The following is a 113,661-nucleotide window of genomic DNA, read 5'->3' as shown; positions in this document are numbered from 1 at the left end:
CGTTGCGCGCCGTGCCGGGCGAGTTCGACCTGGCCTGGGTGGGCCACCTGATGCACGCCGTGCTCGGCGAGCCGGCGCTGCGGCCGGTGCTGGAGCCGGCCGAGATCCGTGCCCGCCGCGCCGCGCTCGGTGAGGTGCTGCAGGCGGCCGAGGACAACATCGCGCTGCTCGCCGTGGGCGAGCGCTCACCCGCGCTGCGCGCGGCGCTGGATCTGGCATCGTTCCTGGTCGCGCGGCTGCGCATCGGCTGGAACGAAAGTGGCCTGTGGCATGTGCAGGCCGCCACCGGCGCCGACGCCGCCGAGGTCGAGGCGATGGAAGACGAGCTGTACTTCCGCCTGCGCGGCGTCCAGCGCGCCGTGACGCTGCGCGCCGGCGAGCTGCCGGCCGGCGAGGCCGGCGTGCTCGCGGCGCTGTGCGAGTCGCTGCCGATGGGCAGGATGGGCTGAACCCACCCCGCCGTCATCAGCTCAACGCACCTTGCCCGCCTTCCAGGCGTTCAGCAGCGTGTCGTAGCCGATGGTCTCGCCCTTGGGCTTCTCGTTGGCCAGCTTCTTCCACGGCGCGCCCTTGTCGGACAGCCACTTGTCGGGGCTCTCCTTCTTGTTGAGCTTGGGCGCGCAACGTGCCATGCCGGCGCGTTCGAGGCGGGCCATCACCTGGTCCATCTCCTCGGCGAGGTTGTCCATCGCCTGCTGCGGCGTCTTCTCGCCGGTCACGGCCACGGCCACGTTCTTCCACCAGAGCTGCGCGAGCTTGGGGTAGTCGGGCACGTTGGTGCCGGTGGGCGACCAGGCCACGCGCGCCGGGCTGCGGTAGAACTCGACCAGGCCGCCGAGCTTGGGCGCCATGTCGGTCATCGCCTTGCTCTGGATGTCGCTCTCGCGGATCGGCGTCAGGCCGACCAGGGTCTTCTTCAGCGACGTGGTCTTGGCCGTCACGAACTGCGCGTACAGCCAGGCCGCGGCGGTGCGGTTCTCGTCGTGCTTGTCGAAGAAGGTCCACGAGCCCACGTCCTGGTAGCCGTTCTGCATGCCCTGCTTCCAGTACGGGCCGTTGGGGCCGGGTGCCATGCGCCACTTGGGCGTGCCGTCGGCGTTGACCACCGGCAGCCCCGGCTTGGTCATGTCGGCGGTGAAGGCGGTGTACCAGAAGATCTGCTGCGCGATCTGGCCCTGCGCCGGCACCGGGCCGGCCTCGCCGAAGGTCATGCCCATGGCTTCCTTGGGCGCGTACTTCTTCATCCAGTCCACGTACTTGGTCAGCGCGTAGACGGCGGCCGGCGAGTTGGTGGCGCCGCCGCGCGAGACCGAGGCGCCCACCGGCGTGCACTTGTCGGCGGCCACGCGGATGCCCCATTCGTCGATGGGCAGGCCGTTGGGGTTGCCGATGTCGGCGGCGCCGGCCATCGACAGCCAGGCGTCGGTGAAGCGCCAGCCCAGGCTGGGGTCCTTCTTGCCGTAGTCCATGTGGCCGTAGATGGGCTTGCCGTCGATGGTCTTCACGTCGTTGGTGAAGAACTCGGCGATGTCCTCGTAGGCGCTCCAGTTCAGCGGCACGCCCAGGTCGTAGCCGTACTTGGCCTTGAACTTGTCGCGCAGGTCCTGCCGCGCGAACAGGTCGGCGCGGAACCAGTACAGGTTGGCGAACTGCTGGTCGGGCAACTGGTAGAGCTTGCCGTCGGGCGCGGTGGTGAAGCTGGTGCCGATGAAGTCCTTGACGTCCAGCCCGGGGTTGGTCCACTCCTTGCCCTTGCCCGACATGTAGTCGGTCAGGTTCATGATCTTGCCGTAGCGGTAGTGCGTGCCGATCAGGTCGGAGTCGGAGATCCAGCCGTCGTAGATCGACTTGCCCGACTGCATCGAGGTCTGCAGCTTCTCGACCACGTCGCCTTCCTGGATCAGGTCGTGCTTGACCTGGATGCCGGTGATCTCGCCGAAGGCCTTGGCGAGCGTCTTCGATTCGTACTCGTGCGTGGTGATGGTCTCGGAGACCACCGAGATCTCCTTCACGCCCTTGGCCTGCAGCTTCCTGGCGGCCTCGATGAACCACTTCATCTCGGCCATCTGCTGGTCCTTGTTCAGCGTGGACGGCTGGAACTCGCTGTCGATCCATTTCTTCGCTTCGGCCTCGCCGGCCCATGCGCCCTGGCCGAGGCTCAGGGCGATGGCCGCGAAGGCCACGGCGTTCAAGCGCAACTTCATTCGGGTCTCCTCAGAATCGCTTCCCTTGTGTGATGGGCGCGCCGGCCGGGCAGCGAAGCCGGCGGCCCTGAAAACGCGGTGCGTCAGCCCTTGCGCATCACCAGCGCGAGCAGCGCCATCGACAGCGCGAAGCCGATCCAGATCGACGGCTCCTCGTCGAGGCTCATCCATTCCATCAGCTTCTCGCTGACGGCGACGAAGCCGAGGTTGAGCCAGGCCGCCGACAGCAGCCCGATGAAAAGCCGGTCGCCGCGCGTGGTGGCGATCGGCAGGAAGCCGCGCCGCTCGACGGTGGGCGAGCGGACCTCCCAGATCGTCATGCCGGCCAGCATCAGCACGATGCAGGCGAAGAAGATCGCCACCGGCGTGGTCCAGGCCATCCAGTCGAACATCGTCAATTTCCTCCTGTCGTGCGGCGAGGGGAGCTTTGGGAGCGAGGGGCGCGGCCGCGGGGTGGCCCACTCCGCTCATGTCCCCCGGCTCGGGCTGCGCCCGAGCCTCCTCCTTTACTTCGCTGCGTGGGCCACCCCACGACCGCGCCCCCACCACCAACGAAGGCGTGCGGCGATCCACAGCGCTCGCTGGCGCCGGCTTGGCCCGGTGGGGCGCCCTGCGCAGCGAAGTCAAGGAGGAGGTCACGGCCGCAGGCCGTGGCCGGGGGACATGAGCGGAGCAGGGCGCCTCGCCGGGCCGAGCTCGCTCCACCGGTTGCAGGCAAAGCCACGCTCATGCTCATCACACCCGCCCCATCGCGAAGCCCTTCGCGATGTAGTTGCGCACGAACCAGATCACGATCGCACCGGGCACGATGGTCAGCACGCCGGCGGCGGCGAGCACGCCCCAGTCCATGCCGGAGGCGCTGACGGTGCGGGTCATCGTCGCGACGATCGGCTTGGCGTTGACGCTGGTCAGCGTGCGCGCCATCAGCAGCTCGACCCACGAGAACATGAAGCAGAAGAACGCCGCCACGCCGACGCCGGCCTTGATCAGCGGGATGAAGATGGTCAGGAAGAAGCGCGGGAACGAGTAGCCGTCGATGTAGGCGGTTTCGTCGATCTCGCGCGGCACGCCGCTCATGAAACCTTCCAGGATCCACACCGCCAGCGGCACGTTGAACACCAGGTGCGCCAGCGCCACCGCGATGTGCGTGTCCATCAGCCCGAGCGTGGTGTAGAGCTGGAAGAAGGGCAGCAGGAACACCGCCGGCGGCGTCATGCGGTTGGTCAGCAGCCAGAAGAAGACGTGCTTGTCGCCGAGGAAGGAATAGCGGCTGAACGCATAGGCCGCCGGCAGCGCGACGAGCAGCGAGACGACCGTGTTGATCGCCACGTAGATCATCGAGTTGATGTAGCCCGAGTACCAGGACGCGTCGGTGAAGATCACCTTGTAGTTGTCCCAGGTGAAGGCCTGCGGCCACAGCGAGAAGGTGCCGAGGATCTCCTCGTTGGTCTTGAAGCTCATGTTGACCATCCAGTACACCGGCAGGATGGCGAACACGAGGTAGGCGATCAGGAAGACCACCCGCTTGTGGAAACGCTGCTCATGCATGGGCCGCCTCCTTGTCCGCGGTGCCCACGCGCTGCATCCAGTTGTAGAGGATGAAGCACAGCAGCAGGATGATCAGGAAGTAGATCAGCGAGAAGGCCGCCGCGGGGCCGAGGTCGAACTGGCCGACGGCCTTCTGCGTCAGGTACTGGCTGAGGAAGGTGGTCGCGTTGCCGGGCCCGCCGCCGGTCAGCACGAAGGGCTCGGTGTAGATCATGAAGCTGTCCATGAAGCGCAGCAGCACCGCGATCATCAGCACGCCGCGCAGCTTGGGAAGCTGGATGAAGCGGAACACCGCGAGCTTGGAGGCGCCGTCGATGCGCGCCGCCTGGTAGTAGGCGTCGGGAATCGCGCGCAGCCCGGCGTAGCACAGCAGCGCCACCAGCGGCGTCCAGTGCCACACGTCCATCACCAGCACGGTCAGCCAGGCGTCGGTGGCGTTGCCGGTGTAGCTGTAGTCGATGCCCAGCTTGGCCAGCGCCGCGCCGAGCAGGCCGATGTCGGTGCGGCCGTAGATCTGCCAGATCGTGCCGACCACGTTCCACGGGATCAGCAGCGAGATCGCGACGATCACCAGCACCGCCGAGGCCTTCCAGCCCCTGGCCGGCATCGCCAGCGCCAGCGCGATGCCCAGCGGGATCTCGACCACCAGCACCGCCAGCGAGAAGCCGATCTGGCGCAGCAGCGCGCCTTGCAGGTCGTCGTCGCGCATCACCGCCTTGAACCACTCGGTGCCGACGAACACGCGGCGCTCGGGCGAGATGATGTCCTGCACCGAGTAGTTCACCACCGTCATCAGCGGCAGGATGGCCGAGAAGGCGACGCAGATCACCACCGGCAGGATCAGCAGCCAGGCTTTCTGGTTGACGGGCTTGACGTTCATGTCACCAGTTCCTCGTTGGCGCCGTACCAGCAGGTGTGCGTGCCGGCCAGCGCGAGCCAGACGCTCTGGCCGACGCGCGGCAGCGCCTGCTCGCCGCCGAGCCGCGCGCGCACCACGCTGCCGTCGGCCAGCGCGGCGCTGAGCAGCCAGTAGGTGCCGATGTCCTGCAGCCGCGCCACCGTGGCGGGCACGGCGCCGGCGGCGTGCGGCGCCGCGAGCGTGACGTACTCCGGCCGCACGCCCAGCGTCGCCGCGCCGGCCGGCGCGCCGCCGAGCACCGAGGCCGGCAGGAAGTTCATGCCCGGCGAGCCGATGAAGTGGCCGACGAAGGTGTGGCGCGGCCGCTCGAACAGCTCGCTGGCCGTGCCCACCTGCACCGCGCGGCCGCGTGTCATCACGACCACCTGGTCGGCGAAGGTCAGCGCCTCGACCTGGTCGTGCGTCACGTACACCAGCGTGAGCTTCAGCTCGTGGTGGATCTGCTTGAGCTTGCGGCGCAACTGCCACTTCAGGTGCGGGTCGATCACCGTCAGCGGCTCGTCGAACAGCACCGCCGACACGTCCTCGCGCACCAGCCCGCGGCCCAGCGAGATCTTCTGCTTGGCGTCCGCCGCGAGGCCGGCCGCGCGGCGGTCGAGCTGGCCCGAGAGTTCGAGCATCTCGGCGATGTGGCCGACACGCTGCCGGATGCGCTCCGGCGCGACGCCGCGGTTGCGCAAGGGGAAGGCGAGGTTCTCGGCGACCGTCATCGTGTCGTAGATCACCGGGAACTGGAACACCTGCGCGATGTTGCGCTGCTGCGGCGACAGCCGCGTGACGTCGCGCTCGCCGAACCTCACCGTGCCCTGCGAAGGCACCACCAGCCCCGAGATGATGTTGAGCATGGTGGTCTTGCCGCAGCCCGAGGGGCCCAGCAGCGCGTAGGCGCCGCCGTCGGCGAAGCTCATCTTCAGCGGCAGCAGCGCGTAGTCCTCGTCGCGCTGCGGGTTCGGGCGGTAGCTGTGGGCGAGGTCGAGGTCGATGCGGGCCATGTCAAGGTCCTTCCGGCGCGACCAGCAGGTCGCCGTTCGCATCGAACACGTACACCTGCGCCGGGTCGAGGCAGAGCGTCACCGCCGCGCCGAGCTGGAACTGGTGCACGCCGGTGAGCTGCGCCACCAGCTCGCCGACCGGCGTGGCGGCGTGCACGAAGGTGTCGGAGCCGGAGATCTCGGCCAGCTCCACGGTGCCGGGCAGCGCCACGTCGCCCTCGCGTTGCCGCACGCGCAGGGCGCTGGCGCGTATGCCGATGGTCAGCGCGCTGCTCGCGGTGCTGGGCAGGGGCACCGACAGATCGAGCCCGGACGCCAGCGTCACGCCGATCGACGCCGCGCTGGCCGGCAGCAGGTTCATCGGCGGGTCGCTGAAGGCGCGCGCGACGCGGATCGACTTCGGGCGCCGGAACACCTCGGCGGTGGGCCCGTACTGCAGCAGCTCGCCGGCGTCCAGCACCGCGGTGTGGCCGCCCAGCAGCAGCGCCTCGGTGGGCTCGGTGGTGGCGTAGACCACGGTCGATTCGCCGGCGGCGAAGAGCTGCGTCAGCTCCTCGCGCAGTTCCTCGCGCAGCTTGTAGTCGAGGTTCACCAGCGGCTCGTCGAGCAGCATCAGCGGCGCCTGCTTGGCCAGAGCGCGCGCCAGCGCCACGCGCTGCTGCTGGCCGCCGGACAGCTCGGCCGGCAGGCGCGCCAGGAAGGGCTCGATGTGCAGCCTGGCGGCCAGCTCGGCCACGCGCCCGGCGATGTTCTTCTCGCCGCGCAGCTTCAGCGGCGAGGCGATGTTGTCGGCCACCGTCATCGAGGGGTAGTTGATGAACTGCTGGTAGACCATGGCCACGTTGCGCTCGCGCACCGGCATGCCGGTGACGTCGCGGCCGTCGGCGATCACGCGGCCGGCGTGCGGCGCGTCGAGCCCGGCCATCACGCGCATCAGCGAGGTCTTGCCGGCCTGCGTGGCGCCGAGCAGCACCGTGACGGCGCGCGGCGCCAGCCGCAGGTCGAGCGGGTAGAGGTGGGTCGCCGCGCCCACCTTCTGCTCGATGCGCTCCAGCGTCAGTTCCATGAGGTCTCCGTCGCGGCCAGCCGTTCGCTGCGGGCCTGCCACCGCGCGCGGCACCAGTCGTCCACTGCGGCGCGCTGGCGTTCGTCGTAGTGCAGCCCGAGCTTGCTGCGCCGCCACAGCACGTCGTCGGCGCTGCGCGCCCATTCTTCGTCGTGCAGGAAGTCCAGCTCGGCTTCGTGCAGGCCGGGCGCCACCTCGGCGCCGAGCGGGCGCTGCAGCAGCCCGACGGCGCGCGAGCCGTAGGCGCGCGCCAGGCGCCGCACCAGCGGCGGCGCCAGTTCGGGGTGCGCCAGCGCGAGCGACTGCACGAAGCGGCTGAAGTCGCCGGCGATGTCGTGACGGGGCCGTTGCGTCGCGCCGAGGTCGCCGCCGGGCAGCAGCGCGCCTTCGGTCCAGGCGCCGCGCGCGCAGCCCAGCGGCGCGGCCAGCAGGTCGGCGGCTTCCTCGGCGAGCTTGCGGAAGGTGGTGATCTTGCCGCCCCAGACGTTGAGCAGCGGCGCCTGCGCGGTGTCGAGTTCGAGCGCGTAGTCGCGCGTCACCGCCGCCGGGTCGCCCGAGTCGTCGTCGAGCAGCGGGCGAACGCCGGAGTAGCTCCACACCACGTCGGCCGGCTGCACGGCGCGCGCGAAGTAGCGGCTGGCCTGCTCGCACAGGTAGGCGATCTCCCGCGTGTCGATGCGCGCCGCGCCGATCGCGCCGTGGTGCTCCACGTCGGTGGTGCCGATCAGCGTGAACTCGCCCTCGTAGGGGATCGCGAAGATGATGCGCTTGTCGGGGTTCTGGAAGATGTAGGCGTGCTCGTGCTCGAACATCCTCGGCACGACGATGTGGCTGCCCTTGACCAGCCGCAGCGCCTTGGCGCGCGGCGCGTGCGCATGCTCGGCGAGGAACTGCGCCGCCCACGGCCCGGCGGCGTTGACCAGCGCGCGCGCCGTCACGCTGCGCTCCTGGCCGTCGTCGCTGCGCAGCGTCGCCCGCCATTCACCCGCGCCGCGCCGCGCGGCGATGCAGGCGGTGCGCGTCAGCACGGTGGCGCCGCGCGCCTTGGCGTCCAGCGCGGCCAGCACCACCAGCCGGGCGTCGTCGACCCAGCCGTCGGAATAGACGAAGCCGGTGCGAAAGCGCGGCTTCAGCGGCGCGCCGGCCGGGTGCGAGCGCAGATCGACCGTCGCCGAGCCGGGCAGCACCTCGCGGCGCGCCAGGTGGTCGTACAGGAACAGCCCGGCGCGGATCATCCACGCCGGCCGCATGCCGGGGTCGTGCGGCATCACGAAACGCAGCGGCCGCATGATGTGCGGCGCGCTCTTGAGCAGCACCTCGCGCTCGGCCAGCGCCTTGCGCACCAGCGCGAACTCGTAGTACTCCAGGTAGCGCAGCCCGCCGTGGATCAGCTTGGTCGACGACGACGAGGTGTGCGAGGCGAGGTCGTCCTTCTCCGCCACCACGACGCTCAGGCCGCGCCCGGCGAGGTCGCGCGCGATGCCGGCGCCGTTGATGCCGCCGCCGACGACGAGCACGTCGCAGGCCAGCGGGGCGGGGGGCGGGGCGGTCATGTTCGTTTTGAGTTCGTGTGTTTTCGCTTTTGCGCGAAACGCTGCGTTTTAGCCTTTACGATGAGCGAATGCAAGCGGGTTAGCACTATGTCCGTTCGCCCGCTCCACAGCGCTACCCTCGCCGCCATGACACCGAATCCGCGCCAGTCGGACCTGCTCGAAGCCGTGCGCGACCGCGGCGTGATGACGGTGGAGGCGTTGGCCGAGCAGTTCGGCGTGACGCTTCAGACGGTGCGCCGCGACGTCAAGCTGCTGTCCGACGAGGGCCTGCTTGCGCGCTTCCACGGCGGCGTGCGCGTGCCGGCCTCGACCACCGAGAACATCGCCTACCGCCAGCGCCAGAAGCTCAACGAGGGCGCCAAGCAGCGCATCGCGCGCGCGGTGGCCCGGGCCGTGCCGGAGAACTGCTCGCTGATCATCAACATCGGCACCACCACCGAGGCGATCGCGCGCGAGTTGCTGCGCCACAAGGGCCTGCGCGTGATCACCAACAACCTGAACGTCGCGGCGATCCTGTCCGACAACCCCGACTGCGAGGTGATCGTCGCCGGCGGCGTGGTGCGCGGCCGCGACCGCGGCATCGTCGGCGAGGCGACGGTGGACTTCATCGCGCAGTTCAAGGTCGACATCGCGCTGATCGGCATCTCGGCGATCGAGGCCGACGGCACGCTGCGCGACTTCGACTACCGCGAGGTGAAGGTGGCCAAGGCCATCATCGGCCACGCGCGCGAGGTGTGGCTGGCGGCCGACCACAGCAAGTTCAACCGCCCGGCGATGGTGGAGCTGGCGCGGCTCGACCAGATCGACGCGATCTACACCGACGCGGCGCCGCCCGCGCCCTTTCCCGCGCTGCTGGCCGAGGCCGGCGTGCAACTGAACATCGCACCGTGAGCAAGTTCATCCTCGCCCTCGACCAGGGCACCTCCAGCTCGCGCAGCATCGTCTTCGACGCGCAGGGCCGCATCGTCGCGCTGGCGCAGCGCGAGTTCCGCCAGATCTACCCGCAGCCCGGCTGGGTGGAGCACGACCCGAAGGAGATCTGGGCCACCCAGCTCGCCACCGCGCGGGAGGCGCTGGCCAAGGCCGGGCTGAAGGCGGCCGACATCGCCTCCATCGGCATCACCAACCAGCGCGAGACCACGCTGGTGTGGAACCGCCGCACGGGCGAGCCGGTCTACAACGCCATCGTCTGGCAGGACCGGCGCGCCGAGCCCACCTGCGCGGCGCTGCGCGCGCAGGGGCTGGAGGCGCTGTTCAGGCGCAAGACCGGCCTGATCGTCGACGCCTACTTCTCCGGCACCAAGCTGAAGTGGATCCTCGACGAGGTGCCCGGCGCGCGCGCCGCCGCCGAGGCCGGCGAGCTGGCCTTCGGCACCGTCGACAGTTGGCTGATGTGGCAGCTCACCGGCGGCGCCGTGCACGCCACCGACGTCAGCAACGCCTCGCGCACGCTGATGCTGGACGTGCACACGAACCGCTGGGACGACGAGCTGCTGAAGATCCTGGCCGTGCCGCGCGAGGTGCTGCCCGAGGTGCGGCCCTCGTCGCACGTCTACGGCCACGCGCGCGCCGAGCTGCTCGGCGCCTCGCTGCCGATCGGCGGCGTGGCCGGCGACCAGCAGAGCGCGCTGTTCGGCCAGGCCTGCTTCAAGGCGGGGCTGGCGAAGAACACCTACGGCACCGGCTGCTTCATGCTGATGCACACCGGCACGCGCTTCCAGACCTCGGCCAACGGCCTGATCACCACCAGCGCCGCGCAGCCCCATGTCATGGCGCCCCCACGGCGCGACGCGCCGGCCCCCCGAGGGGGCGCCACGCCGGCTTCGGGCGGCCGGGCGCCGACGTGGACGCCCGAGTTCGCCCTCGAAGGCAGCGTCTTCATCGGCGGCGCGGTGGTGCAGTGGCTGCGCGACGGGCTGCGCGCGATCGAGGCCAGCGGCGCGGTGCAGCAGCTCGCGCAGAGCGTGCCCGACTCGGGCGGCGTGATGTTCGTGCCGGCCTTCACCGGCCTGGGCGCGCCCTACTGGAAGCCCGAGGCGCGCGGCGCCATCGTCGGCCTGACGCGCGGCAGCACGGTGGCGCACATCGCGCGCGCGGCGCTGGAGAGCATCGCCTTCCAGAGCGCCGCGCTCTTGCAGGCGATGAGCCGCGACGCGGTGGCCAGCGGCGGCGCGCCGGTGGCCGAACTGCGCGTCGACGGCGGCGCCTGCGTCAACGACCTGCTGATGCAGTTCCAGGCCGACCTGCTGGGCATCCCGGTGGTGCGCCCGCAGGTGATCGAGACCACCGCGCTCGGCGCCGCCTACCTCGCCGGGCTGTCCTGCGGCGTGTGGCGCGGGCTCGACGAACTCAGCGCGCAATGGCAGGTGGAGCGCCGCTTCATGCCGACGCTGGCGCGCGAGCGCGCGCAGGAGCTGATGCAGCGCTGGGAGCACGCGGTGGCGCAGGCGACGCTGGAGGCCGCGCCGTGATGCAGCTCCACTACTACCCCAGCAACGCCAGCATGACGCCGCACATGCTGCTGGAGGAACTCGGCGTGCCCTACGAGCGTGTGCTGGTCGACCGCGCGGCCGGCGCGCACCGCTCGCCGGCCTACCTGGCGCTCAACCCGAACGGCAAGATCCCGGTGCTGGTCGACGGCGAGCTGGTGCTCTACGAAACCGCCGCCATCGTGCTGCACCTGCTCGACACGCACCCGCAGGCGGCGCTCGCGCCCGCGCCGGGCGGCGCCGAGCGGGCGATGTTCTACAAGTGGCTGATGTGGCTGTCGAACACGCTGCAGGCCGAGATGCCGCTGTACTTCTACAGCGAGCGCTGGGCCGACGGCGCCGAGGGCGCGGCGCAGGTCAAGCGCCATGCCGAGGCGCACATCGCCGCCATGGTCGACCAGCTCGAAGCCGAGCTGGCGCGCCACGGCGGGCCGTGGTTCCTCGGCGAGCGCTTCGGCGCGCTCGACCCCTACGTCTTCATGCTGTGCCGCTGGACGCGCGGCATGGCGCGCCCGGCGCGCACGCTGCCGCGCCTGGGCGCCTACCTGCGGCGCATGCTCGCGCGCCCGGCCGTGCAGCGCGTGATCGCCAACGAGGCCCTGGCCGAACCCTACGTGTGAGCCGCCGGCCGGCCGACCGTCTGCGACAGCAGCAGGTGCTGGTCGGGCGACAAGCCCATCGCGTCGGCCAGCGCGCGCTGGTCGAACCAGGCGCGCAGCACCGCCGCCAGCCCCGACGACGCGCAGCACAGGTAGACGCTCTGCGCCATCGCGCCGGCGGCGGCGAAGGCATACGGCGCGCGCTGCGCTGCCGGCACCATCTTCATGCGCGCATGGTCGGCCACGTAGATCAGGTCCAGCGGCGCGGCGTCGACGAAGTCCTGGTAGCCGGTGACGCGCCGCACGTCGGCCGCGGCGACGAGCACCAGCGCATGCGCGGCCGGGTCGTAGCGGTACAGGCCGCCGGCCGTCGCGGCATAGACGTCGACCTCCTGCGCGTTGAGCGCGCTGGGCGTGGTGCGGCCGCCCAGCTCGGGCCGGTTGATGCCGGCGGCGGCCCACAGCACATCGGCGAGCTGCTGCGGCGCCAGCGGCTCGGGCGCGAACTCGCGCCGCGACTGGCGCTCGCGCAGCGCCTCGAACAGCGGCTTGCCGCCGCGCCGCTGCGCGGAGGGCAGGGCCATGGTCTGCGCGGCGTCGGGTGCGAGCGGCTGGGCCTTCAACTGGCCGATCAGGCCGAGGGCGAGTTTGGTGAGCGTGTTCATCGCGTGGCTCCGAGCGCGAGTCGTTCGCGCCAATGGTGGATTTGCGGCGTGCCGTCGCGCGCCAGGCTGCGTTCGTTGAGCAGCGCGCGGCCGAGCGCGCGGCTGCCGCCCGGCAGCGCGCAGGCGGCCAGCAGCGTCAGCTCGATCAGGTCGCGCTGCGCATGGCTGCCGCCGAAGCGGTGCGCCGTCTCGCGCAGCGGCGCGAGCAGCGCGATGGCGGCGGGCGCGTCGCCGGCGTCGAAGGCCAGCAGGCCGCGCATCAGCGGCAGGCCGACCTCGCGTGCCATCGCGGCGTTGCTGTCGCTGCCGCGTTCGGCGCGGCGCTGCACGGCGGCGACGAAGGCCTGCGCCGCGCCGGCCTCGCCCTGGCCGAGCAGCGCCATCAGCGCATGCGCGTCGTTGAAGGCCGAGTGGCCGGCGTCGCGCGGCGTCAGGTCCCAGCCGCGCGCGAGATCGGCCCAGCGCGCGCCCGGGTCGGCGCCGAGCAGCTTCAGCCGCCACAGCAGCGCCGCGCCGTCCAGGCGTTGCAGCGTCAGCACGGCATGCGCGCTGCCCTGGGTGGCGTCGTACAGCGCGAGCGCGCCGGCCAGGTCCATCGCTTCGAGGTGGAACAGCGCGAGGTGCCACCACAGGTGCCCGGCGAAGCCGTTGCCCTGCTGCCAGGCCGTGGACTGCGCGCTCAGCCAGGCGACGCCTTCGGCGTGGCGGCCCTGCATCTCCATCACGTGCGCGACGGCGTGCGTGGCCCAAGGCACGCGCGGCTCGGCCGCCAGGGCCTCGCGGCCCGCCGTCTCGGCCTGCGCGTGCAGGTTGCTCTCTTCCAGGCCGAAGGCGTGCATGCCCAGCAGGTAGGGGCGCAGCGCGTCGTCCGCCGGCCACTCTGGCAGCACGCGGGCGACGCGGCCGCGCAGGTTGCGCGCGTCGCCGCGGTAGAAGTCGAACAGGTGCGCCCATTGCAGCGCGTGGAGGTCGCGCGGGTGGTCGAGCAGGATGCGCTCCCAGGCCGCGCAGGCGCCGTGCCAGTCGCCCGAGGCGCAGCGGCTCGCGGCGGCCCAGTGGGCGCGCTCGCGCTCCGGCGCGCCGGCGGCCAGCAGGTCGGCCTGGTCGAGCGCGGCGCGCACGTCGGGCAGCAGCGAGGGCTCGGTGAGCGTGAGCAGGAAGCTCGCGCGCATCACGTGCGGCAGCATCCAGTGCGGGTCGGCGGCGATGGCCGCGTCTATGTCGGCCAGCGGCGCGTCGTAGAACGAGCACATGCGCCACAGCGCGGTCTCGGCATGCGCCAGCGCCTGCGGCGAAGCGGTGCCGACCGGGTTGCCGCGCGCGTCCCGCATCGTGTTCACGCCGCCGGGGGTTCCGGCCAGGGCCGCTGCGTGCCGCGCAGCCGCTCCCACAGCCGCGCCACCTGCAGCACGCCGAGGTCGTCGTGGCGCCGGCCGCTGATCTGCAGGCCGATCGGCAGGCCGCCGGACGTGTAGCCGCAGTTCACGCTGGCCGAGGGCTGCTCGCTCATGTTGAAAGGCAGCGTGAAGCCGATGTGCTCCAGCGGGCGCGCCGGATCGTTGGTGGGCGAGGGCCACTCGGCGGCGTAGGCGGCGATCGGCGCGGTCGGGCTGATCAGCACGTCGAAGGGCGCGCAGGCGGCCACCGCGGCCTCGCGCATCGCGCCCATCTGGCTGTAGCCGCGGAACACCTGCTCGCCGCTGAGCGCCGCGCCGCCGCGCGCCCATTCGAGGATGAAGGGCAGCACCTTCGCGCGCCGCGCTTCGGGCAGCGCGGCGATGTCGAGCCAGCTCCGGCAGCGCCAGAAGGCGTCCATGCCGTCGATCATCGCGCGGGTCATGAAGGGCGGCACCGGCTCGACGATCGCGCCCGCGTCGGCGAAGCGCTGCGCCGCGGCCTGCACCGCCGCGCGCGTCTCGGGCTCGACGGGCAGGCCCCAGCCGGCGTCGAGCTGCAGGCCGACGCGCAGGCCCCTGGCGTCGCGGTCGAGCCGGTGCCAGGCGATGTCCTGCCAGGGCAGGCTCATCGTGTCGCGCGCATCGGGGCGGCTGAGCACGCCCATCATCAGCGCGGCGTCGGCCACCGTGCGTGTCATCGGCCCGGCGACGCGGCCGGCGTAGGGCGGGTGGATGGGAATGCGCCCGAGGCTGGGCTTGAGCGCGACGATGCCGCACCACGCCGCCGGCAGGCGCACCGAGCCGCCGATGTCGGTGCCCAGGTGCAGCGGCCCGTAGCCCGCCGCCGCGGCGGCGGCCGCGCCGGCGCTGCTGCCGCCCGGGTTCTTGCTCGGGTCCCACGGGTTGCGCGTCAGCGCGTGGAAGCTCGACAGGCCCGAGGACAGCATGCCGTAGTCCGGCATCGTGGTCTTGCAGAGAATCACCGCGCCGGCTTCGCGCAGCCGCGCGGCCGGCGGCGCGTCCTGCGCGGCGGGCCGCAGTTCGGTGGCGGCCGTGCCCAGCGGCACCGGCACGCCGCGCGTGGCGATGTTCTCCTTGATCGTCACCGGCACGCCGTCGAGCGCGCCCAGCGGCTCGCCTTTCAGCCAGCGCTGCTGCGAGGCCTCGGCCTGCGCCAGCGCGCCCTCGGCGTCGAGCGCATAGGTGGCGTGCAGGTGCGGCTCCCAGCGCTCGATGCGGCGCAGCACCGAGCGCACCACCTCCACCGGGCCGAGCGTGCGCGCGCGGTACGCGGCCAGCAGTTCGACGGCGCTCGATTCGTGCAGGTCGTCCTTCACAGCTTCATCTCCAGCCGCAGCGTCGCGTTCAGGTCGGTGCGCCCGGTGGTCTCGATGGTCTGCCACTGCGCGCCTTGCAGCACGCTCGCGCTGCCGACGCTGTCCCGGGGCGCGAGGTTCGACAGCGCCAGGCGCAGCCGCGTGTCGGGGTCGATGTGCCACAGCACATAGGCGTCGAGCACGCGGCGCGAGCCCAGCTCCTGGCTTTGCAGTTCGGTGAGCTGCGTGCGGTAGCCGGGCGTCAGGCCCAGGCTGCCGCCCACGCTCCAGCCGCTGCCGGGAAAGCGGTAGTCGGCGCCGAGGTTGCCGGTGGCGCGCGGCTGCTGGTCGATGCGGTTGTCGGGGCCGGGCACCGAAGCTACGCGCGAGCGGTACAGGCTCAGGTTCATGCGCAGGTCCAGCGGCGGCAGCCCGGCGCGCCATTCGCTGAGGCGGAACTTGGCGTCGAACTCGACGCCCTGCGTGGTCGCGCGGCCGAGATTGCGCGGCCGCGACACCCAGCGCGGCTCGGCGGCCCAGGCCACGTCTTCCAGCACGGTGACGTTGCGGATCAGGTCGCGGATGCGGCGGTGGAACAGGTTCACCGACAGCACGCCGCCGTGGCCGAGGTAGCGCTCCAGCGCGAGGTCGATGCCGTGCGACTGCTCGGGTTTCAGCGCGGGGTTGCCGGCGCGGTCGGGCGACGAGGCGACGTTGCCGCCCGGCACCGGGTACAGCGTGTTCAGCCACGGCAGCGCGCTGAGGTTGCGCAGCGTAGGCGCGCGGTAGCTCTGCGTCAGCGACAGGCGCAACTGGTCGCGCCGGGGAGCGTCGAAGCGCCACACCAGGTGCGCCAGCGGCGAGACGACGGTGCTGCGCTTGTCCACCGGCGCCATACCGCTGTCGCTCTGTGAGCGGATCGTCTCGACGCGCACGCCGGCATGGGCCGACCAGTCGCGCGCCGGATCCCACTCGTCCTGCAGGTAGAACGCATGGCGCCGCGTGCGCGCGGCCAGTTCGGTGCCGCCCACGCCTTCCTGCTGCACGCCGTCGATGAAGGTGGCGCCGAGTTCGCGGCGGCGCGTGCCTTCCAGCTCGACGCCGCCGACCAGCGCGTGGCCGCTGCCCAGGCTGTGCATCAGCTTGTTCGTCAGCCACCACGAGCGGTCGCGGATGTGCGTGCCGCTGCGCGAATCGAGCACGGTGCTGCCGTCGGCGGCGGCCTGGTGCTGCGTCCAGGTGCCGTCGAAGTCGAACAGGCTCGCGCCACCGCGCAGCTCGATGCGCGTGTCGGGGGCGATGCGCCGGGTGAGCTGCGCGCTCAGGCGCGCGATGTCGGCGGTCGTGTCGCCGCTGCCGACGCGGCTTGCGTAGGGCGGCGGCGGCGCGGCGCCGACCGCGGCCAGCGTCGCGTGGCTGGCGCTGCGCGACTCGCTGCGCGCGACGAAGGGCTGCAGCGAGAACTGCTCGCCGGGCCCGAGCCGCCACTGCACGCGCGACGAGAGGTTGAGGCGCCGGCGCCGCGAGTCGCCCGTCTCGTCGTCGGCCTGGTCGCGCAGCACGGCGCCCGTGTCGCCGTCGGCGAAGGTGGTGCGCGTGGCGGTGTCGGTGCGCTCGTGGTTCTCGCTGGCGTTCAGCGTGAGGTTGAAGCTGCCCGCCTCGCCGAACACGCCGTCGCGCGACAGCGAGAGCTGCGGCGAGAGCCTCCCGCGCTCCAGCGTCAGCGCGGGGCGGAAGTCGGTGCTGCGCCGGCGCAGCGGCTCGCGCAGGATGACGTTGATCGTGCCGGCGATGGCCTGCGTGCCGGTCTCGGCGGTGGGCGCGCGCAGCAGCTCGATGCGCTCGACCATGTCGGGCGAGATCTGCTCGATCGAGAAGCCCGGCGGCGGCCGTTCGCCGTCGATCAGGATCTGCGTGTAGCCGCTGCCCATGCCGCGCATGCGCAGCTCGCCGCCGCGCCCCGGCCGGCCGCCCTGCGTGACGCCGGGCAGGCGGCGGATCACCTCGCCGAGCGAACTGTCGCCGTACTGCTCGATCTCCTCGCGGCCGATCACGATCTTGGCCGCGCTGGCGTTGCGGCGCAGCTCGGTCGGGTCGTTGCGCCGGCCTTCGACCGTCACCGCCTCGAGCGTCGTGCCGGGCGCGGATGCGGCGGCGGCCGGCGCGGCCGGCTGCGCGCCGGCCGCCGCGGGCAGCAGCGCGCCGAGCACGGCCAGGACGGCGGGCCCGCGCACGCTCACCAGCTCAGCGCCGCGAGGTCGTTGGCGAAGATCGGCGAGCTGCTCCACAAGCCCTTGAGCGGTTTGCGCGCCACCGCGAACTGCGGCAACTGGAACAGCCAGGCGTTCACCTGGTCGTCGGCGAGGCGGCGCTGGATGTCGCCCACCACCTCCAGCCGCGCCTTCGGGTCGGTGCTGGCGTTGTACTGCGCCAGCAGCGCGCGGAAGGCCTTGCTGTCGTAGCCCCAGTAGTAGTCGGGGTCGGCGTAGCGGTCGAAGTCCAGCGGTTCGACGTGGCTGATGATGGTCAGGTCGTAGCTGCCCTTGAAGGGCCCGGCCAGCCACTGCGCCCACTCGACGTTCTCGATCTTCGCGACGATGCCCACCTTGGCGAGCTGCGCCGCGACGATCTCGCCGCCCTTGCGCGCGTACTGCGGCGGCGGCAGCGTCAGCGTCACGTTCAGCGGCAGCGCGACGCCGGCCTCCTTGAGCAGCCGCCGCGCCTTCTCGGGGTCGTGCGGGCTGGCGGCGGTGAGGTCGACGTAGCCCGCGTCGCTGGGCACGAGGTGGCTGCCGATCGGCGCGCCGTGGCCTTCCATCGCACCGTCGATGACCGCCTTGCGGTCCACCGCGGCGGCGATGGCGCGGCGCACGCGCACATCGTCGAAGGGCTTGCGCTTGTTGTTGATCGCGACCAGCGTCTTGCCCTCGGTGCCGCCGGTGGCCACCGTGAAGCGCTTGTCGGCCTGGAACTGCGCCAGGTTCTGCGGCGCGCCGAAGCGCGGCATGCCGTCGATGTCGCCGGCCAGCAGCGCCGCCACCTGCGCCGACGGGTCGCTGATGAAGCGGAAGCTCACCTTCTTCATCTTCACCGCCGCGGCGTGGCGGTACTCGGGGTTCTTGATGAGCGTGATCGAGCTGCCCTTCTTCCAGTCCTGGAACCTGAACGGGCCGGTGCCCACCGGCCGGGCCGCGACGCCCGGCGCGCTCTTCGGGTCGAGGATCACGGCGGTGGCCTCGCCCATGCGGAACAGGAAGTTGCCGTCGGCCTGGTTCAGCACCAGGATCACCGTGTACGCGTCGGGCGTGGCTATGCGGCTGATGTTGTCGAACACCGACTTCTTGGCCTTGTTGGTCGAACCCTCGGCCTTGGCGCGCTCGAAGCTGAACTTCACGTCGCTCGCGTCGAAGGCCTCGCCGTCGTGGAACTTCACGCCGCGGCGCAGCCTGAAGGTGTAGACCTTGCCGTCGGGGTCGACGCTCCAGCCCTCGGCCAGCAGCGGGCTGACCGAGCCATCCATCGCGATCCTGGTCAGCCCCTCCAGCACGCCGAGGTGCACCACCTCGGCGATCGAGGTCGCCGAGGCCATCGTCGGGTCGAGCCCGGGCGCGGGTTCGAGCGTCATGCCGAGCACGACGCTGTCCTTGCGGACCTGGGCGGTGGCGGCGGCGGCCAGCGCGGCGAGCAGGCCGAAAGCGAGCAGGCGGGAAAACCGGGGCATCGAAGCTCCTCGAAGGGTGTGGAAGATCCCGTTCGCCCTGAGCTTGTCGAAGGGCGCACGTGGTGCGCGACGGGGCTTCGACAGGCTCAGCCCGAACGGGAGCAAAGGTTCGCTCACGGTCTGTCGGGCGTCGCCGTCACTGTAGCGGAGGCCGGTGACGTCATCGGTGCGGCCTCGCCCCCGTGCGCCGCGAGCAAGGCCTGCGTGCAGGGGTGCCGCGGATTGCCGAACACCGCGTCCGTGTCGCCGCGCTCGACGATGCGGCCGTGCTGCATCACCACCACCTCGTCGCAGACGTGGCCGACCACCGCGAGGTCGTGGCTGATCAGCAGGTAGGTCACGCCGTAGCGCCGCTGCAGTTCGACCAGCAGGTTGAGCACCTGCGCCTGCACCGAGACGTCGAGCGCGCTGACCGGCTCGTCGGCGACGATCAGTTTCGGTCGCGTCACCAGCGCGCGCGCGATCGCGATGCGCTGGCGCTGGCCGCCGGAGAACTCGTGCGGGTACTTGGCCGCGTCGCCGGCGCGCAGGCCCACCGCCTCGAGCATCTCGGCCACCGCGCGCTCGCGCTCGGCGGCGCTGCCTTGCCACAGCGGCTCGGCGACGATGCGGCCTACGCGCTGGCGCGGGTCGAGCGAGCCGTAGGGGTCCTGGAACACCATCTGGAAGTCGCGCCGCGCTGCGCGCAGTTCGCGCTCGCCCAGCGCGTTCAGGTCGCGGCCCATGAACTCGACGCGGCCGCTGCTCGGCGGCTCCAGCGCCATCGCGATGCGTGCCAGCGTCGACTTGCCCGAGCCCGATTCGCCCACCACGCCGAGGCTGCGGCCGGCGCGCAGGTCGAGGCTGACGCCTTGCAGCGCATCGACGTGCGGCGCGGCGGCGAACAGGCGCTCGCGCGGCAGGGTGTAGCGCTTGCAAATGTTCTCTAGTCGGAGGAGTGGTTCAGACGCTGCGGTCCATGTCAGCTCAATGCCGGAATTAGGGATATTCGTGATGGCCATAGCCGCTCAAAGTAGTGAGAACAATTCCAGTCTTATGAGGGGAGCATGAAGCCATACCGCACAACTCGCAGTCTGTGCAGGCTTCTGACCATTGTCGTTGTGTGCCACTCTCCAGCACCTGCGCTTTCGGCCACAGAGCCGACGCTTCCGCCGGTAACGGTCAGGGCGTCCCCCATTTACGATTCAGATCCGTCCGGTGGCGGAGCTGCCGGAGGCCCCAGTAAGATGGGGCCAAGCTTAGTGTTAAATGAGCCAATCGTTGCGGGGGGGCAAGGAATTCGTGACCGACGTTCGTTGCTATTCAGGGCCCGGCAATACTACGACCTCGTTTGCAAGTGCGGAGGACAAGTTTGGTGCGGCAGTGTGGGTGTTCCATAGTGCCAAAGCGGCGGGTTCTGCAAAGGCAAAAACATTTACGGTAACTTGGGCGGACGGTGGTTCCACTACTTATTTGGTTGTAGGAAGTCTTGGAACTCCCGCGTTAGCAACGATCGAAGTTGCAGAAACGCGCGGGAGTGGGGTCGTTGAGTCGGGGCCGATATGTGGCAAGGGATGAAATTCATGCGGATAGGAGTGCTTGCCGGATTTATTGCGGTCGTCGTGGTAACCGTATATGCCCTGATCGATCGATCGTCAAAGCCGGCCGATGTGTTAGCACTCAAAAAAGACGCGCCGACGTCACAAGCCAACCTTTCTCTGGTGCCAGAGAAGTTCGCTCAAGACCCGGTGCAGCGTTCGGCTGATTCCCAGGCAGTCCCTCCTGTAAATCGCTCCGACAAGGCAACCCGATTCGCCGATTTCGAGAACTCGGCTGATCTGCGGATCTTCGTTGAGAAGATGAAGCGAAGTGCTGAGATGGGGGCAGGTCTGTACGTTTCAACTGCACTGCTGGACTGTCTGGCGATCAGAACTGATCTTCTCGCGCCCGAGAACAAGGCCAAGCATCACGAGGTGCTTCTCGATCAGAGCGAGCGCGGAAGGCAGCGTCTGGCCGACTGGCAGTTCATCGAAGGGCGATGCGCAGGCTTTAGCGAAGCCGAACTGAAGCTGGATGAGTGGTCTTTTCAAACACAGGCCGCGAAATCTAAGGACCCAATGCTTCAGTTGCGTTCCAAGATGATGAATTCTTCAGCGCGAACACCTCAGACCTATATGGATATGCTGGCTCAGCTCATGGCCTCGGGTGAGCCATTACTCCAGCGTCAAGTCCCTGAGATACTTCAATTGATTGAGCACATCCGGGGGAAAATAAGTCTCGATGGTGTGCCTTACGGGGGGTTGAGCGCGCCAGAGTATTGGCTTGCATGGCAAGCAGGCGCGTGCATTGCCAATGGGAACTGTGCATCGCGCCCCCCGAGCATCAAACAGCGCTGCGCATTTGAAGGCGAGTGCTTCAACAGCGAACTGGATGCTATCCGCGCAGATGCAGGCAGTGAGGCGCGATTTCATGAGGTTCAACGTGTCGCTGCACGGTTGGCTGACCTCATCGCACGAGGTGACCATCGACCGCTGACCCAATAGCGGAACGCATGTCATCCGGGCCAGCCCTGCGCGCCGGTCAGCGGCACGAAGCGCGCGCCCGCCAGTTCCTCGCGCTCGGTATGGTGTTCGCTCGTACGCGTCAGGCGGAGCCAACACTCCCGCCAGTACTGGTCAGGGGCCCCCTATCTATGATTCACGTCCGTTGGGCGCGGTGCCGCCGGAGGCCCCAGTAAGACGGGGCCGAGCTTGGTGTTGAATGAGCTGATAGTGGTCGTAGTCGGCCCTGCGTTCTCGCTGTCCGCATGCGTGCGAGTACCGTCGTATCCTCATGGCATGTACGACGTGAACGCGACATATGAGGATACGCAGATCATCGCTTTGCGAGTCAGTACATCGATGCAGCCACGGGCGGTGTTTGGCAGGTGAGTTTGAATGGGACCAAGTTCACCGTACGGCTCACCGATGGAACCAAACTCACCCTTCGGTACGCAACTGCCGCTGGTGCACATACTTTGCTGGGTAGCATCGAGTACGGCACCGGAGTGCCGGGATCAGATTGCGTCATGGCAGTTGACCTGTGATTGACCTATCGGATTCGAGTACTGAGATGAAGAAAATACCGACATCGGCGCTCGTGGCAGGGGGCGGCGCCTTGTGTGCCATATCTTTTTTCTTTGTCATTCTCTTTCATAAGAACGATATTGGCGTGGCAGTACGTTCGTACACGCCGGCACAAGCGCCAAGACAAATATCATCTGCTGCATCATCTGCCGGTGCGGTGCATGTTGTTGCCGCTCCGGTGGCCAAGGCGCTTGCCCCTATCGGGATGGGGGATGTTGCGAGCCGGTGGCGTACGGCGCGCGCGGGCTACAGCGCGGATGCGAACTGGGCCGCACGAATCCAGCAGGCCCTCTCGGCCCCAACGCCAGAGGGGTTGTTCTACGCTCTGCACACCTTGCAGCTATGCGATGCCGCCAAGACTTTCGCGTCGATGAACTGGCCCACGGTCGCGTCGTGTTCGCTCGCGCTGGAATACCACGAAAGTTTGGGGGCAGATTTATCAGAAGCAACGCAGCTTGCCGTTGTCCGCCGATGACCGACGAATACTCGATGCGATTTATGCAAGCGGCGAGTTCAAGAAGGCAACGCCCAGCGCACGGTGGGCTGTAGTCCAAATGACGAATGATCCTCTTGCGCTTTCCGAGGTTGCCGAAACCTGGGCGGGTCGCAAAGACGCGACCTTTCAAGGAGCCCCACTATCGGAGGAGGATTCGCATGCGTTTGTCCAAGCGTGGGCCGTCGCTGCTTGTTCAATAGCGGGTAGTTGCGAAACTTCGGTCGGCTCCATGAGGTTGTGCCAAGCGTTCGGACAGTGCGAAGGTAGCCTGCAATCAAGAATCGAGGCCACATCCACCCCGGAGCAAGTGCAGCGCTTCCGCCGAGCGCTTGGCGCGGTTCAGTCCGCGTTGGCAAACGGAGACCTCTCGGCCTTCGGACCCTAACGAGGTCAGCGCGTCCAGCCCTGCGCGCCGGTCATCGGCAAGCCGTATACGGACGTGCGCTGCTATGCAAACGAGTACAACGCTTCGGCAAGGGAGACAGTCTCGACAGCTGAACCCACGGCTTTGTGGACTGTTGCGACCAGAATGCACAGTGCCGTTCGTGGTGCGGGACAGTCGCCTGGCGCAGGCAGGCTGTTCACGGTGACTTGGGCGGATGATGGGCAAACCACATATCTGGTTACCGGTGCAATGGGTGATTCGGGTCTGGCGCCGGTAGCTGTAGCTCACAAGAGCGGCGATGGGCAGGTAAGGCCGGGTCCAATCTGTGGCAAGGGATAACAGCATGTCTCGAACCGCTTGGATGGGAATCATTGCATTGACCGCCATTGCGAGCATCGTCCTGTTCGCATCCTGGGGCGAACAATCCGCGACGCAGAGTGGCGTGTCGCAGTTGGCGAGTGCTCCCGAGGGGCGCGCGAGCGAACGAAGCCTGACTCAGCCCTCAGTGAAACAAGCGTCGCAAACGACTGCTGTGGTGAATCGATCGGATTCAGCACACCTGCCTAGTGATGCGAAGACGAAACTGAGTCTCCTGCGTGAAAGTGCAGATCTGAGGGTCTTTGTTGAGGCGATGAAGCGAAGCTCGGAGCTCGGTGCGATGCTCTACGCGATGGCGGCCACTATGGAGTGTTCGACGCTTCGTGAGTCGTGGCTTCAGGATGACGTTGTCGCGCGCAAGAAAATCGAACTCAAAGATGGCTCTTCCGAAGCGTCGGCTCGCCGATTGGGGGATTTGGAATGGCTTCAGCGCCGGTGCGCGGGCTTCAGCTCTCACGAACTTAGCTTGTCGGAAGATCAGTTTCTTAGGCAATGGGCCCGCGGAAAAGATGCTCTCGCGGCCCTGAATTCGAGCCTCTTTGAAAAGGCGGAAAGCCGCGCTGAAGTGCAGAGCAGGCTCAATGCGGTTTTGGCGAGCGGAGACCCTCTTCTTGAGCAGCGTTGGTTGCCTTCACTCGCGTCGACCGCCGTCGCGGGGCAGGAGCTTCCGGTCAGCTATCTCGACGGTGTGCCATTCGGCGGGCTCGATCAGGTTGGCTATTGGCAAGCATGGCGGCTTGCACTGTGCGCTCGGCGTGGCGACTGCGAAATGCCGAACTCGGAACTGGCCATGCAGTGCGCCTTCGAAGGCCAGTGTTATGCCAGCGAGCGCGCAGCCGTCGAGGCTGCTGCGCTGTCCACTAATACATTGCCGCGCGTTCGCGAAGTCGCGCTCCGCCTTGAGCAGGTATTGGCTACAAAGCAGGTTAGCGCGCTGCTGCCTCCGTAGTACCCGCACCGGAGCAATTCACTCGGCGGCCTGGCGCATCAACTGGGCCAATCCTGAGCGCAGGTCAGCGGCACGAAGCGTACGCCCATCAGTTCCTCGCTCATGACAGCGTCCCCTCGACGCGGATGCAGCGCGCCCGGTGCGCCGGGCCGACCGTCACCGGCGCCGGCGGCGCCAGCCGGCACTCGGCGACGGCCAGCGCGCAGCGTTCGGCGAAGGCGCAGCCCGGGCCCAGGTCGGCCAGTTCCGGCACGCGGCCGGGGATGGTGGGCAGCGGCGTGCCGCGCGGCGCGCCCAGGCGCGGCCGCGCCGCGTACAGGCCGCGTGTGTAGGGGTGGGCGCGGCGCGCGAACAGCGCGGCGGTGGGGCCGTCTTCCACCACCGTGCCGGCGTACATCACCATCACGCGCTGCACGTGGCGCGCCATCGCGCCGAGGTCGTGGCTGATCAGCAGCAGCCCCATGCCGCTGCCGCGCACCAGCTCGTCGATCAGCGTCAGCACCTCGTGCTGCAGTGTCGCATCGAGCGCGGTGGTCGGCTCGTCGGCGATCAGCAGCTCGGGCCCGCAGGCCAGCGCCATCGCGATCATCACGCGCTGGCGCTGGCCGCCGCTCAACTGGTGCGGATGCGCGTCGAGGCGCTGCGCCGCGTTCGGCAGCTTGACGCGCTCGAGCAGGCGCAGCGCCTCGGCGCGCGCGGCGCGGCGGTCCAGCCCGCGATGCAGCCGCAGCGGCTCGGCCACCTGCGCGGCGATGGTGTGCAGCGGGTTCAGCGCCGTCATCGGCTCCTGGAACACCATCGCGACGCGGTCGCCGCGCAGGCGCGCCATCGCGGCGTCGTCCAGGCCCACCAGCTCCTGCCCGCGCAGGCGGATGCTGCCCTCGACCCGCGCGCCTTCCGGCAGCAGCCCCATGACGGCCAGCGCGGTGAGCGACTTGCCGCAGCCGCTCTCGCCGATCAGCCCGAGCTTCTCGCCGCGCGCCATGCCGAAGGAGACGCCGCGCAGCAGCGCCGCCGCGCCGGGCAGCGTCACGCGCAGGTTCTGCACCTCGAGCAGCGGCTCGCTCACCGCGACCTCGCCAGCCTGGGGTCGAGCAGGTCGCGCAGCCCGTCGCCCATCAGGTTCAGGCCCAGCACCGACAGCACGATCGCCAGCCCCGGCCACACCGCCAGCAGCGGCGCCTGGTACATCATGGACTGGCCTTCGCTGAGCATGCGCCCCCAGCTCGGCAGCGGTGGCTGCGCGCCCAGGCCGAGGTAGGACAGGCTCGCCTCGGCGAGGATGGCGATGGCGAAGCGGATCGTCGCCTGCACGATCAGCACCGAGGCCACGTTGGGCAGCACGTGCTCCAGCGTGATGCGCAGCCGCCCCTTGCCGCAGGCGCGCGCGGCCAGCACGAACTCGCGCGACCACACCGTGTTGGCCGAGGCGCGCGTGATGCGCGCGAACTCGGGGATGTTGAACAGCCCGATGGCGACGATCGCCGTCACCAGCCCCGGCCCGTAGATCGCGCCGAGCATGATCGCCGTCAGCAGCGCCGGGAAGGCCAGGCCGAAGTCGGCCAGGCGCATCACCGCCTCCTCCACCCAGCCGCGCCGCGCCGCGGCGAGCAGCCCGAGTGCCACGCCGCCGGCGATGCCGATGCCCACCGCGATCAGCCCGACCGCGATCGAGGCGCGCGCGCCGACGATCAGTTGCGAGGCGATGTCGCGCCCCAGGCTGTCGGTGCCCAGCCAGTGCGCGGCCGAGGGCGGCTGGAGCTTGTTGGGCACGTCGATCTCGGCGGCCGGGTACGGCGTCCAGACGAAGGACAGCAGCGCCAGCGCCGCCAGCAGCGCCACCAGCGCGCCGCCGGCGACGAAGCTCTTGTGGCGCAGCGCGCGCTGCCGGAAGCTCATCGGCCGGCCGCCTTCAGCCGCGGGTCGATCACCGCGTACAGCACGTCGACGACGAAGTTGATCGTCACCACCGTCGCCACGATCAGCATCACCAGCGCCTGCACCAGCGGCAGGTCGCGGTTGCCGATGGCCTGGAACACCAGGCGGCCCAGGCCGGGCAGCGAGAACACGTTCTCGATCACCACCGTGCCGGTGACGAGGTTGGCGAACTGCAGGCCCATCACCGTGAGCACCGGCACCATCGCGTTGCGCAGCACGTGGCCCCACAGCACGGCGCGGCGCGTCAGGCCCTTGGCGCGCGCGGTGCGCACGAAGTCCTCGCGCAGCACGTCGAGCACCGCCGAGCGCGTGAAGCGCGCCAGGATGGCCGCCTGCACCACCGCCAGCGCCACGGCCGGCAGCGCCAGCGAGCGCAGCGCCTCCCAGGCGCCGCCGCCTTCGTCCTCGGTCCAGCCGGCGAAGCCGCCGGACGGGAACCACGGCAGCGCCACCGCGAACACCATCACCAGCAGGATGCCGAACCAGAAGCTCGGCAGCGCGATGCCGAGCTGGCTGAGGGCCATCACCGCGAGGTCGCCGGCGCGGTTGTGGCGCGACGCGGCGTAGACGCCCGCGGCCAGCGCCAGCACCACGGTCAGCGCCATCGCCAGCAGCGCCAGCGGCACGGTGACCACGAGGCGCTCGGCCACCAGTTCGGCGATCGGCGCGTCGTAGGCGTGGCTGGTGCCCAGGTCGAAGGTGGCCAGGCCGCGCAGCCAGTCGAGGTAGCGCAGCGGCGCCGGCCGGTCCAGGCCGAGCTGGTGCTCGAGCGCCGCCAGCGCCTCGGGCGTCGCGCTTTCGCCGAGCATCACCTGCGCGACGTTGCCGGGCAGCAGGGCCAGCGCCGCGAACACCAGCGCCGAGGCCACGGCCAGCGTGAGCACGAAGCTCGCGAAGCGCTTGAGCAGGAAGAGGGCGATGGCGGTTCCCCGCGGGTGGTGGTGCGGCAATGATGGCCGAAATCACCGCGCCGCCCCGCGGCGCAGGGAGGGTCGTGCCGGGACGCATCACGAATGCGTTTGCAAATGCGATTGGTTCCTATTTATAATGATCTCATGGTGAATCCGACGCCCCTGCCCGCCGCCCATCCGTCCGTCGCGCCGCAGCCGGCGGTCAAGCCTCCGCTGCGCTGGGACAGCGGCGTGCTGCTCGGCGCCGGCAAGGAGGCGCTGGTCGAGCACCGCGGCGAGTGCTACCGCCTGCGGCTGACCGCCCAGGGCCGATTGATCCTCACCAAGTAACCCTGTCGCCGCGCGGTCCCGCCGCGCGTCTTTGCACCAGCCAGCCGCCGCCAGCCCGTGCGTCTTTCCCGAGGACACGACCGGTCATGTCTCACCTGCTGCATCCGGGCGGGCAAGCCTGCTGCCCGCACGAATTGATCCGCCCCGCCGCCGAGGCGCGCGGCACGCGGCGGCGGCGCCTGTGGGACCTGCCCGCGCATGCGCACTGCCCGGTGGTGGGCGTGTGCCTGAGCCTGGCCACGCTGCGCCGCGTCGCCGACAAGGCGCTCGGCGGCGAGGTGCTGGCCGGCGACTACGAGCTGCACAGCGGCGCGGTGCAGGAGTGCGCGCGGCGCGGCAAGCTGGCCGAGGCGCTGCAGCGCGAGCTGGACCGCCGCCACGCCATCGCCTTGCAGCGCAGCAACTCGGCCAAGAGCGTCGAGGCGCTGCGCCGCTGGTGGGCCGAGGGCCTGCGCGGCGACGACCTGGCCGGCGCGCTGTGGGCCACGCTGACACATCCGCGCTGCGACGAGGCCTTCGAGGAGGAAGTGCTGCACGACGTGCACATGCGCCAGCACCAGCTCGGCGAGGGCCAGGGCGAGGAGCGCCGACGCCTGGCCGCGCTGCGCGCGCAGTGCGAGTCGCTGCAGGCCGAGCTGGCGCAGTTGCAGGAGCGCCATGCGCGCGTGGCGGCCGAGCAGGCGCGCAGGATCGAGCAGTTGCAGGCCGAGGCGGTGACGCGGCGCGCCGAGATGATCGGCCGCGACACCGTGGCCGCCTCGCTGCACGACGAGCTGCGCGCGCTGAAGGAATCCGCGCCCGACCTCAAGCCGCGCCACGAGCTGGCGCGCGAGCTGGAGACGCAGCTCGAACGCTCGCGCTCGCTGGAACGCGCGCTGGCGCGCGCCGAGCTGGCCTTGCAGGCGCAGCAGCGCCGCGCCGACGAGGCGCTGGCGCGCGCCGGCGCCGAGGCGCCGGCCGAGCGCAGCGACCGTGCAGAGGGCGCCGCCACGCCCGCCGAGCTGGCCGCGCAGGCGGTGCTGTGCGTCGGCGGGCGTCCGGCCAGCGTGCCGGTCTACCGCCGCATCGTCGAGCACCACGGCGGCCGTTTCCTGCACCACGACGGCGGCGAGCACGACGCGCCGGCGCTGCTCGACGGCACGCTGGCCAGCGCCGACCTGGTGATCTGCCAGACCGGCTGCATCAGCCACGACGCCTACTGGCGCGTCAAGGAGCACTGCAAGCGCACCGGCAAGCCCTGCGTGTTCGTCGACAAGCCCAGCCGAGCCGGCGTGGTGCGCGCGCTGCGCCAGCTCGCGGCGGCCGAGGCCGAGACGGCGGCGCCCTGACACCGATCCGACAACAAACAACCTTCCGGAGAACCAGCATGTCCCAGCGCCGAGGCGCCCGCCGTCCCGCTCTCACCCCGCTCAGCCTCGCGCTGGCCGCCGCCTGCGGCGCCGCGCAGGCGCAGCAGCAAGCCGGCACCGAACCGCTGCTGCCCAAGGTGACGGTGTCGTCCACCCGCATCGAGGCGCCCGAGGACGAGGTGCCCGCCACCGTCACGTCCAAGACCGCGCAGGAGATCGAGCGCGGCCAGGCGCGCGACCTGAAGTCGCTGCTCGCCGACGAGCCCGGCATCTCGGTGCGCTTCCAGCCCTCGCGCATGTCGGCGGTGTTCGGCGCCACCGGGCGTGGCGGCAACGAGGGCATCAACGTGCGCGGCCTGGAAGGCAACCAGATCCTGCTGCAGGTCGACGGCGTGCGCCTGCCGATGATGTACGAGAGCGGCCCCTACGTCGCCGGCCGCGGCGACTACATCGACGTCGAGGCCTTCAAGCGCGTCGAGCTGCTGCGCGGGCCCTCGTCGGCCTCGTACGGCTCCGACGGCCTGGCCGGCGCGGTGAGCTTCCTGACCAAGGACCCGTCCGACCTGCTGACGCTGGGCAAGCCCTGGCAGGGCGCCGTCAAGCTGGGCTACGCCTCGGCCGACAAGTCGTGGGTGGCGGTGCCGTCGTTCGCGCTGCGCGAAGGCGCCTGGGAGGCGATGCTGCTGGCCAGCGTGCGCCGCGGCCACGAGATCGACAACCGCGGCGACCGCGACACCGGCAACTGGCAGTCCACCGTGCCGAACCCGCAGGACCGCGGCAGCGAGTACGTGCTCGGCAAGGCGATCTACAAGCTCGACGCGGCCAACCGGTTCAAGCTGACGCTCGAACACCTCGATCGCCGCGTCGACACCGACATCCGCACCGTGATCGGCATGCCCTTCGTCAACGCCAACGTGACCGACGCCAAGGCGCGCGAGGACGTCACGCGCACGATGGGCAAGCTCGACTGGCAGTACAGCGACAACGCCAACCCCTGGGTGCAGCGCTTCTCGGCCTGGGTCTACGGCCAGGACACCGAGAACCAGCAGTTCGGCCAGGAGCGCTACAACAGCCCGCCGGCCGCGTGGGCGCGGCGCGTGCGCGACACCACCTACGGCGAGCGCACGCTGGGCCTGGGCTTCCAGGGCGAGACCAACCTCGGCAGCGAGATCTCGCACCGCCTGCTGTGGGGCATGGACTACTCCAGCGCCAAGATCACCTCGTTGAAGGACGGCGCGCACTACGACGCCGCCGGCAACCTGATCACCACCGGCTCGGCCAGCGCGTCGACCTCGCTGCCGAACCAGAGCTTCCCCGACTCCGACTACCGCCTGCTCGGCGCCTTCGTGCAGGACGAGATCGCGATCGGCGACTGGCGCATCACGCCGGCGCTGCGCGTGGACCGCTTCGAGATCGACCCCGAGATCGGCAACCCGCTGTACACGCGCAACAACGGCGTCACGCCGTCCAAGCTGTCGGGCGACGCCGTCTCGCCGCGCATCGGCGTGGTGTGGCAGGCGCTGCCGCTGCTGCAGCCGTATGCGCAGCTCGCGCGCGGCTTCCGCTCGCCGACGCCGTGGCAGATCAACGGCGGCGTCAGCAACACCGGCGCCAACCCGCCGTACCGCAGCATCGGCAACCCCGACCTGAAACCCGAGCGCAGCACCTCGTTCGAGCTGGGCCTGCGCGGGCGCGAAGGGCCGCTGCGCTGGGGCGTGGCGGTCTACAAGTCGCGCTACCGCGACTTCATCGTCGGCGACACCGACGTGACCGCCACCACCACGGTGCCGCTCGATCCGGGCATGGCGCCCAACACGCGCACCTTCCAGTCGATCAACGCGGCGCGCGCCGAGATCCAGGGCTATGAGCTGATGGCCGAATACGGCTTCGCGCCGGGCTGGTCGGTGGAAGCGCGCTACGCCCACGCCAAGGGCGACCGCTGGGATGCCGACGGCAGCAAGGGCGCGCTGTCGACCATCGAGCCCGACAAGGGCACGCTGACGCTGCGCTACGATCGCAAGGGCGCCTTCGGCGGCGAATTCACGCTGACCGGACAGAAGAGCCAGCGCCGGCCGCACGCGCCCAACCTGTACATCCCGAAGGGTTACGTGGTGGCCGACATCGCGGGCTGGTGGGACATCACCAAGCAATGGCAGCTCAACCTGGCGATCAACAACCTGGCCGACGTGAAGTACGCGAACTGGGCCGACCTGCGCGGGCTCAGCGCGACGCCGGCCAACCTGGCCATCGTCGACGCCTACACGCAGCCGGGCCGCAACGTGGCGATCAGCGCGCGATATCAGTTCTGATGACGTCCCCCCCCGGAAACGCCTTCGGCGTCTCCCCCCCAGGGGGGCGCCGCTGGTGGACCGGCCGGGCCGGATCCACGGCGGCTGCTTGGTGGCGGGCTTTGTTCGTGGCGATGCTGGCCTTGCTGGCCTGGGGGTGGGCGTTCTCGGCGCGCGCCGAGGGCGTGCTGGTGATCACCACCAGCCCGTCGCCGCCGGGGCGCTTCGTCGCGCTGGAGCAGGCGGCGCGTGCGCAGGGTTTGCCGCTGCGCGCGCGCTTCGTCGAGAAGATCCCGGCCGACGAGCTGAATGCCTCGTTGTGGCAAGGTGCCGGGCTGGTGCTGATCGACGCGCCCCGCCAGCACATCGAGGACTACGTGCGCGACAAGCTCGGCGCCGCGCTGCCGGCGCTGGAGCGTGTGCCGCACGTCTGGCTGCCCACCGCCGCGCCCAAGCCGGGCGGCGGCGTCGACCCGGCCTATGCCGCGCGGCTGCACGGCTACTTCGTGCAGGGCGGCGCGCGCAACAGTGAATGGCTGCTGCGCGCGCTGGCGGCGCGCAGCGATGCGGCGGCTTGGCGCGCGCTGCCCGAGCCGCAGGTGTTCCCGGCCTCGGCGATCTACCACCCCAAGCTCGAACAGCTCGTCGCGGCCACGCCGCGCGAGTACTTCGCGGCGCGCGGCGTCGACCCGGCGCGGCGTCCGCCCACCGTGGCGATCGCCTTCCACCAGGGCAGCATCGCCTCGGGCCAGACCGCCGTGCTCGACGACCTGATCGCGCGCCTCGAAGCCGGCGGCGCGCTCGCGCTGCCCTTCTACAGCCCGGTGATGGCGCCGGACGCGGTGCGCAGCATGGTCACGCTCGACGGCGCCCCGGTGGCCGACGCGATCATCAACACCCAGATCACGCTCAACCCCGAGGGCCGGCGCAAGGAGTTCGAGGCGCTCGGCCTGCCGGTGATCCAGGCGATGGCGTGGCGGCGCGGCAGCGAGCAGCAGTGGGCCGCCGATCCGCACGGCATCCCGCTGATCGACGTGCCCTTCTACCTGGCGCAGGCCGAGTACACCGGCATCGCCGACATCCAGGTGGCCATGGCCACGCACCCCGGCGACGAGCAGCTCGTGCCGATCGCGCCGCAAGCCGCCGCGGTCGCGACCAAGGCGCTGAACCTGGTGAAGCTGCAACGCAAGCCGGAAGCCGACAAGCGCGTGGCGATCTTCTTCTGGAACTACCCGGCCGGCGAGAAGAACCTCTCGGCCAGCTTCATGAACCTGCCGCGCAGCCTCTCGGGCACGCTGACGGCATTGCAGGGCGCCGGCTACCGCACCGAAGCCCTCGACGAAAAACCGCTCACCGAAAAACTGCAACGCCTGCTCGCGCCCGGCTACCGTCCGCCGGAAGACCGCGAGGTGCTGCGCGTGCTGCTGCGCGACGGCCTGGCCGACAAGCTGCCGGTGAGCGCCTACCGCCAGTGGCTGCGCACGCTGCCCGCGACTGTGCAGGCCTCGCTGCTGCAACGCTGGGGCGAGCCCGAGCGTTCGGCGATGGTGCTGGGTGATCCCACCGAGCCCTACTTCGTGATTCCGCGCCTGCAGCTCGGCCAGGTCACGCTGCTGCCGCAGCCCGGCCGCGACGAGCGGGGCAGCGACCGCGAGAAGGCGCTCTACCACTCGATGAGCGCGGTGCCCACGCACTACTACATGGCGGTCTACCTGTGGGCGCGCCAGCAGTTCGGCGCCGACGCGCTGGTGCACTTCGGCACCCACGGCACGCAGGAGTGGCTGCCGGGCAAGGAGCGTGGCCTCTCGGTGCACGACTGGCCGATGCTGGCGGTCGGCGACGTGCCGGTGCTGTACCCGTACATCGTCGACAACATCGGCGAGTCGACGCAGGCCAAGCGGCGCGGCCGCGCCGTGATCATCAGCCACCAGACGCCGCCGCTGACGCCCGCCGGGCTGCACGACCGCCTGACCAGGATCCACGACCTGCTGCACCAGTGGCTGGCGCAGGACGCCGGCGGCGTGAAGGAGCAGTTGCGCGCCGAGTTCCTCGACGGCGTGCGCAAGGAGCGCATCCACCTCGACATGGGCTGGAGCGACGAGCGCATCGCGCGCGAGTTCGACACCTTCGTCGCCGCGGTGCACGACCACCTGCACGAGCTGGCGCTGACCGCGCAGCCGATGGGCCTGCACACCTTCGGCCGCGGCGCGGACGAGAAGTGGCGCATCGCCCAGGTGCTGACCATGCTCGGCAAGGCGTTCTGGGAAGGCGTGGCCGACCCCGGCAACCCGCTGGAGGAGAACGACGAGCTGATGGTGGCCGACTACAGCAAGCTCGCCGAGACCAAGCCCTACCGCCTGCTGGCGGCCTACCTGAAGGACGGCAGCGAGCCGCCGCACATGACGCCGGCCGCGCGCGAGCGGCTGCCGCAGGCGCGCAAGTGGTACGACGATCTCGGCGCGGCCCACGAGATGCGCGCGCTGCTGGCCGGGCTGGACGGGCGCTACATCCCCACCAGCTACGGCGGCGACCCGATCAAGAACCCCGACGCGCTGCCCACCGGGCGCAACATGTACGGCTTCGACCCGAGCCGGGTGCCGACCAAGGCGGCATGGGAGGCCGGCAAGCAGGCGCTCGACCAGTTGCTCGCCGCGCACCGCGACAAGACCGGCCGCGCGCCGCGCAAGCTGACCTTCACGCTGTGGTCGGTGGAGACCATGCGCCACTTCGGCCTGCTGGAAGCGCAGGCGCTGTGGGCGATGGGCGTCGAGCCGGTGTGGGACCAGGGCGGGCGCGTCGGCGGCGTCAAGCTGATCCCGCGCGAGCAGCTCGGCCGGCCGCGCGTCGACGTGGTGCTGTCGGCCACCGGGCTGTACCGCGACCACTTCCCCAACGTGATGAAGCAGCTCGCCGAGGCGGCGCGCCTGGCCTCCGAGGCCGGCGGCGAGGCCGACAACCCGGTGGCCGCGAACGCGCAGCGCATCGCGCGCAAGCTCGTGGCCAGCGGCGTGCCGGAAGCGCAGGCGAGGGCGGCCGGCGCGACGCGCATCTTCTCCAGCGAGTCGGGCCGCTACGGTACCGGGCTGGACGACGCGGCGCTGGCCACCGACACCTGGAAGACGCAGGCCGAGGGCGACCGCAAGCTCGCCGAGCTGTACCTCTCGCGCATGCAGTACGCCTACGGGCCGGACGAATCCACCTGGGGCCAGGCCGGCGCCAAGGGCGCGGGCAAGCTCAACCTGTACGCCGAGCACCTGCGCGGCACCGAGGCGGCCGTGCTGGCGCGCACCAGCAACCTGTACGGCATGCTGACCACCGACGACCCCTTCCAGTACCTCGGCGGCATCGGCCTGGCGGTGCGGCACCTCGACGGCAAGGCGCCCGAGCTGTACATCAGCAACCTGCGCGGCGCCGGCGGCGGCAAGGTCGAAGGCGCGGCGGGTTTTCTCGCCAAGGAGCTGGCGACGCGCAACTTCCACCCCGGCCACATCCAGGGCCTGATGGCCGAGGGCTACAGCGGCACCTTGCAGGTGCTCGACGGCATCAACAACTTCGCCGGCTGGCAGAGCGTGGCGCGCGAGGTGGTGCGCGGCGACCAGTGGCAGGAGTTCATGGACGTCTACGTGCGCGACAAGCACCAGCTCGGCCTGAAGCAGTGGTTCGAGGCGAACAACCCGCACGCGCTGGCGCAGAGCATCGAGCGCATGCTCGAAGCGGCGCGCCTGAAGCAGTGGGACGCCGACCCGAAGAGCGTGGCCGAGCTGAAGGCGCGCTACAACGAGCTGGCGCAGCGCTACCAGGTGCGCAGCGAGAACGCCGCGTTCCGCGCGTTCGTCGCGCCCGGCTTCGGGCTGGCGGCGCCCGTGCCTGCACCCGCACCGGCCGCCGCGCCCGCCGCAGCCGCCGAGGCCGCGCCGCCCGAGCTCGCGCCGCCGCCACCCCCGCCCGCGCCGCCGCCGGTGCAGGGCATCAAGCTCGAGCGCGTGGCCGAGGCCGTCGCGCCCGCGCTGGACCTGCTCGCCGCGCTGGCCGCGCTGCTGCTGCTCGCGCTGGCCACCGCCGGCGGCGCGTGGCGCGGCAGCCGCGCCGACCGCGTCGCGGCCTGATCCTTTCCTTTCTTCTTCCTTCCCGCCCAGCCCCAAGCCAAGCACCATGTCTTCCGTCCTCGAAACCACCATGTACACCGTGGCGCAGTTGTTCCTGCTGCCCACGCTGCTGCTGATCGCCGCGCTGTTCCTCTACGCCTTCTGGGTGCTGGGCGAATTCGTGATGCTGGCGCTGCGCCGCCGCGGCGGCGCCGGCCGGCCGCTGGTGGCCGCGCACCGCGCCGCCGGCCCGGCCGGGCTGAGCGAGGACGAACTCGACCTGCGCGCGCACAAGCTGATGGAAGGCCCGCGCATCGCCAGCCGCGTGACGCCGCTGCTCGGCCTGGTCGCGACGATGATCCCGATGGGGCCGGCGCTCAAGGGCCTGTCCGACGGCAACCTCGCGCAGGTGTCGAGCAACCTGACGGTGGCGTTCTCGGCGGTGATCCTGGCGCTGATCGCCGCGGCGATCACGTTCTGGGTAGCCAATGTTCGGCGGCGCTGGCTGGCCGAGGAGATGCTGGAGATCGCGCGCAGCCGTTCGCAAGGAGCGGCGTGATGGCACTGCGGCTCTTGCACGAACCGGAATCCGACGACCCGATCCTGTCGGTGGTGAACCTGATCGACATCTTCCTCGTCGTGATCGCCGCGCTCTTGATCACCGTGGCGCAGAACCCGCTGCTCAGCCCCTTCGCGCAGCGCGACGTGACGGTGATCACCGACCCCGGCAAGCCGAACATGGAGATCGTCGTCAAGAAGGGCGAGAAGATCGAGCGCTACAAGTCCAGCGGCGCGATCGGCTCGGGCGACGGCGAGAAGGCCGGCGTGGCCTATCGCATGAAAGACGGCTCGATCGTCTACGTGCCGGAGAGCGGCACGAACTGAGTGCGGCGTCTATCATGGGCCTTCCGAGAAGAGGCCCACCCGTGAAGACCTACGACATCGAGATCCAGCGCCTCACGTCGGCGCGCCACGACAAGGGCGTGATCGTGCTCGGCGCCGAGCTGCTGGTGCAGCCGCGCGCGCCGCGCGACGAGGGCGCGGGCGGCGGCAGCGCGATCCACCTGCCGGTGGAGCATGCGCGCACGCTGGCGATCCTGCTCAAGCAGCAGCTCGCCGAGCTCGACAAGCTGCAGCCGCGCAGCCGGCGTTCGGGGCGCTGCTGATGAAAACGCTGAGCATCGACTTCGTCTCCGACGTCGTCTGCCCCTGGTGCGCGATCGGCTTGTCGTCTCTCGAGATCGCGCTGAAGAAGCTCGAAGGCGAGGTGGCGGTCGAGCTGCGCTTTCGCCCCTTCGAGCTGCACCCCGACATGGGGCCGGAAGGCGCGGAGGTGCTTCCTTACCTCGCGAAGAAGTACGGCATGAGCGCCGCGCAGGTCGAGCACAACCAGCGCCAGATCGCCGAGCGCGGCGCGGCGGTGGGCTTCGAGTTCCGCATGGACAGGCGCGGCCGCACCTGGAACACCTTCGCCGCGCACCGCCTGCTGCACTGGGCCGGCGAGGTCGGCGCGTTGCAGCAGCGCGCCTTGAAGCAGGCGCTGCTCGCGGCGCATTTCACCGAGGGCGAGAACCCCGGCGCGCGCGAGGTGCTGCTGCGCTGCGCCGAACGCGCCGGGCTGGATGCGCAGCGCGCCGCCGCCGTGATCGACGGCGATGAATTCGCCGACGCGGTGCGCGCCGAGGAAACACGCTGGCGCGATGCCGGCATCACCTCCGTGCCCTCGGTGGTCGTCAACCAGCGCTGGCTGATCCAGGGCGGCCAGCCGCCCGAGCTGTTCGAGCAGTCGCTGCGCGAGATCGCGGCGCAGGTCTGAAGCGCCGTGGACACCCGTTCACCCTGAGCTTGTCGAAGGGCTTCGCGCTGCACCGAGCCCGGGCTTCGACAAGCTCAGCCTGAACGGGGTGGGCCTCAGCCTGAACGGGGTGGGTTTCAGCCTGAACGGGATGAACCCCAGCCCGAACGGGATGAGGCCTCAGCCCAGCGCTTCGTCCAGCACCTCGACCCAGTGCCGCACCGGCGTGGCGGTGCCGCTGCCCAGGTGCTGGATGCAGCCGATGTTGGCCGAGACGATCACCTCGGCCTGCAGCGGCTCGAGCTGGGCGAGCTTGCGGTCGCGCAAGCGGTGCGCCAGCTCGGGCTGCAGCACCGAGTACGTGCCGGCCGAGCCGCAGCACAGGTGCGCTTCGCTGCACGCGGTGCGCAGCTCGAAACCGAGCGCGGCCATGTGCGTCTCGACGCCGCCGCGCAGCTTCTGCGCATGCTGCAAGGTGCAGGGCGGGTGGTAGGCGAGCTTGCGCGGCCCGCGCGCGCGCAGCCTCGGCCTGAGCAGCGGCACCAGTTCGGGCAGCAGTTCGCTCAGATCCTTGGTGAGTTCGCCGATGCGCTGCGCGCGCTCGGCGTATTCGGCGTCGTGCGCCAGCGCATGGCCGTAGTCCTTCACCTGCGCGCCGCAGCCGGAGGCGTTCATCACGATCGCCTCGACCTTGCCGGCGGCGACCAGCGGCCACCAGGCGTCGACGTTGCGTCGCATGTCCGCCAGGCCCCCGGCCGCGTCGTTCAGGTGCGTACGGATCGCGCCGCAGCAGCCGGCCTCGTCGGCCACCAGCGTCTGGATGCCGGCGGCATCGAGCACGCGCGCGGTGGCGCTGTTGATGTTGGGCATCATCGCCGGCTGCACGCAGCCCATCAGCATCAGCACCTTGCGCGGGTGTTCGCGCGTCGGCCAGCGGTGCGCGCCGGCCGGCGGCGGCGCCGGCAGTTTCTCTTGCAGCGGCGCGGGCAGCAGCGGCCGCGCCCAGCGGCCGAGCTTCAGCGCGGGCGCGAACAGCGGCGAGGTCAGGCCCTCCTTGAGCAGCCAGCGCAGCACGCGCTCGCGGCGCGGGCGCTCGACGCGCCGTTCCACCACCTGGCGGCCGATCTCCACCAGGTGCCCGTACTGCACGCCCGAGGGGCAGGTGCTCTCGCAGTTGCGGCAGGTCAGGCAGCGGTCGAGGTGCAGTTGCGTGGCGCGCGTGACCGGCTTGCCTTCGAGCGCCTGCTTGATCAGGTAGATGCGGCCGCGCGGGCCGTCCAGCTCGTCGCCGAGCAATTGGTAGGTCGGGCAGGTGGCGGTGCAGAAGCCGCAGTGCACGCACTTGCGCAGGATGGCCTCGGCCTCGGCGCCTTCGCGGCTGCCCTGGAACTCGGGGGCGAGCGTGGTCTGCATCGGCGGCTCAGAGATTCGGGTAGAGCCGGCCCGGGTTGAACACGCCGGCCGGGTCGAAGGATTGTTTCAGCGCGCGGTGGATGCGCTCCAGCGGCGCGGACAGCGGCGCGAAGACGCCGGCCGACTTGTCGCCGCGGAACAGCGTCGCGTGGCCGCCGGCGCGCGCGGCCGCCTCGCGCACCAGCGCGGCCGGCGCGGCGCTGCACAGCCAGCGCTGCGCGCCGCCCCACTCCATCAGCAGCTCGCCGGGCAGGCCCAGCGGCGGCGTGGTCGGCGGCAGCGACAGGCGCCACAGCCGCGCGCCGCCGTCCACCGCGGCGGTGGCCTTGGCGAAGAACTCGTCGTCGTGGTGGCGCAGGCCCTCCCAGAAGGGCGCGGCGTGCGCCGGCTCGATCAGCTCGCCGCCCAGCGTGTCGATGGCCGCGTTCACCGCCGCCAGCGCGCCGCGCAGGCGCAGCACCAGCGTGCCGTCCCACCACGCGCTGGCGTTCAGCGGCAGCGGCCGGCCGCCCCATTCGTTGAGGCGGCGGATCGCCTGCGCCTCGTCCATCGAGAAGCGCAGCGTCGCGGTGGCCGGCGCCACCGGCAGCACCTTCAGCGAGACCTCGAGGATCACGCCCAGCGTGCCCAGCGAGCCGGCGAGCAGGCGCGAGACGTCGTAGCCGGCCACGTTCTTCATCACCTGGCCGCCGAAGCGCAGCACCTCGGCGCGGCCATTCAGCAGCGTGGCGCCGAGCACGTAGTCGCGCACCGCGCCGACCGCCGCGCGCGACGGACCGGACAGCCCCGCCGCGACCATGCCGCCCACCGTGCCGCCGGGCGCGAAGCGCGGCGGCTCGAAGGGCAGGCACTGGCCCTTCCCGGCCAGCGCCGCCTCCAGCTCGGCCAGCGGCGTGCCGCAGCGCGCGGTGACGACGAGCTCGGTCGGCTCGTAGCTGGAGATGCCCGCCAGCGCGCGCACGTCGAGCGGTTCGCCGGCCGGCGCCTCGCCGTAGAAGCGCTTGCTGCCGCCGCCCTGGATGCACAGCGGCGTGCGATGCGCCTGCGCGTGCCTGACGCGCTCGACGAGCGTCTGCAATGCGGGGTCGTCGCTGCGGCTCATCGTCTCAGAAGCGCGGCAGCTCGGGGAAGGGCAGCAGCCCGCGCGAGACGTGCATCTTCCCGTACTCGGCGCAGCGCTGCCGGGTCGGGATCACCTTGCCGGGGTTGAGCAGCTCGGCGGCGTCGAAGGCGCGCTTGAGCGCGGCCATCTGCTCCAGCTCGCCGGGCGAGAACTGCACGCACATCGAGCTGAGCTTCTCGACGCCCACGCCGTGCTCGCCGGTGACGGTGCCGCCCAGGCGCACGCTGGTCTCCAGGATGTCGGCGCCGAACAGCTCGCAGCGGTGCAGTTGGTCGGGGTCGTTGGCGTCGAACAGGATCAGCGGGTGCAGGTTGCCGTCGCCGGCGTGGAAGACGTTGGCGCAGCGCAGGCCGTACTTCTTCTCCATCTGCTGGATCGCCAGCAGGATGTCGGCCAGGCGCTTGCGCGGAATGGTCGAGTCCATGCACATGTAGTCGGGGCTGATGCGGCCCGAGGCGGGAAAGGCGTTCTTGCGCCCGCTCCAGAAGCGCAGCCGCTGCGCCTCGTCCTCGCTGACCGAGATCGCCGTCGCGCCGCAGCGTTGCAGCACCTCGACCATGCGGCCGATTTCTTCTTCCACCTCCTCCGGCGTGCCGTCGCTCTCGCACAGCAGGATGGCCTCGGCCGCGAGGTCGTAGCCGGCGTGCACGAAGTCCTCGACGGCGGCCGTCATCGGCTTGTCCATCATCTCCAGCCCGGCCGGGATGATGCCGGCGGCGATCACGCCGGCCACCGCGTCGCCGGCCTTGCGCATGTCGTCGAAGCTGGCCATGATGCAGCGCGCCAGCAGCGGCCTGGGCACCAGCTTGACCGTGACCTCGGTGGCCACCGCCAGCATGCCCTCGCTGCCCACCAGCACGCCCATCAGGTCGAGGCCGGCGGCGTCCAGCGCCTCGGCGCCGAACTCGACCGGCTCGCCCTCGGCGGTGAAGCCACGCACGCGCAGCACGTTGTGCACCGTCAGGCCGTACTTCAGGCAGTGCACGCCGCCGGAGTTCTCGGCCACGTTGCCGCCGATCGTGCAGGCGATCTGGCTCGACGGGTCGGGCGCGTAGTACAGCCCGTGCGGCGCGGCGGCCTCGCTGATCGCCAGGTTGCGCACGCCGCACTGCACGCGCGCCGTGCGCGAGAGCGGGTCGATGGCGAGGATCTTGTTGAACTTGGCCAGGCTCAGCGTCACGCCCAGCCGGTGCGGCAGCGCGCCGCCCGACAGCCCGGTGCCGGCGCCGCGCGCCACCACCGGCGCGCCGAGCCGGTGGCAGGCGCGCAGCACCGCGGCCACCTGTTCCTCGGTCTCGGGCAGGGCTACCGCGAGCGGCTGCTCGCGGTAGGCGGTCAGGCCGTCGCACTCGTAGGGCGTGGTGTCCTCGCCGTGCCACAGCAGCGCATGCGCCGGCAGCACGGCGGCCAGCGCCGCCACCACCTCGGCGCGGCGCTGCGCGCGGGTTTCACGGGACTCGGGAGCGGCGTTCACGTCGGGCCTCCGTCAGCGCCTGAAGACCGTCAGCACACCGGTGTAGCCGTACACATGGTGGCGCGCGATCTCGCCGGCGGCGAAGAAGCCGGCCAGCGGCACGTCGCCCAGCGCGCGCCGCACGATCTGCAGTTCGGCCGAGGGCGCGCCGAAGTGCGGCCCGCCGCGCCCCGAGCAGCTCACGTAGACCGCGCCGGCGATGCCCGACGACTCGGCCGGCTCGCCCGCGCCGCCGGCGCGCGCCAGCGTGGCGGGCAGCGGCAGTTCGTCGGGCGACAGCTCCTCGCGGATCTCGGCGCAGATGCGCACCAGGTCGCGCCGCGCCGCCTCGGTGTGGCGCTGGCAGAAAGCGAGCATCAGGCCCTCGGGCGCCGGCTCGCCGATGGCGATGCCGCGCCGGCCGGGGTCGAGCCCGATCAGGTGGCGCACGCGCGTGTCGGGGCCGAAGGCGCCGCGCGCCGCGGCGCCTTCGCTGGCTTCGGCCGGGTCCGACACGCCGACCAGCGTCTGGCGGATGCGCGGCAGCGCCTCGCGCGGCTCGCGGCCGGCCACGCCGAGGTCGGCGAGCAGGCAGTCGAGCGCCGGCTCGCCGTCGAGCCGGGTGATCACGTTGCCGGTGGCCTCGGTGATGCGCCGCGCCCGGCCCACCGGCTGGCAGCCCTGGGTGACACGCGACACCAGCGCGACCTTGGCGTCGAAGGCGACGCCCGACAGCCCGCCTTGCAGCACGGCGTCGGCGATGTGCAGCGTGCGGCCGCGTCCCGAGGCCAGGCCGCCGAACAGGTAGCCGGTGGCGGTGCGCTCGGCCATGTCGCCCACCAGCTCGGCCAGTTCGCCGGTGGCCGGGTCGGCATGCACCTGCGCGGTGTGGGCGGCGAAGTGGCGCAGCGGCCGGGCGCCGGAGAAGACGCGGAAGTCGGACGTCGGCAGCTCGGCCATCATCACCGACAGCGCCGGCTCGTCGAAGTACTCGACGCCGCCGGCCGCCACGCCGACACCCAGCGCGCCGACCCAGGCGACGCCCGGCCAGTGGCGCTGCAGCTCGGCCAGCAGCGCCTCGGCCGCGGCGGCGTAGTGGTCGGTCAGGTAGAGCCAGCCCAGCGTCGGCTCGCAGAACTCGCGCCCGCCCTGGCCGCGGCGCTGCGCTTCGAGCTGCGACTGCACCATCGTCAGCGCGAAGCGCCAGTCGGGGTGCGTGGCGTGCCCTTGCAGGAAACGCTTCAAGGCGCGCCCTTCTTCCTGGAGATCGACTTGCGCGTGGCGGTGCGGGCGGCCGCGCCGGCGGTGCGCGCCACGGCGCCGGGCACCGCGGCGGCCTTCTTGAGCGTCTGGCCGGCGGCGTCGAAGCTCTGCTTGACCATCGTGCCGGCGAGGTTCTTGGCCGTCTCGGTGGCGCTGTCCTTCATCGCGCTGGTGGCCAGCTCGGTGAACTGCTTGGTCAGCGCGCCCCACCACTGCATCGGGTCGACCGCCTGCGCCGCCGCCGAGCCGTTGCCGGCCGCCTTCTTCGCGGCCGGCTTCTTTTTCTTCGCCGGCGCGGCGGGCCGGGCCGCCTCGGCCTCGGCCTTCGCGGCCGGCTGCGGCGGGCGCAGCGTCATCGCCTCGCGCAGGTCGTCCATCTGCACGTTCATCGTCTTCAGCGTCGACAGCGTCATGCGCTGCACCTCCAGCGCCTGGATGGTGGCGCCGAGCATGCGCGCGTTCTGCTCCAGCCAGAACTGCACGGTGCGCAGCTCCTCGATGCGCTTTTCCAGCTCCTCGGGGTTGAGCGTCGGCGCGACCCACTGGCCGATGTTGGGCAGGGCCGAGCCGGCGTTCTTGACCAGGCCCTGCAGGAAGTCGAAGCCGGGAACGAGCTTGGCGAAGGCGTTGGCATCGGCCATGGGGTCTCCTCGTGTCGGTTGTTCTGGATGGCGGTGATGGTAAGCCGCGGCCGGTGCGTGTACTAGCGCGATGCGCGCAGGTTCTCGGCGATCTCCTCGGGCACGAAGGGGTCGCTGGCGCCGGCGGCGGCGAGTTCGGCCTCCAGCGCGCGCAGCAGCGCCAGCGCCTCGTCGTGGCGGCCCAGCGCGCGCAGCTCGCGCGCCACCGCCCAGCGCGCCTTGCGCACCCGGGTCGGCGGCGCGCCGTCGCGCTCGCGCGCCGCCAGCGCGGCGTGGAACCGCGCCAGCGCCTCGTCGTGGCGGCCGGCGTCGTGCAGCACCCAGCCGAGGTTGTTCAGCAGCGAACCCTCCCAGCGCCGCGTGCGCGCATCCTGCGCGGCGCGTGCCGCGTCCAGCGCCCGGGTGGTCCATTCGAGCTGCTGCTCGGGGTCGGGCTGCACCAGCGCGACCATGTGCAGCGCGTCGACGTGCAGGAATTCGAGCCGCGCCGTGCGCGCCAGTTGCTCGGCCTGCAGGAACAGCGGCCGCGCCCTGGCCGGCTCGCCGGCCGAGCGCCAGTTTCGGCCGCGTTCGAGCAGCGTGCGCACACGCGGCTCGGCGCCGGCGCCGGCCAGTTCGGCGTCGACGCCGTCGAGCAGCCGCTGCGCCTCGTCGAAGCGCCGGCGCAGGCTCATCGTGCGCGCGACCTGCGTGCGCAGCGCGAGTTCGGCGTCGAGCGTCGGCTCCCGCGCCAGCGCGGCGCGAAAGCGTTCTTCGCTGGCGGCCGGGTCGTCGAAGTCCCACAACGATTCGATGTCGGGCGCGGGCGCCTCCAGCGCGATGCGCTCGACGCGGTAGCCGCGCTGCGCCATCAGCGCCGGCAGCCCGCGCGGGCCGATCAGGTGCAGGCTGCCGACGGCGGCGAACACCGTGCGCCCGCCGCGGTGCAGCGCATCCAGGCGCGCGGCCATCGCCGGATGGCGCGCGTCGAGCAGGCGGCGCAGCGCTGCCGCCTCGGCCGGTGTGTTGCGGCACTCGCACCATTCGGCATGGCGTTCGAGCCGTGCGTGGTCGCCGCTGGCCCAGGTGCGCGCCGTCAGGCCGAGCAGGGCCTGCGCACGGCCGCTGTCCAGTTCGTCGAGCGCGCCCTTCACCAGCGCCGCCAGCTCGGCGCGCGAGCCGGCGCCGAGGGCGCGCAACTGGTCGTCGGCGCTCTCCAGCGCCAGCACCGGCTTGCCCTCGCGGCGCGCCAGCGCGGCCAGCGCGGCGTCGATGCCGTAGTCGGGCTCCAGGCCGAGGCGGCGCCCGGCCAGCATGGACAGCGCGGCCACCTGGAATTCGGGCTTGAGCGGCGCGATCGCCGACGCCGGCGCGCACTCCAGCCGCGCGCGCCGCTCGATGCGCGCGCGCAGCTCGCCGGCCAGCGCCTCGCCCGGCCGCGCCGCGGCGCCGGCGGCCAGGCGCTTCTGCGTGTCGGCGTCGAGCAGGTCGAGTTCGAGCGCCAGCAGCTCGCTGCGCTCGAAGGCCTCGCGCACGCGCGGGCCGGGAAACAGCCACGCCAGCCGCGCCAGGTGCACGGTGCCGTACAGCCACGAGCTGCGGCCGTCCTTGTCGAGCCGCCACAGGAAGCCGCGGTCGCGCGCCTGCTGCTGCGCCTGCGCCAGCGCCTCGGCCGAGGGCGGCGCGAGCGGCGGCGGGCAGTCGGCCTGCGCGACGGCGAGCAGGGGCCGCCCGGCGAGCAGCAGGGCGATCAGGCAGCGGCGCAGTGTCATGCGCGAGAGCTTAAGCGCACGGCCGAGCCGCTACGATGCCGTGGCATGAAAGCCTTGTTCCACCTCGCCTACCACGTCACCGATCTCGACACCGCGCGGCGCTTCTACGGCGGCGTGCTCGGCTGCCGCGAGGGCCGCAGCACCGACACCTGGGTCGATTTCGACTTCTTCGGCCACCAGCTCTCGCTGCACCGGGGCGAGCCGTTCGCGACGACGGACACCGGCCGCGTCGGCGATCACCTCGTGCCGATGCCGCACCTCGGCCTGGTGCTGCAGCGCGCCGACTGGCAGGCGCTGGCCGACCGGCTCCAGGCGGCCGGCGTCGAGTTCGTGCTCGAGCCGCAACGGCGCTTCGCCGGCCAGCCCGGCGAGCAGTGGACGATGTTCTTCCGCGACCCCTCGGGCAACCCGATCGAGGTCAAGGGCTTCGAGTCGCTGGACGCGGTCTACGAGCGCTGAAGCGGCGCCACGGTCTGCTCGATCGCGCCGAACAGGCTGGCGCCGTCGGCGCCCTTCATCTCGATGCGGATGGTGTCGCCGAAGCGCATGAACTCGGTCTTGGGCGCGCCCGACTCGATGGTCTCGATGGCGCGCTTCTCGGCGATGCAGCTGTAGCCGCGCGACCAGTCCTTGTTGCTCACCGTGCCGCTGCCGACGATGCTGCCGGCGCGCACGTTGCGCGTCTTGCAGATGTGGGCGATGAGCTGGCCGAAGTGGAAAGTCATCTCCGCGCCGGCGTCGGTGAGGCCGACGCGCTTGCCGTTCCACGCCGATTCGAGGTTCAGGTGCACGCGCCCGCCCTGCCAGGCGGCGCCCAGCTCGTCGGGCGTGCAGGCCACCGGGCTGAACGCCGTGGCCGGCTTGCTCTGGAAGAAGCCGAAGCCCTTGGCCAGCTCGGCCGGCACCAGGTGGCGCAGCGACACGTCGTTGGCCAGCATCACGAGGCGCACGCCTTCCAGCGCCTCGTCGGGCGTGCTGCCCATGGCCACGTCGCCGGTGACCACCGCGATCTCGGCCTCGAAGTCGATGCCGAAGTCCTCGCTGGCGCAGACGATGTCGTCGGTGGGGCCGAGGAAGTCGTCGCTGCCGCCCTGGTACATCAGCGGGTCGATGTAGAAGCTCTCCGGCACGTCGGCCTTGCGCGCCTGGCGCACCAGTTCGACGTGGTTGACGTAGGCCGAGCCGTCGGCCCACTGGTAGGCGCGCGGCAGCGGCGCCATGCACTGGCGCGGCTCGAAGGCGAAGGCGTGGCGCGCCTTGCCGTGGTTGAGCGTCTGGTACAGGTCTTCGAGCTGCGGGCTGAGGAAGTTCCAGTCGTCCAGCACCTGTTGCAGCCGCGTGGCGATTCCGCTGGCATAGTGCGCGGACGAGAGATCGCGCGAGACGACGACGAGCTGGCCGTCGCGCGAGCCGTCCTTGTAGGTGGCGAGTTTCATGCGTTGTGCAACGACACGGTGGATGAAAAGGGTGATTGTCGATGTTCGCGGCCGGGCCTGACACACGGCGGCGCGCGCCCGTGCTGGCCGCACTGGCGGCGCTGGTGCTGGCGGCGCCTCCGATGGCCGGCGCCTCCGCGCCGGCCGAGGAGGCCGAGGGCGCGCCGCCGCCGCTGTACGCCGCCCGCCCGCCCGCGCCGATCACCCTGCGCTACGAACTGCAACGCGGCGCGCTCAGCGGCAGCGGCGAGCTGTTGTGGCGCCCCGACGGCGGGCGCTATGCGCTGCGCCTTGACGGCACGGTGATGGGCCTGAGCGTGATCACGCAGGAAAGCAACGGCACGCTGGCCGCGCATGGCCTCGCGCCCGAGCGCTTCACCGACCAGCGCGTGCGCCGGGCGATGGTGACCGCCAACTTCGAGCGCGAGGCCGCGCGCATCCGCTTCTCCGGTTCGACGCACCCCGTGCCCTGGCACGCCGGCGTGCAGGACCGCCTGAGCTGGATGATCCAGCTCGCCGCCATCGCCCAGGCCGAGCCGCGCCGCCTGGCCGCCGGCCAGCGCGTCGTGCTGGAGGTGGTCGGCGCGCGCGGCGACGCCTCCACCTGGGTATTCCGCAGCTTCGGCTCCGAGGGGCTGGCGCTGGCCGGCGAGCGCGTCCAGACCGTGCGGCTGCTGCGCGAGCCGCGCGATGCCCACGACACCCGCGTCGAGGTCTGGCTGGACCCGGCGCGCCAGCACCTGCCGGTGCGCGCGGTGATGGGCGGCCAGGGCGAGCGCTTCGAGCTGCGCCTGCGCGAGGTCGTGCGCTGAGCCGGCGCGGCCGGCCGGGCTTGAAGTCGGCGCGGCCGGACCCAACTGCGCTGGCAGGAGAGTCCCTTCATGCAGATGCTCTACAACTCGGACAGCTTCGCCGTCGTCTCGTTCGACGTTACGCCGCAGGAAGGCGAAGGCGTGTTGACGCGCGGCGGCTACGAGATCGTCGACAAATTCGCGCGCAAGGAGATTTTCATCCACGGCGCGCTGGCGGAAAGTTTCAAGCAGGGCGTGCAGAAGCTGATCGAGACCGGCCCGACGACGGAAGACGAGATGGACGCCTTCATCGAGCGCTTCGCCGTGCTCTCGCAGCAGCCGCTGGTGCTGCACTGATCCGGCCCCGCCCGCCGGCCGCGGCGGGTGCTTGTCCCCGCGGTCCGTGTCGGCAAGCGGTCGACGCGCGGCCGACTTCTGCGTTATGGTCCCCGTGCGCCGAGGTGGCGCCACCGCAGGAGGTGCGCGATGGGGAAGCTGGGCCGCAGCGCCGGTGAAGGCCGAGCGGTGCTCTCGCCGGGGCTGAACGAAGCCCCGGTGCTGGACCGCATGTGCTCGCACTTCGTGCTCGCGCTGACGCTGGCGCAGGCCGGCCGCTTCAACCCGCGGCGCGACTGGAACAGCCTGCTCGCGCTGACCGGCCGGCACCTCGTGTGGCCGGCCGCGGTGCTGCGCCGCGTGCGCGACTTCCTCGACCAGCGCTGCCGCGCCAACGACCAGTGGCGCGGCCACGCGGCGCTGTCCGACGCGCAGTTCATCGAGCGCCACGGCGCCTGGCGCGGCCCCTACGAGGAGGGCACGCTGTTCTTCTACCTCGACGAATACGTCAAGGACGCCCCCAAGGACCTGCTGCTCGTGCTCGGCGCCACCGCCGAGTGGCTGGAGCGCAGCCTGAAGAAGCAGTCGACGCTGGTCGAGAAGAACATCGACGCGCTCGCCGGGCTGCTGCAGCTCAACGCCGCCGAGCGCGCGCTGCTGCTGTACGGCACGCTGGCGCGCTACCAGCGCGACCTGCGCGGGCTGCTGGTCGAGTTCAAGGTCAGCAACGCGCGCGAGGCCTACGCGGCGATCGCGCGCGTGGCCGGCGTCGACGAGGGCGACGTGGCCGAGGCGCTGCGCGCCGGCTCGCGCCTGGAGCGCATCGGCATGGTCGAGAACCTGATCTCGGAGCACAACATCACCGACCTCGCCGACCTGATGAAGGTCAGCGAGCAGCTCCCGCCGGTGCTGATGCGCGAGTACGAGGGCCCGGCCGACCTGATGGCGGTGTTCACGCGGCCGGCGGCGCGCAGCGAGCTGACGCCGGCCGACTTCCACTACGTGGCCGACGACTGCCGCATGATGAGCGCGCTGCTCAAGAGCGCGGTGTCGCGCCGCGAGCCGGGCGTCAACATCCTGCTCTACGGCCCGCCGGGCACCGGCAAGACCGAGCTGGCCAAGGTGGCCGCGCAGGCCGCCGGGCTGGAGCTGTACGAGGTCGAGTACGCCGACCGCGACGGCAACTCGCTGTCGGGCCGCGACCGTTACCGCTCGCTGCAGATCAGCCAGGTGTTCCTCAAGGGCAGCGAGCGCGTCGCGCTGCTGTTCGACGAGGTGGAGGACGTGTTCCCGCCGATCTCCACCGATGCCGCGCAACTGATGGCGCGCATCGACAGCGGCGACGGCGCGCCCACCGGCAGCGTCAGCGGCAAGGCCTGGGTCAACCAGATCCTGGAGAGCAACCCGGTGCCGGTGATCTGGGTGACCAACCGCATCGAGCAGATCGACCTCGCCTTCCGGCGCCGCTTCCAGTACCACCTCGAGCTGAAGAGCCCGCCGCCCGGCGCGCGCGAGGCGCTGGTGGCGCGCGCGCTCGAGGGCGTGGCGGTGGCCGAGGGCTTCGCGGCGCGGCTGGCCGAGCGCAAGGGGCTGACGCCGGCGCAGATCCGCACCGCGGTGAAGTTCGCGCGGCTGGCCGGCGGGGAGGGCGGCGACGCCACCGAGGCGCTGATCGAGCGCCAGTTGCTCAACGCCGACAAGGCGCTGGGCCAGGGCGAGCGCGAGCGCGGCGCGCGCCGCGTGGTGACGCGCTACGACCTCTCGCTCGTGAACACCGAGTCGCGCTTCGAGATCCCGAAGATCGTCGAGGCGCTGCGCCGCAAGGGCTTCGGCACGCTGTGCTTCTACGGCCCGCCGGGTACCGGCAAGACCGCGCTGGCCGAGCACATCGCCGCCGAGCTGCGCCGCCCGCTGATGATCCGCCAGGCCAGCGACCTGGTCAGCAAGTTCGTCGGCGAGACCGAGCAGAACATGGCCAAGATGTTCGAGGAGGCCGAGTCCGAGCAGGCCGTGCTGCTGCTCGACGAGGCCGACAGCTTCCTGCGCAGCCGGCGGCTGGCCGAGCGCAACTACGAGGTCAGCGAGGTCAACGAGATGCTGCAGGGCATGGAGCGCTACGCCGGCGTCTTCGTCTGCACCACCAACCTGTTCCACGAGCTGGACGAAGCCGCGCTGCGCCGCTTCACCTTCAAGATCCAGTTCAAGCCGCTGGACGCCGGGCAGCGCGAGCGCATGTTCGTCGCCGAGGCGCTGGACGGCGACGCCGCCGCCTTCACCGACGAGCAGCGCAAGCGCCTGCGCGCGCTCGAGCTGCTGGCGCCGGGCGACTTCGCCGCGGTGAAGCGCCAGGTCGACGTGCTCGGCGAGGTGTTCGAGGCCGACGAGTTCCTGTCGCAGCTCGAGGCCGAGCACCGCGTCAAGCCCGAGGTGCGGCAGCGGCGCGGGATCGGCTTCGTGCAATAGAGTGCAATGGAGGCCAGGGCGCGCGTTCGTAGAATGCGCGGATGACGCCGCCCGCCTACACCCGCGCCGCCGCACTGCCCGAGATGCTCTCGCGGCGCATCGTCGTGCTCGACGGCGCGATGGGCACGATGATCCAGCGCTACAAGCTCGGCGAGGCCGACTACCGCGGCGAGCGCTTCCGCGACCATCCGAAGGACCTGAAGGGCAACAACGAGCTGCTGCAGTTCACGCGGCCCGACGTGATCGCCGAGATCCACGCCCAGTACCTCGCCGCCGGTGCCGACATCATCGAGACCAACACCTTCGGCGCCACGCGCATCGCGCAGGACGACTACGGCCTGGGCGCGCTGGCGCGCGAGATGAACCTGGCGGCGGCGCGCCTGGCGCGCGCGGCCTGCGACGCGGCGGCCACGCCCGACAGGCCGCGCTTCGTGGCCGGCGCGCTCGGGCCGACGCCGCGCACCGCCAGCATCAGCCCCGACGTGAACGACCCGGCGGCGCGCAACGTCACGTTCGACGAACTGCGCGCGGCCTACCGCGAGCAGGCCGAAGGGCTGCTCGAGGGCGGCGCCGACCTGTTCCTGGTCGAGACGGTGTTCGACACGCTCAACGCCAAGGCGGCGATCTTCGCGCTCGACGAGCTGATGGAAGACAGCGGCGAGCGATTGCCGGTGATCGTCTCGGGCACCGTCACCGACGCCTCGGGGCGCATCCTCTCCGGCCAGACCGTTACCGCCTTCTGGCACAGCGTGCGCCACGCGCGGCCGATCGCCGTCGGCCTGAACTGCGCGCTCGGCGCGACGCTGATGCGCCCCTACATCGAGGAACTGGCGCGCGTGGCGGGCGACACCTTCATCAGTTGCTACCCGAACGCCGGCCTGCCCAACCCGATGAGCGAGACCGGCTTCGACGAGACGCCGGCGATCACCGGCGCGCTGCTGGAGGAGTTCGCGGCCTCGGGCTTCCTGAACATCGCCGGCGGCTGCTGCGGCACCACGCCGGAGCACATCGCCGAGATCGCGCAGCGCGTGTCGCGCTACCAGCCGCGCTGCTGCGGCGCGAGCCTGTTCGGCGCCTTGCAGGCCGCCTGAGCGGGCGCGCCTGTCAGGGCGCGCCGCGCTCGCCGACCAGGATGTGCAGCCGCCCGTCGGCGGCCACGCCGCGGCCGCGCGCGGCCGGGCCCGACACCGCCATGCGCGGCGGCGGCACGCCGCGCATCACCATCCAGTCGCGCGCGCTGGCGGCGCGGTCGACCGCCAGGTTCTGGCCGCCGCCGCGCGGGTCGGCCGGGCCGACGATCTGCACCTGGGCGCGCGGCAGGCCGCGCAGCGCGGCGGCGATCTGGTCGAGCCAGGCGCCGGCGGCGGGCGTCACCGCGCTGCGGCCGGCGGCGAAGGCGGTTTCGACGGGCAGCGCGATCCACAGCCGCTGGTCGCTGGTCTGCGACACCTCGGCGGCGCCGCCGAGCGAACCGCGCAGCCGCGTGCCGGCCGATTCGAGCGGGCCCGACCACACCCAGGCGCCGGCCGGCGCGGCCGGCTGGGGCGCGGCGGCGACCGGCGGCGGCACCGGCGGCGCCGTCGTCTTGGGCAGCGAGCAGGCGCCCAGCAGCAGGAGCAGGGCCGCGCCGAGGATGCGAGGGGTCGTCAGCATGCCCGCATCCTACAATTTGCGCCCGCAGGAGCCGCCGCAATGACCACTTCCTCCGTCCCCCCGATGAAGCTCTCCGGCCTCGAGCCGGTGGAGATCGGCGCCGGCACGCTGTTCGTGAACATCGGCGAGCGCACCAACGTCACCGGCTCCAAGGCTTTCGCGCGCATGATCCTCGCCGGCCGCTTCGAGGAGGCGCTGTCGGTGGCGCGCCAGCAGGTCGAGAACGGCGCGCAGGTCATCGACATCAACATGGACGAGGCCATGCTCGACAGCAAGGCCGCGATGGTGCGCTTCCTGAACCTGATCGCCGGCGAGCCCGAGATCGCGCGCGTGCCCATCATGGTCGACAGCTCGAAGTGGGAGGTGATCGAGGCCGGCCTGCAATGCATCCAGGGCAAGGGCATCGTCAACTCGATCTCGCTGAAGGAGGGTGTCGAGCCCTTCAAGCGCCAGGCGACGCTGGTGCGGCGCTACGGCGCGGCGGCGGTGGTGATGGCCTTCGACGAGACCGGCCAGGCCGACACCTACCGGCGCAAGATCGAGATCTGCGAACGCGCCTACCGCATCCTGGTCGACGAGGTCGGCTTCGCGCCCGAGGACATCATCTTCGACCCCAACATCTTCGCGATCGCCACCGGCATCGAGGAGCACGACAACTACGCGGTCGACTTCATCGAGGCGACACGCTGGATCAAGCAGAACCTGCCGGGCGCCAAGGTGTCGGGCGGCGTCAGCAACGTGAGCTTCAGCTTCCGCGGCAACGACCCGGTGCGCGAGGCCATCCACACCGTGTTCCTGTACCACGCGATCAAGGCGGGCATGGACATGGGCATCGTCAACGCCGGCATGGTCGGCGTCTACGACGACCTCGACGCCGAGCTGCGCGAGCGCGTCGAGGACGTGGTGCTGAATCGCCGCAAGGATGCCAGCGAGCGGCTGGTGGAGATCGCCGAGCGCGCCAAGGGCGCCGCGCGCGACGACTCGGCGCGCCTGGCCTGGCGCGCCGGCACGGTGGACGAGCGGCTGAGCCACGCGCTGGTGCACGGCATCACCGACTTCATCGTCGAGGACACCGAGGAGGCCTGGCAGGCCATCCGGGCCGGCGGCGGGCGCCCGCTGCACGTCATCGAAGGCCCGCTGATGGCCGGCATGAACGTGGTCGGCGACCTGTTCGGCCAGGGCAAGATGTTCCTGCCGCAGGTGGTCAAGAGCGCGCGCGTGATGAAGCAGGCGGTGGCCCACCTGCTGCCCTACATCGAGGCCGAGAAGAAGGCCATGGCCGACGCCGGCGGCGACGTCAAGGCCAAGGGCAAGATCGTCATCGCCACCGTCAAGGGCGACGTGCACGACATCGGCAAGAACATCGTCACCGTCGTGCTCCAGTGCAACAACTTCGAGGTGGTGAACATGGGCGTGATGGTGCCGTGCCAGGACATCCTGGCGCGCGCCAAGGTCGAGGGCGCCGACATCATCGGCCTGTCGGGCCTGATCACGCCCAGCCTCGAGGAGATGCAGTACGTCGCCGCCGAGATGCAGCGCGACGAGTTCTTCCGCGTCAGGAAGATCCCGCTGCTGATCGGCGGCGCCACCACCAGCCGCGTGCACACCGCGGTGAAGATCTCGCCGCACTACGACGGCCCGGTGGTCTACGTGCCCGACGCGAGCCGCTCGGTGGGCGTGTGCTCCGAGCTGCTGTCCGACGGCCGCGCGGCGGCCTTCATCGAGGAGCTGAAGGCCGACTACGAGCGCGTGCGCGCCCAGCACGCCGGCAGGAAGGCCACGCCGCTGGTGACGCTCGCGCAGGCGCGCGCCAACAAGACGCCGATCGACTGGGCCGCCTACACGCCGCCGGCGCCCAAGTTCACCGGCCGGCGCGTCCTGCGCAACCAGGACCTGGCCGAGATCGCGCAGGCGATCGACTGGGGCCCGTTCTTCCAGACCTGGGACCTGGCCGGCCCCTATCCGGCCATCCTCACCGACGACATCGTCGGCGAGTCGGCGCGCCGCGTGCTCTCCGACGGCCAGCGCATGTTGCGCCGGCTGATCGAGGGCCGCTGGCTCACCGCCAACGGCGTGATCGGGTTGTACCCGGCCAACACCGTTGGCGACGACGACATCGAGATCTACGCCGACGCGTCGCGCGAGCAGGTGCTGATGACCTGGCGCGGCCTGCGCATGCAGAGCGAGCGCCCGGTGGTCGACGGCGTGATGCGGCCGAACCGCTGCCTGGCCGACTTCGTCGCGCCGCGCGACAGCGGCAAGCTCGACTACGTGGGCCTGTTCGCCGTCACCGCCGGCATCGGCGTCGAGCGCAAGGAGAAGCTGTTCCTCGACGACCACGACGACTACAGCGCGATCATGATCAAGGCGCTGGCCGACCGCCTGGCCGAAGCCTTCGCCGAGCGGCTGCACCAGCGCGTGCGCACCGAGTTCTGGGCCTACGCCCCCGACGAGCGGTTCGACAACGCCGAGCTGATCGCCGAGCGCTACCGCGGCATCCGCCCGGCGCCGGGCTACCCGGCCTGCCCCGACCACAGCGTCAAGCGCGACATGTTCCGCGTGCTGCAGTGCGCCGACGTCGGCATGCAGTTGACCGAGAGCCTGGCGATGACGCCGGCGGCCAGCGTCAGCGGCTTCTACCTCGCCCACCCCGAGGCGACGTACTTCAACGTCGGCAAGGTCGGTGAGGACCAGCTCGCCGACTGGGCGGCGCGCAGCGCGCTCGACGCGGACGTGGTGAAGCGTTCGCTCGCTTCGCTGCTCTGAAGACCGCGAGCGCCCGCACACGCGGTTGCAATCGTTGATCCGCGCCGCCGCCGGGCGCGCCGCGCGCCGCGACAAGCCGCGGCGATAGTGCATCGACGTGTAAAGAACTGCGTCGATTGCCGCGTTTTGGCGACATGCCCTGTCACCACGGCGCCAAAAATCGCCTTGTTTCGTATGGCACGACCACTGCATGCCGTGCCGCGACAAACAAGTCCGCTCAGGGAGAAACAACATGAGGATGCCGACCCCGGCCGCCCCCGCCTTGTTCGCGGGGCGGCGCGCCGCCACGGCACTGGCCGCCGCGCTGGTGCTCGCGCTCGCCGCTTGCGGCGGCTCGAAGGAAGACGAGGACGACCAGCCGGCCTCGCGCGCCGAGGCGGCGCACTTCCTGGCCCAGGCCAGCTTCGGGCCCACCGAGGCCGAGATCGACCGCGTGATGAAGCTCGGCTTCCGCGGCTGGATCGACGACCAGTTGGCCCGCCCGCCCAGCTCGAACCGCGCCTTCTGGGACGCGCAGAACACCGCGGTGAAGGCCGCCGACCCGACCAATGCCAACGCCAGCATCGGCGCCGACGGCGTCTACAACGCCTTCTGGCGCCACGCGCTGACCGGCGACGACCAGTTGCGCCAGCGCCTGGCCTTCGCGCTGTCGCAGATCTTCGTGATCTCGCTGGCCGACGGCAACGTCGGCAACCAGCCGCGCGCGGTGGCGCAATACCTCGACCTGCTGGGCGAGAAGGGCACGACCACCTACCGCGAACTGCTCGAGTCGGTGTCGCTGCATCCGCTGATGGGCACCTACCTGACCAGCATCCGCAACCGCAAGGCAGACGTCCGCACCGGCCGCGTGCCCGACGAGAACTACGCACGCGAGGTGATGCAGCTCTTCGCCATCGGCCTGGTCGAGTTGAACAACGACGGTTCGGTCAAGCAGGTCAACGGCGCGCCCCGGGACACCTACGGCCCGGACGACATCGCCGGCCTCGCGAAGGTTTTCACCGGCTTCAGCTGGGCCTGCGCCGACCTGTCGAACAACTGCTTCAACAACGGCGCGCTGGGCGGCGTCAGCGACCCCGAGCGCTGGACCAAGCCGATGGTCGGCTACCCGCAGTTCCACGCCACCGAGGAGAAGCGCTTCCTCGGCACCACCATCCCCGCGCAGGGCACGGCCGACCCGGCGGCCAGCCTGAAGGCCGGGCTGGACGCGCTGGCGAACCACCCGAACGTCGGGCCCTTCATCGGCCGGCAGCTCATCCAGCGCCTGGTCACCAGCAACCCGAGCCCGGCCTACGTGTCCGCGGTGGCCGCGGCGTTCAACAACAACGGCTCGGGCGTGCGCGGCGACATGAAGGCGGTGCTCAAGGCGGTGCTGCTGCATCCCGAGGCGCGCCAGGCCAGCGACCGCAGCGGCAAGCTGCGCGAGCCCATCCTGCGCCTGTCGACGCTGCTGCGCGCCTACGGCTACGCGTCGGACTCGGGGCGCTTCCGCATCGGCAACACCGACGCCGCCGGCAGCTCGCTCGGCCAGACGGTGATGCGCTCGCCGAGCGTCTTCAACTTCTACCGCCCCGGCTACGTGGCGCCGGGCACGCAGGCCGCCGCCGCCGGACTGGTGGCGCCCGAGATGGCGCTGGCGCAGGAAACCAGCGCGGCCGGCTACGTCAACTACCTGCGCGACGGCATCTCGCAAGGCTTCGGCGCCAGCGGCCCCGTGACGGTCAACGGCGCGCAGGTCACGCGCCGCGACCTGCAGCCCGATTTCACCGCCGAGCTGGCGCTGGCCGACAAGCCGGACGAGCTGGTGCAGAAGGTGGCCAGCAAGCTGATGCCCGGCGAGGGGGCCAACGGGGGCATGCCCGAGCTGCTGAAGAAAGAGATCGTCGACGCGGTCGGCGCCATCGCCGTTCCGCAGCTCAACAGCAGCGGCAGCAACCAGGCGCAGATCACCAACGCCAAGCGCAACCGCGTCAACGCGGCGGTGTTCCTGACGATGGTGTCGCCCGAATTCCAAGTGCAGAAATGAGCGGGGGGAAACATTCCATGAGCACGATGAACGCATCGCGCCGGCTGTTCCTGCGCCACGCCGGCGTGATGTCGGCGCTGGGCGCGGCGGGCGGTCCGCTGGCGCTGAACCTGTCGGCGATCGGCACGGCGGCGGCGCAGACCGCCTCCGACTACAAGGCGATCGTCTGCATCTTCCTGTTCGGCGGCAACGACAGCATCAACATGGTGCTGCCCACCGATGCCACCTCGTTCGCCAACTACTCCGCCTTGCGCAACCAGGCGCCCGACTCGATCGCGCTGCTGGCGCCGGGCGTCGCGGCCAACGCCGGCGCGGCGATCGGCTCGCCGGCCCGGCTCGGCGGCGCGCTGGCGCTGGCGCCGGCGCGCGCCCAGGGCCGCAGCTTCGCGCTGCACCCGGCGATGGGCACCTTGCAGACGATGTTCAACACCGACAAGCGCCTGGCGGTTCTGCCCAACGTCGGCCCGCTGGTGCTGCCGACCAACAAGGCGCAGTACGGCCAGGCCTCGCATCCCCGGCCGGCCAGCCTGTTCTCGCACAACGACCAGCAGAACACCTGGCAGTCGTTCCTGCCCGAGGGCGCGACGGTGGGCTGGGGCGGGCGCATGGGCGACCTGCTCGCCTCGATGAACTCGCGCTCGGTGTTCACCTCCATCAGCGCCGGCGGCAACGCCGTCTGGCTGTCGGGCAACGACGTGCGCCCCTACCAGGTGAGCAGCAACGGCGCGATCCGCATGGGCACCAACGGGGCCGGCCAGATCTACGGCTCGACGGCGGTGGGCCAGGCGATGGAGCGCATCGTGCAGACCACGCGCGGCGGGCACCTGCTGGAGACCGACATCTCCGCGGTGGCGGCGCGTTCGCTGCAGGCCGAGTCGCTGCTGCGCAACGCGCTCGCGCCGGCCGGCCAGGCGCCGTTCGGCACGCCGCCGGCCGGCAACGCCGCCTACAACTCGGCCAACGACCCCAAGCTGCGCTACAACGACCCGAACAACACCGGCAACACCATCACCAACCCGCTCGCGCAGCAGCTCCAGGTGGTGGCGCGCATCATCCAGGCCAGCGGCAGCGCCGACGTCGGCGCCAAGCGCCAGGTGTTCTTCGTCAGCATGGGCGGTTTCGACACGCACGATGCGCAGAACGTCAACCACGCGCAACTGATGGCGCGGCTCGCGCACGGCCTGCGCTACTTCGACGACACGCTGGGCGCCTTGGGCCTGCGCAACCAGGTGACGACCTTCACCGCCAGCGACTTCGGCCGCACCTTCACCAGCAACGGCGACGGCACCGACCACGGCTGGGGTGCGCACCACTTCGTGGCCGGCGGCGCGGTGCGCGGCGGCGACCTGTACGGCACCTTCCCGGTCTACGGCACCAAGAACGCCAACAACAACAACTTCGACAGCAGCCCCGACCAGCTCGGCAACGGCGCGCTGCTGCCGACCACGGCGGTCGACCAGCTCGGCGCGACGCTCGGCAAGTGGTTCGGGCTCAGCGACAGCCAGTTGCTCGACGTGTTTCCGAACCTGAAGAACTTCTCGACGCGCGACCTCGGGTTCATGAACCCGACCTGACGGGAAACCCGATGAGCACGAACATCGACCCCTCGCCCGGCGCCGTGGCGCCGAACGGCGGCACGCCTTCGCGCACCGTCTGGCTGATCGCCGGCATCCTCGGCGCCGCGTCGCTGGCCGCCGGCGCCGGCATGCTGGTGAACAAGGGCCTGCCCGCGCCGGTGGCGCAAGCCGTGCCGGCCAACGAGGCGCCGGCCCAGCCGGCGAAACCCGTGCCCAAGCTCGCCGCGGCGGCGCCGGCCACGGTCTGCCAGGACTGCGGCGTGGTCGAGTCGGTGCAGGCCGTCACGCGCAAGGGCCAGGCCAGCGGCGCCGGTGCGGTGGCCGGTGGTGTGCTCGGCGCGGTGGTCGGCAACCAGGTCGGCAAGGGCAACGGCCGCAAGGCGATGACGGTGCTGGGCGCCGTCGGCGGCGGCGTGGCCGGCCACGAGATCGAGAAGCGCGCCAAGAGCACCACGGTGCACGTCGTCAAGGTGCGCATGGACGACGGCTCGCTGCGCAGCGTCGAGCAGGCCGCCGCGGCGCGCATCGGCGAACGGGTCGTCGTCGAAGGCGGCCGGCTGCGCGCGCTGCCGGCTTCGCAGCAGGGCTGAAGCTCAGCGCGTCACCAGCAGGCGCCGGTACTGGATCGCTTCGGCCAGCGCGGCCGGCGTGATCGCCTCGCTGCCGGCCAGGTCGGCGATGCTGCGCGCCACGCGCAGCGTGCGGTGGTAGCCGCGCGCCGACCAGCCCAGGCGCTGCGCCGCACCTTCCAGCAACTTCGCACCCGCCGCATCGAGCGCGGCGTGGCGCTCCAGCGCCTCGCCGGCCAGCGCGTGGTTGAGCACGCCCTGGCGCCGCAAGGCGCGCTCGCGCGCCGCGGCCGCGCGCGCGGCGACGGCGGCGCTCGGCTCGCCGTCGGGCGCGTTGCTCAAGGCGGCCAGCGGCACGGTCGGCACTTCCACCTGCAGGTCGATGCGGTCCAGCAGCGGGCCGCTCAGCCGGCCCTGGTAGCGCGCCGCTTCGTCGGGCGTGCAGCGGCAGCTCTGCAACAGGCTGCCCAGGTGCCCGCAGGGGCAGGGGTTCATCGCCGCGACGAGTTGGAAGCGCGCTGGGAAGTCGCTTTGCCGCGCGGCGCGCGAGATCGTCACGCGGCCGGTTTCCAGCGGCTCGCGCAGCGCTTCGAGCGCGCTGCGCGGGTACTCGGGCAACTCGTCGAGGAACAGCACGCCGTGGTGCGCCAGCGAGATCTCGCCCGGCCGCGGCGGCGAGCCGCCGCCCACCAGCGCGGGCGCCGAGGCGCTGTGGTGCGGCGCGCGAAACGGCCGCTCGCCCCAGCGCTGCGCCGCGCCGTGCGCGGTGAGGCTGAGCAGCGCGGCGGATTCGATCGCCTCGTCGTGCGTCAGCGGCGGCAGCAGCGAGGCGAAGCGCTGCGCCAGCATCGACTTGCCGCTGCCCGGCGGACCCACCATCAGCACGCCGTGGCCGCCCGCGGCGGCAATCTCCAGCGCGCGCTTGGCGCCGGCCTGGCCCTTCACGTCGCGCAGGTCGGGGCGTTGCGGCGGCGTGTCGTCGTCCAGAGGCCGTGCCGGCGGCAAAGGCTCGGCCGCATCGCCTGGCTGCAAGGCACGCACCACGTCGAGCAGGTGCGCCGCCGCGAGCACGCGCACGCCGGCCACGCGCGCGGCCTGCGCGGCGCTGTCGGCCGGCAGCACCATTGCGCGCCGCGCCTCGCGGCCCTCGTGCGCCGCGGCCAGCGCCATCGCCAGCGCGCCGCGCACCGGGCGCAGTTCGCCGGCCAATGACAGCTCACCGGCGAACTCGAAGGCATCGAGCTTGTCCGCATCCAACTGTCCGCTGGCGGCGAGGATGCCGATGGCGATCGGCAGGTCGAAGCGCCCCGACTCCTTGGGCAGATCGGCCGGCGCGAGATTGACCGTGATGCGCCGGTTGGCGGGCCACTGCAGCCCGCTGGTCTGCAGCGCGGCGCGCACACGCTCGCGCGCCTCCTTGACCTCGGTGTCGGCCAGGCCGACCAGCGTGACGCTCGGCAGGCCGTTGGCCAGGTGCACCTCGACGGTGACGGGCGGCGAGCGCAGCGCATCGAGCGCGCGGCTGTGGACGAGGGCGAGCGACATGGCGGCCATTCTTCGAAGCCGCGCCGCGCGTGTCTGTCCCCCGCGCGGGCGCTGCGAGAGGGCACCACGAAGGGGGTGCGCTACAGTCGCCGCAAGGCCTTCGCACGCATGAACCTCACCCAGTTGCGCTATTTCGTCCGGGTTGCCGAGATGGGCAGCTTCAGCAAGGCCGCCATCGAGCTGGACGTGGCGCAGCCCGCGCTGAGCCGCCAGGTGCGCCTGCTCGAAACCGACCTGCGCGTGACGCTCTTGCAGCGCACCGGCCGCGGCGTGCTGCTCACCGAGGCCGGCAAGCGCCTGTACGACCACGCGGTGAGCATCCTGCAGCTCGTGGCGCACGCGCGCGAGGACATCAGCGCGAACCGCGGCGAGGCCACCGGCCGCATCGTCATCGGCCTGCCGCCGAGCATGGGCCGCATGCTGACGCTGCCGCTGGTCGACGCCTTCAAGCAGCACCTGCCGCGCGCGCGGCTGGCCATCGTCGAGGGCCTGTCGGCGCACATCGTCGAGTGGATCTCGACCGGGCGCGTCGACCTCGGGCTGATCCACAACCCCGACGCGAACCCGGCCATCGAGACGCTGCACGTGCTCGACGAGCCGCTGTGCCTGGTCAGCGCCGCAAAAAGCGCCACGAAAGGCACGACGAAGGGCCCGGCGCGCAAGGCGCCGCCGCCGCTGCCTTTCACCGAACTGGCGACGCTGCCGCTGGTGCTGCCCGAGCCCAGCCATGCGATCCGCAAGCTGCTCGAAACCCAGGCCGCGCTGGCCGGGCTGAAGCTGAACATCGCCTACGAGGTGTCCAGCGTCAGCGCGATCCTGGAACTGGTGCGCAGCGGCCACGGCCATGCGGTGCTGGCGCCCAGCGCGATCGCGGCCTCGGGCCAGGCGGTGGCGTTCCGCATGCGGCCGCTGGCCGAGAGCGTGCTGCGCAGCGCGCTGTGCATCGCGGTGTCGGCGCACAAGCCGGCCACGCCGCTGCTGGAGAAGGCCTCGCGGCTGCTGCGCGAACTGGTGCTGGGCAGCGTCGCGACGCCGGTCGTCCATAACAGGATGCGATAGCTGCTAGCCGGTGAGCGGCTAGGGTCGCGCCGCGGGCGCGCCGCAGAATCCGGCATGGCTTGCCTGACCGGAATTTCCTCGATGGCCACGCGCGCGCTGCTGGCCGAGTTGGCGGCTGCCTACGCGCGGCGCAGCGGCGTCGAGGTGGCGATCGAATCGGTGGGCGGCGTCGATGCGGCCAAGCGCGTTCAGGCGGGCGAGGCCTTCGACGTGGTGGTGCTGGCCTCGGACGCGATCTCCAGGCTCGCCGACGCCGGGCGTGTGCTGGCCGGCAGCGTGGTCGATCTGGTGCATTCCGGCGTGGCCGTCGCGGTGCGCTCCGGCGCGGCGCGGCCCGACCTGTCCAGCGAAGCCGCCGTGAAGGCGGCCGTGCTGGCCGCGCCGAGCATCGGCTATTCCACCGGCCCGAGCGGCACGGCGCTGCTCGCGCTGTTCGAGCGTTGGGGCATCACGCGGCAGCTCGAAGGCCGGCTGGTGCAGGCGCGCGCCGGCGTGCCGGTGGGCTCGCTGGTGGCCGGCGGCGAGGTGGCGCTGGGCTTCCAGCAGCGCTCGGAGCTGATCCACCTGCAAGACATCGACCTCGTCGGCGACCTGCCCGTCGCCATCGCCATCGACACCGTCTTTTCCGCCGGCGTCTGCGCCGCCTCGGCGCAGCCCGAGGCGGCGCGTGCGCTGCTGGCCTTCTTCGCCTCGGCCGAGACCGCGCAGGCCAAGCGCCGCCAGGGCATGGAACCGGCCTGAGCAACGAATCCCCAGGAGCATCCCGATGATCATCGACATCCACGGCCACTACACCACCGCGCCCAAGGCGCTGGAGGCGTGGCGCAACCGCCAGATCGCCGGCATCGCGGACCCGGCGCAGAAGCCCAAGGCGAGCGAGCTGAAGCTCTCCGACGACGAGATCCGCGAGACGATAGAGACCAACCAGCTCGCCAAGATGCGCGAGCGCGGCAGCGACCTCACGGTGTTCAGCCCGCGCGCCAGCTTCATGGCGCACCACATCGGCGACTTCGAGGTGTCCAGCACCTGGGCGGCGATCTGCAACGAACTCTGCCACCGCGTGGCGCAGCTCTTCCCCGATCACTTCATCCCCGCCGCGATGCTGCCGCAGAGCCCGGGCGTCGATCCGAAGACCTGCATTCCCGAACTGGTGAAGTGCGTCCAGCAATACGGCAACGTGGCGATCAACCTGAACCCCGACCCCTCGGGCGGGCACTGGAAGGAGCCGCCGCTGACCGACCGCCACTGGTACCCGATCTACGAGAAGATGGTCGAGTACGACATCCCGGCGATGATCCACGTCAGCACCTCGTGCAACGCCTGCTTCCACACCACCGGCGCGCACTACATCAACGCCGACACCACCGCGGTGATGCAACTGATCCAGGGCGACCTGTTCAAGGACTTCCCGACGCTGAAGTTCGTGATCCCGCACGGCGGCGGCGCCGCGCCCTACCACTGGGGGCGCTACCGCGGGCTGGCGCAGGAGCTGAAGAAGCCGCTGCTGAAAGAGCACCTGCTGAAGAACATCTTCTTCGACACCTGCGTGTACCACCAGCCGGGCATCGACCTGCTGACCAAGGTGATCCCGGTGGACAACATCCTGTTCGCCAGCGAGATGATCGGCGCGGTGCGCGGCGTCGACCCGGAGACGGGCCACTACTACGACGACACCAAGCGCTACATCGAGGCGAGCACGCTGCTCACGCCGGCGCAGAAGCAGCAGATCTACGAAGGCAATGCGCGGCGCGTCTATCCGCGCCTCGACGCCGCCTTGAAGAAGAAGGGGAAGTGAGATGTACGAACTCGGCGTTGTCTATCGCAACATCCAGCGGGCGGATTCGGCGGTTGCCGACGGTCTGGCGAAGTTCGGTTCGGCCACGGTGCACGAGGCGATGGGCCGCGTCGGCCTGCTCAAGCCCTACATGCGCCCGATCTACCCGGGCGCGCAGGTATCGGGCACCGCGGTGACGGTGCTGCTGCAGCCGGGTGACAACTGGATGATGCACGTCGTGGCCGAGCAGATCCGGCCGGGCGACATCGTCGTGGCCGCCGTCACCGCCGAGTGCAGCGACGGCTACTTCGGCGACCTGCTCGCCACCAGCTTCATGGCGCGCGGCGCGCGCGCGCTGGTGATCGACGCCGGCGTGCGCGACGTGAAGACGCTGCACGAGATGGGCTTCCCGGTGTGGAGCAAGGCGATCAGCAGCAAGGGCACGATCAAGGCGACGCTGGGTTCGGTGAACATTCCGCTGGTGTGCGCGGGCATGCTGGTGACGCCGGGCGACGTGATCGTCGCCGACGACGACGGCGTGGTGTGCGTGCCGCGCGGCCTGGCCGCGAAGACGCTCGAAGCCGCCGCGGCGCGCGAGGCCAACGAGGGCGAGAAGCGCGCCAAGCTCGCCTCCGGCGTGCTCGGGTTGGACATGTACAAGATGCGCGAGCCGCTGGCCAAGGCGGGCTTGAAGTACATCGACTGAAGCTGCGATGAACATCTGCCTCATCGGGTATGGCGAGGTCGGGAAGATCCTGGCCGAAGACCTGCGCGCGCGCGGCGAAACCGTCGCCGCCTTCGACCTGAAGCTCGCCGGCGAGAGCGGCGACACGATGCGCGCGCATGCGGCGCAGCACGGCGTGGCGCTGGCCGCCTCGCCGGCCGAGGCGGTGCGCGGCGCCGAACTGATCGTCTCCGCCGTCACCGCCAGCCAGGCCGTGCCGGTGGCGCAGACCTGCGCGGCGGGCGTGCCGCCGGGCGCGTTCTTCCTCGATTTCAACTCCGCCTCGCCGGGGGCGAAGTGCCGCGCGGCGGAGATCGTCAACGCCGCCGGCGGCCGCTACGTCGAAGGCGCGGTGATGACCTCGGTGCCGCCTTACCGCATCCAGGTGCCGCTGCTGCTCGGCGGGCCGGATGCGGCGGCGCTGGTGCCGCTGCTGAACACGCTCGGCTTCGCCGCCAAGGTGGCCAGCGACAAGCTCGGCGTCGCCAGCGCCACCAAGATGTGCCGCAGCGTGATGATCAAGGGCCTGGAGGCGATGGTCATCGAGAGCTTCACCGCCGCGCGCCACTACGGCGTCGAAGACGCGGTGATCGCGTCGCTGAAAGAAACCTTCCCCGCGATCGACTGGGAGAAGCAGGCCGCCTACTTCTTCCAGCGCGTGATCGAGCACGGCCGGCGCCGCAGCGAGGAAGTGCGCGAGGTGGCCGAGACGGTGCGCGAGGCCGGCCTCGAACCCTGGAGCGCCGCCGGCACCGCCGAACGCCAGGCCTGGGTGGCCGAGCTGGCCGACGCCGGGCTGTTCGGTGCGCGCGGCACCGCGGCGTTCGCGCGCAGCGCGGACTGGCGCGTCGAAGCCGATCGCATCCTGCAACGAGACGACAAGCCATGACCTTCGAGAAGACCCCCGGCTGGCTGGACTGGTACGCCGGCCCGTCCAAGCCGCGATTCGAGCTGCCGCCCGGCAGCGTCGACGCGCACTGCCACGTGTTCGGCCCCGGCGCCGAATTCCCCTTCGCGCCCGAGCGCAAGTACACGCCCTGCGATGCGAGCAAGGCGCAGCTCTTCGCCTTGCGCGACCACCTCGGCTTCGCGCGCAACGTGATCGTGCAGGCCACCTGCCATGGCGCCGACAACAGCGCGATGGTCGACGCCTGCCTCGCCTCGAACGGCAAGGCGCGCGGCGTGGCGACCGTCCGGCGCAGCGTGAGCGACGCGGAACTGCACGCCCTGCACGCCGCCGGCGTGCGCGGCGTGCGCTTCAACTTCGTCAAGCGCCTGGTCGACTTCACGCCCAAGGACGAGCTGATGGAGATCGCCGGGCGCATCGCCAGGCTCGGCTGGCACGTGGTGATCTATTTCGAGGCGGTCGACCTGCCCGAACTGTGGGACTTCTTCACCAGCCTGCCGACCACGGTGGTGGTCGACCACATGGGCCGGCCCGACGTGAGCCTGCCGGTGGACGGGCCGCAGTTCGAGCTGTTCGTGAAGTTCATGCGCGAGTACCCGAACGTGTGGAGCAAGGTGTCGTGCCCCGAGCGGCTGTCGGTCTCGGGCCCGCCGGCCTTGAACGGCGAGCGCCACGCCTACCGCGACGTGATCCCGTTCGCGCGCCGCATCGTCGAGACCTTTCCGGATCGTGTGCTGTGGGGCACCGACTGGCCGCACCCGAACCTGAAGAACCACATGCCCGACGACGGGCTGCTGGTCGATTTCATCCCGCACATCGCGCCTACGGCCGAGCTGCGACGCAAGCTCTTGGTCGACAACCCGATGCGCCTGTACTGGCCGGAGGAACGCTGATGGCACTGCACAAACCCTACAAGAACATCCCCGGCACGACGATCTTCGACGCCGAGCAGTCGCGCAAAGGCTACTGGCTGAACCAGTTCTGCATGAGCTTGATGAAGGCCGAGAACCGCGCGCGCTTCAAGGCGAACGAGCGCGCCTACCTCGACGAATGGGCGATGACCGAGGAGCAGAAGCTCGCCGTGCTGGCGCGCGACCTGAACCGCTGCATCGCGCTGGGCGGCAACATCTACTTCCTGGCCAAGATCGGCGCCACCGACGGCAAGAGCTTCCAGCAGATGGCCGGCAGCATGACGGGCATGACCGAAGAGGAGTACCGCGACATGATGATCAAGGGCGGGCGGTCGCCCGAGGGCAACCGCGCGATCGGCGAGGACGGCGACGCGCAGGCGCATCGCCAGCCGCAGGGCGCGGCGGGAAGGAACAAGGCTTGACCATGGCGCGCATCACCGCTTCCGTCTACACCTCGCACGTGCCGGCCATCGGCGCGGCCATCGACCTGGGCAAGGCCGGCGAGCCCTACTGGCAGCCGCTGTTCAAGGGCTACGAGTTCTCCAAGCAGTGGATGAAGGACAACACGCCCGACGTGATCTTCCTCGTCTACAACGACCACGCCACCGCCTTCAGCCTGGAGTTGATCCCGACCTTCGCGATCGGCTGCGCGGCCGAGTTCCAGCCCGCCGACGAGGGTTACGGCGCGCGCCCGGTGCCCAAGGTGATCGGCCACCCGGAGCTCGCCTCGCACATCGCGCAGAGCGTGATCCAGGACGACTTCGACCTCACCATCGTCAACAGGATGGACGTGGACCACGGCCTGACCGTGCCGCTGAGCCTGATGTGCGGCCAGCCGCAGGCCTGGCCCTGCCCGGTGATCCCCTTCGCGGTGAACGTGGTGCAGTACCCGGTGCCCTCGGGCAGGCGCTGCTTCATGCTCGGCCAGGCGATCCGCCGCGCGGTGGAGAGCTACGACGAGCCTTTGCGCGTGCAGATCTGGGGCACCGGCGGCATGAGCCACCAGTTGCAGGGCGCGCGCGCCGGACTGATCAACGCCGAGTGGGACAACCGCTTCCTCGACCGCCTGATCGCCGACCCGGCCGACCTCGCCGCCATGCCGCACATCGACTACGTGCGCGAGGCCGGCTCGGAAGGCATCGAGCTGGTGATGTGGCTGATCGCGCGTGGCGCGATGTCGGATGTGGCCGGCAGCGGCAAGCCGCCGCGCGTGGCTCACCGCTTCTTCCACGTGCCGGCGAGCAATACCGCCGTGGGGCACCTGATTCTGGAGAACGCATGAAGCATCTTTCGCATACTTCGAGGCGGGCCGAGCGCCGGGCCGCTCCCAAGCCGGCCCGCGTCCCCTCGGGGGACCGGCCGACGTACTCGTCGGACGAGGGGCAGTCATGAGCAAGACCATCCGCGTCGCGCTGGCCGGCGCCGGCGCCTTCGGCATCAAGCACCTCGACGCGATCAAGCTGATAGCCGGCGTGCAGGTCACCTCGCTGGTCAGCCGCGACATCGAGAAGACCAGGGAAACCGCGGCCAAGTACGGCATCGGCCACTGCGCCACCGACCTCGCCGAGAGCCTGGCGCGGCCCGACGTGGACGCGGTGATCCTGTGCACGCCGACGCAGATGCACGCGGCGCAGGCGATCGCCTGCATGAAGGCCGGCAAGCACGTGCAGGCCGAGATCCCGCTGGCCGACTCGCTGCGCGACGCCTATGCGGTGGTCGAGACGCAGAAGCAGACCGGGCTGGTGGCGATGTGCGGCCACACGCGCCGCTTCAACCCCAGCCACCAGTGGGTGCGCAGGAAGATCGTCGCCGGCGAGTTCGACATCCAGCAGATGGACGTGCAGACCTACTTCTTCCGCCGCACGAACATGAACGCGCTCGGCCAGCCGCGAAGCTGGACCGACCACCTGCTGTGGCACCACGCGGCGCACACGGTGGACCTGTTCGCCTACCAGGCGCGCAGCCCGATCGTGAAGGCGAACGCGGTGCAGGGGCCCATCCATCCGAACCTGGGCATCGCGATGGACATGAGCATCCAGTTGAAGGCGGCCAACGGCGCGATCTGCACGCTATCGCTCTCGTTCAACAACGACGGCCCGCTGGGCACCTTCTTCCGCTACATCGGCGACAGCGGCACCTACATCGCGCGCTACGACGACCTGGTCGACGGCAAGGACGGGAAGATCGACGTCTCCAAGGTCGACGTCTCGATGAACGGCATCGAGCTGCAGGACCGCGAGTTCTTCGCCGCGATCCGCGAGGGCCGCGAGCCCAACGCCAGCGCGGCGCAGGTGCTGCCCTGCTACGAGGTGCTGCACGACCTGGAGCGCCAGCTCGCGCAGGGCTGAGGCGGTGAAGACGCGGCGCATCGCCTCGTTCGAGGCCTCGGCCATCGGGCTGGGCTGCATGAACCTGAGCCATGCCTACGGCGCGCCGCCGCCGCAGGAGGCCGCGCAGGCGCTGCTGCGCGCGGCGCTCGATCTCGGCATCACCTTCTTCGACACCGCCGCGCTGTACGGCTTCGGCGCCAACGAGGATTTGCTGGGCCGCACGCTGGCGCCGCACCGCGAGGCCTTCGTGCTGGCCAGCAAGGGCGGGCTGCACGGCGTGGATGACGGTGGCGGCGTCAAGCGTGTCGTCGACGGCCGGCCCGAGACGCTGAAGTGGAGCTGCGAGCAGAGCCTGAAGCGCCTGCGCACCGACCGCATCGACCTGTTCTACCTGCACCGCTGGGACCGCAAGGTGCCGATCGAGGACAGCGTCGGCGCGCTGGCCGATCTGGTGCGCGAGGGCAAGGTGCGCGCGATCGGGCTGTCGGAGGTGTCCGCCGCGACGCTCAGGCGCGCGCACGCGGTGCACCCGATCGCCGCGGTGCAGACCGAGTACTCGCTGTGGACGCGCAACCCGGAGATCGCGGTGCTGCAGGCCTGCCGCGAGATCGGCGCCGCCTTCGTCGCCTTCAGCCCGCTGGCGCGCGGTTTCCTCGGCGGCGAGCTGCGCGACCCGTCCACGCTCGAAGCGAGCGACCTGCGTCGCACGATGCCGCGTTTCGCGCCGGCCAACTACGCCGCCAACCTGAAGCTGCTCGACGGCTTCACGGCCATCGCCCGGGGCTTGCAGTGCACGCCGGCGCAGCTCGCGCTGGCCTGGGTGCTGGCGCGCGGCGACCACGTGCTGGCGGTTCCCGGCACGACCCGCATAGCGCACCTGCGCGACAACGCCGGCGCGGCCGAGATCGGCCTGTCGGCCTCGACGCTGGCGCAGCTCGACGCGCTGATCAACCAGCGCACCGTCGCGGGCCCGCGCTACGACGCCGCGACGCAGGCCGGCGTCGACACCGAGGAGTTCCGAACGCCGTGAGCCCGCGCCCGACCCTCGTGCTGCTGCCCGGCCTGATGTGCGACGGCGCCGTCTGGACGGCGCAGGTCGAGGCCTTCTCGGCCACGCACGAGTGCGTGGTGCCGCACTACGGCACGCTGGACTCGCTGGCCGCGATGGCCGCGCGGGTGCTGGCCGAGGCGCCGCCCGGGCCGCTGGCGGTGGCCGGGCATTCGATGGGCGGGCGCGTCGCCTTCGAGATGTGCTTGCAGGCGCCGCGGCGCATCGAGCGCCTCGCGCTGCTCGACACCTCGTACCACCCGCTCGCGCCGGGCGCGGACGGCGAGCGTGAACGCGCCGGCCGCCACGCGCTGCTCGACCTGGCGCGCGCGCGGGGCCTGCGCGCGATGGCGCAGGAATGGGCCCAGGGCATGGTGCATACGAGCCGGCTGGGCACGCCGCTGTTCGACGCCATCCTCGACATGTTCGAGCGCGCCAGCGTCGAGGTCTTCGCGGCGCAGATCGCCGCGCTGCTGGCGCGCCGCGACGCCGCGCCGCTGCTGGCGGCGATCGGCGTGCCCACGCTGCTGCTGTGCGGCCGCGACGATGCCTGGAGCCCGCCGGCGCGCCACGAGTTCATGCACGCCCGCATCGCCGGCTCGACGCTGGCGGTGATCGAGCGCTGCGGCCACATGAGCACGATGGAGCGGCCCGAGGCGGTGAACGCCGCGCTGCGCGAGTGGCTGGCCCGCCCCGCGAAAGCGTGAGCCGAGCTTGAGTCGGGTCAAGGCCCGGCGGCGCGGAGCGCGGCCCAATCGGGTCTCACGCTTCACGCATCACCCGCTCGACGAGGAGACAAACCCATGAGCCATTCGATTCCCGGCACGACGCTGTTCGACGGCGCGGCGGCCCGCAAGGGCTACGCGCTGAACAAGATGTGCTTCTCGTTCAACGACGCCGCCAACCGCGAGGCCTTCCTGCGCGACGAGGACGGCTACTGCGCGCGCTACCGGCTCACGCCGCCGCAGCGCGAGGCGGTGCGCTCGCGCAACGTGCTGGCGATGATCGCCGCCGGCGGCAACGCCTACTACCTCGCCAAGCTGGCCGGCATCTTCGGCCTGGACATGCAGGACATCGGCGCGCAGCAGACCGGCATGAGCAAGGACGCCTTCAAGGCCAGGCTGCTCGAAGCGGGGAGGGCAGACACGGTGCCCGCAAGCTCACTGCGTTCGCAGCCCCCCGAGGGGGCGCAGGCCTCCCTTGGGGCGGCCCGGCGGGAGGCCTGATCATGGCGAAGATCGTCGGCGGCATCATGACCTCGCACGTGCCCCTGCTGGGCCGCGCCATCGCGCGCAACCTCCAGGAAGACGCCTACTTCAAGCCCTGGTTCGACGGCTTCCCGGCCGTGCACCGCTGGCTCGCCGAGCTGAAGCCCGACGTGGCGCTGATGGTCTACAACGACCACGGCCTGAACTTCTTCCTCGACAAGATGCCCACCTTCGCGGTCGGCGCGGCGCCGCAGTACCGCAACGCCGACGAGGGCTGGGGCATCCCGGTGCTGCCGCCCTTCGAGGGCGACGTCGACCTGTCGTGGCACCTGATCGAGTCGCTGGTGGGCGACGAGTTCGACATCACCACCTGCCAGGAAATGCTGGTCGACCACGCCTTCACGCTGCCGATGGCGATGCTCTGGCCCGGCCGCGGCGCGTGGCCGGTGCGTACCGTGCCGGTGTGCGTGAACACCGTGCAGTACCCGCTGCCCAGCGCGGCGCGCTGCTGGAAGTTCGGCGAGGCGATCGGCCGCGCGCTGCGGTCGTGGAAGAGCGACGCCAGGGTCGTGGTGATCGGCACCGGCGGGCTGTCGCACCAGCTCGACGGCGAGCGCGCCGGCTTCGTCAACAAGGCTTTCGACCAGCGTTTCATGGCCAGCCTGGCGTCCGATCCGCAATGGGCCACGCGCTACAGCAACGCCGAACTGGTGGAAAAAACCGGCACCCAGGGCATCGAACTGCTGATGTGGCTGATCACGCGCGCCGCGCTGGACGGGGGCGCGACCGCGCTGCACTCGAACTACCACATCCCGATCTCGAACACGGCCGCCGGGCTGATGCTGTTCGAGAATCCATGACCCCCGCGCAGCGCCCGCGGCGCTGACGCACCAAATCGGGGATCGAGCCCGCCGCGCACGTTCTGCGTGCGCCGGCGGGCTTTTTTACGTTCGCGCGGCGCCGTCCTGGGGCATGCGCGGGTGGGCGCTTCGTGGCACGGAAGCTGCAAACCGGCGGGTGGAGTTCATTCAAACCACCCACCGGAGGATCCATCCCATGAAGAAGACGGTTTTTGCATCCGCGGCGCTGGCGATGTTGGCGGCGTATGCCGCCCCCGCGCTGGCCGACGATGGCCTCAGCGCCAATCTCTCGCTCACCACCAAGTACAAGTACCGCGGCCAGGACCAGAGCGACCCCGCCAAGAGCTTCCTGCCCGCCGTGCAGGGCGGCTTCGACTACACGGCCGGCGGCCTGTACATCGGCAATTGGAACTCCTCGATCGGCTTCGGCGGCGGCACCGAGGTCGACGTCTACGGCGGCTACAAGGGCGACCTCGGCTCGGGCCTGGGCTACGACGTGGGCCTGCTGCAGTACTACTACCCGGGCAACGGCACCTCGGATCTCAACACCACCGAGATCTACGGCGCGCTGAGCTGGGAATTCCTCTCCGCCAAGTACTCGCACACCGTGTCGAGCAAGTACTTCGGCATCGTCGAGGGCCGCGGCACCGGCTACCTCGACCTGTCCGCCAACTACGCGCTGGCACCGGGCCTGACGCTGAACGCGCACGTCGGCTTCACCCGCCTGCCCGGCGACGCCAAGAGCGCCACCGGCCTGGCCGACTACACCGACTACAAGCTCGGCGCCACCTACGACCTCGGCAACGGCTTCAGCGTGGCCGGCGCCTACGCCGCCGCGAACAAGAAGGGCGTGTGGGGTGACATCAACAAGGGTCGCGTGATGGTCACGCTGACCAAGGCCATGTAACAAAACAAAGGGGAATGCCATGAAGATGGTGACCGCGATCGTCAAGCCGTTCAAGCTCGACGAAGTGCGTGAGGCTCTCAGCGCCATCGGCGTGCAGGGCATCACGGTGACCGAAGTGAAGGGCTTCGGCCGCCAGAAGGGCCACACCGAGCTGTACCGCGGCGCGGAGTACGTCGTCGACTTCCTGCCCAAGGTGAAGATCGAGGCGGCGGTGGACGACGCGATCGTCGACCGCGTGATCGAGGCGATCGAAGCCGCGGCGCGCACCGGCAAGATCGGCGACGGCAAGGTGTTCGTCGCGCCGCTCGAGCAGGTGGTGCGCATCCGCACCGGCGAGACCGGCAAGGACGCCCTCTGAAGCGATGCTCCAACCCAAGAGATAACCCATGAAAAAACTCATAGCGACTCTTGCCCTGGGCCTTGCCGTCCTGGGCTTCACGGGCCCCGTCTGGGCCCAGGCGGCGGAATTCCCGGGTACCAAGCTGCTCTTCGAGAGCGGCAAGGCCGAGCTGCCGGCCGAATCCGCAGCCGACCTCAAGGCCGTGGCCGAATACCTGGCGGCGCACACCGAGGCCAAGGTCCAGGTGTCGGGCTTCGTCGACTCCACCGGCCCGGCCGACGTCAACAAGGAACTGGCCAAGAACCGCGCCACCGCGGTGCACGAGGCGCTGAAGGCCATCGGCGTGGCCGAGGACCGCATCGTGCTGCAAAAGCCCGAAGACGTGACCGCCGGCGACGGCGAGCAGGCGCGCAAGGTCGAGATCACGCTGCTGGCCGCCGCGGACACCGCCGCTGCCGCTGCCGCCGCCGCCCCGACGCCCAAGGTCGATTCCGGCGACACCGCCTGGATGCTGACCTCGACCATGCTCGTGATCCTGATGACGATCCCGGGCCTGGCCCTGTTCTACGGCGGCCTGGCGCGCTCGAAGAACATGCTCTCGGTGCTGATGCAGGTGTTCGTGATCTTCTCGCTGATCAGCCTGCTGTGGGCCATCTACGGCTACAGCCTGGCCTTCGCGGGCGAGGGCAACTACTTCGGCTCGCTCGAGAAGATCTTCCTCAAGGGCGTGACGCAGGAGACCTTCGGCGCGCTGACCACCATCCCCGAGTACGTGTTCGTCGCCTTCCAGGGCACCTTCGCGGCCATCACCACGGCGCTGATCGTCGGCTCCTACGCCGAGCGCATCAAGTTCGGCGCGGTGCTGCTGTTCAGCGTGCTGTGGTTCACCTTCAGCTACGTGCCGATGGCGCACATCGTCTGGGGCGGCGGCCTGCTCGGCAAGGACGGCGCGCTCGACTTCGCCGGCGGCACGGTGGTGCACATCAACGCCGGCGTGGCCGGCCTGGTGGGCGCCTACGTGCTCGGCAAGCGCCTGGGCTACGGCAAGGAGGCGTTCACGCCGCACTCGCTGACGCTCACCATGGTCGGTGCCTCGCTGCTGTGGGTCGGCTGGTTCGGCTTCAACGCCGGCTCGGCGGGCGCGGCCAACGCGCTGGCGGGCCTGGCCTTCGTCAACACCGTGCTGGCCACCGCGGCGGCGACGCTGTCGTGGATCGCCGGCGAGGCGCTGATCAAGGGCAAGGGCTCGATGCTGGGCGCGGCCTCGGGCGCGGTGGCCGGCCTGGTGGCGGTGACGCCGGCGGCCGGCTTCGTCGGCCCGATGGGCTCGATCATCCTCGGCCTGATCGCCGGCCTGGTCTGCCTGTGGGGCGTGGCCGGCCTGAAGAAGATGCTCGGCGCGGACGACGCCTTCGACGTGTTCGGCGTGCACGGTGTCGGCGGCATCGTCGGCGCCATCCTGACCGGCGTGTTCGCGGCGCCGGGCCTGGGCGGAACGCAGGGCGCCGACTTCGCGATGGGCCACCAGGTGTGGGTGCAGGTCAAGAGCGTGCTGCTGACGGTGGTGTGGTCGGCGGTGGTGGCCTTCATCGCCTACAAGATCACCGACGTGCTCATCGGCCTGCGCGTGCCGGAAGACGAGGAGCGCGAGGGCCTGGACATCACCGCGCACGGCGAGACGGCGTACCACAACTGATCGCGCCGTCGCCTCGCTTCACGGGCCGCCTTCGGGCGGCCCTTTTCGTGGGGCGGCGATGGAACAGAATGCCGACATCGAAAAGGACGAGCCGATGAACCCACCCACCCTGGTGCAATGCAGCTTCGAGCGCCACGCCGACGCCATCCTGGCGATCTTCAACGAGGCCATCGCGACTTCCACCGCGCTGTACGACTACCGGCCGCGCCCGCCCGAGAGCATGGGGCCATGGTTCGAGGCCAAGCGGCGCGGCGGCTTCCCGGTGATCGGCCTGGAGGACGAAGGCGGCGCGCTGCTCGCCTTCGCCAGCTATGGCACCTTCCGCGCATTCCCGGCCTACAAGTACACGGTCGAGCATTCCGTCTACGTGCGTGCCGACCAGCGCGGCCGCGGCCTGGGCCGCATCGTCCTGCAGGAGCTGATCGCCGCGGCGCGCCGCGCCGACGTGCACGCGATCATGGGCGCCATCGACGCCAGCAACGCCGGCAGCATCGCGCTGCACGAGCGGCTCGGCTTCCGCCACGCCGGCACCTTGCCGCAGGTGGGCTTCAAGTTCGGCCGCTGGCTCGACCTGGCCTTCTACCAGTTGCTGCTCGACACGCCGGCGCAGCCGGTGGATGGTTGAGGCGGAGACGGCGAGCACCGAGCGGCGCGGCAGGCGCGGCCCCGTGGGGGCTCATGCGGTGGCGGTCGGTGCTGCGCACCGACTTCGCTGCGATGCTCGACACCGGGGTCGCGTCGCGGGTGTCTGAACGGAGCAAGCGCAGCTTGCGCAGTGAGTTACGCGGCGGGGCCGCAAGCCCGAGCACCGCAGGGGAGTCGGCGCCAGCCGACCGCCTCATCGAAGCGCCGCGGGCGCCCCGGACGGCCCTTTGCCGCCCCGGAAAACGCATCCCACCCCGCATGCCTAGAATTCCGCTTCCGCAGCGCCACGACCGGGTCGACCGGGCCGAGCCATGGTTCCTCATCTCATCACCGCCCTGACCGGGCCGATCAACGAGCTGGAGCAGCGCATCCTCGAGTCGCTGCCGGCCATCGAGCGCTGGTTCAGGCTCGAGTGGATGGAGCACACGCCGCCGTTCTACACCTCCGTCGACCTGCGCAACGCCGGCTTCAAGCTGGCGCCGGTGGACACCAACCTGTTCCCCGGCGGCTTCAACAACCTCACCGAAGCGATGCTGCCGCTGGCGGTGCAGGCGGCGATGGCGGCCATCGAGAAGATCTGCCCCGAGGCCAAGAACCTGCTGCTGGTCCCCGAGAAGCACACGCGCAACACCTTCTACCTGACCAACGTGCAGCGGCTGGTGCAGATCTTCACGCAGGCCGGACTGAACGTGCGCCTGGGCACGCTCGACGAGGCCATCACCGCGCCGACCGAGATCGCGCTGCCCGACGGCAGCGGCCTGAAGCTCGAGCCGCTGGTGCGCACGCGCGGGCGCCTCGGGCTGAAGGATTTCGACCCCTGCACCATCCTGCTCAACAACGATCTCTCGGCGGGCATCCCGAGGGTCCTCGAGAACCTGCACGAGCAGTACCTGCTGCCGCCGCTGCACGCCGGCTGGGCGGTGCGCCGCAAGACCAACCACTTCCAGGCCTACGAGGAAGTGGCGAAGAAGTTCGCCAAGCTGCTGGGCATGGACCCCTGGCTGATCAACCCGCTGTTCGCGCGCTGCGGCGAGGTGAACTTCGGCGACGGCACCGGCAGCGACTGCCTGATGAGCAACGCCGAGACGCTGCTGGCCAAGATCCGCCGCAAGTACAAGGAATACGGCATCAACGAGAAGCCGTTCATCATCGTCAAGGCCGACGCCGGCACCTACGGCATGGGCATCATGACCGTGCGCGACCCGAAGGAGCTGGTCGACCTGAACCGCAAGACGCGCAACAAGATGAGCGTCATCAAGGACGGCCAGGAGGTCAGCGAGGTCATCCTGCAGGAAGGCGTGCCGACCTACGAGCGCGTCAACGACGCGGTGGCCGAGCCGGTGGTCTACATGATCGACCGCTACGTGGTCGGCGGCTTCTACCGCGTCAACGCCGAGCGCGGCATCGACGAGAACCTGAACTCGCCGGGCGCGAGCTTCGTGCCGCTGGCCTTCGACGAGAGCGCCCACCTGCCGCGCCCGGGCGCCAAGCCGGGCGCGAGCGCGCCGAACCGCTTCTACATGTACGGGGTGATCGCGCGGCTGGCGACGGTGGCTGCGAGCTACGAACTGGAAGCCACCGACCCCGACGCCGAGATCTACGAGTGAGCCACCCCGGCGCGAAGTCCGGCCTCGCCGCGCTGACGCTGGGCGCCCTCGGCGTCGTCTACGGCGACATCGGCACCAGCCCGCTGTACGCCTTCAAGGAGGTGTTCGCGCACGGCCACGTGCCGATGAGCGCGCAGAACGTGCACGGCGTGCTGTCGCTGATGTTCTGGACGCTGACCGTCGTCGTCTCGCTCAAGTACGTGCTGCTGATCCTGCGCGCCGACAACAACGGCGAGGGCGGGCTGATCGCGATGCTGGCGCTGGCCTCGCGCGCGGTGGCCGACCGGCCGGCGCTGCACGCGCGGCTGGTGGTGATCGGCATCTTCGGCACCGCGATCTTCTTCGGCGACGGCGTGATCACGCCGGCGATCTCGGTGCTCTCGGCGGTCGAAGGCCTGGAGGTGGCGGCGCCGGCGCTGCACCACTGGGTCGTGCCGCTCACGCTGGCGGTGCTGACCGCGCTGTTCATGGTGCAGCGCTTCGGCACGGCCAGCGTCGGGCGCTGGTTCGGGCCGGTGACGGCGCTGTGGTTCGCGGTGCTGGCGCTGCTCGGCGCGATGCACATCGCCGCGCAGCCGGCCATCCTGGTGGCGCTGAACCCGGCCTACGCGATCGAGTTCCTGAGCGCGCAGCCGCGCGTGGCCTTCGTCGCGCTCGGCTCGGTGGTGCTGTGCGTCACCGGCGCCGAGGCGCTCTACGCCGACATGGGCCACTTCGGCCGCAAGCCGATCCGGCTGGCCTGGTTCGGCCTGGTGATGCCGGCGCTGGTGATCAACTACTTCGGCCAGGGCGCGATGCTGCTCGCGCACCCCGAGAACGCGAAGAACCCGTTCTACGAGATGGCGCCGACCTGGGCGCTGTACCCGCTGATCGCCCTGGCCACCGCGGCCACGGTGATCGCCTCGCAGGCGCTGATCACCGCCGCCTTCTCGGTCACCAAGCAGGCCGTCCAGCTCGGCTACCTGCCGCGCCTGCGCGTGCTGCACACCTCGGTGCGCGAGACCGGCCAGATCTACCTGCCCTTCGTCAACTGGGGGCTGTACGCCTGCATCCTGCTCGCGGTGGTGCTGTTCAAGTCGTCGAGCAACCTCGCGGGGGCCTACGGCATCGCGGTGACCATCGACATGCTGATCACGACGACGATGACCTTCTTCGTGATCCGCTACGGCTGGAAGTACCCCTGGTGGCTGTGCGTGGCGGCCACCGGCTTCTTCTTCCTGGTCGACTTCACCTACTTCGCCGCCAACGTCGTCAAGGTGATCGACGGCGGCTGGTTCCCGCTGGTGATCGGCGCGGCGATGTTCCTGCTGCTGATGACCTGGAAGCAGGGGCGCGCTCTGATGACCGGGCGGCTGCGCGAGGACGCGATCGACCTGGAGAGCTTCCTGCAGGCGGTGTTCATCAGCCCGCCGGCGCGCGTGCCGGGCACGGCGGTGTTCCTCGTCGCCGAGCAGGGCAACGCGCCCAACGCGCTGCTGCACAACCTCAAGCACAACAAGGTGCTGCACGAGACCAACCTGTTCGTCACCGTGCGCCACCACGAGGTGCCGTGGGTCGGCTTCGACAGGCGCGCGCGCATGGAGCCGCTGGGCAACGACTGCTGGCAGGTGACGCTGGACTTCGGCTTCAAGAACGACCCCGACGTGCCGGCGTCGCTGCGGCTGCTGCGCGAGCACGGCGTGCGGCTCGACGACATGGAGACGAGCTACTTCCTGTCGCGCGACATCGTCATCCCGACGCTCGGCGGCGGCATGGCGCTGTGGCGCGAGAAGCTGTTCGCCAGCATGCACCGCAACGCCGCCGCCGCGGCGGACTTCCTCCACCTGCCGGTCAACCGCGTCGTCGAGCTGGGCGCGAAGGTGCAGATTTGACGGCCCCCCAGTCGCTTCGCTCCTGCCCCCGAGGGGCGCCGTCCGGCTTGGGGCGGCCCGGTGCCGGACCATGAGCTTCTTCCGCGACATCTCCCTGCCCGCCGTCACCGCCGGCTTCGTCGCCGTGCTGGTGGGCTTCACCAGCTCGGTGGCGATCGTGTTCCAGGCCGCCACGGCGCTGGGCGCCACGAGCGAGCAGATCGCCTCGTGGATGTGGGCGCTGGGCCTGGGCATGGGCCTGTGCACCGCGCTGCCCTCGCTGGTGCTGCGCCAGCCGGTGATGGTGGCCTGGAGCACGCCCGGCGCGGCGGTGCTGGCCACCGCGGCGGCGGCCGGCGGCTTCACGCTGGCGCAGGCCACCGGCGCCTTCATCGTCTGCGCGCTGCTGATGATCGCCGCCGGCGCCAGCGGCGCCTTCGAGCGCGTGATGGACCGCATCCCGATGCCGATCGCGAGCGCCTTGCTGGCCGGCGTGCTGGCGCGCTTCGGCATGGACGCCTTCCTCGCCGCGAAGAGCGCGCTGCCGCTGGTGCTGACGATGCTGGCGGCCTACCTCGCCGGCCGGCGCTTCTGGCCGCGCTACGCCGTGCCGGGCGTGCTGGCCGCGGGCACCGTCTTCGCCGCGCTGAACGGCCAGCTCCATCTCGGCGGCGTGAGCCTGACGCTGACGCGGCCGGTGGCGGTGATGCCCGAGTTCACGCTCGCCGCGGCGGTGAGCCTGGCGCTGCCGCTGTTCGTCGTGACGATGGCCTCGCAGAACCTGCCCGGCGTGGCGGCCATCCGCGCCGCCGGCTACCGCATGCCGATCTCGAAGCTGGTCACGCTCACCGGCGCGGCGACGCTGCTGCTCGCGCCCTTCGGCGCCTATGCGCTCAACCTGTCGGCCATCACCGCGGCGATCTGCATGGGGCCCGAGGCGCACGAAGACCCGGCCAAGCGCTACACCGCCGCGGTGAGCTGCGGCGCGATCTACGTGGTGATCGGCCTGTTCGGCGCGGCGGTGACGGGCGTGCTCACCGCCTTCCCGCGCGAGCTGGTGGTGGCGGTGGCCGGGCTCGCGCTGCTGTCGAGCATCGCCGGCGGCCTCGCGGTGGCGGTGAAGGACGAGACGCACCGCGAGGCGGCGCTGATCACCTTCCTCGTCACGCTGTCGGGCGTGACGATCGCGGGCATCGGCTCGGCGTTCTGGGGCGTGGTGGCCGGCGCGCTGGCGCTGGCGGTGCAGCGCTGGCGCTTCTAGGCGTTCGAGGCCCGGCCCCGACGCGCCGCGCGCGCTTGTGCCACAGTGGCGCCTGACGCCCCCACCGACACGCCGACCGCCATGCGCCTGCTCTTCGTCGCCGACCCGCTGGAGAACTTCGACATCAAGAAGGACACCACCTTCACGATGATGAAGGAGGCCGCCGCGCGCGGCCACGAGCTGTTCGCCTGCGAGCCGCGCCACCTGACGTGGCGGCGCGGCGGGCGCGTCGGCGCCGCGCTGCGCCAGGTGGCGCTCAGCGGCGACCCGGTCTACTGGTTCACCGAGCAGCAGGTGCCCGACACCGCGCTGGCCGACCTCGACGCCGTGCTGATGCGCAAGGATCCGCCCTTCGACAGCGAGTTCTTCTACGCCACGCACCTGCTGCAGCAGGCCGAGCGCGAGGGCGCGCGCGTCTTCAACAAGCCGGCCGCGCTGCGCGACCACCCGGAGAAGCTCGCGATCCTCGAGTTCCCCGAGCTGATCGGCCCGACGCTGGTGACGCGCGACGCCGGGGCCATCAAGCGCTTCCACGCCGAGCACGGCGACGTCATCCTCAAGCCGCTGGACGGCATGGGCGGCATGGGCATCTTCCGCGTCGGCCCCGACGGGCTGAACCTCGGCAGCATCACCGAGACGCTGAACCGCCACGGCGCGACCACGGTGATGGTGCAGCGCTACCTGCCCGAGATCGTGCACGGCGACAAGCGCATCCTGGTGATCGCCGGCGAGCCCGTGCCCTACTGCCTGGCGCGCATCCCGCAGGGCAGCGAGATCCGCGGCAACCTCGCCGCCGGCGGCAAGGGCGTGGCGCAGCCGCTGTCGCCGCGCGACCGCGAGATCGCCGAGGCGCTGGGCCCGGTGCTGGCCGCGCGCGGGCTGCTGCTGGCCGGCATCGACGTGATCGGCGACAGCCTCACCGAGATCAATGTCACCAGCCCGACCTGCTTCCGCGAGATCGCCGACCAGACCGGCTTCGACGTGGCCAAGGTGTTCGTCGACGCGCTGGAAGCGGCCCTGCGCGGAGCATGAACGCCGAAGCGCGGCTGCGCGAGTGCCTGGCGCGCATCGAGGCGCGCGAGGGCGAGGTGCGGGCCTTCGTGCACCTCGACGTCGAAGGCGCGCTGGCGCAGGCGCGCGCGCTCGACGCCGGCCCGGTGCGCGGCCCGCTGCACGGCCTGCCGCTGGGCGTGAAGGACATCTTCGACACCCACGACATGCCCACCGCGATGGGCTCGCCGCTCTACGCGGGCCACCGCCCGCGCGCCGACGCGGCCGCCGTCGCGCTGTGCCGCGCGGCCGGCGCCGTCGTGGTCGGCAAGACCGTCACCACCGAGTTCGCCAACATGACGGCAGGCATCACGCGCAATCCGCTGAACCCGGCGCACACGCCCGGCGGCTCGTCGAGCGGCTCGGCCGCCGCGGTGGCCGACGGCATGCTGCCGCTCGCGCTGGGCACGCAGACCGCCGGCTCGATCATCCGGCCGGCGGCGTACTGCGGCGTGGTCGGCATCAAGCCGAGCTTCGGCCGCGTGCCGCGCGCCGGCGTGAAGGCCAACGCCGAGTCGATGGACACGGTCGGCGGCTTCGGCCGCACGGTGGCCGAAGCGGCGCTGCTCGCTTCGGTGCTGACCGGCGACGCGCGGCTGCGCGAATGGACGGTGCCCGACAGCCTGCGCATCGGCCTCGTGCCCGGCCCGGACTGGGCTCATGCGGATGCCGACGTGGCCGCCTGCTGGGCGCAGGCCGTGCGCGCGCTGGCGCCGCGCGCCGCGCGCTGCGAAGACGCCGTGCTGCCGCCCGGCTTCGCCGACGTGGCCGAGGTGCAGGCGGCGATCCAGGCCGCCGAGACGGCGCAGGCGCTGGCCTTCGAGCACCGCCGGCACCGCGCGGCGCTCAGCGATGCGCTGCTGGCGCTGCTCGACCGCGGCCGCGCGGTGGACGCCGAAACGCTCGCCGCCCACCGCGCCCGCGCCGAACGCTGGCGCCGCGAGGTCGATGCGCTGTTCGAGCGCCACGACGTGCTGCTGACGCCGAGCACCGGCGGCGAGGCGCCCGAAGGCCTTCGGTTCACCGGCGATCCGCTGTTCTGCCGCCCGTGGAGCCTGCTCGGCCTGCCCTGCGTGCACCTGCCCTTCGCGCGCGGCACGCGCGGCCTGCCCGTGGGCCTGCAACTCGTCGGCCGCCACGGCGAGGACCACCGCCTGCTCGCCGCGGCGCAGTGGTGCATGGACCGCCTGGGTTGAGGCCGGCCGCCCGCGCGGCGGCGGCGACAATCGCGCGATGGCGGTTCTCTCCCTTTCCGGCGCGCAGCTCGCGTTCGGCCACGTCGCGCTGCTGGCTGGCGCATCGTTCTCGCTCGAAGCCGGCGAGCGCCTCGGCCTGATCGGCCGCAACGGCGCCGGCAAGTCCTCGCTGCTGAAGATCGTCGCCGGGCTGGAGAAGCCCGACGACGGGCTGCTGCAGATGACGCAGGGCCTGCGCATCCGCTACGTGCCGCAGGAGCCGGCCTTCGACGACGCGGCCAGCGTGTTCGACGTGGTCAGCCTCGGCGTGGCCGAGGCCAGGGCGGTGCGCGCCGAGTACGAGGCGCACGCGCCGGGCAGCGACCTCGACGCGCTGCAGACGCGCATCGAGGCGCTCGACGCCTGGAACTGGGAGCAGCGCGTGTCCACCACGCTGCAGCAACTGCACCTCGACGGCGGCCGTGTCGTCGGCACGCTCAGCGGCGGCATGAAGAAGCGCGTGGCGCTGGCGCAGGCGCTGGTGGCGGTGCCCGACGTGCTGCTGCTCGACGAGCCGACCAACCACCTCGACCTCGACTCGATCGCCTGGCTGGAAGAACTGCTGCGCGACTTCCGCGGCGCGGTGATGCTGATCACGCACGACCGCGCCTTCCTCGACAACGTGGCCACGCGCATCGTCGAGCTGGACCGCGGCCTGATCCGCAGCTACCCGGGCAACTTCGCCGCCTACGAGCGCGCGAAGGAGGAGCAGCTCGCCGCCGAGGCGCTGGCCAACGCGCGCGCCGACAAGCTGCTGGCGCAGGAGGAGGTGTGGGTCCGCAAAGGCGTGGAAGCGCGGCGCACGCGCAGCGTGGCGCGCATCCAGCGCCTCGAGGTGCTGCGCGCGCAGCGCCGCGCGCGGCGCGAATCGCTGGGCCAGGTGAAGCTGGAGGTCGACAGCGGCACGGCCAGCGGCAGGATCGTCGCCGAACTCCGCGACGTGTCGATGCGCTTCGGCGACAAGACCATCGTCGAGCGCTTCAGCGCCACCATCCTGCGCGGCGACAAGGTCGGCCTGATCGGGCCCAACGGCGCGGGCAAGACCACGCTGCTCAAGCTGATCCTCGGCGAACTGCAAGCCAGCTCGGGCACGGTGCGGCGCGGCACGCGCCTGGAGGTGGCCTACTTCGACCAGATGCGCAGCGCGCTGGACCTCGACGCGACGCTGGCCGACACCATCAGCCCGGGCAGCGAGTGGGTCGAGATCGGCGGCGCGCGCAAGCACGTGATGAGCTACCTCGCCGACTTCCTGTTCTCGCCCGAGCGCGCCAACTCGCCGGTGCGCACGCTGTCGGGCGGCGAGCGCAACCGCGTGCTGCTGGCGCGCCTGTTCGCGCTGCCGGCCAACGTGCTGGTGCTCGACGAGCCGACCAACGACCTCGACATCGACACGCTAGAACTGCTGGAGGAACTGCTGCAGAACTACGCCGGCACGGTGTTCCTCGTCAGCCACGACCGGCGCTTCCTCGACAACGTGGTCACCAGCACGATCGCGTGGGAAGGCGACGAGTCGCCGGGGCTGTGGCGCGAGTACGAAGGCGGCTACGAGGAGTGGCGCGTGCAGCAGGAGCGTGCGCGGGCGCTGCGCGAGCCGCAGCGCGCCGCGCCCAAGGCGGCGCCGGCGCCGGCCGCCGGGAAAACCGCGCCCGCGCCGGCCCCCGCCGCCGCCGGCGCCGCCAAGCCGCGCAAGCTCAGCTACAAGGAGCAGCGTGAGCTGGACGAACTGCCCGTCCGCATCGAGGCGCTGGAAGCCGAGCAGAAGACGCTCAACGAACTGCTCGCCGACCCGTCGGGTTACACGAAGGATGCGCAGCGCATGACCGACGCCCACCGGCGGGTGGCCGAGATCGACGAGCTGCTGATGGCGGCGCTGGAGCGCTGGGAAGAACTCGGGGCGCGTTAGGGGCGATGCAGACCGCTTCGCGTCCGTTGCACAGCCCCCGTTCGTTGCACACCCCCCGTTCGTTGCACAGACCCCGTTCGGGCTGAGCTTGTCGAAGCCCGTCCAGGGTGAGGCGCGGAGCCCCTCGACAGGCTCAGGCCGAACGGGTTTCTAGAACCACCCATCCCGCCCCGCATCCGGATGCGAGCGGCTGATGATCAGCCCGCTTTGCAGGTACAGCGCGTTGAGCAGCCGCGTGGCGCGCTCGCGGTCCATGCCCGGCCAGTCGGACAGCTCCTTCAGCGAGGCGCCCTGGCGCGCCAGGCGTTGCACGGCGGCCATCACCGCGCCGCTGGCCGGCAGCGAGTCGGTGTCCAGCCCGGGGGCGACGCGGTACACCGCCGGGCCGGCGATCTCGGGCAGCAGCTCGCGGCGCAGGCCGCGCATCGCCAGTTCCCACAGCAGCGGCGCCAGCGGGTAGTGCGCGTCCTCGGCGCCCACCAGCGTCGCGCCCGGCTCGCCGGGCGGCTGCAGCAGCGCCGGCTCGACGTGCATCACCTTCAGGTCGAGCAGCGGCTTGCCGACCAGTTCCTGCGGCGGCACCGGGCAGTGCACCAGGCGTTCCCGCGCGAACACCGTCAGCGGCACCACGCGCTCGCCGGTCTGGATGTGGATGGTCACGCGCTTGCCGTGGCGCACGCAGGCGGCCACCACCTCGACGACCTCGGACGCGCCGCCGTCGTCGCCGAAGCGCAGCAGGTCGGCGCGCAGCGAGGGGCTGAGCTGCGAGATGCGCGTGCTGATGCCGCCCGAGGTGCTGCGCAGCTCGTCGAGGTAGCGCTGGTAGGCGCTGGCGCGCATCAGCTCGGGCTCGCCGAGCGGCAGGGTGGGCTGGAAGAGGTCGCTGTCCATCGGAGCGGCGATTCTCTCTCGTTACTTGTGGTTACGAAAGCGGTTTCAGCGCATCCCGGGCCCGTTGCAGGGCCTGCCAGAAGCGCGTGTCCTGCGTGGTCGCGAAGTTGATGCGCATGAGGGTCGTCGGCCGGTGCGTGGCGTGGAACAGCGCGCCGGGCGCGATCAGCCAGCCGTCGTCGTGCATCGCCTGGGCGAGCCGCTCGGTGTCCACGCCGGTATCGACCCAGCCGAACAGCCCGCGCGGCTCGGCGGCGAAGCGGCAGCCGTGCGCGCGCGCCAGCGCCACCGAACGCTCGCGTGCCGCCGCCAGCAGGCGCTGCACACGTTCGGCGTGGCGCCGCAACAGGCCTTGCTCCAGGCAGTGAGCCAGCGCCAACTCCGTGTGGGCGGGCGTGGTCAGCGTGCTGAGCAGCTTGGTGTCGATCAGCCGGTCGACCCAGCGCGCCGGCGCGGCGATGTAGCCGACGCGCCAGCTCGGCGTGAGGATCTTCGAGAAGCCACCGACGTAGACGGTGCGCTCCAGCGCGTCCAGCGCCGCCAGGCGCGGCAGGTGCGCCGGCGCGAGGTGCGCGTAGGTGTCGTCCTCGACGATCGCGAAGTCGTGCGCCTGCGCCAGTTGCAGCACCTTGTGCGCCGATTGCAGGCTGAGCGAGGCGCCGGTCGGGTTGTGCAGCACCGAGACGGTGACGTACAGGCGCGGCCGCGCCGCTTCCGGCTGGGCTTCGATCAGGCGCTGCATCGCCGCGAGGTCCGGCCCCTCGGGGCCGCGCGGCACCGGCAGCACGCGCATGCCCAGCGCCGCCAGCCGCGCGTACTCCACCGACCAGCCCGGCTCGTCGACCAGTACCGATTCGCCGGGCTTGAGCAGCGTGCGCGTGACGATGTCCAGCGCATGCGTCGCGCCCACGGTGGTGACGATCTGCTCGCCGCCGGCGTTGATGCCGTGCTCGGCCAGCCGCGCCGCCAGCGCGCGGCGCAGCCGCGCCTCGCCGGCCGGCTCGCCGTACTGCAAGGCGCCGCGGCCGAGCTGGGCGCCGGCCTTGCGCATCGCGGCGGCCAGCAGCGGGGCGTCGAGCCACTCCACCGGCAGCGTGCCCAGGCCCGGCATGGTCTGCGCGCCGGGCGGCTGGAACATGCCCCGGATCAGCGTGGTGGCGCTGACCGGCACCGGCGAACGCGGCGCGGCCGGGCGGCGCGCCGCGGCCTCGCCCAGCGGCGCGCGCACGAAAAAGCCGCGCTGCGCGCGCGCCTCCACCAGGCCTTGCGCGAGCAACTGGTCGTAGGCCGCCACCACGGTGGTCGGGCTGACGGCGTGGCGGCGCGCGCATTCGCGCACCGAGGGCAGCCGCGCGCCGGGCGCCAGCAGGCGGGCGCGGATGCGCTCGGCGAAGCGCGCGGCGAGCTGCTCGGTGAGCGTGCTGTCGGCGCCGCGCGAGAGCGGCGCGGCGGGCAGGGCGTGTGCTGGCCGGCTCATCGGTACAGTGCGATGTCAGATTCGGCAAAGTGTACTGCTGCTGTGCTGGTGGCGTGCCTAGACTGCGGGCAGCACTTCGGAGAACCCACGCATGAGCTTCGTCCTTGCCCGCCGCGCCGAGCGCATGAACCCCTCGGTGATCCGCGAGATCCTCAAGCTCACCGAGAAGCCCGGCATCGTCTCGCTGGCCGGCGGCCTGCCGGCGCCGGAGGGCTTTCCGGTCGAGGCGATGCGCGCGGCCTGCGAGCGCGTGCTGCGCGACACTCCCGGCGAGGCGCTGCAGTACGCCGCCAGCGAGGGCTTCGGCCCGCTGCGCGAGTGGGTGGCCGCCGAGATGGGCGCGCAGGGGCTGGCCTGCGAGGCCTCGCAGGTGCTGATCACCACCGGCTCGCAGCAGGGGCTGGACCTGGCCGGCAAGCTGCTGATCGACGCCGGCAGCAGCGTGGCCGTCGAGCGGCCCACCTACCTGGGCGCCTTGCAGGCCTTCGCGCCCTACGAACCCGAGGTGATCTCTATCGAGGGCGACGACGACGGCCCGCTGCCCGACGCGCTGGCCGCCGCGCGCTTCGTGTACCTGCTGCCGAACTTCCAGAACCCGAGCGGGCGCTGCCTCAGCGCGGCGCGGCGCCACGCGCTGGCCGACGCGGCGCAGGCGCTGGGCCTGCCGGTCGTCGAGGACAACCCCTACGGCGAGCTGTGGTTCGACGCCGCGCCGCCGCCGCCGCTGGCCGCGCGCGCGCCCGGCAACACGATCTACCTCGGCTCCTTCTCCAAGGTGCTGGCGCCCGGGCTGCGCCTGGGCTACATCGTCGCGCCCAAGGCGATCTTCCCCAAGCTGCTGCAGGCCAAGCAGGCGGCCGACCTGCACACGCCGGGCTTCAACCAGCGCGTGGTGCACGAGGTGGTGCGCGACGGCTTCCTGCGCGAGCACCTGCCGGCGGTGCGCGCGCGCTACCGGGCGCAGCGCGACGCGATGCGCGATGCGCTGCAGCGCCACCTGCCGGCGGGCTGCCGCTGGAGCGTGCCGGCCGGCGGCATGTTCTTCTGGCTCGAGCTGCCCGAGGGCGTGGACGCCACCGCGCTGCTGCCGGCGGCGGTGGCCAGGGGCATGGCCTACGTGCCCGGCGCGGCCTTCTTCGCCGACCACGCCAGGGCGAACACGCTGCGGCTGAGCTTCGTCACCGTGCCGCCGGACGACATCGAGCGCGGCGTGGCGCTGCTGGCGCAGACCTTGAAGGAGAACGCGTGAGCAGCAGGCGTTTCACCCAGCTCGATGTCTTCACGGCCCAGCCCTTGAAAGGCAACCCGCTGGCGGTGGTGCACGACGCGCAGGGCCTGGGCGACGCGCAGATGGCCGCCTTCGCGCGCTGGACCAACCTGAGCGAAACCACCTTCCTGCTGCCGCCGACGCGAGAAGGCGCCGACTACCGCGTGCGCATCTTCACGCCCGACCGCGAGCTGCCCTTCGCCGGCCACCCGACGCTGGGCAGTTGCCACGCCTGGCTGGCCGCCGGCGGCCGGCCGCAGCGCGACGCCGAGGTGGTGCAGGAGTGCGGCGTCGGCCGGGTGCGCGTGCGCCGCGATGGCACGCGCCTGGCCTTCGCCGCGCCGCCGCTGCGCCGCGCCGGCGCGGTCGACGAAGCGACGCTCGCGCAGATCGCGCGCGGCCTGAAGCTCCCGCGCGAGGCGATCCGCGCGTCGAACTGGGTCGCCAACGGTCCGCAGTGGGTGGCGGTGATGCTCGGCTCGCGCGACGAGCTGCTGGCGCTGGCGCCCGACTTCGCCGCGCTGGGCGAGCTGGAACTGGGTGTCGTCGCGCCCTGGCCGGGCGGCGAGGCCGACATCGAGGTGCGCGCCTTCGTGCCGACGCTGGGCGTGCAGGAAGATCCGGTCACCGGCAGCCTGAACGCCGGCCTGGCGCAGTGGCTGATCGGCAGCGGCGTGCTGCCGCCGCGCTACCTGGCCTCGCAGGGCACGGCGCTGGGGCGCGCCGGGCGCGTGCACGTCGAGCAGCGCGACGGCGGGATCTGGGTCGGCGGCGACAGCGTCGTGCTGGTCGACGGGCGGGTGAGCCTGTGAACCGGCCGCTCGACCACCTGGTGATCGGCGCGGCCACGCTGGAGCAGGGCGCGGCGTGGTGCGAAGCCAGCTTCGGCGTCGCGCCCGGCCCGGGCGGCAAGCATGCGCTGATGGGCACGCACAACCGGCTGCTGGCGCTGTCGTCGCCGGACTTTCCACGCAGCTACCTGGAGATCATCGCGATCGACCCCGAGGCGCCGGCGCCCGCGCGGCGGCGCTGGTTCGACCTCGACGACGCGGCGCTGCAAGCCGCGCTGGCGCGCGGCCCGCGCCTGATCCACTGGGTGGCGCGCTGCGACGACCTCGCCGCCGAATGCGCCGCCTCGGCCGCGGCCGGGCTGGACCGCGGCGAGATCCTGGCCGCCGAGCGCGCCACGCCGCACGGGCTGCTGCGCTGGCGCATCGCGGTGCGCGCCGACGGCCGCCGCCCGGCCGGCGGCACGCAGCCGACGCTGATCGAATGGGGCGACATGCACCCCGCCGACCACCTGCCGCCCAGCCCGCTGCGGCTGGCCGCGTTCGACGCGGCGGCGGTCGTCGCGCAGATCGACTCCCCGCACGGCCGCATCCACCTCGAAGGACTCCTCGCATGACGCTGCCCGACCGTGATTCGCTGCTGCGCGCGCTCGAACTGGTGCGCCAGGCCATGCCGCCCACGCCGCAGCAGCGCTGGCCGCTGCTGGACGCGCGCTGCGGCGCGCAGGTATGGGTCAAGCACGAGAACCACACGCCGGTGGGCGCCTTCAAGCTGCGCGGCGGGCTGGTCTACATGGACGCGCTGCTGCGGCGCGAGCCCGGCGTGCGCGCCGTGATGAGCGCCACGCGCGGCAACCACGGCCAGTCGATCGCCTTCGCCGCGGCGCGCCACGGCCTGCGCGCCACCATCGTCGTGCCGCACGGCAACTCGGTGGAGAAGAACGCCGCGATGCGCGCGCTCGGCGCCGAACTGGTCGAGCACGGCGACGACTTCCAGGCGGCGCGCGAGCACGCCGTGGCGCTGGCCGCCGAACGCGGCGCGCACATGGTGCCCTCGTTCGACGTCGACCTGGTGCGCGGCGTGGCGACCTGCTGGATGGAGTTCTTCGCCCACTTCGCGCGCGGCGAGGCGCCCGAGGTCGTGTTCGTGCCCATCGGCCTGGGCTCGGGCATCTGCGCCTGCGCGGCGGCGCGCGCCGCCAGCGGCGTGGCCACGCGCATCGTCGGCGTGGTGTCGGCGCACGCGCCGGCCTACCGGCTGTCGTTCGAGGCCGGCCGGCCCGTCGAGGCGCCGGTGACGACGCAGCTCGCCGACGGCATGGCCTGCCGCGTGCCCGAGCCGCAGGCGCTGGACATCATCCGCCGCGAGGTCGACGCGGTCGTGAGCGTCAGCGACGACGAGGTCGCCGCGGCGATGCGCGCGCTGTTCGCCGACACCCACAACGTCGCCGAAGGCGCCGGCGCGGCCGCGCTCGCCGCGCTGCTGCGGCAGCGCGCGCACTGGGCGGGCCGGCGCGTCGGCCTGGCGCTCAGCGGCGGCAACGTCGACAGCGCGGTGTTCGCGCGCGTGCTGGCCACGGGCTGACAAAACGCATACAAACCCGCATGCCGCGCCGGGCGCGGCGCCGGAGCGGTTATCGTCGCGGCATGACCGCTGACATGGGCCCCGACATACGGCTCGTCACGCCCGATGGCCCCGAAGCGCTCGCGGCCGTGCGCACGATCTTCCGCGAGTACGCCGAAGGCCTGGGCGTGGACCTGGAATTCCAGGGTTTCGAGGACGAACTGGCCACGCTGCCCGGCGACTACGCCGCGCCGGCCGGGCAGTTGCTGCTGGCGCTGGTCGACGGCGAGGTGGCCGGCTGCGGCGCGCTGCGCGCGCTGCACGATGTCGACCACGCCAACGCCTGCGAGATGAAGCGCCTGTACGTGCGCCCGGCGTTCCGCCGCTTCGGCCTGGGCCGGCGCCTGGCCGAGGCGCTGATGGACGAGGCGCGCCGCTGCGGCTACTCGGTGATGCTGCTCGACACGCTCGACGACATGGAGGCCGCGCGCGAGCTGTACGCCTCGCTCGGCTTCTTCGAGACCGCGCCCTACTACTTCAACCCCCTGCCTGGCGCGCACTACCTGCGCGCCGACCTCGGGGACGTCTCGAGCCGCTACTGAGCGCCGCTGCCGAGACCCCGAACGAACGCCGAAAGGAGGCCGCCATGAACCCGTTCCGGCAACTGCTCAAGTCCGCCGGCGCCCATCCGCCGGTGGGCACCTGGGTGATGTCCGCCAGCCCGCTGGTGGCCGAGGCCACCGGCCACGCCGGCTTCGACTGGGCCGTGCTCGACATGGAGCACTCGCCGCTGGACGTGATGGAGGTGCTGCAGATGCTGCAGGCGCTGTCGTGCACGAAGATGGTTCCCATCGTGCGCGTGGCCTGGAACGACGCGGTGCTGGTCAAGCGCGTGCTCGACGCCGGCGCGACCACGGTGATGTTCCCCTTCGTGCAGAACGCCACCGAGGCGCAGCGCGCCGTGGCCGCCACGCGCTACCCGCCGCAGGGCGTGCGCGGCATCTCGGCGATGAGCCGCGCCAGCCGCTTCGGCACCGCGCCGAACTACATCGCCAACGCCAACAAGGGCATGGGCGTGATCGTGCAGCTCGAGAGCGCGCAGGCGATCGGCCAGCTCGAGGCGATCGCCGCGGTCGACGGCGTCGACGCCCTGTTCATCGGGCCGGCCGACCTGTCGGCCTCGATGGGCCACACCGGCCACAGCGCGCACCCGGCGGTGATGGACCTGATGGCGCAGGCGGTGCTGCGCTGCAAGGCCGTGGGCAAGCCGATCGGCACCATCGGCGCCAGCCCGGAGACGGTGGCGCAGTACCGCGCGGCGGGTTTCGACTACGTCGCGGTCGGCTCCGACCTCGGGCTGTACATGCAGGGGGCGCGCGCGGCGATCGCGGCGCTGCGCACGGCCGGCAGCGAGCACGTGCATTCGGTGTCGTCGGGGACACGGGGCGACTGATCCATGAAGACTTCCTTCGTCATGCTGTCGCGGGCCGAGCGCCGGGCCGCTCCCAAGCCGGCCCAGGAGCTGTCGTCATGACCGCACACGCTTCGACGGACCACAGCTTCGAACTGCATGCCGGCGCCTTGCGCCTGGCGCTGCGCCCCGATCTCGGCGGCTGCATCGCCGGCTTCTGGCACGGCGAGACGCCCATCCTGCGCAGCAGCGAGCCCACCGAGCTGCCGAGCGCGCGCGCCTCGGCCTGTTATCCGCTGCTGCCGTACTCGAACCGCATCGGCCACGCGCGCTTCCGCTGGAAGGGGCAGGACCACACGACGCGGCCCAACTTCGGCGACGGCCCGCACTCGGTGCACGGCGTCGGCTGGCAGCGCGCCTGGGAGACGGTGTCGTCGAGCGCGCTCGAAGTGGTGCTGCGCCTGCGCCACGCGCCCGATGCCGACTGGCCGTTCGCGTTCGAGGCCAGCCAGTACTTCACGCTGAGCCCGCGCGCGCTGCACGTCGAGATGGTGCTGACCAACCTCGCCGACACGGCGCAGCCGGCCGGCCTGGGCTGGCACCCGTACTTCCCCAAGCGCGCGCGCAGCCGGCTGCACGCCGAGGTGGCCGGCCGCTGGGACAAGGACGCGCTGCAACTGCCGGTGCGCAAGGTGGCGCAGCCGGGCATCGACGGCGACATCGCGCACCTCGACTTCGACCACTGCTTCGACGGCTGGCGCGGCGCCGCGCGCATCCGCGACGAGCGCTTCTCGCTGCAGCTCAGCTCGTCGCTCGACCGGCTGGTGGTCTACACGCCGCAGACCCGCGACTACTTCTGCGTCGAGCCGGTCAGCCACGTCAGCAACGCGATCCACATGGCCGAGGCGCTCGCCCACGGCCTGCGCAGCCTGGCGCCGGGCGAGAGCCTGCGCGCCTGGATGCAGCTCGACGTCGGCGTGCTGTGAGCGACGCGCCGCGGATCCGCGTCGCGGTCGCCGAGCCGGCGCTGCTCGGCGAATCGCCGTTCTGGCATCCGCGCGAGGCGGCGCTCTATTACGTCGACATCGCCGGCCGGCGCCTGTGCCGCTTCGACGCCGCGCGCGGCGCGCTGCGGCACTGGGACCTGGACAGCGAACCCGGAAGCTGCGCACCCTGCCTGGACGGCACGCTGCTGCTGGCGATGCGCGACGGCCTGTACCGCTTCGACCCGGCCCGCGGCGCGCGCACGCTGCTGGCGCCGCCGCCCTACGACCCGGCGCACGAGCGCTTCAACGACGGCAAGTGCGACCCGCAGGGGCGCTTCTGGGCCGGCACGCTCTACGAGCCGCGCGATGCGGCGCGGGCGACGCTGCACTGCTGGACCGACGGCCGGCTGGTCGAGCGCGCCGGCGGCGCCACCGTCGCCAACGGCCTGGCCTGGAGCCCGAACGGCCGCACCCTGTACTGGGCCGACACCAAGGCGCACACCATCCACGCCTTCGACTTCGACCCCGCCGCCGGCGAGCTCAGCGGCCGGCGCGTGTTCGCTCGTTTCGAGCCCAAGCGCGCGGGCCAGTCGCTGGACCGCTACGGCGGCCGGCCCGACGGCGCGGCCGTCGACGCCGAGGGCTGCTACTGGGTGGCGATGTTCGAGGGCCAGCGCCTGCTGCGCCTGGCGCCCGACGGCGCAATCCTGCGCGAGATCACGCTGCCGGTGCGCTGCGCCACCATGCCCTGCTTCGGCGGCGCCGACCTGAAGACCGTCTACCTGACCACCGCGCGCCAGAATCGCCCGGCGGCCGAACTCGCCGCCCAGCCCTGGGCCGGCTGCGTGCTGGCCTTCGAGGTCGACGTGCCGGGACTGCCGGTCAACTTCGCCGCGTGATCAGTCGCCCCGTACTTGACCGGGCAGCCGTAGGCCTGCGTGACGGGCTTGCTCACCGGCTGGCCCGAGCTCACCTCGGCCACCGCCTGCTCGACGTAGTTGGTGGCGGACGGGATGTCGGCCGGGTTGGTGCCCGGCTTGCTGTCGATCGCGCCGGCGTAGACCAGCGTGCCCTTCGGGTCGATCACGTACATGTGCGGCGTCGTGCGCGCGCCGTAGCTGCGGCCGAGCGTGCCCTCGGTGTCCACCAGCGTCGCGCTCGGCGCGGCGCCGCGGTCCTTCATCCAGGCGGCCAGCACGATGGGCTCGCGGTAGTCGGCCGAGCCCCGGTGCGTGGAGTTGATCGCCAGCCACACCACGCCCTTGGCCGCCGCGCTCTTCTGCGTGGCCTGCATGTTGGCGCTGTCGTAGTGCTTGCGCACGAAGGGGCAGCCGGGGTTGAACCATTCCAGCACCACCGTCTTGCCCTTGAAGTCGGCCAGCGAGACGGTCTTGCCGCTGACATCGACGGCGCTAAAGGCCGGCGCGGCCTGTCCCACGGAGACGGCCAAGGCCGAGGCCGAGGCGGCGAGCGCGGCCACGGCGGCGGCGCTGCGGAGCAAGGTCTTCATGGGGGCATCTCCTTGTACTGCTTCAGAGGCTGGCCAGGGCGTCGCGGACTTCGCGCACGCTGAGGATTTCGCCGAGCACACGCGGCGCGCCGTCGCGACCGTAAAAAGCATACACCGGCACGCCGTTGCGCCCGAAGGTGGCGAGCGCGGCGGTGATGGCCGGGTCGCGGCGCGTCCAGTCGGCGCGCAGCAGCACCACGCCGCGCGCGGCGAAGTCGGCCAGCACGGCCGCGTCGGCCAGCGTGGTGCGCTTGTTGTACTGGCAGGTCACGCACCAGGCGGCGGTGAAGTCGACGAACACCGGCGTGCCGGCGGCGCGCAGCTCGGCCACGCGCTGCTCGCTCCACGGCTGCCAGAGCGTCTCCGCCGCGCCGCCGCGCGCCGGGCCGCCGGCCGCCGAGGCCTGGAAGGCCGGCAGCATCCACGACAGCGCCGCCGCGACGGCCAGCGCGCCCAGCAGCCCGAGGCCGGCGCGCGCGATGCGGCCCATGCCCGGCGTGGCCAGCGCCCAGGCGACGAAGGCCAGCGCCAGCAGCAGCGCCAGCAGCGCGGCGGCGCCGTCGATGCCGCTCTGCTGGCCGATCACCCACACCAGCCAGATCACCGTGGCGAACATCGGGAAGGCCATCAGCGCCTTGAAACGCGCCATCCACGCGCCGGGCCGCGGCAGCAGCGCCGCCAGGCCGGGCCACAGGCTGGCCGCCAGGTAGGGCAGGGCCATGCCCAGCCCGAGCGCGGCGAACACCGCCAGCGCCTGCGCGGCCGGCAGCGTGACCGCCAGGCCCAGCGAGGCGCCCATGAAGGGCGCGGTGCAGGGCGAGGCCACCGCCACCGCGAGCACGCCGGTCAGCAGCGAATCGACGATAGGGTGGCGCGCGCGCAGGCTGGCCAGGCCGCTGGGCAGCACCGAGCCGAACTCGAACACGCCGGCGAGGTTCAGGCCGATCAGCGTGAACAGCGCGGCCAGCAGCGCGATCACCGCCGGCGACTGCAACTGGAAGCCCCAGCCGAGCTGCTCGCCGCCGGCGCGCAGCGCCAGCAGCAGGCCGGCCAGCGCGACGAAGGACAGCAGCACGCCGGCCGTGTAGGCGAGGCCGCCCAGCGCCAGCGCGCGCCGGTCGCCGGCATGCGCGGCGAACCCCAGCACCTTCAGCGACAGCACCGGGAACACACAGGGCATCAGGTTGAGCAGCGCGCCGCCGAGCAAGGCGAACAGCAGCGCCAGGCCCAGCCCGGGGGATGCGGTGCCGCCGCCGGGCGCGGCGGCGGGCGCCGGCGCCGGCGTCGCGCCGGCCGTGGGCCAGGAGCCGGCGATGTCGAAGCCGATGCGCACGCCGGCCTCGTCGCCGGCGGCGACCAGCACCGCGTCCATGCGCGCCGGCGCCTCGAAGCGCTGGTCGGACAGCGGCACGCGCACGCGCCAGCGCGTGCCGTCCCAGGCGGCCGGGCGCGGCAGCGCGTTGTCGAGCACGCCGCCCGTTTCGGGGAAGAACGCGATCTCGCGGCCGGCCCAGGCCGCGGGCAGCCCGCCGACTTCCAGCGCCAGGCCGTCGGCGCCCACCGTGGCGGACGCCTTGGCCTCGGCCAGCGCGCGCGGGCGCGCGGCCAGCGCCGCCTCGAAGTCGGCGCCGTGGGCCGCGAAGGCGGTGCGCGCCGGGATGTCGAGCGCGAAGTCGCCGCCCTCGGGAATGCAGACGTCCTTGCACACCAGCCAGTCGGCGCGCAGCTTGACGCTCAGCACTTCGCCGCTGAAGCCCGCCGGCACCTCGACCTTGACCGGCAGCAGCACCCGGCCTTCGTAGCCGTGGTTCATCAGCGGCCCGATCGGCAGCCGGCGTGGCGTCGGCCACTCGATCTCGCCGGCTGCGAAGCCGGCTGGCAGCGTCCAGGCCAGCGTGGTGGGCAGGCCGGAGTCGCCCGGGTTCTTCCAGTAGGTGTGCCAGTGCGGCTGGTGTTCGAGGGCCAGGCCCAGCCACAGCGGCTGGCCCGGCACCACGCCCTGCGGCGCGTGCGCCACCAGTTCGGCGCGCACCTGTTCGGTGGCGACCGTCGCGCTGCCGCCGGGCAGGGCGGCGGCGGCCAGCGGCAGCAGCGAGACGAGGGCGGCAAGCAGGACGCGCGGCAGACGCATGGCGTGGCGGGCAGGTGGTGGGCGGAAGGCGGGACCGGGCCGGATTGTCGATCCGGATGAATGGTCAAGCGTGACGTAAGGCAACCGCCCCACCATGCGCGCCGCAGCCCGGCCGAAGCCGTCGGATCCGGGGGCGGTCGAAAAGACCGGGTAACCACGTATAATTCCGAGGCTTTGCTGCAAGCAGACGTGACCGCGCACCATGACCGACACGATCGACCACGGTGCGAAGAAGTACGCCAGCCTTGCAGGTGAGGCACAGGACGAGCCGTTCAAGACCCTGTCGCGCGAGGAAGCGCGGGCCTTGAGGGCGCGTCTCCCGCAGGTCTCGCCCTGGCGGGTCGTCGCGGCGCAGGCCGCGGCGGGGTTGTTGTGCACGGCCATCGTCTGGCTGGTCACGCAACACAGCGGGTCGGCCTGGTCGGCGCTCTACGGTGCGCTGGCCGTGGCCTTGCCGGGCGCCTTGCTGGCGCGCGGCATGACAAGAAGAAGAGGGGCGGGCTCCCCGGTGGCTGCGGCCGCGGGGTTCCTGTTCTGGGAGATGCTGAAGATCGGGGTGGCCATCGCCATGCTCGTGATCGCGGCGAGGGTGGTGCCCGGCTTGAGCTGGCCCGTCCTGCTGATCACGATGGTGGTGTGCATGAAAGTGAACTGGGTCGCGCTGCTGTGGCGCGCCCGTTGATCGACAACGAATTCGGGAAGACGAGATGTCAGCAGAAGGCACAGCGCACGCGCCGACCGCCGGTGAATACATCGTTCACCACCTGCACCACCTGCAGGCCGGCCACCAGAAGGCCGTGGTCGACTTCTCGGTGATCAACCTCGATTCCGTCTTCTGGTCGGTGCTGCTGGGCGCGCTGGGCTGCTGGCTGCTGTGGCTGGCCGCGCGCAAGGCCACCTCCGGCGTGCCGGGGCGCTTCCAGGCCGCCGTCGAGGTGCTGGTCGACATGGTCGATTCCCAGGCCAAGGGCATCGTGCACAACGCCACCAGCCGCAAGCTGGTCGCGCCGCTGGCGCTGACGGTGTTCGTCTGGATCTTCCTGATGAACGCGATGGACCTGCTGCCTGTCGACCTGATCCCCTGGCTGTGGCAGAAGCTGCAGGGCAACCACGACGCCTACATGCGCGTCGTGCCGACCGCCGACCTGTCGATCACGATGGGCCTGTCGCTGGGCGTGCTGATCGTCTGCCTGGTCTACAACGTCAAGATCAAGGGCGCGGGCGGCTGGGTGCACGAGCTGTTCACCGCGCCGTTCGGCAGCCACCCGCTGCTGTACCCGGTCAACTTCCTGATGCAGATCATCGAGTTCGTCGCCAAGACGGTCTCGCACGGCATGCGGCTGTTCGGCAACATGTACGCCGGCGAGCTGATCTTCATGCTGATCGCGCTGATGGGCGGCGCCTTCGCGCTGTCGGGCACCGGCATCGCCCTGTTCCTCGGCCACATCGTCGCGGGCTCGGTGTGGGCCATCTTCCACATCCTGATCATCACGCTGCAGGCCTTCGTGTTCATGATGCTCACGCTGGTCTACGTCGGTCAGGCCCACGACGCGCACTGATCCGCGCACCTTCTTTTCCTTCCCCCTTTTCTTTCTCAATCCAATAAGGAGCCACCATGGAAGTCATTAGCTTTGTTGCCCTCGCCGCCGGCCTGATCATCGGTCTGGGCGCCATCGGCGCCTGCGTCGGCATCGGCATCATGGGCAGCAAGTACCTCGAGTCGGCCGCGCGCCAGCCCGAGCTGATGAACGAGCTGCAGACCAAGATGTTCCTGCTGGCCGGCCTGATCGACGCGGCCTTCATCATCGGCACCGGTATCGCGCTGTGGTTCGCCACCGCCAACCCGTTCCTGGCCCAGATCGCCAACCTGCCGAAGTAAGCCGTCGCCGCCTTCGCGCGACATCCCCCGACGTTTCAAAGGCAACAACGTGAGCATCAACGCTACGCTGATTGCGCAGTTGATCGTCTTCCTGATCCTGGTGTGGTTCACGATGAAGTTCGTGTGGCCGCCGATCACGAAGGCGCTCGACGAGCGTGCGCAGAAGATCGCCGACGGCCTGTCGGCCGCCGACAAGGCCAAGGCCGACCTCGCCGCCGCCAACAAGCGGGTCGAGGAGCAGCTCTCGGCCGCCCGCAACGACGCCCAGCAGCGCCTGGCCGACGCCGAGCGCCTGGCGCAGCAGATGATCGAGGAGGCCAAGGGCCGCGCGTCCGACGAGGGCGCCAAGATCATCGCCGCCGCCCGCGCCGAGGCCGAGCAGGAAGCCGTCAAGGCGCGCGAGGCGCTGCGCGACCAGGTCGCCGCGCTGGCGGTCAAGGGCGCCGAGCAGATCCTGCGCAAGGAGGTCAACGCCTCCGTGCACGCCGAACTGCTCAACCGTCTCAAGGCGGAGCTCTGAGCATGGCCGAGCTGGCAACCATCGCCCGGCCGTATGCCGAAGCGCTGTTCAAGGCGATCGCGCCGAACGACGCGGCGGCCGTCTCCGAGCAGGTGAACGCGCTCGCCGCGGTCGCCGGCAACGAGCAGGTGCGCCAGTTCGCCGACAACCCGAAGGTGCCGCCGCAGCAGGTGTTCGAGCTGGTCACCGCCGCGGCCAAGGCCTTCCTGGGCGACGGCGCGAAGAACCTGCTGCGCACCGTGATCGACAACGGCCGCCTCGCGGCGCTGCCGGAGATCGCCGCGCAGTTCCACGCGCTGGTCAACGCCCGCTCCGGCGTGTCCGACGCCTCGGTGCTCAGCGCCTTCCCGATCGACGCCGCGCAGCTCCAGCAGGTGGTGGCCTCGCTGGAGAAGCGCTTCGGCCGCAAGCTCAAGGCGAGCGTCGCGGTCGACCCGTCGCTGATCGGCGGCATCCGCGTGACGGTCGGCGACGAGGTGCTCGACACCTCGGTCAAGGCGCGTCTCGAACAAATGAAGGCGGTGCTGTCCGCGTAAGCGCGCGGCCAGGAACGTCCCGGAGAACGACATGAATCTGAATCCCGCAGAGATTTCCGAACTGATCAAGAGCCGCATCGAGGGCCTAGGCGCTTCGGCGGACATCAAGAACCAGGGCACGGTGGTGTCGGTGACCGACGGCATCTGCCGCGTGCACGGCCTGTCCGACGTGATGGCCGGCGAAATGCTCGAGTTCCCCGCCGGCAGCGACGGCCAGCCGACCTTCGGCCTGGCGCTGAACCTCGAGCGCGACTCGGTCGGCGCGGTGATCCTGGGCGAGTACGAGCACATCTCCGAGGGCGACACCGTCAAGTGCACGGGCCGCATCCTGGAAGTGCCGGTCGGCCCCGAGCTGATCGGCCGCGTCGTCAACGCGCTCGGCCAGCCGATCGACGGCAAGGGCCCGATCAACGCCAAGATGACCGACGTGATCGAGAAGGTCGCCCCGGGCGTGATCGCGCGCAAGAGCGTCGACCAGCCGGTGCAGACCGGCCTGAAGTCGATCGACACGATGGTGCCGATCGGCCGCGGCCAGCGCGAGCTGATCATCGGCGACCGCCAGACCGGCAAGACCGCGGTGGCGATCGACACGATCATCAACCAGAAGGGTCAGAACATGACCTGCGTCTACGTCGCGATCGGCCAGAAGGCTTCGTCGATCAAGAACGTGGTGCGCGCGCTCGAGCAGAACGGCGCGATGGAGTACACCATCGTCGTCGCCGCCTCGGCCTCCGAATCGGCGGCGATGCAGTACGTGTCGGCCTACTCGGGCTGCACGATGGGCGAGTACTTCCGCGACCGCGGCCAGGACGCGCTGATCATCTACGACGACCTGTCCAAGCAGGCCGTGGCCTACCGCCAGGTGTCGCTGCTGCTGCGCCGCCCGCCGGGCCGCGAAGCCTTCCCCGGCGACGTGTTCTATCTCCACAGCCGCCTGCTAGAGCGCGCCGCGCGCGTCAACGCCGACTACGTGGAAGCCTTCACCAAGGGTGAAGTGAAGGGCAAGACGGGGTCTCTCACCGCGCTGCCCGTCATCGAGACGCAGGCCGGCGACGTGTCGGCCTTCGTGCCGACCAACGTGATCTCGATCACCGACGGCCAGATCTTCCTGGAGACCAGCCTGTTCAACGCCGGCATCCGCCCCGCCATCAACGCCGGCATCTCGGTGTCGCGCGTGGGCTCGTCGGCGCAGACCAAGCTGGTCAAGGGCCTGTCGGGCGGCATCCGTACCGACCTGGCGCAATACCGCGAGCTGGCCGCCTTCGCGCAGTTCGCCTCCGACCTCGACGCCGCCACGCGCAAGCAGCTCGACCGCGGCGCGCGCGTGACCGAGCTGCTCAAGCAGCCGCAGTACTCGCCGCTGCCGATCAGCCTGATGGCCGCCTCGATCTTCGCGGTCAACAAGGGCTACATGGACGACCTCGACGTCAAGAAGGTGCTGCCCTTCGAGCACGGCCTGCACCAGCACCTGAAGTCCAGCCACGCCGGCCTGCTGGCCAAGCTGGAGAAGGACAAGGCCATGGACAAGGACGCCGAAGCGGAACTCAACAACGCCATCGCGGCGTTCAAGAAGTCGTTCGCCTGAGCACAGCGAAAGGAGCTGGACCGTGGCAGTCGGCAAGGAAATCCGCGACAAGATCAAGTCGGTGGAGAACACCAAGAAGATCACCAAGGCCATGGAAATGGTGTCGGTGTCCAAAATGCGCAAGGCGCAGGAGCGCATGCGCGCAGCGCGCCCGTACAGCGACAAGATCCGCAACATCACGGCCAACCTGTCGCAGGCCAACCCCGAGTACCACTCGCCCTACATGCGCCAGGGCGGCAACGCGAAGAAGGTCGGTTTCATCGTCGTCACGAGCGACAAGGGCCTGTGCGGCGGCCTGAACACCAACATCCTGCGCGCCGTGACGGCCAAGATGCGCGAGCTGCAGGGCGAGGGCGTGGGCGTCGAGGCGGTGGCGATCGGCAACAAGGGCTTCGGCTTCCTGAACCGCATCGGCGCCGCGGTGATCTCGCACGCCATCCAGCTCGGCGACGCGCCGCAGCTCGAGAAACTGATCGGGCCGGTCAAGGTGATGCTCGACAAGTTCGTCGCCGGCCAGCTCGACGCGGTCTACCTGTGCTTCACCCAGTTCATCAACACGATGAAGCAGGAGCCGCAGGTGCAGCAACTGCTGCCGCTGTCGGCCTCGCACCTGGAGCAGAGCGCCGCCGAGAAGGCGCAGTACGGCTGGGACTACCTCTACGAGCCGGACGCGCCCACCGTCATCGACGAGCTGCTGACGCGCTACGTCGAGGCGCTGGTCTACCAGGCCGTGGCCGACAACATGGCCTCGGAGCAGTCGGCGCGCATGGTCGCGATGAAGGCCGCGACCGACAACGCCGGCAACCTGATCGCCGAACTGAAGCTGATCTACAACAAGACCCGCCAGGCCGCGATCACCAAGGAACTCTCCGAGATCGTCGGCGGCGCGGCCGCCGTCTGATCACGCACACGAATACCGATTGAAGGAAAGACAAATGGCCAACACTCAAGCCCAGGGCAAGATCGTCCAGTGCATCGGCGCGGTCGTCGACGTCGAGTTCCCGCGTGACCGCATGCCCAAGGTCTACGACGCGCTGAAGCTCGAAGGCTCGGCGCTGACGCTGGAAGTGCAGCAGCAGCTCGGCGACGGCGTGGTTCGCACCATCGCGCTCGGTTCGTCGGACGGCCTGCGCCGCGGCCTGATGGTCAGCAACACCGGCGCCAACATCACCGTGCCGGTGGGCAAGGCGACGCTGGGTCGCATCATGGACGTGCTGGGCAACCCGATCGACGAGCGCGGCCCGGTCGACCAGACCCTGACGGCCCCCATCCACCGCAAGGCGCCGGCCTACGACGAGCTGTCGCCCTCGCAGGAACTGCTCGAAACCGGCATCAAGGTGATCGACCTGATCTGCCCGTTCGCCAAGGGCGGCAAGGTGGGCCTGTTCGGCGGCGCCGGCGTCGGCAAGACCGTCAACATGATGGAGCTGATCAACAACATCGCCAAGGCGCACTCGGGCCTGTCGGTGTTCGCCGGCGTGGGCGAGCGCACCCGCGAGGGCAACGACTTCTATCACGAGATGAGCGACTCCAAGGTCGTCGTGCAGGAGAACCTGTCCGAGTCCAAGGTGGCGATGGTGTACGGCCAGATGAACGAGCCGCCGGGCAACCGCCTGCGCGTCGCGCTGACCGGCCTGACGATCGCCGAGTCGTTCCGCGACGAGGGCAAGGACGTGCTGTTCTTCGTCGACAACATCTACCGCTACACGCTGGCCGGCACCGAGGTGTCGGCGCTGCTCGGCCGCATGCCGTCGGCGGTGGGCTACCAGCCGACGCTGGCCGAGGAAATGGGCCGCCTGCAGGAGCGCATCACCTCCACCAAGGTCGGCTCGATCACCTCGATCCAGGCCGTGTACGTGCCGGCGGATGACCTGACCGACCCGTCGCCGGCCACCACCTTCGCCCACCTGGACGCCACCGTGGTGCTGTCGCGCGACATCGCCTCGCTGGGCATCTACCCCGCGGTGGACCCGCTGGACAGCACCTCGCGCCAGATCGACCCGAACGTCGTCGGCGAGGAGCACTACTCGACCACGCGCGCCGTGCAGGCCACGCTGCAGCGCTACAAGGAACTGCGCGACATCATCGCGATCCTGGGCATGGACGAACTGAGCCCGGAAGACAAGCTGGCGGTGGCGCGCGCGCGCAAGATCCAGCGCTTCCTGTCGCAGCCTTTCCACGTCGCCGAGGTGTTCACCGGCACGGCCGGCAAGTACGTGCCGCTGAAGGAAACCATCCGCGGCTTCAAGATGATCGTCAACGGCGAGTGCGACGCGCTGCCCGAGCAGGCCTTCTACATGGTCGGCACGATCGACGAGGCCTTCGAGAAGGCGAAGAAAATCAACTAAAGGAGCCGCGCGATGGCCACCATCCACGTCGACGTCGTCTCCGCCGAAGAGAGCATCTTCTCCGGCGAGGCGAAGTTCGTCGCGCTGCCGGGCGAGGGCGGCGAGCTCGGCATCCTGCCGCGCCACACGCCGCTGATCACCCGCATCAAGCCGGGCGCGGTGCGCATAGAGCGCGCCGACAACGGGCAGGAAGAGTTCGTCTTCGTCGCCGGCGGCATCCTCGAGGTGCAGCCGAACTGCGTGACGGTGCTCGCCGACACCGCGATCCGCGGCCACGACCTCGACGAGGCCAAGGCCACCGAGGCGAAGAAGCTCGCCGAGGAAGCGATGAAGAACGCCAAGAGCGACATCGACTTCGCCGCCGCGCAAAGCGAGTTCGCGACGATGGCGGCGCAGCTCGCGGCGATCCAGAAGCTGCGCAAGAAGTAAGTCGCCTGCCGCCTGCTTCACGAGAACCCGCCCGGCGGCGACGCCCGGCGGGTTTTTCTATGGGTGCGTGCGGTGGTGATGGCGGGCGTTTCTCGATTGCATGATGTTCGCGAACGATGGGGTGCGCTTCGATAGGCGCTCACCCGCAGTGCTGGGCGTTACCATTCGCGCGGCATCGTCCGGTAGGCAATGCCCACCCGAGATAGCGCGGTTCCCGAAGGTCACAGCCGCCGACCGAGACGATCCATGCCCCGCCCGCGAACCAAGGAAGATCCATTGAGCCTGTCGAGATCCGCAGCGAAGAAAACCAAGGCGCAAGCGCGACCAGGCCGCATGCCCGTCGACGCCGAGGCGCCCGAAAGCTTGGTTGAGCAAGCCTACCTGCGCATCGAAAACGACATCGCCCGGCTGGAACTCGCGCCAGGGCAAGTGGTGTCCGAGAACATGCTCGCGAGCCGCTACGAGATCGGGCGCACGCCCATACGCGAGGCGCTGCAGCAACTCGCGCGCGAAGGGCTGGTGGTGATCCTGCCCAAGCGCGGCATCGTGATATCCGAGATCGACGTTCGCAAACAGCTGCGTCTGCTCGAGGTCAGGCGCTATATGGAGCGGTGCATCGTGCTGCTCGCGACCCGCAACGCCAACGACACGGAGCGCGCCCACTTCGCGGCCATCGCGTCCGAGATGACGGTGGCCGGCGCCAGCGAAAATGGTGAAGCATTCCTTGCGCTGGACGGTGAGTTCAACCAACTCGTGCTCGCGGCGTCGCGCAACGAGTTCGCCGTGGCCTCCATGAAGCTGACCCAGGGCTTGTCGAGGCGCTTCTGGTTCGCCTTCTATCAGAAGTCAGCGGACCTCAACCGCGCAGCGCAGTTGCATGCGGCGATCGCCGATGCAATCGCGCGCAAGGACGAAAGTGCCGCCGAGAAATCGCTCGACCAGCTCCTCGACAACGTCAAGGAGTTCACGCTCGCGACGCTCGATTCCTACCACGACTGAGCGGCAGCGCGAGCGGCCTCAGCCCACCCGGAACAGGTCGGCATCCATCAGGGCAAGCTCGGGGGCCACGCGCACATTGTTGAACTCCATCAGGTCCAGGACTTGGCTTCGCGCATCGATGCCCGGCGCCACTTCGATGAGCACCAGCCCCTCGGCATCGACCTCGAACACCGCGCGCTCGGTGATGAGTTTCGCGCGCTGTCCGCGCTCCATCACATTGCGGCGCACCGGGTAAGTAATATGGTCGGCGCGGCGCACGAACTTGCGCACCTTGCCCTCGCGAATGATGCGCAGCTTGCCGTCTTCGTAGCCGATTTCCAGACCGCCGGTGGTGAACGTGCCGGCGAAGACCAGGTCGGTGGCGTTGTAGGCGATATCGATGAAGCCGCCGGCGCCCGGATTGGCGACGCCGAAGCGTGAGACGTTGACGTTGCCCTGCTGATCGAACTGAGCGAAAGCCAGAGCCGCGAAGGGACAGCCGCCGCCGTCGATGAAGTCGAACTGAGTGACGCCGTCCAGCAGCGCCTCGGGGTACTTGTTCGCGGAGAACTGCCAGCCACTCATGACCAAACCGCCGAAGGGGCCGTGCTCGGTGGTGAACTGGTAGTCGCGATAGTGACCACCGGTGAGATGGCCATCTTCGAGCAAGATGGTCGGGGCATCCGAAGATGCGCCGAAGCCGAAGATCGAGGTTACGCCCGGGCGAATCTCGCGTGCCGCGCGGCGCGCCACGATCTTGTCGGCGCCATAGGCGAGCCGATCAGACGTTTGCCCGTCCCAGGACTGTCCGCCGAGAAAGGATGAGTCGTGAGCGACGTCGGTACTCATCATCTGCGTCGCGTCGACCACCACCTTGTCCACCAGCACGCCCGGGATCCTGGCCTGCGCAGCCGGGCGCGAACCACGTTCCACGACCTTGCGGACCTGGGCGATCACCGTGCCCCCGCAGGCCTTCACCGCAAGTGCGATCTGCAGCGAACTGGAATGGATCGGTTCATCCTCGAAGGAGAGGTTGCCGAACTCGTCCGCGGTGCTGGCGCGAATGAAGCCCACATTCAACGGCCAGGTCGGATAAAAGAGATAGTCCTCGCCCTTGAAGTTCACGCGCTGGATCAAGTCCTCCTCGGCGAGCGTGGTGAACTTGCCGCCGCCCTGGGCCGGATCGGCATAGGTGTCGAGGCCGATCTTGGTCAGGTATCCGGGTCCGCGGCGCGCGACCTCGCGCAGCCAGTGCATGCTGGCGCCGATGGGCCAACTGTAGGCCTCGATGCGGTTCTCGCGGATCAGTCGCATCAGTTCCGGACGTTTGCCGGTCTTCGGATCGACCGGATTGACATAGGAGCCGGCGACGATCCGCTTCATGTGCCCCTCGATCGCGACATGATCCATGCCCTTGATGTCCATCGCATCGCCGGTGCCGCAGGGAAAGTAGAAGGTCAGCCCGGCCGGGTCACCCGTGGACTTGAAGCGGCGAGCCAGCCCTGCGAGCAGGGCATCCGGGGTGATCCAGCCGATCACGCCGACCGAGGCCACCGAGTCACCGCTCTTCACCAGCGCGACCGCTTCTTCCACCGTACAGATCTTGCTCATTCCATTGCTTTCATTGTTTGCAGCGCTGCCGCTCATGCCTTGACGCCGAAACGGCGCAAGGTCGCCTTGGCGGTCTCGGTACGGCAGTTTTCCTTGAACATCCGGGACGCGAGCGCATCGCCGCTCTCGCCGTTGCGCGCGGCGTGCGCCGCGAAATAGAGCTTGGTCGAGGCCACGGCCTCGAGCGGCAGTCGCGCGAGCATTTGCGCGATCTCGATCGCGCGCGGCAGCGCCTGGCCGTTCTCCGCGAGGTGATCGACAAGGCCGAGGCGCAATGCCTCGTCGCTCGTGAAGACCTGGCCGCCCCAGCTCAACTGGCGCGCACGCGAGACACCGACCCGGTTGACCAAGGTCTCGAGGCCCCAGGGCGGAATCCAGCCGATTTCGACTTCCGGCAGATTCCATCGAACCGAGCTCCCGGCGACGATCACATCGCAGGAGGCAGCCAGCACGAATCCTCCGCCGAGCGCGAATCCTTCTACGGCTGCGATCACCGGTTTGTCCAATTGCGCGATCTCACGACAGAACGCCGCGGTGCGTGCCTCGTGGGCACACATTTCGTCCAAGGACATGTGGGCGAGCTCCTTGAGGTCACTGCCCGCGCAGAAGCCAGGTGCGCAACCCGTGAGTACCGTTGCCCGAATGGCTGCATCCGAGTCGTTGCGTTGCAGCAGCTCACGCAATCGAGCGACCAGGGCGTCACTCAGTGCATTGCGGCGCTGCGGTCGATTGATTGTCAGGGCCGCCACCGGTCCGTGGCGCTCGACGAGGATTTCGCTGTTCATTCGCTAATTTCTGTTTTGGAATCGAAGTTGTCGGATGTGGCCCTGGCGGTGGCGGTCAGGTACCGGCAACCGCATTGAGACTGGCGCTCGCGCTGCCGTCGCGAACTCGTTTTTCGGGCCGGATGAACCAGGCGGCGACGATGCCAACGACCACGCAGGCGGCGATGAAGTACCAGCCGTTGGTGTAGACCTTGGCGCCGTTCTGCACCACGATCAGCGCCGCAAAAATCTTCGCCGTGAAGGCGGCGCAGGTGTAGCCCACGCCATTCGAGAAGCCGACCGCCTTTCCGTAGAGCTCAGGCGAGAAGATTTCCGCCGGAACGGCCAGGAATGGGCCCCAGGCCATGTTGCCGAAGAAGCCCATGCCGCACAGGGCGACCAGGAGCATGGCGGGCTCGGCCGCGGTCACCGTGGCGAGCAGCAGGATGAAGGGAATCAGTCCGATGAAGCAGGCCAGGATCATCACCCGGCGGTTGCCCTTGAAGACTCGATCCGACAGGTAGGCGGAGACGAAGCTGCCGAGCGCGCCGGAGAGAAAGTAGGCAGCACTCCAAAAGCCCATCTTGGTCAACTTGAAGCCGAAAACGTCGGACAGGTACAGAGGGATCCAGACCATTGCGCCGTAGTAGACGATCTGCATGGCGATATTGACGACCACTACAGCGACGAAGCTCGGGTTCTTGAAGAAGTCCAGGAAGCCGATCTTGTTGTGGCTAAGGATCTGCTTCTGTGCGTTCTCGTAGTGGCCTGCCTGCACGGTGCCGGCCCTGATTTCGTCGGCGTAGGCGTACTCGAGGTCCTCGCGGGTCGCCTTTGGGTATTGCTCCGGACGGTCGAAGATCAGCAGACCGATCATCAGCAACGGGATCACGCCCAGAGCGGCGGTGACATAGAAGACAAAACGCCAGTCGCCGGCATGAGCGGCCATCTGGGTCGCAAGCACCGCGGCCCAGGCCGGGGTGAGGATCCAGGCCCAGGACAGCAGCGACTGAGCACGCGCCCGCCCGTCCTTGTTGAACCAGCGCATCAGAATGCGCGCGGAGGGCACGTATTCGGTACCGACCAAGAAGCCGAACAGGGCCATGCGGAACAGATACTCCTCGCGCGTCGCGAGCATCCCCATCCAGGCCGTCATGACCGACCAGGCGAGCACCGAGAAGATCAGGATCTTCTTGGCGCCGAACCTGTCGGTCAGGAAGCCCGAGATGTACTGAGCCGGTCCGTAGAAGAGCAACATCAGGAACGCACCGGTGCCGATGTCGGTGGTGCTCAGATGGACATCGTGCGCAATCGCGGGCGTTAGCACGCTGCTCTTGACGCGATCCAGGTACTGGATGCTGTAGGCCACGAACAGCACGAGGGCTGTGATCCAACGATAGGGAAGGTTTTTGAACACAGGTGTCTCCGTCGGGGTGTCAGTGTCGCGTGCCGCATGGCACATGACATCGTTCTAATATGTCAGTAAGATATGAGAAGAATATTAGCATCGCGAGGAGCTGTCAACATGAAGGTTTCGCATCGGGATCCCGCTTCCGGCATCCGCGTCAACGACTGTCGTCCTGCCAGTCACCTTGAGTGCGACCTGCTCGTCGTCGGCGGCGGCGCGGCGGGTGTCGCCGTGGCCACCACGGCAGCGCGGCAAGGGCTGGATGTGCTGCTGGTCGAGCGATATGGCTTCTGCGGTGGCGGCGCCGTCGCCGGTTTGTCGGGAACGGTTTGCGGCCTCTACGAGGCCTCACGCAATGCCGGCTCGGTGCCGCGGCAGGTAGTGTTCGGCTTCGCCGACGAGTTTCTTCGGCGTCTCGCGGACAAGGGTGGAGTGACGAGCCCCGTTCGCTACGGGCAGACCTATACCCGGGTGCATGAACCCCACGTCTGGCGCGAGACCGCCGACCGCCTGCTGGCCGAAGCCGGCGTGCGCGTGCTCCTGCATACCCTGGTCACTGAGGTGCTCACCGAGGGGGGCGAACGCATCGCAGGTGCGATCGCGAGCACCAAACAGGGCAAGCTCGACATCCGTGCGCGGCTGACCATCGATGCCAGCGGCGATGCCGACATTGCCGCGATGGCCGGCCTGGCCACCTTCATGGGCGACAACGGCCGGATTCAGAACCCGACGATGATCTTCCGCCTGAGCGGCGTCGACATGCCGCGCTTCCTGGCCGCGCGCGGGCCCGACAGCATCATGGATGACTCGGTCTCGAAAACCATTCAGCGGCTGCATCGCGCGAACGAGTACCAGTTACCGCGCGCAAAGATCTTCCTGTTCGAAACGCCGCGCCCGAATGAGCTGTTGTGCAACGCCACTCGCATCATCGGCCGTGATGGCCGCGAATTGAACGCCGTGCTGACGGCTGACTTCACCGAGGCCGAGATCGAGGGCAGAAAGCAGGTGCGCGAGTACGAGCGCTTCCTGCGTGGCCACGTGCCAGGGTGCGAGAACGCCTGGCTCAACGACACCGGCGTACAGGTCGGGGTCCGCCAGACGCGCCAGATCGCCGGCATGCAGACCCTCCACAACACCGACGTAACCGGCAAGGCCCGCTTCGCGAGTGCGATAGCGCGCAGTCCCTGGCCGATCGAACTGCACAGCGGTGAAAAGCCGCAACTGGTCTGGCTCTTCGATGACTACTACGAGATCCCCTATGAGTGTTTCGTACCCGAGTTCGGCGAATCAATCCTGATGGCCGGGCGCTGCCTGTCGGCAGAACACGAGGCGATGGCGTCGGCCAGAGTCACCGCCCAGTGCTTCTCGTACGGACACGCGATCGGTCACGCCGCTGTTCTCGCCGTGCGCGATCGCATTGCTCCGCGCGCCATATCCGGCGCCGAAATTCGCGCGCTGCTGAATCGGGACGGTGCGCAACTGGACTAGGGTGTGTTCACACTAATGTCACTCACAGCTGACATGTTGCAGACTGCTGGGCATGGAGATCACGCCCGAACAATTCGCGAAGATCGAGCACTGCTTGCCGACGCAGCGCGGCAATGTCAGCCTCAGCAACTTGCAGGTGGTCAACGCCATCCTCTACGTGGCCGAGCACGGCTGCAAGTGGCGCGGACTGCCCAAGCGCTTCGGCAACTGGCACACGATCTATACGCGCATGAACCGCTGGACCAAGGCCGGCGTGCTCGATCGCATGTTCGAGGAGTTGCAGAAGGCCCAGGTTGTGCGCATCAAGATCGAGGCGGTGTCGCTGGACTCCACGAGCATCAAGGTTCACCCCGACGGCACGGGGGCTCTAAAAAAAACGGACCCCAAGCCATCGGCAAGTCCCGCGGCGGATGGAACACCAAGATTCATATGGTTGCCGCGGATGCTCGAACGGCCATAACGTTCTCGCTGTCGCCAGGCCAGGCAGGCGACGCTCCGCAAGGCCGCGAACTGCTCACCCGCCTGGGGCCGCCGAATCGGCCACTGCATCTGCTCATGGACAAGGCCTACGAGGGCAACGAAACCCGACAGTTGGCACTCGACTTGGGCTACATCCCGGTCGTGCCGCCGCTGCGCACCCGCGTCGAGCCTTGGGAATACGACCGTGAGATGTACAAGCGGCGCAACGAGGTCGAGCGCCTGTTCCGGCGCCTGAAGGCCTACCGCCGCATCTTCTCTCGCTTCGAGAAGCTCGACCTCATGTTCCTCGGCTTCATCAGCTTCGTGCTCGTCGCTGATGGGCCGAGAATGTGTTAACAGGCCCTAGTCCATGACACCGCATCAAGACAAGGGGCGGACAAACGGACCGTCTGATCATCTAGAAGCATCGGTGCGCGCGAGCGATCTAAACAAACTATAGGCAGGGAGTGAGAGGAGTGATAAGCATCGACTCAACCAGAGTTCGGGTAGTTCTTTTCTTGGTGTTGTACCAGTTGTTCGCGCACAGCCAAGCTCAGGCCGCTTCGGATCTTTGTATTGGAGATGCAGACGGTACAGCTGATTGCAGGCCACCTGACATAAGTGAGTTTGTCTATGTCGTCGAACCCGGCGGACCATTGCCCCCAGCCTGCAACAATGTCGGCCCTTTCGCATCGGAAGAGGAAGCGAAGGAAGCTGCACTCGGCATATTGATCTGCGCGTCGCCTGCAGTGTGCGCGACGACGCCTGTGTCTGAAGATCCCTGGGTCGTCGTAGGCTACAACTTCCCCGTATACCCCATGAGCCTTCGGAGGAGGCTGAACTACGTTACGACCTTCTACAACAACGTGGCCCCCAATTGCGACCGCCAAGGTACCGCCGGGGCCACCATCCGAAAAGATCGTCGCGTACAGTGCCCATTCGGCTATCAGCCGGATGTGACGTGGAGCTATTGCTTGCGTCCGACGCAGGCCGACTGCGGGCCTTGTGACAAGAGAGGAAATCCTGTCAATGTGCTCAGCGCCGAGAAGGTGCAAACCGAGATTGACTACATCTCTGGTAATTCAACGGATCTCAATGTCACTCGCCACTATAGAAGTTACGGCCACGCTGCGCGCGATACCAGCCGCATTAGCGGCATGCTCGGCAACTACTGGAGAATAAATTTAGATCGAACCATCTCGATCGCGATGGCAGGCGCGAACACCGTTGCGCATGTAGAGCGGCTCGACGGACCTGTGAAATCATTCGTGCTGACGAATGGGGAATGGGCGCCTCGGACCGACAGGCAAAGTCGACTTCAGACAATGCTGAGCTCCTCCGGTGGTCCGGCAGGTTGGCGCTATGCCGACGGAGCCAACCAATGGGAAGTCTTTGACAGCGGGGGGCGTCTGACTCAATTGCAGCGAGCGTCGGGGGGTCGGCAGAGCTTCGTCTACTCAGACGCCGCTACTCCGCTATCCGTGGCACCTCGGCCGGGACTTCTGATCGCTGCATTAGATGGGGCGTCTGGACGCGCCATGCAGTTTCGGTTCGACGCTTATGGGCGGATGAAGGCGATCGTGAATCCGGCTGGCCAAGAGACGCTGTTTGACTATGGCGGCGCAACAGCGTTCTCGACGGATGGTCGATTCCGCTTGAACGCGTTGACATCAGTGACATACCCCGATGGCTCCAACAAAGCGTATCACTACAACGAGGCCCAACACACGACATCCGGAAGCAATCCGCTCAATGCGTTGACTGGGATTACCGATGAACTGGGCGTTCGGTACGTGACATTCGGCTACCTGGACTCACAGGCCGTTCGGACTGAGCATGCCGGAGGGGTGGGCAAGTACTCCTTCGCGTACTCCGGTTCGTCCACCTACGTGACTGATCCACTGGGAATCCAAAGTCTCGTCTACAACACGAATGTTCGTGGGATTCTGCACAACGCTGGTTCCTCGCAGCCTGCTGGTTCGGGCTCGGTGGCTGGCAGCAAATCATTGACTTACGACGCCAACGGAAATCTCGCGAGCGCCAACGACTTCAACGGCAAGCGCATCTGCTATGCCAATGACTTGACCCGCAACCTGGAGACGAGTCGAGTCGAGGGCCTGGCCGGCGGCACGAACTGCCCGACGGTAACCGGCAGCGGCGCGACGCTGCCTGCTGGCTCCCGCAAGATCAGCAGCCAATGGCACCCTGACTGGAGGCTGCAGGCGAAGGTAGCCGAGCCCGGCCGAATCACCACGTACGTGTACAACGGCCAGCCGGACCCGCTCGCTGGGGGAGCGGTTGCCTCGTGCGCGCCGGCAGGCGCGCTGCTGCCCGACGGCAAGCCCATCGCGGTGCTGTGCCGCCAGGTGGAGCAAGCCACCACGGATGCCAACGGCGCTGCGGGCTTCAGTGCGACGCTGGACGGCACGGTGGCCAACCGCGAGCAGCGCTGGAGCTACAACCAGTGGGGCCAGGTGCTGACCCACGACGGCCCGCGCACCGACATCGCGGACATCACGACCTACACCTACTACAGCGACACCAGCTTCACCGGCACGGGCGCTGCGGCCGTGGGCCACACCACGGGCGACCTGCAGAGCGTGAGCAACGCGGCGGGCCAGCTCACCCAGTACACCCAGTACGACAAGCACGGCAACGTCATCCAGAGCATCGACCCCAACGGCATCATCACGACCAACAGCTACGACCTGCGGCAGCGGCTGTTGAGCACCAGCGTGGGCGGCCAGACCACCAGCTACAGCTACGACCTGGCCGGCCAGCTCAAGCGGGTGACCCGGCCCGATGCGAGCTGGATCGGCTACGACTACGACCCGGCGCACCGACAGACGGCGGTGTACGACAACCTGGGCAACCGCATCGAGTACCTGCTGGACAACGCCGGCAACCGCATCGCGGAGACCGTGAAAGACAACAGCGGCGCACTCAGACGCCAGCTCGCCAGAAGCATCGACGCGCTCGGCCGTGTTCAGCAGACCACCGGGAGGAACTGATCATGAACACGGTCCGCATCGCTGTCGCACTGGCCGCGGGCTGGGCGCTGGGCGTGCACGCACAGACGCCGCCGGCCCCGCCGGTCTCGCCCGCACCGGTGACCAACTACGAATACGACGCCAACGGCAACCCGACCAAGACCATCCAGGCGCCTGGTGTGGCGGGCTACAACTTCGCCACGACCAACACCTACGACAGCCTGAACCGCCTGAAGGACAGCACCGACGCCAAGGCGGGCAAGACCCAGTTCGGCTACAACGGGCGCGAGGATCTGACGCAGCTCACCGACCCGAGGAACCTGGTCACCCAGTACCCGCGCAACGGCCTGGGCGACGCCACCAGCCTGGTCAGCCCGGACACCGGCACGGCTGCCCACACCTACGACGCGGCGGGCAACCTCAAGACCCGCACCGACAGCCGCGGCGTGCTGGCCACCTACAGCTACGACGCGCTGAACCGCCTGACCAAGATCGTCTACAGCCTCAGCGGCCAGACCTCGATCACCCAGACCTGGAGCTACGACCAGACAGGAACGGGCTACGCCAACGGCGTGGGCCGCCTCACCTCGGCCACCCACCCGGCCGGCTCGAGCCAGTACACCTATGACGCCCAGGGCCGGCTGCTCACCGAGACGCAGCGCGTCAGCGCCGCCAGCGGCGCCAACGCCGCGCAGGTGAGCAGCACCGTCACCTACACCTACGACGCGGCGGGCAACCTCACCAGCCTGACCTACCCGAGCGGGCGCAAGCTGGTCATCGGCTACACCGGCGGCCAGCCCAGCTCGCTCGCCCTGGCGCCGGATGGCAGCAGCGCCGCCACCAGCCTGCTCAGCCAGATCCAGTGGGAGCCCTTCGGCGGCCCGCGCAGCTGGCTGTGGCAGATGGCCAGCGGCACGCGGCAGCACAACTGGATCTACGACAGCTCGGGCCGCCTGGTGCGCCAGAACCTGGGCGACAGCCTGCGCGACATCAGCTACGACGCGGCCGACCGCATCACCGGCTACCAGCACTACGACGCCACCACCGGCGCGGCCCAGGCGGCGCTGGACCAGAGCTTCAGCTACGACGAGCTGGGGCGCCTGAGCGGCATCACCACGGCATCGGCCAGCTGGAGCATCGGCTACGACGCCAACGGCAACCGCACCGGCCTCACCCTCAACGGCACCACCAGCGCCTACACCACCGCCAGCACCAGCAACCGGCTGACCAGCACCACCAACCCGGCCCGCAGCTTCGGCTACGACAACGCCGGCAACACCGTCAGCGACACCTACACCGCCACCTACAACCTGGCCGGGCGCTTGGCCACGCTGCTCAAGGCGGCAACCACCACCACCTACAGCGTCGACGGCTTCGGGCGAAGGGTGCGCAAGTTCGACAGCACCGGAGCCGCCAGCACGGTGCTGTTCGTGTACGACCAGCTCGGCCAGCTGCTGGGCGAGTACAACGGCTCGGGCACGGCCCTGCGGGAGTACGTCTGGCTGGGCAACGTGCCGGTGGCGGTCTTTACGCCGGACCCGGCCAACGCGGCTAACCCGCCGCTGGTGTACTACATCCACACCGACCACCTGGCCACGCCGCGCATCGTGCTCAACACCGCTGGGCAGCAGCGCTGGAGCTGGCTCGCCGAGCCCTTCGGCACCACTGCGCCGAACACCAACCCGCAGAACCTCGGGGCCTTCGCCTTCAACCTGCGTCACCCAGGCCAGTACGCCGACGCCGAGAGCGGGCTGTTCTACAACTACTTCAGAGACTACGATGCCTCCACAGGCAGGTACGCTCAGTCCGATCCCATCGGGCTCGCGGGGGGCATCAATACCTATGCCTACGTAGCAGGCCAGCCCACAAGGTTCACCGATCTAATGGGGCTGCAATCTTCCGGAGAGGACCGCCCCTCATCGCCAGGCGTCGGTATTCCGGATCCGAGTGCCGCCGCGCAACGAGACCTCGCTCGCATACTGCAGCGAGGCCTTGATAGGTTGTTCTGTGAGCCAGATTGCTTCGAGCTTGAGAGCCAGATCATTG

99 protein-coding genes and 3 pseudogenes (2 of these 102 running past the window's edge) are annotated in these 113,661 nt (G+C 70.3%); 70 read left to right on the top strand and 32 right to left on the bottom strand.

Annotated features, from left to right (window positions below; genetic code table 11):
- On the top strand, positions 1–449 hold the final stretch of the coding sequence (locus tag QM792_RS01050) for an HD-GYP domain-containing protein (RefSeq protein WP_415147318.1). 823 nt of this gene lie to the left of the window's left edge; the window shows 449 of its 1,272 coding nt (coding positions 824–1,272); the start codon falls outside the window, past its left edge; it ends in the stop codon at positions 447–449.
- A 21-nt stretch (positions 450–470) separates the two neighbouring features.
- Here the strand turns inward: QM792_RS01050 and QM792_RS01045 are convergent, their stop codons facing one another.
- From QM792_RS01045 to glpD, 7 genes are all read right to left on the bottom strand, one after another.
- Entirely contained in the window at positions 471–2,204 is a 1,734-nt protein-coding gene (locus tag QM792_RS01045) for an ABC transporter substrate-binding protein (RefSeq protein WP_415147317.1), read from the bottom strand.
- Positions 2,205–2,287: 83 nt separating this feature from the next.
- On the bottom strand, positions 2,288–2,596 hold the full coding sequence (locus QM792_RS01040) for a DUF2160 domain-containing protein (protein WP_415147316.1): 309 nt from the start codon (positions 2,594–2,596) through the stop codon (positions 2,288–2,290).
- 343 nt (positions 2,597–2,939) lie between these two features.
- The gene (locus QM792_RS01035) at positions 2,940–3,752 is read right to left on the bottom strand and encodes a carbohydrate ABC transporter permease (protein WP_415147315.1); all 813 of its coding nucleotides are present in this window, start codon (positions 3,750–3,752) and stop codon (positions 2,940–2,942) included.
- Positions 3,745–4,632 (bottom strand): carbohydrate ABC transporter permease, encoded by an 888-nt coding sequence (locus QM792_RS01030; RefSeq protein ID WP_415147314.1) that lies wholly within the window; start codon positions 4,630–4,632, stop codon positions 3,745–3,747. The genes QM792_RS01035 and QM792_RS01030 overlap by 8 nt, the downstream gene beginning before the upstream one ends.
- Positions 4,629–5,663 (bottom strand): ABC transporter ATP-binding protein, encoded by a 1,035-nt coding sequence (locus tag QM792_RS01025; RefSeq protein WP_415147313.1) that lies wholly within the window; start codon positions 5,661–5,663, stop codon positions 4,629–4,631. Before QM792_RS01025 ends, QM792_RS01030 begins: the two co-directional genes overlap by 4 nt.
- A gap of 1 nt (position 5,664) precedes the next feature.
- A complete protein-coding gene (locus QM792_RS01020) occupies positions 5,665–6,729 on the bottom strand; it encodes an ABC transporter ATP-binding protein (protein ID WP_415147312.1) in 1,065 nt (354 codons plus the stop codon).
- A complete protein-coding gene (gene glpD, locus QM792_RS01015; protein WP_415147311.1) occupies positions 6,720–8,282 on the bottom strand; it encodes a glycerol-3-phosphate dehydrogenase in 1,563 nt (520 codons plus the stop codon). The genes QM792_RS01020 and glpD overlap by 10 nt, the downstream gene beginning before the upstream one ends.
- Before the next feature lie 126 nt (positions 8,283–8,408).
- Here glpD and QM792_RS01010 point away from each other — a divergent pair, with 126 nt between their 5' ends.
- The 3 genes from QM792_RS01010 to QM792_RS01000 are packed head-to-tail and all read left to right on the top strand — an operon-like array spanning position 8,409 to position 11,391.
- Complete coding sequence (locus QM792_RS01010; RefSeq protein WP_415147310.1) at positions 8,409–9,173, top strand: DeoR/GlpR family DNA-binding transcription regulator; 765 nt, start codon at positions 8,409–8,411, stop codon at positions 9,171–9,173.
- Positions 9,170–10,753, top strand: coding sequence for a glycerol kinase GlpK (gene glpK, locus QM792_RS01005; protein ID WP_415147309.1), 1,584 nt, complete (start codon positions 9,170–9,172; stop codon positions 10,751–10,753). Before QM792_RS01010 ends, glpK begins: the two co-directional genes overlap by 4 nt.
- Positions 10,753–11,391: a glutathione S-transferase family protein gene (locus QM792_RS01000; protein ID WP_415147886.1), complete on the top strand. Its 639-nt coding sequence runs from the start codon at positions 10,753–10,755 to the stop codon at positions 11,389–11,391. Before glpK ends, QM792_RS01000 begins: the two co-directional genes overlap by 1 nt.
- On the opposite strand, the gene QM792_RS00995 is transcribed toward QM792_RS01000, so the two are convergent.
- From QM792_RS00995 to QM792_RS00970, 6 genes are all read right to left on the bottom strand, one after another.
- A complete protein-coding gene (locus tag QM792_RS00995) occupies positions 11,382–12,035 on the bottom strand; it encodes a nitroreductase family protein (protein WP_415147308.1) in 654 nt (217 codons plus the stop codon). The genes QM792_RS01000 and QM792_RS00995 overlap by 10 nt on opposite strands.
- On the bottom strand, positions 12,032–13,366 hold the full coding sequence (locus QM792_RS00990; protein WP_415147307.1) for a tetratricopeptide repeat protein: 1,335 nt from the start codon (positions 13,364–13,366) through the stop codon (positions 12,032–12,034). Before QM792_RS00990 ends, QM792_RS00995 begins: the two co-directional genes overlap by 4 nt.
- A 5-nt stretch (positions 13,367–13,371) precedes the next feature.
- Entirely contained in the window at positions 13,372–14,769 is a 1,398-nt protein-coding gene (locus QM792_RS00985; protein WP_415147306.1) for an amidase, read from the bottom strand.
- Entirely contained in the window at positions 14,766–16,988 is a 2,223-nt protein-coding gene (locus QM792_RS00980) for a TonB-dependent receptor plug domain-containing protein (protein WP_415147305.1), read from the bottom strand. Before QM792_RS00980 ends, QM792_RS00985 begins: the two co-directional genes overlap by 4 nt.
- A complete protein-coding gene (locus tag QM792_RS00975) occupies positions 16,985–18,469 on the bottom strand; it encodes an ABC transporter substrate-binding protein (RefSeq protein WP_415147304.1) in 1,485 nt (494 codons plus the stop codon). The genes QM792_RS00980 and QM792_RS00975 overlap by 4 nt, the downstream gene beginning before the upstream one ends.
- A gap of 113 nt (positions 18,470–18,582) precedes the next feature.
- Positions 18,583–19,470 carry an ATP-binding cassette domain-containing protein gene (locus tag QM792_RS00970; RefSeq protein ID WP_415147303.1) on the bottom strand — a complete coding sequence of 296 codons (888 nt, stop codon included), beginning with the start codon at positions 19,468–19,470 and terminating at the stop codon, positions 18,583–18,585.
- Between the two features lie 552 nt (positions 19,471–20,022).
- Here QM792_RS00970 and QM792_RS00965 point away from each other — a divergent pair.
- The 3 genes from QM792_RS00965 to QM792_RS00955 all read left to right on the top strand — a co-directional run bounded on the left by QM792_RS00965 (position 20,023) and on the right by QM792_RS00955 (position 23,781).
- Positions 20,023–20,991: a hypothetical protein gene (locus QM792_RS00965; RefSeq protein WP_415147302.1), complete on the top strand. Its 969-nt coding sequence runs from the start codon at positions 20,023–20,025 to the stop codon at positions 20,989–20,991.
- Positions 20,992–21,559: 568 nt separating this feature from the next.
- The gene (locus QM792_RS00960; protein ID WP_415147301.1) at positions 21,560–22,048 is read left to right on the top strand and encodes a hypothetical protein; all 489 of its coding nucleotides are present in this window, start codon (positions 21,560–21,562) and stop codon (positions 22,046–22,048) included.
- A 749-nt stretch (positions 22,049–22,797) separates the two neighbouring features.
- Positions 22,798–23,781: a hypothetical protein gene (locus QM792_RS00955; protein WP_415147300.1), complete on the top strand. Its 984-nt coding sequence runs from the start codon at positions 22,798–22,800 to the stop codon at positions 23,779–23,781.
- A 100-nt stretch (positions 23,782–23,881) separates the two neighbouring features.
- On the opposite strand, the gene QM792_RS00950 is transcribed toward QM792_RS00955, so the two are convergent.
- Genes QM792_RS00950 through QM792_RS00940 form a run of 3 tightly spaced genes read right to left on the bottom strand, consistent with a single transcriptional unit; the run spans position 23,882 to position 26,639 of the window.
- Complete coding sequence (locus tag QM792_RS00950; protein ID WP_415147299.1) at positions 23,882–24,850, bottom strand: ABC transporter ATP-binding protein; 969 nt, start codon at positions 24,848–24,850, stop codon at positions 23,882–23,884.
- On the bottom strand, positions 24,847–25,680 hold the full coding sequence (locus QM792_RS00945; protein ID WP_415147298.1) for an ABC transporter permease: 834 nt from the start codon (positions 25,678–25,680) through the stop codon (positions 24,847–24,849). Before QM792_RS00945 ends, QM792_RS00950 begins: the two co-directional genes overlap by 4 nt.
- On the bottom strand, positions 25,677–26,639 hold the full coding sequence (locus QM792_RS00940; RefSeq protein ID WP_415147885.1) for an ABC transporter permease: 963 nt from the start codon (positions 26,637–26,639) through the stop codon (positions 25,677–25,679). Before QM792_RS00940 ends, QM792_RS00945 begins: the two co-directional genes overlap by 4 nt.
- A 135-nt stretch (positions 26,640–26,774) precedes the next feature.
- On the opposite strand from QM792_RS00940, the gene hemP reads away from it, so the two are divergent.
- The 8 genes from hemP to QM792_RS00900 all read left to right on the top strand — a co-directional run bounded on the left by hemP (position 26,775) and on the right by QM792_RS00900 (position 36,498).
- Positions 26,775–26,960 carry a hemin uptake protein HemP gene (gene hemP / locus QM792_RS00935; protein ID WP_415147297.1) on the top strand — a complete coding sequence of 62 codons (186 nt, stop codon included), beginning with the start codon at positions 26,775–26,777 and terminating at the stop codon, positions 26,958–26,960.
- 86 nt (positions 26,961–27,046) lie between these two features.
- Positions 27,047–28,288, top strand: a complete 1,242-nt coding sequence (locus QM792_RS00930) for a DUF2325 domain-containing protein (RefSeq protein ID WP_415147296.1) — start codon at positions 27,047–27,049, stop codon at positions 28,286–28,288.
- 38 nt (positions 28,289–28,326) lie between these two features.
- Entirely contained in the window at positions 28,327–30,618 is a 2,292-nt protein-coding gene (locus QM792_RS00925) for a TonB-dependent hemoglobin/transferrin/lactoferrin family receptor (RefSeq protein ID WP_415147295.1), read from the top strand.
- A gap of 113 nt (positions 30,619–30,731) precedes the next feature.
- Positions 30,732–34,703, top strand: a complete 3,972-nt coding sequence (gene cobN, locus QM792_RS00920; protein ID WP_415147294.1) for a cobaltochelatase subunit CobN — start codon at positions 30,732–30,734, stop codon at positions 34,701–34,703.
- Between the two features lie 46 nt (positions 34,704–34,749).
- On the top strand, positions 34,750–35,241 hold the full coding sequence (locus tag QM792_RS00915; protein ID WP_415147293.1) for a MotA/TolQ/ExbB proton channel family protein: 492 nt from the start codon (positions 34,750–34,752) through the stop codon (positions 35,239–35,241).
- Positions 35,241–35,567 (top strand): DUF2149 domain-containing protein, encoded by a 327-nt coding sequence (locus QM792_RS00910; RefSeq protein WP_415147292.1) that lies wholly within the window; start codon positions 35,241–35,243, stop codon positions 35,565–35,567. The genes QM792_RS00915 and QM792_RS00910 overlap by 1 nt, the downstream gene beginning before the upstream one ends.
- Positions 35,568–35,608: 41 nt before the next feature.
- Positions 35,609–35,848 carry a hypothetical protein gene (locus tag QM792_RS00905; protein ID WP_415147291.1) on the top strand — a complete coding sequence of 80 codons (240 nt, stop codon included), beginning with the start codon at positions 35,609–35,611 and terminating at the stop codon, positions 35,846–35,848.
- Positions 35,848–36,498 (top strand): DsbA family oxidoreductase, encoded by a 651-nt coding sequence (locus tag QM792_RS00900; RefSeq protein ID WP_415147290.1) that lies wholly within the window; start codon positions 35,848–35,850, stop codon positions 36,496–36,498. The genes QM792_RS00905 and QM792_RS00900 overlap by 1 nt, the downstream gene beginning before the upstream one ends.
- A gap of 159 nt (positions 36,499–36,657) precedes the next feature.
- Here the strand turns inward: QM792_RS00900 and glcF are convergent, their stop codons facing one another.
- From glcF to QM792_RS00870, 6 genes are all read right to left on the bottom strand, one after another.
- On the bottom strand, positions 36,658–37,890 hold the full coding sequence (gene glcF, locus QM792_RS00895; protein ID WP_415147289.1) for a glycolate oxidase subunit GlcF: 1,233 nt from the start codon (positions 37,888–37,890) through the stop codon (positions 36,658–36,660).
- 7 nt (positions 37,891–37,897) lie between these two features.
- Positions 37,898–38,992, bottom strand: a complete 1,095-nt coding sequence (gene glcE, locus QM792_RS00890) for a glycolate oxidase subunit GlcE (RefSeq protein WP_415147288.1) — start codon at positions 38,990–38,992, stop codon at positions 37,898–37,900.
- Positions 38,993–38,996: 4 nt separating this feature from the next.
- Entirely contained in the window at positions 38,997–40,487 is a 1,491-nt protein-coding gene (locus QM792_RS00885; protein WP_415147287.1) for an FAD-linked oxidase C-terminal domain-containing protein, read from the bottom strand.
- Between the two features lie 12 nt (positions 40,488–40,499).
- Positions 40,500–41,711, bottom strand: a complete 1,212-nt coding sequence (locus QM792_RS00880; RefSeq protein WP_415147286.1) for an FIST N-terminal domain-containing protein — start codon at positions 41,709–41,711, stop codon at positions 40,500–40,502.
- Positions 41,708–42,370 (bottom strand): PhaM family polyhydroxyalkanoate granule multifunctional regulatory protein, encoded by a 663-nt coding sequence (locus QM792_RS00875; RefSeq protein ID WP_415147285.1) that lies wholly within the window; start codon positions 42,368–42,370, stop codon positions 41,708–41,710. Before QM792_RS00875 ends, QM792_RS00880 begins: the two co-directional genes overlap by 4 nt.
- Before the next feature lie 62 nt (positions 42,371–42,432).
- A complete protein-coding gene (locus QM792_RS00870; protein ID WP_415147284.1) occupies positions 42,433–44,121 on the bottom strand; it encodes a TraB/GumN family protein in 1,689 nt (562 codons plus the stop codon).
- Positions 44,122–44,166: 45 nt separating this feature from the next.
- Between QM792_RS00870 and QM792_RS00865 the strand changes: the two genes are divergently transcribed.
- Positions 44,167–44,580, top strand: a complete 414-nt coding sequence (locus tag QM792_RS00865) for a VOC family protein (RefSeq protein ID WP_415147283.1) — start codon at positions 44,167–44,169, stop codon at positions 44,578–44,580.
- On the opposite strand, the gene QM792_RS00860 is transcribed toward QM792_RS00865, so the two are convergent.
- On the bottom strand, positions 44,568–45,557 hold the full coding sequence (locus QM792_RS00860; protein WP_415147282.1) for a fumarylacetoacetate hydrolase family protein: 990 nt from the start codon (positions 45,555–45,557) through the stop codon (positions 44,568–44,570). The genes QM792_RS00865 and QM792_RS00860 overlap by 13 nt on opposite strands.
- An 80-nt stretch (positions 45,558–45,637) precedes the next feature.
- On the opposite strand from QM792_RS00860, the gene QM792_RS00855 reads away from it, so the two are divergent.
- The 4 genes from QM792_RS00855 to QM792_RS00840 all read left to right on the top strand — a co-directional run bounded on the left by QM792_RS00855 (position 45,638) and on the right by QM792_RS00840 (position 50,238).
- Positions 45,638–46,369: a DUF3108 domain-containing protein gene (locus QM792_RS00855; RefSeq protein WP_415147281.1), complete on the top strand. Its 732-nt coding sequence runs from the start codon at positions 45,638–45,640 to the stop codon at positions 46,367–46,369.
- Positions 46,370–46,438: 69 nt separating this feature from the next.
- A complete protein-coding gene (locus QM792_RS00850) occupies positions 46,439–46,705 on the top strand; it encodes a DUF3567 domain-containing protein (RefSeq protein ID WP_415147280.1) in 267 nt (88 codons plus the stop codon).
- 129 nt (positions 46,706–46,834) lie between these two features.
- Positions 46,835–49,147 (top strand): ATP-binding protein, encoded by a 2,313-nt coding sequence (locus QM792_RS00845; RefSeq protein WP_415147279.1) that lies wholly within the window; start codon positions 46,835–46,837, stop codon positions 49,145–49,147.
- 41 nt (positions 49,148–49,188) lie between these two features.
- Complete coding sequence (locus QM792_RS00840; RefSeq protein WP_415147278.1) at positions 49,189–50,238, top strand: homocysteine S-methyltransferase family protein; 1,050 nt, start codon at positions 49,189–49,191, stop codon at positions 50,236–50,238.
- A gap of 13 nt (positions 50,239–50,251) precedes the next feature.
- Here QM792_RS00840 and QM792_RS00835 read toward each other — a convergent pair whose 3' ends face one another.
- Positions 50,252–50,800 carry an OmpA family protein gene (locus QM792_RS00835; protein WP_415147277.1) on the bottom strand — a complete coding sequence of 183 codons (549 nt, stop codon included), beginning with the start codon at positions 50,798–50,800 and terminating at the stop codon, positions 50,252–50,254.
- A gap of 63 nt (positions 50,801–50,863) precedes the next feature.
- Here QM792_RS00835 and metH point away from each other — a divergent pair, with 63 nt between their 5' ends.
- The 4 genes from metH (at position 50,864) to QM792_RS00815 (ending at position 57,756) form a co-directional block, all read left to right on the top strand.
- Entirely contained in the window at positions 50,864–53,566 is a 2,703-nt protein-coding gene (gene metH, locus QM792_RS00830) for a methionine synthase (RefSeq protein ID WP_415147276.1), read from the top strand.
- A 232-nt stretch (positions 53,567–53,798) separates the two neighbouring features.
- Positions 53,799–55,589 (top strand): DUF1800 domain-containing protein, encoded by a 1,791-nt coding sequence (locus tag QM792_RS00825; protein WP_415147275.1) that lies wholly within the window; start codon positions 53,799–53,801, stop codon positions 55,587–55,589.
- Between the two features lie 17 nt (positions 55,590–55,606).
- On the top strand, positions 55,607–57,163 hold the full coding sequence (locus tag QM792_RS00820) for a DUF1501 domain-containing protein (RefSeq protein WP_415147274.1): 1,557 nt from the start codon (positions 55,607–55,609) through the stop codon (positions 57,161–57,163).
- 11 nt (positions 57,164–57,174) lie between these two features.
- Positions 57,175–57,756: a glycine zipper 2TM domain-containing protein gene (locus QM792_RS00815; protein WP_415147273.1), complete on the top strand. Its 582-nt coding sequence runs from the start codon at positions 57,175–57,177 to the stop codon at positions 57,754–57,756.
- A 3-nt stretch (positions 57,757–57,759) separates the two neighbouring features.
- Here QM792_RS00815 and QM792_RS00810 read toward each other — a convergent pair whose 3' ends face one another.
- Complete coding sequence (locus tag QM792_RS00810; RefSeq protein ID WP_415147272.1) at positions 57,760–59,280, bottom strand: YifB family Mg chelatase-like AAA ATPase; 1,521 nt, start codon at positions 59,278–59,280, stop codon at positions 57,760–57,762.
- Positions 59,281–59,388: 108 nt separating this feature from the next.
- Here QM792_RS00810 and QM792_RS00805 point away from each other — a divergent pair, with 108 nt between their 5' ends.
- The 23 genes and pseudogenes from QM792_RS00805 to QM792_RS00695 all read left to right on the top strand — a co-directional run bounded on the left by QM792_RS00805 (position 59,389) and on the right by QM792_RS00695 (position 82,595).
- The gene (locus QM792_RS00805; RefSeq protein WP_415147271.1) at positions 59,389–60,339 is read left to right on the top strand and encodes a LysR family transcriptional regulator; all 951 of its coding nucleotides are present in this window, start codon (positions 59,389–59,391) and stop codon (positions 60,337–60,339) included.
- 54 nt (positions 60,340–60,393) lie between these two features.
- Positions 60,394–61,080 carry a substrate-binding domain-containing protein gene (locus QM792_RS00800; RefSeq protein ID WP_415147270.1) on the top strand — a complete coding sequence of 229 codons (687 nt, stop codon included), beginning with the start codon at positions 60,394–60,396 and terminating at the stop codon, positions 61,078–61,080.
- A gap of 25 nt (positions 61,081–61,105) precedes the next feature.
- Positions 61,106–62,134, top strand: a complete 1,029-nt coding sequence (locus tag QM792_RS00795; protein ID WP_415147269.1) for an amidohydrolase family protein — start codon at positions 61,106–61,108, stop codon at positions 62,132–62,134.
- A 1-nt stretch (position 62,135) separates the two neighbouring features.
- Entirely contained in the window at positions 62,136–62,819 is a 684-nt protein-coding gene (gene ligK / locus QM792_RS00790) for a 4-carboxy-4-hydroxy-2-oxoadipate aldolase/oxaloacetate decarboxylase (protein ID WP_415147268.1), read from the top strand.
- A 7-nt stretch (positions 62,820–62,826) separates the two neighbouring features.
- Complete coding sequence (locus QM792_RS00785; RefSeq protein WP_415147267.1) at positions 62,827–63,726, top strand: DUF1932 domain-containing protein; 900 nt, start codon at positions 62,827–62,829, stop codon at positions 63,724–63,726.
- Positions 63,723–64,637: an amidohydrolase family protein gene (locus QM792_RS00780; protein ID WP_415147266.1), complete on the top strand. Its 915-nt coding sequence runs from the start codon at positions 63,723–63,725 to the stop codon at positions 64,635–64,637. The genes QM792_RS00785 and QM792_RS00780 overlap by 4 nt, the downstream gene beginning before the upstream one ends.
- Complete coding sequence (ligA, locus tag QM792_RS00775; protein WP_415147265.1) at positions 64,637–65,077, top strand: protocatechuate 4,5-dioxygenase subunit alpha; 441 nt, start codon at positions 64,637–64,639, stop codon at positions 65,075–65,077. Before QM792_RS00780 ends, ligA begins: the two co-directional genes overlap by 1 nt.
- Before the next feature lie 2 nt (positions 65,078–65,079).
- The gene (locus QM792_RS00770; protein ID WP_415147264.1) at positions 65,080–65,937 is read left to right on the top strand and encodes a class III extradiol dioxygenase subunit beta; all 858 of its coding nucleotides are present in this window, start codon (positions 65,080–65,082) and stop codon (positions 65,935–65,937) included.
- Between the two features lie 106 nt (positions 65,938–66,043).
- Positions 66,044–67,003, top strand: a complete 960-nt coding sequence (locus tag QM792_RS00765) for a Gfo/Idh/MocA family oxidoreductase (RefSeq protein WP_415147263.1) — start codon at positions 66,044–66,046, stop codon at positions 67,001–67,003.
- A gap of 4 nt (positions 67,004–67,007) precedes the next feature.
- Positions 67,008–68,015: an aldo/keto reductase gene (locus QM792_RS00760; protein ID WP_415147262.1), complete on the top strand. Its 1,008-nt coding sequence runs from the start codon at positions 67,008–67,010 to the stop codon at positions 68,013–68,015.
- Positions 68,012–68,740 carry an alpha/beta fold hydrolase gene (locus tag QM792_RS00755; RefSeq protein WP_415147261.1) on the top strand — a complete coding sequence of 243 codons (729 nt, stop codon included), beginning with the start codon at positions 68,012–68,014 and terminating at the stop codon, positions 68,738–68,740. Before QM792_RS00760 ends, QM792_RS00755 begins: the two co-directional genes overlap by 4 nt.
- A 96-nt stretch (positions 68,741–68,836) precedes the next feature.
- Positions 68,837–69,166: pseudogene (locus QM792_RS00750) on the top strand (protocatechuate 4,5-dioxygenase subunit alpha); the annotation flags it as partial.
- A gap of 95 nt (positions 69,167–69,261) precedes the next feature.
- The gene (locus tag QM792_RS00745) at positions 69,262–70,101 is read left to right on the top strand and encodes a class III extradiol dioxygenase family protein (protein ID WP_415147260.1); all 840 of its coding nucleotides are present in this window, start codon (positions 69,262–69,264) and stop codon (positions 70,099–70,101) included.
- A 196-nt stretch (positions 70,102–70,297) separates the two neighbouring features.
- A complete protein-coding gene (locus QM792_RS00740) occupies positions 70,298–71,008 on the top strand; it encodes a TorF family putative porin (protein ID WP_415147259.1) in 711 nt (236 codons plus the stop codon).
- A gap of 19 nt (positions 71,009–71,027) precedes the next feature.
- Entirely contained in the window at positions 71,028–71,366 is a 339-nt protein-coding gene (locus tag QM792_RS00735; protein WP_415147258.1) for a P-II family nitrogen regulator, read from the top strand.
- A gap of 28 nt (positions 71,367–71,394) precedes the next feature.
- A complete protein-coding gene (gene amt, locus QM792_RS00730; protein ID WP_415147257.1) occupies positions 71,395–73,044 on the top strand; it encodes an ammonium transporter in 1,650 nt (549 codons plus the stop codon).
- 94 nt (positions 73,045–73,138) lie between these two features.
- Complete coding sequence (locus QM792_RS00725) at positions 73,139–73,669, top strand: GNAT family N-acetyltransferase (protein WP_415147256.1); 531 nt, start codon at positions 73,139–73,141, stop codon at positions 73,667–73,669.
- A gap of 331 nt (positions 73,670–74,000) precedes the next feature.
- The gene (gene gshA, locus QM792_RS00720; RefSeq protein WP_415147255.1) at positions 74,001–75,296 is read left to right on the top strand and encodes a glutamate--cysteine ligase; all 1,296 of its coding nucleotides are present in this window, start codon (positions 74,001–74,003) and stop codon (positions 75,294–75,296) included.
- Positions 75,293–77,167 (top strand): potassium transporter Kup, encoded by a 1,875-nt coding sequence (locus QM792_RS00715; RefSeq protein WP_415147254.1) that lies wholly within the window; start codon positions 75,293–75,295, stop codon positions 77,165–77,167. Before gshA ends, QM792_RS00715 begins: the two co-directional genes overlap by 4 nt.
- Before the next feature lie 70 nt (positions 77,168–77,237).
- Positions 77,238–78,407, top strand: coding sequence for a benzoate/H(+) symporter BenE family transporter (locus tag QM792_RS00710; RefSeq protein WP_415147253.1), 1,170 nt, complete (start codon positions 77,238–77,240; stop codon positions 78,405–78,407).
- A gap of 81 nt (positions 78,408–78,488) precedes the next feature.
- On the top strand, positions 78,489–79,439 hold the full coding sequence (gene gshB / locus QM792_RS00705) for a glutathione synthase (protein WP_415147252.1): 951 nt from the start codon (positions 78,489–78,491) through the stop codon (positions 79,437–79,439).
- On the top strand, positions 79,436–80,653 hold the full coding sequence (locus QM792_RS00700; RefSeq protein ID WP_415147251.1) for an amidase: 1,218 nt from the start codon (positions 79,436–79,438) through the stop codon (positions 80,651–80,653). The genes gshB and QM792_RS00700 overlap by 4 nt, the downstream gene beginning before the upstream one ends.
- Before the next feature lie 37 nt (positions 80,654–80,690).
- A complete protein-coding gene (locus QM792_RS00695; RefSeq protein WP_415147250.1) occupies positions 80,691–82,595 on the top strand; it encodes an ATP-binding cassette domain-containing protein in 1,905 nt (634 codons plus the stop codon).
- Positions 82,596–82,745: 150 nt separating this feature from the next.
- On the opposite strand, the gene QM792_RS00690 is transcribed toward QM792_RS00695, so the two are convergent.
- Positions 82,746–83,486: a hypothetical protein gene (locus QM792_RS00690; RefSeq protein WP_415147249.1), complete on the bottom strand. Its 741-nt coding sequence runs from the start codon at positions 83,484–83,486 to the stop codon at positions 82,746–82,748.
- A gap of 31 nt (positions 83,487–83,517) precedes the next feature.
- Positions 83,518–84,963: a PLP-dependent aminotransferase family protein gene (locus tag QM792_RS00685; protein ID WP_415147248.1), complete on the bottom strand. Its 1,446-nt coding sequence runs from the start codon at positions 84,961–84,963 to the stop codon at positions 83,518–83,520.
- Positions 84,964–85,054: 91 nt separating this feature from the next.
- On the opposite strand from QM792_RS00685, the gene QM792_RS00680 reads away from it, so the two are divergent.
- From QM792_RS00680 to QM792_RS00645, 8 genes are all read left to right on the top strand, one after another.
- Positions 85,055–86,212 (top strand): PLP-dependent aminotransferase family protein, encoded by a 1,158-nt coding sequence (locus QM792_RS00680; protein ID WP_415147247.1) that lies wholly within the window; start codon positions 85,055–85,057, stop codon positions 86,210–86,212.
- A complete protein-coding gene (locus QM792_RS00675) occupies positions 86,209–87,042 on the top strand; it encodes a PhzF family phenazine biosynthesis protein (protein ID WP_415147246.1) in 834 nt (277 codons plus the stop codon). The genes QM792_RS00680 and QM792_RS00675 overlap by 4 nt, the downstream gene beginning before the upstream one ends.
- A complete protein-coding gene (locus tag QM792_RS00670) occupies positions 87,039–87,635 on the top strand; it encodes a VOC family protein (RefSeq protein ID WP_415147245.1) in 597 nt (198 codons plus the stop codon). Before QM792_RS00675 ends, QM792_RS00670 begins: the two co-directional genes overlap by 4 nt.
- Positions 87,632–88,603, top strand: coding sequence for a threonine dehydratase (locus QM792_RS00665; protein ID WP_415147244.1), 972 nt, complete (start codon positions 87,632–87,634; stop codon positions 88,601–88,603). Before QM792_RS00670 ends, QM792_RS00665 begins: the two co-directional genes overlap by 4 nt.
- A 62-nt stretch (positions 88,604–88,665) precedes the next feature.
- On the top strand, positions 88,666–89,184 hold the full coding sequence (locus tag QM792_RS00660; RefSeq protein WP_415147243.1) for a GNAT family N-acetyltransferase: 519 nt from the start codon (positions 88,666–88,668) through the stop codon (positions 89,182–89,184).
- Between the two features lie 44 nt (positions 89,185–89,228).
- Entirely contained in the window at positions 89,229–90,035 is an 807-nt protein-coding gene (locus QM792_RS00655; protein ID WP_415147242.1) for an HpcH/HpaI aldolase family protein, read from the top strand.
- 77 nt (positions 90,036–90,112) lie between these two features.
- Positions 90,113–90,979 carry an aldose 1-epimerase gene (locus QM792_RS00650; protein WP_415147241.1) on the top strand — a complete coding sequence of 289 codons (867 nt, stop codon included), beginning with the start codon at positions 90,113–90,115 and terminating at the stop codon, positions 90,977–90,979.
- Positions 90,976–91,878: an SMP-30/gluconolactonase/LRE family protein gene (locus QM792_RS00645; protein WP_415147239.1), complete on the top strand. Its 903-nt coding sequence runs from the start codon at positions 90,976–90,978 to the stop codon at positions 91,876–91,878. Before QM792_RS00650 ends, QM792_RS00645 begins: the two co-directional genes overlap by 4 nt.
- A 143-nt stretch (positions 91,879–92,021) precedes the next feature.
- On the opposite strand, the pseudogene QM792_RS00640 reads toward QM792_RS00645, so the two are convergent.
- Positions 92,022–92,489, bottom strand: a pseudogene (locus QM792_RS00640) (redoxin domain-containing protein); the annotation flags it as partial.
- A 22-nt stretch (positions 92,490–92,511) separates the two neighbouring features.
- Positions 92,512–94,620, bottom strand: a complete 2,109-nt coding sequence (locus QM792_RS00635) for a protein-disulfide reductase DsbD family protein (protein WP_415147238.1) — start codon at positions 94,618–94,620, stop codon at positions 92,512–92,514.
- 202 nt (positions 94,621–94,822) lie between these two features.
- On the opposite strand from QM792_RS00635, the gene QM792_RS00630 reads away from it, so the two are divergent.
- The 10 genes from QM792_RS00630 to QM792_RS00585 all read left to right on the top strand — a co-directional run bounded on the left by QM792_RS00630 (position 94,823) and on the right by QM792_RS00585 (position 102,916).
- Positions 94,823–95,302: an ATP synthase subunit I gene (locus QM792_RS00630; RefSeq protein ID WP_415147237.1), complete on the top strand. Its 480-nt coding sequence runs from the start codon at positions 94,823–94,825 to the stop codon at positions 95,300–95,302.
- Between the two features lie 25 nt (positions 95,303–95,327).
- Entirely contained in the window at positions 95,328–96,179 is an 852-nt protein-coding gene (gene atpB / locus QM792_RS00625) for a F0F1 ATP synthase subunit A (RefSeq protein ID WP_415147236.1), read from the top strand.
- A gap of 56 nt (positions 96,180–96,235) precedes the next feature.
- The gene (gene atpE / locus QM792_RS00620) at positions 96,236–96,499 is read left to right on the top strand and encodes a F0F1 ATP synthase subunit C (RefSeq protein ID WP_293433262.1); all 264 of its coding nucleotides are present in this window, start codon (positions 96,236–96,238) and stop codon (positions 96,497–96,499) included.
- 49 nt (positions 96,500–96,548) lie between these two features.
- The gene (locus QM792_RS00615) at positions 96,549–97,019 is read left to right on the top strand and encodes a F0F1 ATP synthase subunit B (RefSeq protein ID WP_415147235.1); all 471 of its coding nucleotides are present in this window, start codon (positions 96,549–96,551) and stop codon (positions 97,017–97,019) included.
- A gap of 2 nt (positions 97,020–97,021) precedes the next feature.
- Positions 97,022–97,555: a F0F1 ATP synthase subunit delta gene (locus QM792_RS00610; protein ID WP_415147234.1), complete on the top strand. Its 534-nt coding sequence runs from the start codon at positions 97,022–97,024 to the stop codon at positions 97,553–97,555.
- A gap of 31 nt (positions 97,556–97,586) precedes the next feature.
- Positions 97,587–99,140, top strand: coding sequence for a F0F1 ATP synthase subunit alpha (gene atpA, locus QM792_RS00605; protein WP_415147232.1), 1,554 nt, complete (start codon positions 97,587–97,589; stop codon positions 99,138–99,140).
- A 22-nt stretch (positions 99,141–99,162) separates the two neighbouring features.
- Positions 99,163–100,041: a F0F1 ATP synthase subunit gamma gene (gene atpG, locus QM792_RS00600; protein WP_415147231.1), complete on the top strand. Its 879-nt coding sequence runs from the start codon at positions 99,163–99,165 to the stop codon at positions 100,039–100,041.
- A 34-nt stretch (positions 100,042–100,075) separates the two neighbouring features.
- Positions 100,076–101,488 carry a F0F1 ATP synthase subunit beta gene (gene atpD, locus QM792_RS00595; RefSeq protein WP_415147230.1) on the top strand — a complete coding sequence of 471 codons (1,413 nt, stop codon included), beginning with the start codon at positions 100,076–100,078 and terminating at the stop codon, positions 101,486–101,488.
- A 12-nt stretch (positions 101,489–101,500) separates the two neighbouring features.
- Positions 101,501–101,917, top strand: coding sequence for a F0F1 ATP synthase subunit epsilon (locus QM792_RS00590; protein WP_415147229.1), 417 nt, complete (start codon positions 101,501–101,503; stop codon positions 101,915–101,917).
- 333 nt (positions 101,918–102,250) lie between these two features.
- Entirely contained in the window at positions 102,251–102,916 is a 666-nt protein-coding gene (locus QM792_RS00585; RefSeq protein ID WP_415147228.1) for a GntR family transcriptional regulator, read from the top strand.
- An 18-nt stretch (positions 102,917–102,934) separates the two neighbouring features.
- On the opposite strand, the gene QM792_RS00580 is transcribed toward QM792_RS00585, so the two are convergent.
- Genes QM792_RS00580 through QM792_RS00570 form a run of 3 tightly spaced genes read right to left on the bottom strand, consistent with a single transcriptional unit; the run spans position 102,935 to position 106,687 of the window.
- Complete coding sequence (locus tag QM792_RS00580) at positions 102,935–104,542, bottom strand: CoA-transferase (protein ID WP_415147226.1); 1,608 nt, start codon at positions 104,540–104,542, stop codon at positions 102,935–102,937.
- On the bottom strand, positions 104,539–105,291 hold the full coding sequence (locus QM792_RS00575; RefSeq protein WP_415147225.1) for an enoyl-CoA hydratase/isomerase family protein: 753 nt from the start codon (positions 105,289–105,291) through the stop codon (positions 104,539–104,541). Before QM792_RS00575 ends, QM792_RS00580 begins: the two co-directional genes overlap by 4 nt.
- 55 nt (positions 105,292–105,346) lie before the next feature.
- Positions 105,347–106,687, bottom strand: coding sequence for an MFS transporter (locus QM792_RS00570; protein WP_415147224.1), 1,341 nt, complete (start codon positions 106,685–106,687; stop codon positions 105,347–105,349).
- Between the two features lie 108 nt (positions 106,688–106,795).
- Here QM792_RS00570 and QM792_RS00565 point away from each other — a divergent pair, with 108 nt between their 5' ends.
- From QM792_RS00565 to QM792_RS00545, 5 genes and pseudogenes are all read left to right on the top strand, one after another.
- The gene (locus QM792_RS00565) at positions 106,796–108,166 is read left to right on the top strand and encodes an FAD-dependent oxidoreductase (RefSeq protein ID WP_415147223.1); all 1,371 of its coding nucleotides are present in this window, start codon (positions 106,796–106,798) and stop codon (positions 108,164–108,166) included.
- 52 nt (positions 108,167–108,218) lie between these two features.
- Positions 108,219–108,982 (top strand): IS5 family transposase gene (locus QM792_RS00560; RefSeq protein WP_415147222.1). Its coding sequence is split into 2 segments (ribosomal slippage): positions 108,219–108,534 and positions 108,534–108,982, totalling 765 coding nucleotides; the frame shifts between segments, so codons are not numbered across the junction.
- Positions 108,983–109,443: 461 nt separating this feature from the next.
- A pseudogene (locus QM792_RS00555) lies at positions 109,444–109,827 on the top strand (DUF6531 domain-containing protein); the annotation flags it as partial.
- 336 nt (positions 109,828–110,163) lie between these two features.
- Complete coding sequence (locus QM792_RS00550; protein WP_415147894.1) at positions 110,164–111,636, top strand: RHS repeat protein; 1,473 nt, start codon at positions 110,164–110,166, stop codon at positions 111,634–111,636.
- Between the two features lie 2 nt (positions 111,637–111,638).
- Positions 111,639–113,661 carry the 5' portion of an RHS repeat domain-containing protein gene (locus QM792_RS00545; protein WP_415147221.1) on the top strand. The gene runs 233 nt beyond the window's last position, so the window shows 2,023 of its 2,256 coding nt (coding positions 1–2,023); its start codon is at positions 111,639–111,641; the stop codon falls past the right edge of the window.

The organism is Piscinibacter sp. (genome assembly GCF_047600445.1).
Taxonomy (GTDB): Bacteria; Pseudomonadota; Gammaproteobacteria; order Burkholderiales; family Burkholderiaceae_C; genus Piscinibacter.
This window is presented reverse-complemented; position numbering and strand designations above follow the sequence as displayed.

What these genes read in the sequence shown, in the direction of transcription:
- QM792_RS01045 (WP_415147317.1), bottom strand. Translation starts at nt 2,204, where the DNA reads ATGAAGTTGCGCTTGAACGCCGTGGCCTTCGCGGCCATCGCCCTGAGC.
- QM792_RS01040 (WP_415147316.1), bottom strand. Translation starts at nt 2,596, where the DNA reads ATGTTCGACTGGATGGCCTGGACCACGCCGGTGGCGATCTTCTTCGCC.
- QM792_RS01035 (WP_415147315.1), bottom strand. Translation starts at nt 3,752, where the DNA reads ATGCATGAGCAGCGTTTCCACAAGCGGGTGGTCTTCCTGATCGCCTAC.
- QM792_RS01030 (WP_415147314.1), bottom strand. Translation starts at nt 4,632, where the DNA reads ATGAACGTCAAGCCCGTCAACCAGAAAGCCTGGCTGCTGATCCTGCCG.
- QM792_RS01025 (WP_415147313.1), bottom strand. Translation starts at nt 5,663, where the DNA reads ATGGCCCGCATCGACCTCGACCTCGCCCACAGCTACCGCCCGAACCCG.
- QM792_RS01020 (WP_415147312.1), bottom strand. Translation starts at nt 6,729, where the DNA reads ATGGAACTGACGCTGGAGCGCATCGAGCAGAAGGTGGGCGCGGCGACC.
- glpD (WP_415147311.1), bottom strand. Translation starts at nt 8,282, where the DNA reads ATGACCGCCCCGCCCCCCGCCCCGCTGGCCTGCGACGTGCTCGTCGTC.
- QM792_RS01010 (WP_415147310.1), top strand. Translation starts at nt 8,409, where the DNA reads ATGACACCGAATCCGCGCCAGTCGGACCTGCTCGAAGCCGTGCGCGAC.
- QM792_RS01000 (WP_415147886.1), top strand. Translation starts at nt 10,753, where the DNA reads ATGCAGCTCCACTACTACCCCAGCAACGCCAGCATGACGCCGCACATG.
- QM792_RS00995 (WP_415147308.1), bottom strand. Translation starts at nt 12,035, where the DNA reads ATGAACACGCTCACCAAACTCGCCCTCGGCCTGATCGGCCAGTTGAAG.
- QM792_RS00990 (WP_415147307.1), bottom strand. Translation starts at nt 13,366, where the DNA reads ATGCGGGACGCGCGCGGCAACCCGGTCGGCACCGCTTCGCCGCAGGCG.
- QM792_RS00975 (WP_415147304.1), bottom strand. Translation starts at nt 18,469, where the DNA reads ATGCCCCGGTTTTCCCGCCTGCTCGCTTTCGGCCTGCTCGCCGCGCTG.
- QM792_RS00970 (WP_415147303.1), bottom strand. Translation starts at nt 19,470, where the DNA reads ATGGCCATCACGAATATCCCTAATTCCGGCATTGAGCTGACATGGACC.
- QM792_RS00965 (WP_415147302.1), top strand. Translation starts at nt 20,023, where the DNA reads ATGAAATTCATGCGGATAGGAGTGCTTGCCGGATTTATTGCGGTCGTC.
- QM792_RS00960 (WP_415147301.1), top strand. Translation starts at nt 21,560, where the DNA reads ATGAAGAAAATACCGACATCGGCGCTCGTGGCAGGGGGCGGCGCCTTG.
- QM792_RS00955 (WP_415147300.1), top strand. Translation starts at nt 22,798, where the DNA reads ATGTCTCGAACCGCTTGGATGGGAATCATTGCATTGACCGCCATTGCG.
- QM792_RS00945 (WP_415147298.1), bottom strand. Translation starts at nt 25,680, where the DNA reads ATGAGCTTCCGGCAGCGCGCGCTGCGCCACAAGAGCTTCGTCGCCGGC.
- hemP (WP_415147297.1), top strand. Translation starts at nt 26,775, where the DNA reads ATGGTGAATCCGACGCCCCTGCCCGCCGCCCATCCGTCCGTCGCGCCG.
- QM792_RS00930 (WP_415147296.1), top strand. Translation starts at nt 27,047, where the DNA reads ATGTCTCACCTGCTGCATCCGGGCGGGCAAGCCTGCTGCCCGCACGAA.
- QM792_RS00925 (WP_415147295.1), top strand. Translation starts at nt 28,327, where the DNA reads ATGTCCCAGCGCCGAGGCGCCCGCCGTCCCGCTCTCACCCCGCTCAGC.
- cobN (WP_415147294.1), top strand. Translation starts at nt 30,732, where the DNA reads ATGCTGGCCTTGCTGGCCTGGGGGTGGGCGTTCTCGGCGCGCGCCGAG.
- QM792_RS00915 (WP_415147293.1), top strand. Translation starts at nt 34,750, where the DNA reads ATGTCTTCCGTCCTCGAAACCACCATGTACACCGTGGCGCAGTTGTTC.
- QM792_RS00910 (WP_415147292.1), top strand. Translation starts at nt 35,241, where the DNA reads ATGGCACTGCGGCTCTTGCACGAACCGGAATCCGACGACCCGATCCTG.
- QM792_RS00900 (WP_415147290.1), top strand. Translation starts at nt 35,848, where the DNA reads ATGAAAACGCTGAGCATCGACTTCGTCTCCGACGTCGTCTGCCCCTGG.
- glcF (WP_415147289.1), bottom strand. Translation starts at nt 37,890, where the DNA reads ATGCAGACCACGCTCGCCCCCGAGTTCCAGGGCAGCCGCGAAGGCGCC.
- glcE (WP_415147288.1), bottom strand. Translation starts at nt 38,992, where the DNA reads ATGAGCCGCAGCGACGACCCCGCATTGCAGACGCTCGTCGAGCGCGTC.
- QM792_RS00875 (WP_415147285.1), bottom strand. Translation starts at nt 42,370, where the DNA reads ATGGCCGATGCCAACGCCTTCGCCAAGCTCGTTCCCGGCTTCGACTTC.
- QM792_RS00870 (WP_415147284.1), bottom strand. Translation starts at nt 44,121, where the DNA reads ATGACACTGCGCCGCTGCCTGATCGCCCTGCTGCTCGCCGGGCGGCCC.
- QM792_RS00865 (WP_415147283.1), top strand. Translation starts at nt 44,167, where the DNA reads ATGAAAGCCTTGTTCCACCTCGCCTACCACGTCACCGATCTCGACACC.
- QM792_RS00860 (WP_415147282.1), bottom strand. Translation starts at nt 45,557, where the DNA reads ATGAAACTCGCCACCTACAAGGACGGCTCGCGCGACGGCCAGCTCGTC.
- QM792_RS00850 (WP_415147280.1), top strand. Translation starts at nt 46,439, where the DNA reads ATGCAGATGCTCTACAACTCGGACAGCTTCGCCGTCGTCTCGTTCGAC.
- QM792_RS00845 (WP_415147279.1), top strand. Translation starts at nt 46,835, where the DNA reads ATGGGGAAGCTGGGCCGCAGCGCCGGTGAAGGCCGAGCGGTGCTCTCG.
- QM792_RS00840 (WP_415147278.1), top strand. Translation starts at nt 49,189, where the DNA reads ATGACGCCGCCCGCCTACACCCGCGCCGCCGCACTGCCCGAGATGCTC.
- QM792_RS00835 (WP_415147277.1), bottom strand. Translation starts at nt 50,800, where the DNA reads ATGCTGACGACCCCTCGCATCCTCGGCGCGGCCCTGCTCCTGCTGCTG.
- metH (WP_415147276.1), top strand. Translation starts at nt 50,864, where the DNA reads ATGAAGCTCTCCGGCCTCGAGCCGGTGGAGATCGGCGCCGGCACGCTG.
- QM792_RS00825 (WP_415147275.1), top strand. Translation starts at nt 53,799, where the DNA reads ATGAGGATGCCGACCCCGGCCGCCCCCGCCTTGTTCGCGGGGCGGCGC.
- QM792_RS00820 (WP_415147274.1), top strand. Translation starts at nt 55,607, where the DNA reads ATGAGCACGATGAACGCATCGCGCCGGCTGTTCCTGCGCCACGCCGGC.
- QM792_RS00815 (WP_415147273.1), top strand. Translation starts at nt 57,175, where the DNA reads ATGAGCACGAACATCGACCCCTCGCCCGGCGCCGTGGCGCCGAACGGC.
- QM792_RS00810 (WP_415147272.1), bottom strand. Translation starts at nt 59,280, where the DNA reads ATGTCGCTCGCCCTCGTCCACAGCCGCGCGCTCGATGCGCTGCGCTCG.
- QM792_RS00805 (WP_415147271.1), top strand. Translation starts at nt 59,389, where the DNA reads ATGAACCTCACCCAGTTGCGCTATTTCGTCCGGGTTGCCGAGATGGGC.
- QM792_RS00800 (WP_415147270.1), top strand. Translation starts at nt 60,394, where the DNA reads ATGGCTTGCCTGACCGGAATTTCCTCGATGGCCACGCGCGCGCTGCTG.
- QM792_RS00795 (WP_415147269.1), top strand. Translation starts at nt 61,106, where the DNA reads ATGATCATCGACATCCACGGCCACTACACCACCGCGCCCAAGGCGCTG.
- ligK (WP_415147268.1), top strand. Translation starts at nt 62,136, where the DNA reads ATGTACGAACTCGGCGTTGTCTATCGCAACATCCAGCGGGCGGATTCG.
- QM792_RS00785 (WP_415147267.1), top strand. Translation starts at nt 62,827, where the DNA reads ATGAACATCTGCCTCATCGGGTATGGCGAGGTCGGGAAGATCCTGGCC.
- QM792_RS00780 (WP_415147266.1), top strand. Translation starts at nt 63,723, where the DNA reads ATGACCTTCGAGAAGACCCCCGGCTGGCTGGACTGGTACGCCGGCCCG.
- ligA (WP_415147265.1), top strand. Translation starts at nt 64,637, where the DNA reads ATGGCACTGCACAAACCCTACAAGAACATCCCCGGCACGACGATCTTC.
- QM792_RS00770 (WP_415147264.1), top strand. Translation starts at nt 65,080, where the DNA reads ATGGCGCGCATCACCGCTTCCGTCTACACCTCGCACGTGCCGGCCATC.
- QM792_RS00765 (WP_415147263.1), top strand. Translation starts at nt 66,044, where the DNA reads ATGAGCAAGACCATCCGCGTCGCGCTGGCCGGCGCCGGCGCCTTCGGC.
- QM792_RS00745 (WP_415147260.1), top strand. Translation starts at nt 69,262, where the DNA reads ATGGCGAAGATCGTCGGCGGCATCATGACCTCGCACGTGCCCCTGCTG.
- QM792_RS00740 (WP_415147259.1), top strand. Translation starts at nt 70,298, where the DNA reads ATGAAGAAGACGGTTTTTGCATCCGCGGCGCTGGCGATGTTGGCGGCG.
- QM792_RS00735 (WP_415147258.1), top strand. Translation starts at nt 71,028, where the DNA reads ATGAAGATGGTGACCGCGATCGTCAAGCCGTTCAAGCTCGACGAAGTG.
- amt (WP_415147257.1), top strand. Translation starts at nt 71,395, where the DNA reads ATGAAAAAACTCATAGCGACTCTTGCCCTGGGCCTTGCCGTCCTGGGC.
- QM792_RS00725 (WP_415147256.1), top strand. Translation starts at nt 73,139, where the DNA reads ATGAACCCACCCACCCTGGTGCAATGCAGCTTCGAGCGCCACGCCGAC.
- gshA (WP_415147255.1), top strand. Translation starts at nt 74,001, where the DNA reads ATGGTTCCTCATCTCATCACCGCCCTGACCGGGCCGATCAACGAGCTG.
- QM792_RS00710 (WP_415147253.1), top strand. Translation starts at nt 77,238, where the DNA reads ATGAGCTTCTTCCGCGACATCTCCCTGCCCGCCGTCACCGCCGGCTTC.
- gshB (WP_415147252.1), top strand. Translation starts at nt 78,489, where the DNA reads ATGCGCCTGCTCTTCGTCGCCGACCCGCTGGAGAACTTCGACATCAAG.
- QM792_RS00700 (WP_415147251.1), top strand. Translation starts at nt 79,436, where the DNA reads ATGAACGCCGAAGCGCGGCTGCGCGAGTGCCTGGCGCGCATCGAGGCG.
- QM792_RS00695 (WP_415147250.1), top strand. Translation starts at nt 80,691, where the DNA reads ATGGCGGTTCTCTCCCTTTCCGGCGCGCAGCTCGCGTTCGGCCACGTC.
- QM792_RS00690 (WP_415147249.1), bottom strand. Translation starts at nt 83,486, where the DNA reads ATGGACAGCGACCTCTTCCAGCCCACCCTGCCGCTCGGCGAGCCCGAG.
- QM792_RS00685 (WP_415147248.1), bottom strand. Translation starts at nt 84,963, where the DNA reads ATGAGCCGGCCAGCACACGCCCTGCCCGCCGCGCCGCTCTCGCGCGGC.
- QM792_RS00680 (WP_415147247.1), top strand. Translation starts at nt 85,055, where the DNA reads ATGAGCTTCGTCCTTGCCCGCCGCGCCGAGCGCATGAACCCCTCGGTG.
- QM792_RS00665 (WP_415147244.1), top strand. Translation starts at nt 87,632, where the DNA reads ATGACGCTGCCCGACCGTGATTCGCTGCTGCGCGCGCTCGAACTGGTG.
- QM792_RS00660 (WP_415147243.1), top strand. Translation starts at nt 88,666, where the DNA reads ATGACCGCTGACATGGGCCCCGACATACGGCTCGTCACGCCCGATGGC.
- QM792_RS00655 (WP_415147242.1), top strand. Translation starts at nt 89,229, where the DNA reads ATGAACCCGTTCCGGCAACTGCTCAAGTCCGCCGGCGCCCATCCGCCG.
- QM792_RS00650 (WP_415147241.1), top strand. Translation starts at nt 90,113, where the DNA reads ATGACCGCACACGCTTCGACGGACCACAGCTTCGAACTGCATGCCGGC.
- QM792_RS00635 (WP_415147238.1), bottom strand. Translation starts at nt 94,620, where the DNA reads ATGCGTCTGCCGCGCGTCCTGCTTGCCGCCCTCGTCTCGCTGCTGCCG.
- QM792_RS00630 (WP_415147237.1), top strand. Translation starts at nt 94,823, where the DNA reads ATGACCGACACGATCGACCACGGTGCGAAGAAGTACGCCAGCCTTGCA.
- atpB (WP_415147236.1), top strand. Translation starts at nt 95,328, where the DNA reads ATGTCAGCAGAAGGCACAGCGCACGCGCCGACCGCCGGTGAATACATC.
- atpE (WP_293433262.1), top strand. Translation starts at nt 96,236, where the DNA reads ATGGAAGTCATTAGCTTTGTTGCCCTCGCCGCCGGCCTGATCATCGGT.
- QM792_RS00610 (WP_415147234.1), top strand. Translation starts at nt 97,022, where the DNA reads ATGGCCGAGCTGGCAACCATCGCCCGGCCGTATGCCGAAGCGCTGTTC.
- atpA (WP_415147232.1), top strand. Translation starts at nt 97,587, where the DNA reads ATGAATCTGAATCCCGCAGAGATTTCCGAACTGATCAAGAGCCGCATC.
- atpD (WP_415147230.1), top strand. Translation starts at nt 100,076, where the DNA reads ATGGCCAACACTCAAGCCCAGGGCAAGATCGTCCAGTGCATCGGCGCG.
- QM792_RS00590 (WP_415147229.1), top strand. Translation starts at nt 101,501, where the DNA reads ATGGCCACCATCCACGTCGACGTCGTCTCCGCCGAAGAGAGCATCTTC.
- QM792_RS00585 (WP_415147228.1), top strand. Translation starts at nt 102,251, where the DNA reads ATGCCCGTCGACGCCGAGGCGCCCGAAAGCTTGGTTGAGCAAGCCTAC.
- QM792_RS00580 (WP_415147226.1), bottom strand. Translation starts at nt 104,542, where the DNA reads ATGAGCGGCAGCGCTGCAAACAATGAAAGCAATGGAATGAGCAAGATC.
- QM792_RS00575 (WP_415147225.1), bottom strand. Translation starts at nt 105,291, where the DNA reads ATGAACAGCGAAATCCTCGTCGAGCGCCACGGACCGGTGGCGGCCCTG.
- QM792_RS00565 (WP_415147223.1), top strand. Translation starts at nt 106,796, where the DNA reads ATGAAGGTTTCGCATCGGGATCCCGCTTCCGGCATCCGCGTCAACGAC.
- QM792_RS00550 (WP_415147894.1), top strand. Translation starts at nt 110,164, where the DNA reads ATGCAGTTTCGGTTCGACGCTTATGGGCGGATGAAGGCGATCGTGAAT.